Origin of the sequence: Corallococcus sp. AS-1-12 (genome assembly GCF_020036995.1) — a bacterium.
Taxonomy (GTDB): Bacteria; Myxococcota; Myxococcia; order Myxococcales; family Myxococcaceae; genus Corallococcus.
In genome coordinates, this window is record NZ_JAIQDD010000002.1 from 399577 (window position 1) to 513562 (window position 113986).

The 113986-nt window shown below is 70.6% G+C and carries 98 protein-coding genes and 2 tRNA genes (2 of these 100 running past the window's edge); 57 read left to right on the top strand and 43 right to left on the bottom strand.

What is annotated here, in order from left to right:
* The 6 genes from K8556_RS04000 to K8556_RS04025 all read left to right on the top strand — a co-directional run.
* Positions 1-219 carry the end of an aldo/keto reductase gene (locus K8556_RS04000; protein ID WP_223738664.1) on the top strand. Its footprint begins 681 nt before the window's first position, so 219 of the gene's 900 nt are visible here — the last part of the coding sequence; its start codon lies beyond the left edge, outside the window; it ends in the stop codon at positions 217-219.
* 117 nt (positions 220-336) lie between these two features.
* Positions 337-1380, top strand: coding sequence for a uroporphyrinogen decarboxylase (hemE, locus tag K8556_RS04005; RefSeq protein ID WP_223738665.1), 1044 nt, complete (start codon positions 337-339; stop codon positions 1378-1380).
* Between the two features lie 117 nt (positions 1381-1497).
* A complete protein-coding gene (gene fadI, locus K8556_RS04010; protein WP_223738666.1) occupies positions 1498-2799 on the top strand; it encodes an acetyl-CoA C-acyltransferase FadI in 1302 nt (433 codons plus the stop codon).
* Entirely contained in the window at positions 2799-5036 is a 2238-nt protein-coding gene (gene fadJ, locus K8556_RS04015; RefSeq protein WP_223738667.1) for a fatty acid oxidation complex subunit alpha FadJ, read from the top strand. Before fadI ends, fadJ begins: the two co-directional genes overlap by 1 nt.
* Before the next feature lie 106 nt (positions 5037-5142).
* Positions 5143-6273 carry a mannosyltransferase family protein gene (locus tag K8556_RS04020; RefSeq protein WP_223738668.1) on the top strand — a complete coding sequence of 377 codons (1131 nt, stop codon included), beginning with the start codon at positions 5143-5145 and terminating at the stop codon, positions 6271-6273.
* Positions 6270-6929, top strand: coding sequence for a class I SAM-dependent methyltransferase (locus tag K8556_RS04025; RefSeq protein ID WP_223738669.1), 660 nt, complete (start codon positions 6270-6272; stop codon positions 6927-6929). The genes K8556_RS04020 and K8556_RS04025 overlap by 4 nt, the downstream gene beginning before the upstream one ends.
* On the opposite strand, the gene K8556_RS04030 is transcribed toward K8556_RS04025, so the two are convergent.
* Together K8556_RS04030 and K8556_RS04035 are read right to left on the bottom strand one after the other, a co-directional pair.
* Positions 6908-7759 carry a ChbG/HpnK family deacetylase gene (locus K8556_RS04030; protein ID WP_223738670.1) on the bottom strand — a complete coding sequence of 284 codons (852 nt, stop codon included), beginning with the start codon at positions 7757-7759 and terminating at the stop codon, positions 6908-6910. The two genes, K8556_RS04025 and K8556_RS04030, sit on opposite strands and share 22 nt — an antisense overlap.
* 8 nt (positions 7760-7767) lie before the next feature.
* Positions 7768-8556: a glycosyltransferase family 2 protein gene (locus K8556_RS04035; protein ID WP_223738822.1), complete on the bottom strand. Its 789-nt coding sequence runs from the start codon at positions 8554-8556 to the stop codon at positions 7768-7770.
* A 137-nt stretch (positions 8557-8693) separates the two neighbouring features.
* Here K8556_RS04035 and K8556_RS04040 point away from each other — a divergent pair, with 137 nt between their 5' ends.
* The 3 genes from K8556_RS04040 to K8556_RS04050 all read left to right on the top strand — a co-directional run bounded on the left by K8556_RS04040 (position 8694) and on the right by K8556_RS04050 (position 12861).
* On the top strand, positions 8694-9644 hold the full coding sequence (locus K8556_RS04040) for a diguanylate cyclase (protein ID WP_223738671.1): 951 nt from the start codon (positions 8694-8696) through the stop codon (positions 9642-9644).
* 167 nt (positions 9645-9811) lie between these two features.
* Positions 9812-11392: an ATP-binding protein gene (locus K8556_RS04045; protein ID WP_223738672.1), complete on the top strand. Its 1581-nt coding sequence runs from the start codon at positions 9812-9814 to the stop codon at positions 11390-11392.
* Complete coding sequence (locus K8556_RS04050; protein WP_206798313.1) at positions 11389-12861, top strand: sigma-54 dependent transcriptional regulator; 1473 nt, start codon at positions 11389-11391, stop codon at positions 12859-12861. The genes K8556_RS04045 and K8556_RS04050 overlap by 4 nt, the downstream gene beginning before the upstream one ends.
* A gap of 27 nt (positions 12862-12888) precedes the next feature.
* On the opposite strand, the gene K8556_RS04055 is transcribed toward K8556_RS04050, so the two are convergent.
* The gene (locus K8556_RS04055) at positions 12889-14226 is read right to left on the bottom strand and encodes a replication-associated recombination protein A (RefSeq protein ID WP_223738673.1); all 1338 of its coding nucleotides are present in this window, start codon (positions 14224-14226) and stop codon (positions 12889-12891) included.
* Positions 14227-14347: 121 nt separating this feature from the next.
* Between K8556_RS04055 and K8556_RS04060 the strand changes: the two genes are divergently transcribed.
* The 3 genes from K8556_RS04060 (at position 14348) to K8556_RS04070 (ending at position 17895) form a co-directional block, all read left to right on the top strand.
* Positions 14348-15193: an NAD(+)/NADH kinase gene (locus K8556_RS04060; protein ID WP_223738674.1), complete on the top strand. Its 846-nt coding sequence runs from the start codon at positions 14348-14350 to the stop codon at positions 15191-15193.
* A 61-nt stretch (positions 15194-15254) separates the two neighbouring features.
* The gene (locus K8556_RS04065; protein WP_223738675.1) at positions 15255-17099 is read left to right on the top strand and encodes a serine/threonine-protein kinase; all 1845 of its coding nucleotides are present in this window, start codon (positions 15255-15257) and stop codon (positions 17097-17099) included.
* Positions 17100-17115: 16 nt separating this feature from the next.
* Positions 17116-17895 carry a YdcF family protein gene (locus K8556_RS04070; protein WP_223738676.1) on the top strand — a complete coding sequence of 260 codons (780 nt, stop codon included), beginning with the start codon at positions 17116-17118 and terminating at the stop codon, positions 17893-17895.
* An 8-nt stretch (positions 17896-17903) separates the two neighbouring features.
* On the opposite strand, the gene K8556_RS04075 is transcribed toward K8556_RS04070, so the two are convergent.
* From K8556_RS04075 to K8556_RS04095, 5 genes are all read right to left on the bottom strand, one after another.
* The gene (locus K8556_RS04075) at positions 17904-19496 is read right to left on the bottom strand and encodes a bifunctional UDP-sugar hydrolase/5'-nucleotidase (RefSeq protein WP_223738677.1); all 1593 of its coding nucleotides are present in this window, start codon (positions 19494-19496) and stop codon (positions 17904-17906) included.
* 163 nt (positions 19497-19659) lie between these two features.
* Positions 19660-20406 (bottom strand): MBL fold metallo-hydrolase, encoded by a 747-nt coding sequence (locus K8556_RS04080; protein ID WP_223738678.1) that lies wholly within the window; start codon positions 20404-20406, stop codon positions 19660-19662.
* A complete protein-coding gene (gene coaD, locus K8556_RS04085; protein WP_223738679.1) occupies positions 20403-20900 on the bottom strand; it encodes a pantetheine-phosphate adenylyltransferase in 498 nt (165 codons plus the stop codon). The genes K8556_RS04080 and coaD overlap by 4 nt, the downstream gene beginning before the upstream one ends.
* Positions 20900-21520 carry a TetR family transcriptional regulator gene (locus K8556_RS04090; RefSeq protein ID WP_223738680.1) on the bottom strand — a complete coding sequence of 207 codons (621 nt, stop codon included), beginning with the start codon at positions 21518-21520 and terminating at the stop codon, positions 20900-20902. The genes coaD and K8556_RS04090 overlap by 1 nt, the downstream gene beginning before the upstream one ends.
* Before the next feature lie 95 nt (positions 21521-21615).
* A complete protein-coding gene (locus K8556_RS04095) occupies positions 21616-22152 on the bottom strand; it encodes an adenine phosphoribosyltransferase (RefSeq protein WP_223738681.1) in 537 nt (178 codons plus the stop codon).
* Between the two features lie 311 nt (positions 22153-22463).
* On the opposite strand from K8556_RS04095, the gene K8556_RS04100 reads away from it, so the two are divergent.
* From K8556_RS04100 to K8556_RS04115, 4 genes are all read left to right on the top strand, one after another.
* The gene (locus K8556_RS04100; protein ID WP_223738682.1) at positions 22464-25730 is read left to right on the top strand and encodes a DEAD/DEAH box helicase; all 3267 of its coding nucleotides are present in this window, start codon (positions 22464-22466) and stop codon (positions 25728-25730) included.
* A 158-nt stretch (positions 25731-25888) separates the two neighbouring features.
* Positions 25889-27622, top strand: a complete 1734-nt coding sequence (recN, locus tag K8556_RS04105) for a DNA repair protein RecN (RefSeq protein WP_223738683.1) — start codon at positions 25889-25891, stop codon at positions 27620-27622.
* A 107-nt stretch (positions 27623-27729) separates the two neighbouring features.
* Positions 27730-28530 (top strand): Stp1/IreP family PP2C-type Ser/Thr phosphatase, encoded by an 801-nt coding sequence (locus K8556_RS04110; protein ID WP_043322847.1) that lies wholly within the window; start codon positions 27730-27732, stop codon positions 28528-28530.
* Positions 28531-28758: 228 nt separating this feature from the next.
* The gene (locus K8556_RS04115) at positions 28759-29676 is read left to right on the top strand and encodes a M23 family metallopeptidase (RefSeq protein WP_223738684.1); all 918 of its coding nucleotides are present in this window, start codon (positions 28759-28761) and stop codon (positions 29674-29676) included.
* Positions 29677-29685: 9 nt separating this feature from the next.
* Here the strand turns inward: K8556_RS04115 and K8556_RS04120 are convergent, their stop codons facing one another.
* Together K8556_RS04120 and K8556_RS04125 are read right to left on the bottom strand one after the other, a co-directional pair.
* Positions 29686-30390 (bottom strand): diguanylate cyclase domain-containing protein, encoded by a 705-nt coding sequence (locus K8556_RS04120; RefSeq protein ID WP_223738685.1) that lies wholly within the window; start codon positions 30388-30390, stop codon positions 29686-29688.
* A 73-nt stretch (positions 30391-30463) separates the two neighbouring features.
* Positions 30464-31489 carry an SAM-dependent methyltransferase gene (locus K8556_RS04125; protein WP_223738686.1) on the bottom strand — a complete coding sequence of 342 codons (1026 nt, stop codon included), beginning with the start codon at positions 31487-31489 and terminating at the stop codon, positions 30464-30466.
* Positions 31490-31974: 485 nt separating this feature from the next.
* Here K8556_RS04125 and secA point away from each other — a divergent pair, with 485 nt between their 5' ends.
* The 5 genes from secA (at position 31975) to frr (ending at position 38509) form a co-directional block, all read left to right on the top strand.
* Positions 31975-34797 (top strand): preprotein translocase subunit SecA, encoded by a 2823-nt coding sequence (gene secA / locus K8556_RS04130; RefSeq protein WP_223738687.1) that lies wholly within the window; start codon positions 31975-31977, stop codon positions 34795-34797.
* A gap of 347 nt (positions 34798-35144) precedes the next feature.
* Positions 35145-36122, top strand: coding sequence for a 30S ribosomal protein S2 (gene rpsB, locus K8556_RS04135; RefSeq protein ID WP_223738688.1), 978 nt, complete (start codon positions 35145-35147; stop codon positions 36120-36122).
* A gap of 182 nt (positions 36123-36304) precedes the next feature.
* A complete protein-coding gene (tsf, locus tag K8556_RS04140) occupies positions 36305-36958 on the top strand; it encodes a translation elongation factor Ts (RefSeq protein WP_223738689.1) in 654 nt (217 codons plus the stop codon).
* Positions 36959-37158: 200 nt separating this feature from the next.
* Complete coding sequence (pyrH, locus tag K8556_RS04145; protein WP_223738690.1) at positions 37159-37902, top strand: UMP kinase; 744 nt, start codon at positions 37159-37161, stop codon at positions 37900-37902.
* Between the two features lie 52 nt (positions 37903-37954).
* Positions 37955-38509, top strand: a complete 555-nt coding sequence (frr, locus tag K8556_RS04150) for a ribosome recycling factor (protein ID WP_223738691.1) — start codon at positions 37955-37957, stop codon at positions 38507-38509.
* Positions 38510-38569: 60 nt separating this feature from the next.
* Here the strand turns inward: frr and cyaY are convergent, their stop codons facing one another.
* Complete coding sequence (gene cyaY / locus K8556_RS04155) at positions 38570-38902, bottom strand: iron donor protein CyaY (protein WP_223738692.1); 333 nt, start codon at positions 38900-38902, stop codon at positions 38570-38572.
* A 17-nt stretch (positions 38903-38919) separates the two neighbouring features.
* On the bottom strand, positions 38920-39462 hold the full coding sequence (locus K8556_RS04160) for a histidine phosphatase family protein (RefSeq protein WP_014395059.1): 543 nt from the start codon (positions 39460-39462) through the stop codon (positions 38920-38922).
* Between the two features lie 184 nt (positions 39463-39646).
* Between K8556_RS04160 and K8556_RS04165 the strand changes: the two genes are divergently transcribed.
* Positions 39647-40327: a hypothetical protein gene (locus K8556_RS04165; RefSeq protein ID WP_223738693.1), complete on the top strand. Its 681-nt coding sequence runs from the start codon at positions 39647-39649 to the stop codon at positions 40325-40327.
* On the opposite strand, the gene K8556_RS04170 is transcribed toward K8556_RS04165, so the two are convergent.
* A complete protein-coding gene (locus K8556_RS04170) occupies positions 40328-44116 on the bottom strand; it encodes an FAD-dependent oxidoreductase (RefSeq protein ID WP_223738694.1) in 3789 nt (1262 codons plus the stop codon).
* Positions 44117-44253: 137 nt separating this feature from the next.
* Here K8556_RS04170 and K8556_RS04175 point away from each other — a divergent pair, with 137 nt between their 5' ends.
* Together K8556_RS04175 and K8556_RS04180 are read left to right on the top strand one after the other, a co-directional pair.
* The gene (locus K8556_RS04175) at positions 44254-45189 is read left to right on the top strand and encodes a class I SAM-dependent methyltransferase (RefSeq protein ID WP_223738695.1); all 936 of its coding nucleotides are present in this window, start codon (positions 44254-44256) and stop codon (positions 45187-45189) included.
* A gap of 29 nt (positions 45190-45218) precedes the next feature.
* Positions 45219-47099, top strand: a complete 1881-nt coding sequence (locus tag K8556_RS04180; protein WP_223738696.1) for a hypothetical protein — start codon at positions 45219-45221, stop codon at positions 47097-47099.
* 9 nt (positions 47100-47108) lie between these two features.
* Here the strand turns inward: K8556_RS04180 and K8556_RS04185 are convergent, their stop codons facing one another.
* The 3 genes from K8556_RS04185 to K8556_RS04195 are packed head-to-tail and all read right to left on the bottom strand — an operon-like array spanning position 47109 to position 51004.
* Positions 47109-47918: a hypothetical protein gene (locus tag K8556_RS04185; protein WP_223738697.1), complete on the bottom strand. Its 810-nt coding sequence runs from the start codon at positions 47916-47918 to the stop codon at positions 47109-47111.
* A 42-nt stretch (positions 47919-47960) separates the two neighbouring features.
* The gene (locus K8556_RS04190; RefSeq protein ID WP_223738698.1) at positions 47961-48770 is read right to left on the bottom strand and encodes a hypothetical protein; all 810 of its coding nucleotides are present in this window, start codon (positions 48768-48770) and stop codon (positions 47961-47963) included.
* Complete coding sequence (locus tag K8556_RS04195) at positions 48767-51004, bottom strand: glycosyltransferase family 4 protein (protein WP_223738823.1); 2238 nt, start codon at positions 51002-51004, stop codon at positions 48767-48769. Before K8556_RS04195 ends, K8556_RS04190 begins: the two co-directional genes overlap by 4 nt.
* A gap of 43 nt (positions 51005-51047) precedes the next feature.
* On the opposite strand from K8556_RS04195, the gene K8556_RS04200 reads away from it, so the two are divergent.
* Together K8556_RS04200 and K8556_RS04205 are read left to right on the top strand one after the other, a co-directional pair.
* Positions 51048-52145, top strand: a complete 1098-nt coding sequence (locus tag K8556_RS04200; protein ID WP_223738699.1) for a glycosyltransferase family 1 protein — start codon at positions 51048-51050, stop codon at positions 52143-52145.
* Between the two features lie 50 nt (positions 52146-52195).
* Positions 52196-52756 carry a NigD-like C-terminal domain-containing protein gene (locus tag K8556_RS04205; protein WP_223738700.1) on the top strand — a complete coding sequence of 187 codons (561 nt, stop codon included), beginning with the start codon at positions 52196-52198 and terminating at the stop codon, positions 52754-52756.
* Here K8556_RS04205 and K8556_RS04210 read toward each other — a convergent pair.
* Positions 52746-53258, bottom strand: a complete 513-nt coding sequence (locus K8556_RS04210; protein ID WP_223738701.1) for an NADAR family protein — start codon at positions 53256-53258, stop codon at positions 52746-52748. The two genes, K8556_RS04205 and K8556_RS04210, sit on opposite strands and share 11 nt — an antisense overlap.
* Positions 53259-53352: 94 nt before the next feature.
* Between K8556_RS04210 and K8556_RS04215 the strand changes: the two genes are divergently transcribed.
* Complete coding sequence (locus tag K8556_RS04215; protein WP_223738702.1) at positions 53353-54087, top strand: hypothetical protein; 735 nt, start codon at positions 53353-53355, stop codon at positions 54085-54087.
* A 19-nt stretch (positions 54088-54106) separates the two neighbouring features.
* On the opposite strand, the gene K8556_RS04220 is transcribed toward K8556_RS04215, so the two are convergent.
* Both K8556_RS04220 and gmd read right to left on the bottom strand, forming a co-directional pair.
* On the bottom strand, positions 54107-55033 hold the full coding sequence (locus tag K8556_RS04220) for a GDP-mannose 4,6-dehydratase (protein WP_223738703.1): 927 nt from the start codon (positions 55031-55033) through the stop codon (positions 54107-54109).
* Position 55034: 1 nt separating this feature from the next.
* Entirely contained in the window at positions 55035-56006 is a 972-nt protein-coding gene (gene gmd, locus K8556_RS04225) for a GDP-mannose 4,6-dehydratase (protein WP_223738704.1), read from the bottom strand.
* A gap of 139 nt (positions 56007-56145) precedes the next feature.
* Between gmd and K8556_RS04230 the strand changes: the two genes are divergently transcribed.
* The 3 genes from K8556_RS04230 (at position 56146) to K8556_RS04240 (ending at position 59911) form a co-directional block, all read left to right on the top strand.
* Positions 56146-57408, top strand: coding sequence for a myxosortase-dependent phytase-like phosphatase (locus K8556_RS04230; protein ID WP_223738705.1), 1263 nt, complete (start codon positions 56146-56148; stop codon positions 57406-57408).
* 51 nt (positions 57409-57459) lie between these two features.
* Positions 57460-59247 (top strand): bifunctional UDP-sugar hydrolase/5'-nucleotidase, encoded by a 1788-nt coding sequence (locus tag K8556_RS04235; RefSeq protein ID WP_223738706.1) that lies wholly within the window; start codon positions 57460-57462, stop codon positions 59245-59247.
* 232 nt (positions 59248-59479) lie between these two features.
* Complete coding sequence (locus tag K8556_RS04240; RefSeq protein ID WP_223738707.1) at positions 59480-59911, top strand: hypothetical protein; 432 nt, start codon at positions 59480-59482, stop codon at positions 59909-59911.
* A gap of 153 nt (positions 59912-60064) precedes the next feature.
* Here the strand turns inward: K8556_RS04240 and K8556_RS04245 are convergent, their stop codons facing one another.
* The 4 genes from K8556_RS04245 to K8556_RS04260 form a co-directional block, all read right to left on the bottom strand.
* Positions 60065-62845 (bottom strand): Hsp70 family protein, encoded by a 2781-nt coding sequence (locus K8556_RS04245; protein ID WP_223738708.1) that lies wholly within the window; start codon positions 62843-62845, stop codon positions 60065-60067.
* A 25-nt stretch (positions 62846-62870) separates the two neighbouring features.
* Positions 62871-64733, bottom strand: coding sequence for an Hsp70 family protein (locus K8556_RS04250; RefSeq protein ID WP_223738709.1), 1863 nt, complete (start codon positions 64731-64733; stop codon positions 62871-62873).
* Positions 64734-64821: 88 nt separating this feature from the next.
* Complete coding sequence (locus K8556_RS04255; RefSeq protein WP_223738710.1) at positions 64822-65436, bottom strand: DUF2760 domain-containing protein; 615 nt, start codon at positions 65434-65436, stop codon at positions 64822-64824.
* A 95-nt stretch (positions 65437-65531) separates the two neighbouring features.
* Positions 65532-65607 (bottom strand) — tRNA-Ala (locus K8556_RS04260).
* A gap of 202 nt (positions 65608-65809) precedes the next feature.
* Here K8556_RS04260 and K8556_RS04265 point away from each other — a divergent pair.
* From K8556_RS04265 to K8556_RS04285, 5 genes are all read left to right on the top strand, one after another.
* Complete coding sequence (locus K8556_RS04265; RefSeq protein WP_223738711.1) at positions 65810-68161, top strand: tetratricopeptide repeat protein; 2352 nt, start codon at positions 65810-65812, stop codon at positions 68159-68161.
* A 211-nt stretch (positions 68162-68372) separates the two neighbouring features.
* Positions 68373-69257, top strand: a complete 885-nt coding sequence (gene cyoE / locus K8556_RS04270) for a heme o synthase (RefSeq protein WP_223738712.1) — start codon at positions 68373-68375, stop codon at positions 69255-69257.
* Positions 69258-69296: 39 nt separating this feature from the next.
* A complete protein-coding gene (locus K8556_RS04275; protein WP_223738713.1) occupies positions 69297-70286 on the top strand; it encodes an ABC transporter ATP-binding protein in 990 nt (329 codons plus the stop codon).
* On the top strand, positions 70283-71149 hold the full coding sequence (locus K8556_RS04280; protein ID WP_223738714.1) for an ABC transporter permease: 867 nt from the start codon (positions 70283-70285) through the stop codon (positions 71147-71149). The genes K8556_RS04275 and K8556_RS04280 overlap by 4 nt, the downstream gene beginning before the upstream one ends.
* A gap of 92 nt (positions 71150-71241) precedes the next feature.
* A complete protein-coding gene (locus tag K8556_RS04285) occupies positions 71242-72075 on the top strand; it encodes a carboxypeptidase regulatory-like domain-containing protein (RefSeq protein WP_223738715.1) in 834 nt (277 codons plus the stop codon).
* 33 nt (positions 72076-72108) lie between these two features.
* On the opposite strand, the gene K8556_RS04290 is transcribed toward K8556_RS04285, so the two are convergent.
* Genes K8556_RS04290 through K8556_RS04305 form a run of 4 tightly spaced genes read right to left on the bottom strand, consistent with a single transcriptional unit; the run spans position 72109 to position 74993 of the window.
* On the bottom strand, positions 72109-73515 hold the full coding sequence (locus K8556_RS04290) for an ATP-binding protein (protein WP_223738716.1): 1407 nt from the start codon (positions 73513-73515) through the stop codon (positions 72109-72111).
* Complete coding sequence (locus K8556_RS04295) at positions 73515-74195, bottom strand: response regulator transcription factor (protein ID WP_223738717.1); 681 nt, start codon at positions 74193-74195, stop codon at positions 73515-73517. Before K8556_RS04295 ends, K8556_RS04290 begins: the two co-directional genes overlap by 1 nt.
* Before the next feature lie 15 nt (positions 74196-74210).
* Positions 74211-74426 carry a hypothetical protein gene (locus K8556_RS04300; RefSeq protein WP_223738718.1) on the bottom strand — a complete coding sequence of 72 codons (216 nt, stop codon included), beginning with the start codon at positions 74424-74426 and terminating at the stop codon, positions 74211-74213.
* A 30-nt stretch (positions 74427-74456) separates the two neighbouring features.
* The gene (locus K8556_RS04305; RefSeq protein ID WP_223738719.1) at positions 74457-74993 is read right to left on the bottom strand and encodes a periplasmic heavy metal sensor; all 537 of its coding nucleotides are present in this window, start codon (positions 74991-74993) and stop codon (positions 74457-74459) included.
* Between the two features lie 354 nt (positions 74994-75347).
* Between K8556_RS04305 and K8556_RS04310 the strand changes: the two genes are divergently transcribed.
* The 7 genes from K8556_RS04310 (at position 75348) to K8556_RS04335 (ending at position 78758) form a co-directional block, all read left to right on the top strand.
* Entirely contained in the window at positions 75348-75548 is a 201-nt protein-coding gene (locus K8556_RS04310; RefSeq protein ID WP_206884461.1) for a cold-shock protein, read from the top strand.
* Positions 75549-75744: 196 nt separating this feature from the next.
* On the top strand, positions 75745-76110 hold the full coding sequence (locus tag K8556_RS04315) for a cupin domain-containing protein (protein ID WP_223738720.1): 366 nt from the start codon (positions 75745-75747) through the stop codon (positions 76108-76110).
* A 105-nt stretch (positions 76111-76215) separates the two neighbouring features.
* Positions 76216-76347, top strand: a complete 132-nt coding sequence (locus K8556_RS39035) for a hypothetical protein (RefSeq protein WP_255651346.1) — start codon at positions 76216-76218, stop codon at positions 76345-76347.
* 254 nt (positions 76348-76601) lie between these two features.
* Positions 76602-76811: a hypothetical protein gene (locus K8556_RS04320; RefSeq protein ID WP_223738721.1), complete on the top strand. Its 210-nt coding sequence runs from the start codon at positions 76602-76604 to the stop codon at positions 76809-76811.
* Between the two features lie 20 nt (positions 76812-76831).
* Positions 76832-77524 (top strand): hypothetical protein, encoded by a 693-nt coding sequence (locus K8556_RS04325; RefSeq protein ID WP_223738722.1) that lies wholly within the window; start codon positions 76832-76834, stop codon positions 77522-77524.
* A 7-nt stretch (positions 77525-77531) separates the two neighbouring features.
* Positions 77532-78104 carry a tRNA-uridine aminocarboxypropyltransferase gene (locus K8556_RS04330; protein WP_223738723.1) on the top strand — a complete coding sequence of 191 codons (573 nt, stop codon included), beginning with the start codon at positions 77532-77534 and terminating at the stop codon, positions 78102-78104.
* 24 nt (positions 78105-78128) lie between these two features.
* Positions 78129-78758, top strand: a complete 630-nt coding sequence (locus tag K8556_RS04335; RefSeq protein ID WP_223738724.1) for an HAD hydrolase-like protein — start codon at positions 78129-78131, stop codon at positions 78756-78758.
* A gap of 11 nt (positions 78759-78769) precedes the next feature.
* On the opposite strand, the gene K8556_RS04340 is transcribed toward K8556_RS04335, so the two are convergent.
* The gene (locus K8556_RS04340; protein ID WP_223738725.1) at positions 78770-80218 is read right to left on the bottom strand and encodes a M20 family peptidase; all 1449 of its coding nucleotides are present in this window, start codon (positions 80216-80218) and stop codon (positions 78770-78772) included.
* A 244-nt stretch (positions 80219-80462) separates the two neighbouring features.
* Between K8556_RS04340 and K8556_RS04345 the strand changes: the two genes are divergently transcribed.
* From K8556_RS04345 to K8556_RS04355, 3 genes are all read left to right on the top strand, one after another.
* Positions 80463-81413 (top strand): GNAT family N-acetyltransferase, encoded by a 951-nt coding sequence (locus K8556_RS04345; protein ID WP_223738726.1) that lies wholly within the window; start codon positions 80463-80465, stop codon positions 81411-81413.
* A gap of 161 nt (positions 81414-81574) precedes the next feature.
* Complete coding sequence (locus K8556_RS04350) at positions 81575-82621, top strand: acyltransferase (protein ID WP_223738727.1); 1047 nt, start codon at positions 81575-81577, stop codon at positions 82619-82621.
* A gap of 70 nt (positions 82622-82691) precedes the next feature.
* A complete protein-coding gene (locus K8556_RS04355) occupies positions 82692-83678 on the top strand; it encodes a GNAT family N-acetyltransferase (RefSeq protein WP_223738728.1) in 987 nt (328 codons plus the stop codon).
* Between the two features lie 44 nt (positions 83679-83722).
* On the opposite strand, the gene K8556_RS04360 is transcribed toward K8556_RS04355, so the two are convergent.
* Positions 83723-84544: a LytTR family DNA-binding domain-containing protein gene (locus K8556_RS04360; RefSeq protein WP_223738729.1), complete on the bottom strand. Its 822-nt coding sequence runs from the start codon at positions 84542-84544 to the stop codon at positions 83723-83725.
* Positions 84537-85574, bottom strand: a complete 1038-nt coding sequence (locus tag K8556_RS04365; RefSeq protein WP_223738730.1) for a sensor histidine kinase — start codon at positions 85572-85574, stop codon at positions 84537-84539. Before K8556_RS04365 ends, K8556_RS04360 begins: the two co-directional genes overlap by 8 nt.
* A gap of 253 nt (positions 85575-85827) precedes the next feature.
* Here K8556_RS04365 and K8556_RS04370 point away from each other — a divergent pair, with 253 nt between their 5' ends.
* Positions 85828-86781 carry a hypothetical protein gene (locus K8556_RS04370; protein ID WP_223738731.1) on the top strand — a complete coding sequence of 318 codons (954 nt, stop codon included), beginning with the start codon at positions 85828-85830 and terminating at the stop codon, positions 86779-86781.
* Between the two features lie 33 nt (positions 86782-86814).
* On the opposite strand, the gene K8556_RS04375 is transcribed toward K8556_RS04370, so the two are convergent.
* Together K8556_RS04375 and K8556_RS04380 are read right to left on the bottom strand one after the other, a co-directional pair.
* Positions 86815-88689, bottom strand: a complete 1875-nt coding sequence (locus K8556_RS04375) for an SBBP repeat-containing protein (protein ID WP_223738732.1) — start codon at positions 88687-88689, stop codon at positions 86815-86817.
* A gap of 144 nt (positions 88690-88833) precedes the next feature.
* Positions 88834-89424: a biotin transporter BioY gene (locus K8556_RS04380; RefSeq protein WP_223738733.1), complete on the bottom strand. Its 591-nt coding sequence runs from the start codon at positions 89422-89424 to the stop codon at positions 88834-88836.
* 121 nt (positions 89425-89545) lie between these two features.
* Here K8556_RS04380 and K8556_RS04385 point away from each other — a divergent pair, with 121 nt between their 5' ends.
* Positions 89546-89956: an MAPEG family protein gene (locus K8556_RS04385; protein WP_223738734.1), complete on the top strand. Its 411-nt coding sequence runs from the start codon at positions 89546-89548 to the stop codon at positions 89954-89956.
* Positions 89957-89965: 9 nt separating this feature from the next.
* On the opposite strand, the gene K8556_RS04390 is transcribed toward K8556_RS04385, so the two are convergent.
* The gene (locus K8556_RS04390; RefSeq protein ID WP_223738735.1) at positions 89966-90850 is read right to left on the bottom strand and encodes a LysR substrate-binding domain-containing protein; all 885 of its coding nucleotides are present in this window, start codon (positions 90848-90850) and stop codon (positions 89966-89968) included.
* A 102-nt stretch (positions 90851-90952) separates the two neighbouring features.
* On the opposite strand from K8556_RS04390, the gene K8556_RS04395 reads away from it, so the two are divergent.
* Positions 90953-92584 (top strand): acetolactate synthase large subunit, encoded by a 1632-nt coding sequence (locus K8556_RS04395; RefSeq protein ID WP_223738736.1) that lies wholly within the window; start codon positions 90953-90955, stop codon positions 92582-92584.
* Between the two features lie 33 nt (positions 92585-92617).
* Positions 92618-94066, top strand: coding sequence for an aldehyde dehydrogenase family protein (locus K8556_RS04400; protein ID WP_223738737.1), 1449 nt, complete (start codon positions 92618-92620; stop codon positions 94064-94066).
* Positions 94067-94088: 22 nt separating this feature from the next.
* On the opposite strand, the gene K8556_RS04405 is transcribed toward K8556_RS04400, so the two are convergent.
* Entirely contained in the window at positions 94089-95153 is a 1065-nt protein-coding gene (locus K8556_RS04405; protein WP_223738738.1) for a hypothetical protein, read from the bottom strand.
* A 38-nt stretch (positions 95154-95191) separates the two neighbouring features.
* Between K8556_RS04405 and K8556_RS04410 the strand changes: the two genes are divergently transcribed.
* The 6 genes from K8556_RS04410 to K8556_RS04435 all read left to right on the top strand — a co-directional run bounded on the left by K8556_RS04410 (position 95192) and on the right by K8556_RS04435 (position 103704).
* On the top strand, positions 95192-96244 hold the full coding sequence (locus K8556_RS04410) for a sensor histidine kinase (RefSeq protein ID WP_223738739.1): 1053 nt from the start codon (positions 95192-95194) through the stop codon (positions 96242-96244).
* Positions 96241-97026: a LytTR family DNA-binding domain-containing protein gene (locus K8556_RS04415; protein WP_223738740.1), complete on the top strand. Its 786-nt coding sequence runs from the start codon at positions 96241-96243 to the stop codon at positions 97024-97026. Before K8556_RS04410 ends, K8556_RS04415 begins: the two co-directional genes overlap by 4 nt.
* 103 nt (positions 97027-97129) lie before the next feature.
* Positions 97130-98050 (top strand): Xaa-Pro aminopeptidase, encoded by a 921-nt coding sequence (locus tag K8556_RS04420; protein ID WP_223738741.1) that lies wholly within the window; start codon positions 97130-97132, stop codon positions 98048-98050.
* A gap of 241 nt (positions 98051-98291) precedes the next feature.
* Complete coding sequence (locus K8556_RS04425; protein ID WP_223738742.1) at positions 98292-102656, top strand: S8 family serine peptidase; 4365 nt, start codon at positions 98292-98294, stop codon at positions 102654-102656.
* 99 nt (positions 102657-102755) lie between these two features.
* Positions 102756-103301 carry an ester cyclase gene (locus K8556_RS04430; protein ID WP_223738743.1) on the top strand — a complete coding sequence of 182 codons (546 nt, stop codon included), beginning with the start codon at positions 102756-102758 and terminating at the stop codon, positions 103299-103301.
* Positions 103302-103416: 115 nt separating this feature from the next.
* Positions 103417-103704, top strand: coding sequence for a J domain-containing protein (locus K8556_RS04435; protein WP_223738744.1), 288 nt, complete (start codon positions 103417-103419; stop codon positions 103702-103704).
* 12 nt (positions 103705-103716) lie between these two features.
* Here K8556_RS04435 and K8556_RS04440 read toward each other — a convergent pair whose 3' ends face one another.
* The 3 genes from K8556_RS04440 to K8556_RS39395 all read right to left on the bottom strand — a co-directional run bounded on the left by K8556_RS04440 (position 103717) and on the right by K8556_RS39395 (position 107861).
* Positions 103717-105060, bottom strand: coding sequence for a hypothetical protein (locus tag K8556_RS04440; protein ID WP_223738745.1), 1344 nt, complete (start codon positions 105058-105060; stop codon positions 103717-103719).
* Positions 105057-106640 (bottom strand): amidohydrolase family protein, encoded by a 1584-nt coding sequence (locus K8556_RS04445; RefSeq protein WP_223738746.1) that lies wholly within the window; start codon positions 106638-106640, stop codon positions 105057-105059. Before K8556_RS04445 ends, K8556_RS04440 begins: the two co-directional genes overlap by 4 nt.
* 192 nt (positions 106641-106832) lie before the next feature.
* A complete protein-coding gene (locus K8556_RS39395; protein WP_304503930.1) occupies positions 106833-107861 on the bottom strand; it encodes a hypothetical protein in 1029 nt (342 codons plus the stop codon).
* A 237-nt stretch (positions 107862-108098) separates the two neighbouring features.
* On the opposite strand from K8556_RS39395, the gene K8556_RS04455 reads away from it, so the two are divergent.
* Complete coding sequence (locus K8556_RS04455; RefSeq protein WP_223738747.1) at positions 108099-108527, top strand: tellurite resistance TerB family protein; 429 nt, start codon at positions 108099-108101, stop codon at positions 108525-108527.
* Positions 108528-108542: 15 nt separating this feature from the next.
* Here the strand turns inward: K8556_RS04455 and K8556_RS04460 are convergent, their stop codons facing one another.
* Positions 108543-108920: a cytochrome c oxidase assembly factor Coa1 family protein gene (locus K8556_RS04460; RefSeq protein WP_223738748.1), complete on the bottom strand. Its 378-nt coding sequence runs from the start codon at positions 108918-108920 to the stop codon at positions 108543-108545.
* 124 nt (positions 108921-109044) lie between these two features.
* Between K8556_RS04460 and K8556_RS04465 the strand changes: the two genes are divergently transcribed.
* Complete coding sequence (locus K8556_RS04465; protein ID WP_223738749.1) at positions 109045-109437, top strand: RidA family protein; 393 nt, start codon at positions 109045-109047, stop codon at positions 109435-109437.
* 42 nt (positions 109438-109479) lie between these two features.
* Here the strand turns inward: K8556_RS04465 and K8556_RS04470 are convergent, their stop codons facing one another.
* The 5 genes from K8556_RS04470 to rpoD form a co-directional block, all read right to left on the bottom strand.
* On the bottom strand, positions 109480-110694 hold the full coding sequence (locus K8556_RS04470) for a methyltransferase (RefSeq protein WP_223738750.1): 1215 nt from the start codon (positions 110692-110694) through the stop codon (positions 109480-109482).
* A gap of 89 nt (positions 110695-110783) precedes the next feature.
* Complete coding sequence (locus K8556_RS04475) at positions 110784-112895, bottom strand: hypothetical protein (protein ID WP_223738751.1); 2112 nt, start codon at positions 112893-112895, stop codon at positions 110784-110786.
* Positions 112896-113006: 111 nt separating this feature from the next.
* Positions 113007-113079: transfer RNA gene (locus tag K8556_RS04480), tRNA-Ile, on the bottom strand.
* 9 nt (positions 113080-113088) lie between these two features.
* Positions 113089-113412 carry an MGMT family protein gene (locus K8556_RS04485; protein ID WP_206798222.1) on the bottom strand — a complete coding sequence of 108 codons (324 nt, stop codon included), beginning with the start codon at positions 113410-113412 and terminating at the stop codon, positions 113089-113091.
* Between the two features lie 92 nt (positions 113413-113504).
* On the bottom strand, positions 113505-113986 hold the final stretch of the coding sequence (gene rpoD, locus K8556_RS04490; RefSeq protein WP_223738752.1) for an RNA polymerase sigma factor RpoD. Its footprint extends 1639 nt past the window's final position; 482 of the gene's 2121 nt are visible here — the last part of the coding sequence; the start codon falls outside the window, past its right edge — the gene reads right to left on this strand; its stop codon occupies positions 113505-113507.

Consider the following 113986-nt stretch of genomic DNA (forward strand, 5'->3'; position numbering starts at 1 on the left):
CTTCCGGGGCTGAGGGAGCTGGCGGGTGCGCGGGGCGTCTCCGTCCACCGCTTCGCGCTGGCCTGGGTGCGCACCGTCTCGCCGTGCGTGGTGCCCATCCCGGGCGTCAGCCGGCTTTCCACGCTGGAGGACGCGCTGGGCGCCGCGACGCTGGACCTCACCCCCGAGGAGCTCCGGCGCATGGAGTCCCTGCTGCCGCACCGTCGCCGGGTGCTCTGAATCCGGCTGGCCCGGAGGGGAGCGTCCAGAGGAGGGAAACGTTCTGGGCCCATTCGCCCGCGTTTCCCGTAAATAGGCAGGGTCTCCCGACCTCCTCCCTGCCCCGAAGGTGACGACGTGAACGACCGACTCCTGCGCACGGCGCGCCGCCAGCCCACCGACACCACCCCCGTGTGGCTGATGCGTCAGGCGGGCCGCTACCTGCCCGAGTACCGCGCCATCCGCGGCAACATCGCGTTCCTGGACCTCTGCAAGGACCCGGACCTGGCCGCCGAAGTCACCGTCCAGCCCATCACCCGCCTGGGCGTGGACGCGGCCATCATCTTCTCCGACATCCTCATCCCCGTGGAGGCCATGGGCATCCACCTGGAGCTGGGCGACAAGGGCCCCCACTTCCCCAACCCCCTGCGCACGCCCGCGGACATCGACAAGCTCGGCGTCCCCGACCCCGTCGAAGGCACCGGCTTCGTCGCGGAGGCCATCCGCCGCACGCGCAAGGCCCTCAACGACTCCGTGCCCGTCATCGGCTTCGCGGGCGCGCCCTTCACCCTGGCCGCGTACATGGTCGAGGGCGGCGGCTCCAAGAGCTACATCCAGATCAAGCGCCTCCTCTTCGAGCAGCCGGAGGTCGCCCACCGCCTCTTCCAGAAGCTCACCGACACCCTCATCCCGTACCTCAAGATGCAGGTGGAGGCCGGCGCCAAGATCGTCCAGATCTTCGACTCCTGGGGCGGCGAGCTGTCCCCCTGGGACTTCGAGCGCTTCAGCCTCCCGTACCTCACCCGCATGGTCACGGAGCTCAAGGCCACCGGCGTCCCCGTCATCCTCTTCGGCGTGAACATGACCCCGCACCTGCCGCTCCTGAAGCGCACCGGCGCGGACGTCATCGGCCTGGACTGGCGCTGCCCCGTGGACGAGGGCCGCCGCATCCTCGGGCCGGACGTGGCCACCCAGGGCAACCTGGATCCGCTCCACCTCTTCCTCCCCCGCGAGGAGCTGGACGGCCGCGTGAAGGACATCCTCCGCCGCGCCGGCCCCACCGGGCACATCTTCAACCTGGGCCACGGCATCCTCCCGCCCACCGACCCGGACGCCGCGAAGTTCCTCGTGGACGCCGTCCACAAGCACGGCGCCGCCCTCCGCCAGGGCACGCTCGACTGAACAAGTCCCTGCCCGGCCATCTGGCGAGCAGTTGACTCAAGAATCAATCCAGCGTTGACGCGGTGCATTGCCCGCCGTTAGAAGCGCCTCACTCGGTTCACAGAGGGTGAGGCACACATGGCAAGCGAGAAGCGCAACGGCCACCGGCGGGTGGCCATCGTCCGGGGGCTGCGGACGCCGTTCGCGAAGGCGGGCACCGTCTTCGCGAACCTGACGGCGCTGGACCTGGGCCGCATGGTGGTCCAGGAGCTGGTGCAGCGCAGCGACCTGGACCCCAACGAAATCAACCAGGTCGTCTTCGGACAGGTCATCCCCACGCTGACCGCGCCCTCCATCGCGCGTGAAGTGGTGCTGGCGGCGGGCCTGCCCAAGCGCATTGACGCCTTCACGGTGGCGCGCGCCTGCGCCACGTCCATCCAGTCCATGGTGGCGGGCGCCAACGCCATCGCGCTGGGCGACGCGGACGTCGTCATCGCCGGTGGCACGGAGTCCCTGTCGGACGCGCCCATCTTCACCAGCCGCCCGCTGGCGCACGCGCTCGCCGCGTCGTCCAAGGGCAAGAGCCTGCCGGACAAGCTCAAGCCCTTCCAGAAGCTCAAGGCCAAGGACCTCATCCCCGTGCCCCCCGCCATCGCCGAGTACTCCACCGGCGAGACGATGGGCGAGAGCGCGGAGAAGATGGCCAAGGAGAACGGCATCACCCGCGAGGAGCAGGACCTCATCGCGTTCAACTCGCACCAGAACGCGGCCCGCGCCTGGAAGGAGGGCCTGTTCGACGGCGAGGTGATGCACGTCACCGTGCCGCCGAAGTACGAGCAGACCGCCACGAAGGACAACATCGTGCGCGAGGACACCAGCCTGGAGGCGCTGTCCAAGCTCAAGCCGGTGTTCGACCGCCGCTATGGCAGCGTCACCGCCGGCAACGCGTCCCCGCTGACGGACGGCGCCGCGGCGCTCCTGCTCATGAGCGAGGAGAAGGCGAAGGCGCTGGGCTACGAGCCGCTGGGCTTCCTGCGCTCGCACGCCTTCGCGGCCACGGACCCGGGCGACCAGTTGCTCCAGGGCCCGGCGTACGCGGCGCCCGTGGCGCTCAAGCGCGCGGGGATGAAGCTTTCGGACATCGACCTGGTGGAGATGCACGAGGCCTTCGCCGCGCAGGTGGCGAGCAACCTCCAGGCGCTGGCGTCCAAGGAGTTCGCGAAGAAGGCGGGCTTCAACGCGCCGGTCGGCGAGGTGGACCGCTCGCGGCTGAACGTGACGGGCGGCTCCATCTCCATCGGGCACCCCTTCGGTGCCACGGGCGCGCGCATCATCACGCAGGCCCTGAATGAGCTGAAGCGTCGGAACAAGAACACGGTGTTGTGCACCGTCTGCGCCGCGGGTGGCCTGGGCGCCGCGGTCATCCTGGAGCGTGCGTGATGGCGACCAAGCAAGAGGCAGTCGAAGCGAAGCAGGGCTTGAGCTACGACGTCACGAGCGGCGTCGCGGTCATCACCGTGGACCAGCCGGGCGCGCCGGTGAACACGCTGTCCCCGGACGTGGGCACCGCGTTCTCCGACCTGCTCCTCCAGGCGGAGCGGGACCCGGAGGTGAAGGCCGTCGTCTTCATCTCCGGCAAGAAGGACAACTTCGTCGCCGGCGCGAACATCGACTTCCTCCAGACCCTGAAGACGCCCGCGGACGTGGAGGCCATCAGCCGCGGCGCGCACGAGCAGTTCGACCGGCTGGAGGCCTTCTCCAAGCCGGTGGTCGCGGCCATCCACGGCGCGTGCCTGGGCGGCGGCCTGGAGTGGGTGCTCGCGTGCCACTACCGCATCGTCACGGACAGCCCCAAGTCGGTGGTGGGCCTGCCGGAGACGCAGTTGGGCCTCATCCCCGGCGCCGGCGGCACGCAGCGGCTGCCCGCGCTGATTGGCGCGGAGGCCGCGCTGGACCTCATCCTCACCGGCAAGAACGTCAAGCCGTCCAAGGCGAAGAAGCTGGGCATCGTGGATGAGGTCGTCCCCGTGCCCATGCTCAAGGACCTCGCGCTCAAGCGCGCGGCGGAGCTGGCGGCGGGCACGCTCAAGGTGGAGCGCTCGCACCAGGGCTTCAAGGCCGTGGCCCAGAGCGGCAAGAAGAAGGGCATCGCCGGCATCTTCCAGGGGCTCATCAACAAGGACCTCTGGAAGGAGGCGGCGCTGGAGGACAACCCGCTCGGCCGCAAGGTGATGTTCGACCAGGCCAGGAAGCAGCTCCTGAAGAAGACGCGCGGCAAGTACCCCGCGCAGGAGAAGGCGCTGCAGGTCATCCGCGTGGGCCTGGAGTCCGGCCGCAAGGCGGGCCTGGAGGCCGAAGCGAAGGCCTTCGGCGAGCTGGTGTTCACGGACGTGTCGCGGCGCCTGGTCGAAATCTTCTTCGCCACCACGGCGCTGAAGAAGGAGAACGGCACCGCCAACCCCAACCTCAAGCCGCGCGAGGTGAAGAAGGTGGGCGTGCTGGGCGGCGGCCTCATGGGCGGCGGCATCGCCTACGTGGCCGGCGTGCTCCAGGGCGTGCCGGTGCGCGTGAAGGACCGGGACGACGCGGGCGCGGGCCGCGCGCTCAAGCAGGTGCAGACCGTGCTGGACGAGCGCGTGAAGCGCCGCTCGCTCACGCGGCTGGAGTCCAACGCGAAGCTGTCCAACATCACCGCGCGCACGGACTACAGCGGCTTCAAGTCGGTGGACCTGGTCATCGAGGCCGTGTTCGAGGACCTGAAGCTCAAGCACCAGGTCATCGCGGAGGTGGAGGCCGTCACCGGCGAGAACACCATCTTCGCGTCCAACACCTCCAGCCTGCCCATTGGCGAGCTGGCGAAGGGCAGCAAGCGCCCCTCGCAGGTGATTGGCATGCATTACTTCAGCCCGGTCCACAAGATGCCGCTGCTGGAGATCATCACGCACCCGGGCACGGCGGAGTGGGTGACGGCCACCTGCGTGGACGTGGGCAAGAAGCAGGGCAAGACGGTCATCGTCGTCAACGACGGGCCGGGCTTCTACACGTCGCGCATCCTCGCGCCGTACATGAACGAGGCCGCGTACCTGCTGGCGGAGGGCGCGGACATCGTCCAGTTGGACAAGGCGCTGGTGGACTTCGGCTTCCCGGTGGGGCCCATCACGCTGCTGGACGAGGTGGGCATCGACGTGGCCCAGAAGGTGGGGCCCATCATGGAGGCCGCGTTCGGCAAGCGCATGGCGGCGCCCAAGGCGCTGGAGGGCGTGGTGTCCGACGGCCGCCTGGGCCGCAAGACGAACAAGGGCTTCTACCTGTACGAGAACGGGAAGAAGAAGGAGGTGGACTCGCAGGTCTACCTGCTCCTGCCGCACGGCAAGGACCGCAAGTCCCTGGACGCCGCGGAGATGGCCGAGCGCGTCGCGCTGCAGATGGTGAACGAGGCCATCCGCTGCCTGGGTGAAGGCATCCTGCGCAGCGCGCGCGACGGCGACGTGGGCGCCATCTTCGGCCTGGGCTTCCCGCCGTTCCTGGGCGGCCCGTTCCGGTACGCGGACGCCCTGGGCCCGGCCCACCTGCTGCGCAAGCTGGAGCACTACCAGGACAAGTACGGCGAGCGCTTCACGCCCGCGCCGCTGCTGGTGGAGAAGGTGCGCGCCGGCAAGGGCTTCTACGAGTCCTGAGCGCATGACGCACCGGGGCAGGGGAGATGCCGCTTCACGGTGCTCTCCCTGTTTCCGGGCCTGACTTGACGCGAGGGGCGGTTCTGGACCAAGGGGCATGGCCCACATGGTCCGTTCCGCTCCTCGTGTTGTCCTGACCGCCGGGCTCGCCGCCCTGGCGCTGTGCACCGCGCTGGTGACGCTGTCCGCGGTGGCGTTCCCGCAGGGCTACAGCCCCGCGCGGTTGACGTGGCCGGGCGCTCCCATCCTGCTGGGCTGGACGCACTTCGACGCCGGCTGGTACGCGCACATCGCGAAGGTGGGCTACAGCTACACGCCCGGCCAGCAGAGCCCGGTGGCGTTCTTCCCGCTGTACCCCCTGGTGCTGCGAGGCCTGGGCCTCCTGCACCTGGACACGTTCCTCGCGGGCGTGCTCGTCACCATGCTGTGCGGCCTGGGCGCGCTGTACGTCTTCACGCTGTGGGCGCGCACGCGGGCGGATGAGGAGGCGGCGAGGAACGCGGGGCTCTTGCTGGCGTTCTATCCGTTCGCGTTCTTCCTCTATGGGGCGATGTATTCGGACGCGCTGTTCCTCTTGCTCATCATCGGCGCGTTCCTGCTGATGGAGCGGGGGAGGCTGGGGTGGGCGGTGCTGCTCGCGGCGGTGGCCACGGCGGCGCGGCCGGTGGCGCCCGCGCTGGTGGTGGGCCTGCTGGCGCGGCGGCTGGAGTGGAAGCACGAGCGCGGCCTGAAGTGGAGCCTGGTGGACCTGCTGCCGGTGTTCGCGGCGGCGGGCTTCGTGCTGTACGTGCTCTATCAGTGGAAGGCGTTTGGCGAACCGTTCGCGTTCGTGAAGGTGCAGTCCGCGCCGGGGTGGGACCAGAAGCCGGGCTGGCGCACATGGGCGAAGCTGCGCTGGTTCCAGGGCTTCAGCCGGGACATGTCGCTGTCGGACGGCCTGAGGCTGGTGGGACACGCGGCCGTCACGCTGGGGGCGCTCGCGCTGGTGTGGCCCACGGCGAAACGGCTGGGGTGGGGCTATGGCGTGTACACGCTGGCCATCGTGGGATTGCCCGCCCTGTCCAGCAAGGACTTCATGGGCATGGGGCGCTACCTGCTGGCCGCCTTCCCGCTGTTCCTCACGCTGGCGCTGCTGCTGCGCGAACGTCCCCGCCTGAGGTGGGGCGTGCTCGCGACCAGCGCCTGCGTGATGCTGGCGCTGGCGGCGGCCTACGGAGCCGCGGAGTACGTGTCATGAGCGGGCTCATGTCCCAGGCGCTGGAGCTGTACGCGCACCTGCCCGCGAGCGAGCGCTTCCACGTGCACGCGCGGGCCTCCTCGGCCCCGCTGCTCGCGGTGGCGTCGCGCGTGCCCTCCGGGACGGTGGCGGACATCGGCTGCGGGCACGGCCTCCTGTCCGCGGTGATGGCGCTCGCGGCGCCGGAGCGACGGGTGCTCGGAGTGGACCTGGACGAGCGCAAGGTGCGCTGGGCGAAGCAGGCCCTGTCCGGGCTGCCCAACGTGACGCTGGACGTGGGCTCCGTGGAGGAGCTCGCGAGGGCGCAGCCGCACGCCCTGGACGCGGTGGTGGTCTGCGACGTGCTGTACCTGCTGCCCGAGGAGAAGTGGCCCGGCTTCCTCCAGTCCGTGCGCGGCCTGCTCAAGCCCGGAGGCCGCTTCCTCCTGAAGGAAGTGGAGGGCGACCGCTCCTGGAAGCACGCCAAGGCGCTCGCGCAGGAGTGGGTGATGGTGTCGCTGCTGGGGCGCACCAAGGCCAGCGGCGGCATGGTGCTCAAGCCGCGAGTCGACGGCGTGCGGCTCCTGCGCGACGCGGGCTTCGAGGTGCGCGAAGTGGTGGGCCTGGGGCAGGGCTACACCACGCCGCACCTGCTCTACGACGCCGAGGCCCGCTGAAGCTCGCCGTAGTTCGCGAGCGCGATGCCCCGCTCCACGAGCTTCGCCTTCACGCGGGGACTGGTGAGCGCGGCCAGCTCCGCCTCCCAGCCATAGGTCCACGCCGGATCCTCCGGCACCCGCGGAGCCCCCTCACCCGGGTGGCACCCCAGCTCGAAGTCCCCCTCCGGCAGCGAGTCCAGCAGCGCGAGCAGCGCCGGCTCATCCAGCCGGCCCGCCTCGAACACCCCGCCCGCGCTCACCCGCCGCACGCCCGGCCGGGCCCGGGGCGCCGTGCGCGCGAGCACCGCCAGCACCGTCGTCTTCAACGCCGGCCCGGGAGCCCGCAGCCACGACGCGCGCGGCAGCGCATCCGGCCACCGCAGGGGCAGGCCCTCGCGCGCTGCGAGCCCCTCCACCACCGGCCGCACCCCCGGCAACAGGTGCAGGTGCTGGTGCCCGTCCAGGTGGTCCACCCGCGCGCCCAGCTCCCGCGCGCGGGCGAGCTGCGCGGACAGCTCCCGCTCCAGCTCCTCACTCCGCACCCGCCCCGTCACCCACGCCTTCGCGAACTCCGCCCAGTTGCCCCGGAGCCTTCCACCCGGCGCCACCGTCCGCACGGACTCCGCGGGGGCCGCGCAGGGCAGCCGCGTGGACAACGCCAGGTGCACGCCCACCGCCAGCCCCTGCGCCTTCGCCAGGCCCACGGCCTCCGCCGCGCAAGGGCCCATGGCCAGCAGCGTCGCGCTGGTCACGATGCCCTCGCGGTGCGCCTTGAGGATGCCCGCGTCCAGCGACGGATGCAGGCCCAGGTCGTCCGCGTTGACGATGAGGCGGGTGCGAAACGCCATGCCCGTTCCTACCCGCGCCCCGCGTGGCCCGGCACCGGGCGCAACTGCTGCACCGACGGCGGCAGGCGCACCGGCTTGCCCGGCGGCGGCGGCGAGCGCGTCTCCGGGTACAGCGCCACCAGCTCCTTCACCATCTTCATGATGACGGACGGAGAGGCCAGCGTGGAGACGCCGCGCGTGCGCGGGAAGTAGTCCACGCCCATCTGGAACACGCGGAAGCCCTTGCGGATGGCCTTCACCACCAGCTCCGCGTCGATGAACGAGCCCTGGCTCTTGAGCTCCATGGACTCCAGCACCTGCCGGCGCATCAGCTTGAAGCTGAAGTTCACGTCCTTGATCTGGATGTCGAACAGCGCCCGGATGAGCACGTTGTAGACGAACGAGTACACGATGCGCTTGGCGCCCTCGCTCGTGCGGTCGAACCGGAAGGCGCAGATCATGTCCGCCTCCAGGTAGTCCATCAGGTGCAGCGCCCGCTCCAGCTCGCGCATGTCCCACGGCAGGTCGATGTCCGAGTACAGCACCAGGTCCTTCGAGCTCGCCGCCAGCCCCGTGCGCATCGCCCCGCCCAGCTTCAGGTTCACCGGGTGGGTGATGACCCGTAGCTGCGGCACCTTCGCCGCCAGTGCGTCGCAGACCTCCTGGGTCCGGTCCGTGGAGGCGTCATTGACGACGATGATCTCGAAGTCGTCCGTGAGCTTCGGCAGCACCTCCAGTGCGCGGCTCACCGCGCGCTCCACGTAGTCCTCTTCGTTCCAGGCGGGGAAGAAGAGGCTGATGCTCGGGTACTTGGCCACGGTCGTCATGTCGCGCGCGTTCCGTCAGGAAGGAAACGCGCGCTCGCTAGCAGAGGGCCCCCTCGCTGGCAAACCTCTTGGCCCTTCTGGTGGGAAACCCTTATAGTACCGCGTAGTCATTATTTTACGGGGACACGGTGAAAACCCAGCCCTACACGCTTCTGGTCGTGGATGATTCGCAGGCACTGCTCCCCAAGCTGGTGCGCACGCTCGGCCCGGAGGACTTCGCGCTGCGTGTGGCCCGGTCCGGGCCGGAGGCGCTGGGGCTGACCCAGGAGGTAGACGGCGTCCTGCTCTGCTCCGGCGGCCCAGGCGAGGCGCAGGCCCAGGAGCTCCTGGAGGCCCTCACCCCACCGCCCCCAGCCCCCCGACCCGCCATGGTGGTCCTGGCACCTCCGGAGGACCGGGCCCTGCGCCTGGCCGCGCTGCGCAGGGGGGCTGAGGTGATTTTGACCCCATGGGACGACGAAGAGCTGCGTTTGAGGCTCTACCGGAGCCTGGAAACGCACTCGCGGTTGAAGTCGCTTCACTCCCAGGTGGAGGAGCTGCGGCGCCTGGCGGTGACGGACGGCCTGACCCAGGTGCACAACCACCGCTACTTCCAGGAGCGCCTGCGCGAGGAGTTCCGCCGCTCGCAGCGCTACGACGAGAGCCTGTCGCTCATCCTCATGGACCTGGACCACTTCAAGAACATCAACGACGCCCACGGCCACGGCGCCGGGGACCGCGTCCTGCGGGAGGTGGCCGCCTCCCTCCAGCACAGCGTGCGCGAGACGGACCTGGTGGCCCGCTACGGCGGTGAGGAGTTCGCCATCCTCCTGCCCTGCACCCACCTGCCCGGCGCCCTCACCGTGGCGGAGCGAATCCGCAAGGGAATCAACGAGTTGCACGCGGGCCCGGAGGGCGCCCTGCGCGTCACCGCCTCCCTGGGCGTCTCCAGCTTCCCCCACCGCGCCATCCTCACCCCGGAGCAGTTGCTGCTCACCGCCGACGAGGCCCTCTACCGCGCCAAGCGCGAGGGCCGCGACCGCATCTGCCTCCACCCTCCCGCCCCCCTGTTCTCCGCGCCGCCCTCCCGGGCTGGGTGACCCAGAGGGTCAAACACCCTGAGTCGTGTTTGACCCCATTGGTCCCCATGGGTCTATGATGACCTTGCCCCTTTTTGTCATGTCGCTGAAAAATGACGTGATTGCCGGGGTTTATCCAAATCTCCGGTTTGGCAAGGCCATTGCAAATGTCGGACTCCGGAAAGTCCATGGGAACCCTGGGAGCTCAAGCGCAGGCGCAGGACCCGGTCACCCGCGGCCGGCTGCTGCTCGTGGACGACGAGGAGAACATCCTCAAGTCCATCCGGCGGGTGCTGCGCCGGGGTGAGTGGGAGATTGAGACCGCGACGGACGCGGAGGCCGGCCTGCGCACGCTGGAGCGCTTCCAGCCGGAGGTCGTCATCTCCGACTTCCGCATGCCGGGGATGAACGGGGTGGAGTTCCTCACCCAGGTGAAGCTCCAGGCGCCGCGCGCCCAGCGCATCATGCTGACGGGGCAGGCGGATCAGCAGGCCATCGAAGAGGCCATCAACCGCTCCGAAATCTTCCGCTTCATCTCCAAGCCCTGGAACGACAGCCACCTGGTCCTCACGGTGAAGAGCGCCTTCGAGCAGTACGCGCTCCACGCGGAGAACGACCGGCTCTACCGCGTCACCCAGGAGCAGAACGCGGAGCTCAAGCACCTCAACGCGGACCTGGAGGAGCGCGTCGCGCTGCGCACGCGCCTGCTCTCCACGGCCAAGCGCGAGTGGGAGCTGTCCTTCGACTGCATGGAGACGCCGCTCGCGGTGGTGCGCGCGCGGGACTTCGCGGTGCGCCGGGCCAACGTGGCCTACGCGCAGGTGGCCCGCCGCTCCATCGAGGAGGTCCCTTCGGACGTCCCCTGCCACCAGTACCTCTTCGGCCGGGACACGCCGTGCCAGGGCTGCCCGCTGCCCTCCGCCATGGAGACGGGCAAGGGCGCGCGCGGAGAGGTGCAGCAGGGCGGGCGCAGCTACGTGGTGGCCGCGTACCCGTTCGCGGGGGATGACCGCGCGGTGTGCACCTACCGCGACGTCACGGAGGAGCAGGCGATGACGCGCCGGCTCATCGAGACGGAGAAGATGGCCGCGGTGGGCCAGCTCGCGGGCGGCGTGGCGCACGAAATCAACAACCCGCTGGGCGGCATCCTCGCCTTCGCGCAGTTGATGTCCCGCGACGCGGGCCGCAGCGAGAGCGACCTGGAGTCGCTGAAGCTGATTGAAGAGAGCGCGCTGCGCTGCAAGCGCATCGTGGAGAGCCTGCTGAAGTTCAGCCGGCACAGCCGCGTGGAGGACCGCCGCCTCTTTGATTTGTCCAAGTGCGTGGAGGACGCCGCGGTGCTCTTCCGCGCGCAGCTCAAGTCCATGCCCAAGGTGGAGCTGACGCTGGGCCTCAAGGACGGGCTGCCCAAGGTGTACGGCGACCCCGGCACGCTCGCGCAGGTGGTGCTCAACCTGCTTCAGAACGGCCTCCAGGCCCTCCCCAACGCGGACGGGCGCCTGTCCCTGGAGACGGGGCGCGAGGGCGACCGGACCTTCTTCGCGGTGACGGACACCGGCTCGGGCATCGAAGAGCGTCACCTGCCGCGCATCTTCGAGCCGTCCTTCACCACCAAGCCGCCCGGCGAGGGCACCGGCCTGGGGCTGTCCATCGCCTATCGCATCGTCCAGGACCACGGGGGCACCTTCCAGGTGGATACCCACGTGGGTCAGGGCTCCCGCTTCACCGTCTACCTGCCTATTCCCCTGCAGCTCGAGAGGTTGCCGTGAACCAAGTCAAGCGCGCCAAGGTCCTCGTTGTGGATGACGACTCCGTCGTCCTCAAGGCCGTCACCCAGATCCTCCAGCGGGAAGGCCACCCGGTCGTCGCCATCGATGACGCGGTGGAGGGGCTCGCGGCGGCGAAGGACCCGTCCATCGACGTGGTCGTGCTCGACATCAAGATGCCGCACCTGTCCGGCATGGACCTCTTGCGCGCCATCAAGGCGGACCGCCCGGACGTGGAGGTCATCATGATGACGGCCTTCGCCACCGTGGAGACGGCGGTGGAGGCGGTGAAGGCGGGCGCGTACGACTACCTCACCAAGCCCTTCGAGAACATCGACGAGGTCAGCCTCACGGTGGCCAAGGCCGCCGAGCGCAAGGCGCTGAAGGACCGCACCCGCGCGCTGGAGGAGGCGCTCACCGCGCGCAGCCAGTTCGAGGACCTCATCGGTCAGTCCTCGCAGATGCGCGCCGTGTTCAAGCTGGTGGAGACCGTCAGCCACTCCACCGCCACGGTCCTCATCCAGGGTGAGAGCGGCACGGGCAAGGAGCTGGTCGCCCGCGCCATCCACTACCGCAGCGCGCGCCGCGACAAGCCCTTCGTCGCCGTCAACTGCTCGGCCCTGACGGAGACGCTGCTGGAGAGCGAGCTCTTCGGCCACGTGAAGGGCAGCTTCACCGGCGCCACCGGCAACAAGAAGGGCCTCTTCGAGGCGGCCGACGGCGGCACCATCTTCCTGGACGAGATTGGCGACGTGCCCCCGGCCACCCAGGTCCGCCTGCTGCGCGTCCTGCAGGAGGGGGAAGTGAAGCGCGTGGGCGCCAACGAGCCCGTGAAGGTGGACGTGCGCGTCATCGCCGCCACGCACGTGGACCTGTCCCGCGCGAAGGAGCAGGGCAAGTTCCGCGAGGACCTCTTCTATCGCCTCAACGTCATCACCATCGACCTGCCGCCCCTGCGCGACCGCCCGGAGGACGTGCCGCTGCTCGCGCACCACTTCCTCAAGGTCTACGCCGCCAAGGCGGACAAGAAGGTCACCGGCATCAGCCCGCGCGCCATGGAGGCGCTCACCTGCAACCGGTGGACGGGCAACGTGCGCGAGCTGGAGAACGTCATCGAGCGCGCGGTGGTGCTGACGGCCAACGACGCCATCGACGTGGAGGACCTGCCGCCCGGCTTCCAGGCTGCGCCCCAGGCCGACTCGGCGGTGGAGGTGTTCAGCCTGGCGCACCTGCCGTACGCCCAGGCCAAGCGCCTGGCCATGCGCGCCTTCGAGCGCCGCTACCTGTCCGCGCTCCTGGAGAAGAACAACCACAACGTGTCCAGCGCGGCGCGCGCGGCCGGCGTGGACCGCTCCAACTTCCGCCGCCTGCTCAAGCAGTACGAGGTCGCCGGCCGCAGCATGAAGCCGCGCTCGCCCAAGGGCCCGGACTCGGACAGCGGCCCGGGCCCCGTCCTGGAAGCGGTGTCCTGACGGGGCCCCTCGGGGAGTGACGGCGCTTCAGCCGTCCTCCCCGGGCTCGCGCTCGCTCCTGCGCGCGGCGAGCTGCTGCTGGATGGCCTCGTAGCGCTCGGACAGCTCCGCCTCGAAGCCGTTGCGCGTCGGGGTGTAGAAGCAGCGGGAGCGCAGCGCCTCGGGCAGGTAGTCCTCCGGGACGTAGTTGCCCTCGAAGTTGTGCGGGTACTTGTACCCGCCGCCGTACCCCAGCGACTTCATCAGCTTCGTGGGCGCGTTGCGCAGGTGCATGGGCACCGGCAGCGCGCCCTCCTTCGTCACGGCCTCGCGCACGGCGGCGTACGCGGCGATGACCGCGTTCGACTTGGGCGCGAGCGCCAGGTACGTCACGGCCTGGGTGAGGGGCAGGGTGCCCTCCGGCAGGCCCATGAGCTGGAAGGCCCTCAGCGCGTCCACCGCCACGCCCAGCGCCCGCGGGTCCGCGTTGCCCACGTCCTCCGACGCGAAGATGACCATGCGGCGGAAGATGAAGACGGGGTCCTCGCCCGCCTCCAGCATGCGCGTCATCCAGTACAGCGCGGCGTCCACGTCGCTGCCGCGCATGGATTTGATGAACGCGCTGACGACGTTGTAGTGCTCCTCGCCGCCCTTGTCGTAGAGCAGCATCTTCTGCTGGAGCGCCTCCTCCGCCACCTTGCGGTCCACCGCCTTGCCGCCGTACGCCGCCGCGGCCTCCAGCGCGGTGAGGGCCTTGCGCGCGTCTCCGCCCGCCGCGTCCGCGATGAACTCCAGCGCCGCGTCGTCCACGGCCACCTTGCCGCCCAGGCCCCGCGGGTCCGCGACGGCGTGGCGCATGACGGCGATGAGCTCCTCCTGCTCCAGCCCGCGCAGGGTGATGACGCGGCAGCGAGACAGGAGCGCGGCGTTCACCTCAAAGGACGGGTTCTCCGTGGTGGCGCCAATCAGCGTGACGGTGCCCTTCTCCACGTGCGGCAGGAGCGCGTCCTGCTGCGACTTGTTGAAGCGGTGGATTTCATCGATGAAGAGCAGCGTGCGCTGGCGGTTCAGCTTCCAGCGGTCCTGCGCGCGGGCCACCGTCTCGCGGATGTCCTTCACGCCCGCGAGCACGGCGGACATCGTTTCAAAGGCGGCCCCGGTGGAGCGCGCGATGAGCTGGGCCAGCGTCGTCTTGCCGGTGCCCGGCGGGCCCCAGAGGATGAGGCTGGGCACCTGGTCGCTCTCCAGCGCGCGGCGCAGGAAGCGGCCCTCGCCGGTGAGGTGCTCCTGTCCCAGGTACTCGCTGAGCGAGGTGGGGCGCATGCGCTCGGCGAGCGGCGCCAGGACGGCCTGTTCCTTCTGGCTGGCGTGGTCGAAGAGGTCCATGGGGCCTCCAAACCTAGCGCCCTGTCCGCCCCGTCGCGCACCCTTGTGATGTCCGGGGCCGAGCAGGTGCGTCATTTTCCTGGGGAGGACGGTTGGCCGGCTGGACTAGAACCCGGGGGGCGTGCAGACCCTCGTCATCGTCGCGAAGCGAGACACCCCGCAGGCCGTCGCCCTGGCGGCGGAGATCCACCAGCGCCACCCGAACCTGACGGTGCTGGCGGACCGCGCCCTGGCGCATGCGCTGAACTGGCCGCGCATCGAGGACCGCGAGCTGGCGGCCCGCGCGGACCTGGTGGTGGTGCTGGGCGGTGACGGCACGCTCATCTACGCGGCGCGCCTGTTGGGCGGACGCAACGTGCCCATCATCGGCGTGAACCTGGGCAGCCTGGGCTTCATGACGGAGGTGCCCGTGGAGGAGCTCTTCAGCCGGCTGGATGACGTGCTGGCGGGGAACTTCCACGTGGACTCGCGCATGAAGCTCTCCTGCCGGCTCCTGAGGGGCGGCAAGGTCCTCATCGAGGACGAAATCCTCAACGACGTGGTCATCAACAAGGGCGCGCTCGCGCGCATCGCGGACCACGAGACGTCCATCGAGGGGGTGCCCATCACGACGTACAAGTCGGACGGCGTCATCCTGGCCACGCCCACCGGCTCCACGGCGTACTCGCTGTCCGCGGGCGGCCCCATCGTGCACCCGTCGGTGGACTGCACCATCCTGTCGCCCATCTGCTCGCACGCGCTGACCCAGCGGGCCATCGTGGTGCCCGCGGACCGCACCATCCGCGTCACGCTGAAGAGCGAGACCGCGGACACGTACCTCACGCTGGACGGACAGACGGGCCACTCGCTCCAGGGCGGGGACTGCATCGAGGTGGTGCGCTCGCCCAACCGCGTGGGCCTGGTGCGAAACCCGCGCGTGGCCTTCTTCACCATCCTCCGCCAGAAGCTCCACTGGGGTGAGCGCTGAGCCTCCGGGCCCCTGGGGTGGGGCTCCCCTCGGAGGTGAGCGGTGGGGTAGCGTCCGGCCCGTGACGACGGGTGCGCACACGACGCGTTTCGGCAAGTACGAGCTGCAGGAGCGCCTGGGCGCGGGCGGCATGGCCGTGGTGCACCGCGCGCGCTACACCGTGGCGGAGGGCGTGTCCCGGTCCGTGGTGATCAAGCGCGTGAGGGACCCGTACGCGCAGGACCCCGCCTTCGTGCAGATGTTCCTCAACGAAGCGCGCATCTCCATGGGGCTGTCGCACGGCAACATCGTCCAGGTCTTCGACTTCGGGCAGGAGGCGGGGGAGTACTTCCTCGCCATGGAGTGGGTGGACGGGCAGCCCCTGTCCAAGGTGCTCAAGCGCCTGAAGCTGAAGGGCATGGCGCACCTGCCGGCGCCGCTGGCCGTGCAGTTGATGGCGGACGTCTGCAAGGGCCTGCACCACGCGCACACTCGCCGCGACGAGCAGGGCCGCCCGCTGGGGCTGGTGCACCGCGACGTGTCTCCGGACAACGTCCTGGTGAGCTACGAGGGCGAGGTGAAGCTCACCGACTTCGGCATCGCGAAGGCGCAGTGGGCCGGGCGGCAGGAGACGGACGCGGGCGTGGTGCGCGGCAAGTTCCTCTACCTGTCCCCGGAGCAGACGCGGGCGGAGGCGCTGGACGCGCGCTCGGACGTGTACACGGCCGGCGTGGTGCTCTTCGAACTGCTCACCGGGCGCAGGCCCGTGGAGGGAGACCAGGGCTCGGTGATGGAGCGCATCGCCAGGGGGGACGTGACGCCTCCGCAGGCGTACGTCCCGGACCTGGATCCGTCGCTGGGGGCGCTGGTGTCGCGGGCGCTGGCGCTGAGGCGGGAGGACCGCTTCACGAGCGCGGAGGACTTCCAGCGCGCGCTGGCGGAGTGGCTGGCGTACCGGGCGCCGCTGTTCCCCGCGTCCACGCTGCGCCACCTGATGGGCTGGCTCTTCGAGGAGGAGCTGAAGCTCGCGGGCCAGCCGCCGCGGATCCCGGAGTCCTTCCTGCGCCAGGTGGCGGTGTGGACGGGGGAGGGCGGCGCGGCGGAGACGGACGAGCCGGAGCGGGCCTCCGCGGTGCACCGCGCGCACGCCCGGGCGTTCCCGGAGGAGCACGTGCCCGGGGCGCTGGTGGGCGGCGGCCCCGCGGCGGACATGGGCGCGGGCGTGCCCGGCTGGGTCTGGGCGGCCGTCATCGCCGCGGCGGTGGTGTTCTTCGTGGGGCGGGCGGTGATGCCCGACCTGTCGGAGCCCGGCTCGCGCAAGCTCCAGGTGGTCTCCGTGCCCCCGGGCGCGGAGGTGCGCTGGGACGGCAAGCAGGTCGGGATGACGCCGACGGTGCTGAACGTCGCCACGGGCGAGGACTCGCACCAACTGGAGCTCCGGTTCGTGGGCTACCAGGCGTGGGCGACCACCGTGTCGCAGGCCGCCGTGCCGGAGCGCGTGCAGGTGACGCTGGAGCGGCTGCCTCCCCCACCGCCTCCGCCAGAGCCGGTGGTGGACGCGCGGGTGAAGGACAAGGAGTCGCCGCCGGAGGGGGCGCCCCGCAGGCGGAGCATGGCGATCGCCCGGGGTGAATCGCGCGAGGCCTCGGATTGGATGGCGGGTGCTCCGGACGCGGGCGCCGCGTACACGCTGGGGCAGGAGCTGCTGGCGTCGGGCAGCGCGCTGCAGGCGGGGGAGAAGTTCTGGAAGTGCCTGGAGCTGAAGGAGACGGCCGCGGAGTGCCACCTGGGCCTGGGCCGGGTGGGCGTGCTGACGGACCGGGACTCGATGGCCCGCGAGGGATACCAGCGCTACCTGGAGCTGCGGCCCAGGGGCGTCGCGGCCACCGAGGCGCGCAAGTACCTCCACGCGAAGACGGCGCGGTAGTCGAAGCGAACGGACGATGTTCCTCATCCTCTCGAAGGTGTTGGACCTGCTGCTGTCCCCGCTCACCTGGGCGCTCATCCTGGGCGTGGGGGGCGTGGTGCTGCGCCGGTGGAGGCGCCTGTCGCTGGCGTCCCAGCTCCTGGCCCTGGTCGTGCTGTACGTGTTCTCCATCGAGCCGACGGTGGCGCTGCTGACGCGCGCGACGGAGGCGGACGCGGTGAGCACGTACCGGCCGGAGGTCGTCTACGACGCGGTCATCCTGCTGGGCGGAGGGCTGGACGCGGCGGCCACGGAGCGCTCGGGGCAGCCGGAGTACAACGCCGCGCCGGAGCGGATGATGCGCACCTTCGAGCTGCTGCACGACGGCCGGGCGCGGCAGGTGCTCATCACCGCCGGCAACCTGGACGCGAGGCCGGAGGCGGTGGTGGAGGCGGACGTGCTGGCCGCGCAGTTGGAGCACTGGGGCATCGCGCCCGAGCGCATCGTGAAGGAGGGGCGCAGCCGCAACACCCGCGAGAACGCGCTGGAGTCGGAGCCGCTGGTGCGCGCGCACGGCTGGAAGTCCCTGCTCCTGGTGACCAGCGCCGCGCACCTGCCCCGCGCGGCGGGCTGCTTCGCGGCGGTGGGGCTGAAGGCGGACACGCTCGCGGTGGACCTGCGCTCCTCGACGATTCCCCCCTCGAAGCTGAGCTGGCTGCCGCGCTCGGGGGCGCTCAATCAGAGCACGGACATGCTGCGCGAGCTGGCGGGGCGGGTCGTCTACCGGGCGCGAGGCTGGACCGCGCCCTGGCGGTAGGCCTTCCGCTACTTCATGGACTGGGGCGCGCGCAGGCCGCCCTGGGGCGCGCCGATGACCGTGATGCGGCCCTGGGGCTTCGCGCGGGGCGCGGGCCTGCCGGTGCTGAAGGCCTTGCTGAGCGCGTCCCACGGCGACGGGAGCTCCTGGCTCGCGGGCAGCACGGGCACGTCCTTGAGCATCGCGTAGCCGTCGTTGCCCTGCGCCACGAAGCTCAGCGTGGCCAGCCGGTACTTCGCCGCGTCGTCCATCGGCTTGCCCTTCACGTCCACCTTCGTCACCCGTGAGCCCGGCGCCTTGCTCAGGTCGTAGGTGAAGCGCAGGCCGGACACCTGCGGGAAGCGGCCGGGCGGCTTGCCGTCCACGCTGCTCAGGCTGACGCCGTTCTCCAGCGCCGCGCGCAGCGTCGCCCCCGTCACCTCCAGCACCACCAGCTCGTTGCGGTAGGGCATGAGCGAGTACAGCTCGCGCCGGGTCATCGTCCCCGCGGGCAGCACCCGGTCCGCGCGGATGGCGCCCCCGTTCACGAGCGCCACGTCCGCGCCCGTCGCCTCGCGGAACGCGTCCGCCAGGAACGAGCCCAGGTTCGTCTCCCCCAGCCGGCTCTGCGCGCTGCGCGCATCCAGCGCCACCGGCGAGCGGCCCACGCGCTCCGCCAGCGTGGCCAGCAGCGGCGCGTAGGGCTTCATCTGTCCGTCGAACGCCGCGTCGTCCGGCGTCTTCGCGGTGATGGGGATGACCTTCCACGCGAGCTTCTTCACCGCGCCCGTCTTCGCGTCCAGGTCCAGCGTGACGCGGCCCAGGTCGATGGCGTCCTCGTCCAGCTTGAGGATGGGCGTGCCCGCGACGGTCTCCTCCACGCGGTCGTGGTCATGCCCGCCGATGATGAGGTCCACGCGCACGCACCTCGCGAGCTCCCGGTCCTGGGCCACCGCCAGGTGCGTGAGCCCCAGCACGACCTGCGCGCCCGCGGCCCGCAGCTCGTCCACGGCGCGCTTCGCCGCCTCGCAGAACGGCGTGATGCGCGTGTCCTTGCCCGGCTTGGAGGACGTCTGCGTCTCCGGCAGCACCACGCCGAAGATGCCCACCTTCACGCCGCCCACGTCGCGCAGGTCCCACGCCTTGAGCCCGTCGAACACCTGCCCCGACTTCACGCTCATCACGTTGGCGCCCAGCCACGGGAAGCGCGACTGCTGGAGGCGCGCGCGCAGCACGTCGTCCCCGAAGTCGAACTCGTGGTTGCCCACCGTGGCGTAGTCCAGGCCGAGCGCGTTCCACGCGTCGATCATCTGCTTGCCCTTGAGCGCCTCGCCCGCCACCTCCGCGGACGACTCCACGGAGGGAGAGAGCGTGTCGCCCGCCAGCAGCGTGAGGACGTGCGGCGACTCCTTCAGCGCCTGCTGCTTGAGCGTGGCCACGCGCGACAGGCCGCCCCGGTTCCGGGCGGTGGGCTGGAACTGGTAGACGTCGTTGAGGTGGAGGACCGTGAGGCGGACGGTGTCGGCGGGAGGCGTCGGCCCGGCGGCCCCGGCGGAACGGGTGGCCAGCACCATCGCGAGCGGCAGCAGCACCGCCCAGGTGCTCACGGTCTTCTTCATCATCGGGAAGTCGTTCTCTTGCGGGGGCACGGGGGGAGCGCCAACCCGTCTCGGCCTAGCGCACTCGGCGCGTGAAGGCGAGCGGGCCGGACATGGCGCAACGCGCAAGCCCCAAACCCTTCTTCCCGGAGGATGAAGGGCATCCGGCCCGCCGTGCGCTCCCACCTCAGACGGTGTAGCGCCGCCCCTGCGCCAGCGGCTCGATGACGCTGCCGCTCGCGTCGAACAGGTCCGGGTAGTGGATGAGGCGCATCTTCGCGCGAGTCGCCTCCGGCAGCTCCGCCAGCTTCTCGTAGGGCGTGTGCACGCCGTAGTTCGTCTCGTGGATGACCAGGTCCGCCTCGGACAGCCAGGAGATGAGCCCCTCGTCGAAGGCGGTGTCCGCGCTGTAGCCCAGGCACCGGCCCCCGGCGCGGATGCGGAACGCGGTGGTGGGCACGTGGTGGTAGGTGAAGCGGCACTCGATTTCGAACGGGCCGTGCTTCACCGCGCGCTCCAGGTGCAGCGGCGTGTGCGTGAAGTAGTCCTCGAAGTGCTTGTGGCTGGGGCCCGCGCCCTGCTGCTCGATGAGGCACTCCATGCCCGCGGCCAGGTGGCCCTCCCAGAGGCGGCGCGTGACGCTCGGGTGCGCGAGCAGCTCCATCTTCCGCTGGAGCACGAAGAAGGAGAAGTACGCCAGGCTCTCCAGCCCGGAGGCGTGGTCCGCGTGCAGGTGCGTGAGGGCCACGGCGCTGACGCGCTCCACGTCCAGGTGCACGCCGGAGGACTCGGACGCCTCGCGCATCATCTTGCGGATGGGGTGCGGACAGTCGATGAGCAGCACCTGGCCTTCCGCCTCCAGCGCCAGGCACGACGAGTAGTAGAGCGCGGAGAAGGCGTCACCGACGCCCAGGGGGATGAAGGACAGGCTCATGGGTGGCTCCGGAGGGAAGGGGACAGCCGCTCGCGCAGCTTCGCGGCGACGGCGGGAGGGCAGTAGGCGGACACGTCCTCGCCGCGCGTGAGGCGCTCCTTCAGGGCGCTGCTGGACACCTCCGCCAGGTGCGCCTCCGCGGGCAGGAACAGGGTGGACAGCTCCGGCGCGAGCGCGCGGTTCATCTGCGCCAGCTCCGTCTCGAACTGCGCATCGGTGGCGCCGCGCACGCCGCGCAACAGGACGCTCGCGCCAATCTCCCGCGCCAGCTCCACGATGAGCCCCTCGGTGGAGGTGACGGAGACGTTGGGGTGCTTCGCCACGGCCTCGCGGATGAGGGCCATGCGCTCCTCCGCGGTGAGCAGCGTGCGCTTGTTCGGGTTGACCGCGACCACCACCACGACGTGGCTGAAGAGGCGCGCCGCCTGCCGCACCACCGACAGGTGTCCCGCCGTCACGGGGTCGAAGCTGCCTGCGTAGAGGGCGATGCTCATCACGACACCTCACGGTCCGACGAGGAAGAAGCCGCCGCGTCCAGCAGGCCCGCCGCCATGCGCTTCACGGTGCCCGCCGCCGAGCCCGCGGGCACGAGCCCGGGCGCGCCCGCGGACAGCACGAAGTACCCCTGGATGGAGGCGAACAGGCCCGCGGCCAGCGGACGCGCGCGGCGCTTGCCCACCACCGCCGCGACCAGCGCCTCCAACTGCTCCAGGTCCGCGCGCACCACCTCTTCGTAGGCGGCGCGCACCTCCGGCTGCCGGATGGCCTCCGCGCTGATGGTGACCCAGCCCGCCACCGCCGCCACGTCCGCGTCCGGCCCGGTGGCGAGGAACGCGTCCACGAACGCCTCCACCCGCCCGCGCGCGTCGTCCGCCGCGAGCTTCGCCGCGCGGGTGGCGAAGCGCTGCCGGGCACGCGCCGCCAGCGAGCGCACCAGGGTCAGGAGGATCTCCTGCTTGTCCTTGAAGTGGTAGTGGACCAGCCCCGCGCTCAGGCCCGCCGCCCGGGCGATCTCCGCCACGGACGCGCCCTCGTAGCCGCGCTCGGCCATGGCCTTGAGCAGCCCGGCGACAATCTGTTCCCGGCGCGCTTCGGTGTTGGAGGGACGGGGCATGGCGCGGTCTTGTTTCTAGGTTGTGTGACCAACTTATAAACAGGGCCGGCGCGGGCGTCAACCGGACGTGGGGGCCGGTGACGCCGTGCGGGGCGCTAGAAGCGGAGGAGGGACGTCACCTTGTCCGGCCCCAGCCGCTTCGCGCCCTCCAGGAAGTCGAGCGTGATGAGGAAGCTGTAGCCGACAATCTGGCCGCCCAGCCGGCTGACGAGGCGGCCCGTGGCGTCGGCGGTGCCGCCGGTGGCGAGCACGTCATCCACCACGAGGACCCGCTCGTCCTTGAGGATGGCGTCCTCGTGCATCTCCACGCCGTCCGCCCCGTACTCCAGCGAGTAGCGCTCCACGATGCGCTTGTGGGGGAGCTTGCCGGGCTTGCGCGCGGGCACGAAGCCCGCCTCCAGGGCCAGCGCCAGGGGGGCACCCAGCAGGAAGCCGCGCGACTCCACGCCCACCACCTTGGTGATGTGCTGGCCCCGGAAGGGGGCGGCCATGGCGTTGACCACCCGGCCGAAGAGGCGCGGGTCCGCCAGCATGGGGGTGATGTCCTTGAAGACGATGCCGGGCTTGGGGAAGTCCGGCACGTCCCGCAGGACGGCCTGGAGGTCGGAGACGAGCGTGGGGTCGAGGGACATGGGGGTTGGAGCTCCGAGAGAGGACGGCGGCGTTCAGCCCGGGGGATGACACCCGGGGTGGAACCGGAACCCAGGGTACCCGGCCCCGGTGACAGCCGGCCTGGCGGGCCCCCGGACGCGGGGTCCCAGGGCCAACGGCCGGAGGATGGGCGGACTGGGACGGGACCGGGGCATGGCGGACGTTGATGATCTCACAGCTTCGCGCCGCTTGAGCCGCATCGGCTGGCGGACGCCGTATTTTTTCCCACGCGCGGGGATCCCCTCACTGTGTTAAGCGAGGCGGTTCCCCCCGACCAAGGAGTCTGGGGCCCTTGCAAGCCGTGCAAACCACCGCTGACACCCGAGACCCTCTCTCCCCCCAGGACGGACTCTGGCTCCGCGCCCTCAAGGCCGAGGTCGAGCCCGCCACGTTCAAGAAAGGCCGCGAGGTGGCCGAAGGCCGCCGCGTCTTTGGCCTCACGCGTGAACCCGAACGCATCCGCGCGCAGGTCGCGGCTCCGTCCGGTGAGCGCTACGAAGTGGCCCTGGTCCCAGGAGAGGGAAAAGTCGTTTCCTCCTGCACCTGCCCGGTGTGGAACACCACGGGCCCGCATTGCGAGCACGTGGTCGCCGTGGCACTCATCTACGCGGCCCGCTTCCGGCCGCCGCCCCCGCCGCAGAAAGCCGCGGCGCCGCCGCCTCCGCCGCCCGAACCCGAGGACCTGGGACCGGACGACGAGGTGGAGGTTCCCGGAGGCGGAGCGCCGGGGATGGAAGGCGTCAGCCTGCCCGCGCTCGCCAAGGTGGAGAGCTGGCTGGGCCTGTCCTCACTGCCCGACTACGAGTTCCTCTACCGGCTCACCCCCGCGAGCTCGGGGCCGGGCGGCACCAACAACCGCCACTGGGTCGTGGACGTGCGCCGCCAGGACGCGCAGACCAAGGGCCCCGTGCACGTCAAGCGCCTGCTCCAGGCGGGCAGCCGCATCGCGCCCGCGGACGAGCGCATCTTCATGGTGCTGTCGCGCCACGAGCACCGCTACGACTCGCGCATCGTCCTCTCCGACGAGGACCTGTGCGAGGTGCTGGAGCTGTTGCGCCAGCGCCGGGTCATCTACCGGGGCACGCCGCTCGTCTACATGGACCAGCCCGTGCGGCCGCAGATCCACCTGGAGTCGCGTCCGGACGGCGCCACCGCGCAGATTGAACTGCTGTTCCCGGACGGCGTGGGCTACCCGCTCAAGGACGTCATCGTGCTCGCGGGCCGGCGCACGTACGTCATCCAGGCGCAGAACCTCCACGCCGTGGAGCCGGACTTCCCGCCGCGCTTGCTGCGCAAGTGGCTGCTGGAGCCGTCCATGGCCTTCCCGTCCGGGCAACTGGACCGGGTGCTGACGTTCTTCGCCGCGCACCTGCCGCGCTTCCGCATGTCGTTGAAGGCGGACGACATCGAAGTGGACGAGACGGTCGAGCCGCGCTTCGTCCTCACCCTGGAGGGCGCCGCCGAGCGCGTGAAGGTGCAACTCGCCGCGAGGTACGGCCAGACGACGGTGGCGGTGTCCCCCACGGCCACGCACCTGGGCTACGCCAGCGGCGTGGGCGAGGACGCGCGCAAGCTCTACCGCCGCCGGGACGAGGTGGAGCGCGCCGCGGGCAAGCTGCTGCTCGACCTGGGGCTGCGCTTCGATCAGGCCGCGCAGGCGTTCGACGCGACGGGCGACGTGGCCCTGGAGTTCTGGGCGCGGGGCCTGGCGAGCCTGCCCGAGGAGTGGGAGCGCTACGGCGTGCAGGCGCCCAAGGTGCGGCTGCGCCCGAAGCTCAAGCCGCGCATCCGCGTGGGCATGAGCGGCGTGCAGTGGTTCGACCTGGACGCGGAGTTCGTCACCGACGATCAAGCCGTGGACCTGGGCGCCGTGCGCATGTGGCTGGACTCCGGCCGCAAGTTCGTGCCGCTGAAGGACGGCTCCTTCGCGGAGGCGGACGTCGCGGAGATCAAGCGCGTGGCGGACCTCCTGGAGGAGGCCGGCGCCATGCCGGGCCGCACGCGCACGCGGTTGCCGCTGCACCAGGCCGTCGCCCTGGACCTGCTCGCGGACCTGGGCGAGTTCACCGAGGTGGAGGCCAAGGCCCGTCAGGCCATGCTCGCGCTGCGCGAGTCCGCGGGCGTGCCGAAGGTGGCCGTGCCGGAAGGACTCCAGGCCACGCTGCGCCACTACCAGGAGGCGGGCCTGTCCTGGCTCTGGTTCCTCCGGCGCCACGGGCTGTCCGGCATCCTCGCGGACGACATGGGCTTGGGAAAGACCATCCAGTCCCTGAGCCTGATGCAGAAGGTGGCCAACGACGAGGGCCGCAAGCCGTCCCTGGTGGTCGCGCCCACGAGCGTGCTCGCCAACTGGGAGCGCGAGGCGGAGCGCTTCACGCCGGGCCTCAAGGCCATGGTGTGGCACGGGCAGGACCGCCGCGAGCGCGCGGAGGACCTGAAGGACATGGACCTGGTGCTCACGTCGTACGCGCTGGTGCGCCGCGACCTGGAGCAACTGTCCCAGGTGGGCTTCCGCTACGTCATCCTGGACGAGGCGCAGAACATCAAGAACGCGGACAGCGCCACCGCGCAGGCGTGCAAGTCGCTGCCCAGCGAGACGCGCCTGGCGCTCACCGGTACGCCGCTGGAGAACCGCCTGTCGGAGCTCTGGAGCATCTTCGACTTCCTGATGCCCGGCTTCCTGGGCAGCGCGGAGGGCTTCAGCGACCGCTACGAGCAGCCCATCCAGGTGGCCAACGACGCCACCGCGAAGGACCGGCTGCGCCGCCGCATCCAGCCCTTCATCATGCGCCGCCTCAAGACGGAGGTGGCCAAGGACCTGCCGCCGAAGACGGAGAGCGTCGCGTGGTGCGAGATGGAGCCCGGCCAGGCCGCGCTCTACCGCGAGGTGCTGGAGGAGAGCCGCCGCAAGGTGAACGAGTCCATCGAGAAGGTGGGCTTCAAGCGCAGCCGCGTCTCCATCCTCGCCGCGCTGATGCGCCTGCGTCAGGTGTGCTGCGACCCGCGCCTGCTCAAGATGCCGCCCGGCACGCTGCTGCCGTCCAGCGCGAAGCTCGAGCGCTTCATGCAACTGGTGGATGACCTGGTGTCCGAGGGCCACCGCGCCCTCGTCTTCAGCCAGTTCACGGAGATGCTGGAGCTGCTCAAGCAGGAGGCCGACAAACGCGGCCTGCGCTACCTCTACCTGGACGGCCGCACCAAGGACCGCATGGGCAAGGTGGACGAGTACAACCGCCCTGACGGCCCGCCGCTCTTCTTCATCAGCCTCAAGGCGGGCGGCACCGGCTTGAACCTCACCGCCGCGGACTACGTCATCCACTTCGACCCGTGGTGGAACCCCGCCGTGGAGGACCAGGCCACGGACCGTACGCACCGCATCGGCCAGACGCGCGCGGTCATCAGCTACAAGCTGATCACCCGCGGCACGGTGGAGGAGAAGATCCTCAGCCTCCAGCGCCGCAAGCGCGACCTCGCCGCCGGCGTGCTGGGCACGGACGGGGACGACATGGGCCGCACCCTCACGGAACAGGACATCCAGGAGCTGTTCACCGAAATCTGAAGCCAGCGGGAAGGGTGGGAGATGGTTGTGGCGCCAACAGGCCACGCCCTCCCACTCGCCCTCCCACCGTCCGCCCGACCCGAACACCTGTGCAGTGTCATCAAGACCTGCTAGGGTGTTCAGGTGTTGGGGCGTCGTACGGACCGCGGAGGGCGCGCGTGCTGCTGGGTCTTCGGATTTCGAACGTAGCGGTGATTGAGGAGGTGGAGGTCGCGTTCGGCGCGGGCCTCACCGTCCTCACGGGTGAGACGGGGGCCGGCAAGTCCATTCTGGTGGACGCGCTGGGCCTGCTGCTCGGGGGCAGGGCGGATGCGGACGTCATCCGTGCGGGCTGCGAGGACGCGGCGGTGGAGGGCGTGTTCGCCCGGACACCGGTGCTGGCCGCGCGCCTGGAGGAACTGGGCCTCCCGGACCTGGGAGAGGAGGTGCTCGTGCGCCGCGTGCTCGGGCGCACCGGGCGCGGCAAGGTCTACGTCAACGGCGCGCTGGTGACGCTGGGCGTGCTGGGGAAGCTCACCCGGGGCGCGGTGGACATCGCCGGCCAGCATGAGCACGTGAGCCTCTTCGACTCCGGCCTGCACCGGGTGCTCCTGGACAAGTACGGCGGCCTGGAGGAGACGCTGGCCGCGTACGGCCGCGAGTGGGCGAACCTGCGCGAGGTGGACTCGCGCATGGACGCGCTGGGCGGGGACGACGCCAAGGTGCGCGAGCGCGCGGAGTTCCTGCGCTTCCAACTGGACGAAATCACGCGCCTGGACCCGGAGCCCGGCGAGGACGTGAAGCTGGACGCGGAGCGCCGGCGGCTGGGCAGCGCGCAGAAGCTCAAGCGCCAGGGCGCGGAGGCCGAGCTGCTGGTGGCGGGCGAGGCCCCGTCCGCGGTCGAAATCGTGGGGCGCGCGCTGGGGCTCGTGCACGAGGGCGTCAAGTGCGACGCGACGCTCGCGCCGGTGGCGCAGTCGCTCTCCACGGCGCTGTCGGAGCTGGAGGAGGCCGCGCGCCGGCTCAACCGCTACGTGGAGGGGCTGGAGTCCGACCCCGGGCGGCTGGGCGAGGTGGAGGAGCGGCTGGACGCGCTCAAGCGGCTGTGCCGCAAGCACGGCACGACGCTGGACGGCGTCCTCAAGAAGCGCGGCGAGCTGGAGACGGAGCTGGGCACGCTGGAGAACCGGCGCGAAATCCTGGAGGAGCTCAACCAGGAGCGCAAACGCGTGGAGGAGCGGGCGCGCAAGGCGGCGCTGGCGCTGTCCCGCGCCCGGAAGGCCTCCGCGGGGGCCTTCTCCCAGCAGGTGCGTGACGGCCTGGGCGGGCTGGCCATGGGCAAGGCCGCCTTCGAGGTGCGCGTCACCGCCGGAGAGGCGCTGCGCCCGGACGGCCTGGATGAAGTGGAGTTCTTCTTCAGCGCCAACCCGGGTGAACCGGCGCGGCCCCTGGCCAAGGTGGCCTCGGGCGGTGAGGCCAGCCGGCTCCTGCTCGCGCTCAAACGTGCACTGGCGGACAGTGACGCGTGCGGGTGCTACATCCTGGACGAGGCCGACGCGGGCGTCAGCGGCGCCATCGCGGACGTGGTGGGCCGGATGATTCGGGAGGTCAGCACCCACCGCCAGGTGCTGTGCATCACGCACCTGCCCCAGGTGGCCGCCTACGCGGACGCGCACCTGCTCATCAGGAAGAGCGTGAAGGGCGAGCGCACCGTGTCCCAGGTGCTGCCGCTCTCGGCGGGCGCCGAGCGCACCCAGGAGCTGGCGCGCATGATGTCCGGCGTGGAGGTCACCCGGGAGGCGCTGGGCGCGGCGGAGGCGCTGGTGCGCTCGGCCCACCGGGCCACGCCCCGGGCGCGCCGGGAGTCCGGTCCGGAGGGCAGCCCCCGGGGCCGGCTGCGCCGGACGGCCTGAAATGGGGGCCTACAAGGTAGGGGTGACCCAGGGGGAGGGGCATGACGCACCGCGAGTTTTCGTGCGCGTCCTTGCCCCGACTTATGGGCTCACATAGCATCCGGCGCGTGTCCAGCACCGCAGGGCAGACCGCGGCCCCCCGCCATAAAGTCATCTCCGCTGGCCTGACGGACGTCGGGCGCAAGCGCAATCACAACGAGGACAGCTTCCTCATTGACGATGAGCTCCAGCTCTACGTCGTGGCGGACGGCATGGGTGGGCACGCGGGTGGCGGTACCGCGTCGCGCATCGCCGTCGAGACCATCGACAAGGAGCTGCGGCGCGCGCGTGAAGGGCGGGACAACCCCTTCGTCAGCGTTCCCAACCTCCAGGATTCGCCCATTCCGGAAGCGCTCCGGGGCGCGGTGGAGAAGGCCTGTCAGGCCATCTACCTCACCGCCCAGGATGACGCGCGCCTGTCCGGCATGGGCACGACGGTCATCTCCCTGGTGGTCCGCGACGAGCACGCCTTCTTCGCCCACGTGGGCGACAGTCGCGCGTACCTCATCCGCGGGGACCTCATCCAGCAGATCTCCGAGGACCACTCGCTGGTCAACGAGCAGATCAAAGCGGGGATGATCACACCGGAGGAGGCCAAGCACTCCCGGTACAAGAACATCATCACCCGCTCCGTCGGCTTCGAGGAGGAGGTCCAGGTGGATGTCATGGGGCTCGTGTCCGAGCCCGGTGACGTGTTCCTGCTCTGCTCGGACGGCCTCGCCAACATGCTCGAGGACCGGGAGATCCACGACACCGTCGCGCGCCATGCGAGCCTGGAGGAGGTGCCCAAGCACCTCATCGACCTGGCCAATGAGCGCGGCGGCGACGACAACATCAGCGTCATCGTCGTGCGCATGCAGGGCGGGTGAAGAAGGCCCGGACTCGGGGCGCGATGGGGCGTGCCCCGGGGTCTGTTGACCTTGACACTCTTCAAATGCGGATGATAGCTGCCCCAACCTTTCCATCCACTGAGAATCGCCAGTGGGTGACGGTGCGGGAGGGGCGGCGGGTGGGGGAGGTGTTGCGAGCGCGGGGAGCGACTTAGCTTCTGGCGCCGGAAGTCCCACGTTGCGAAAGAGTTTCCCCAGGAGTGGTCCGTGGCCAAAAAGTCCTTCACGCTGATGGTCATCCCGGACCACGACGCTCCGGTGAAGCGCTACACCATCCAGCGCTCCTGGCTCGTTCAGGTGGGCATGGGCCTGATGCTGGTGGCGGGCCTGGGCGCCGGTGCGAGCATCCACTACCTCCAGGTGGCGGCGGACGCGTCGGAGAACCGCATCCTGCGTGAGGAGAACCTCACGCTGCGCTCGCAGCTCAAGTCGGTGCGTGAGCGCATCGAGCACATCGGTTCGACGCTGGACCGCGTGGAGCGTTTCGACCAGAAGCTGCGCGCGGTGACGTTGCTGTCGGACCCGCAGCGCAACCTGGCCATGGGCCCCACGGAGCCGGAGGCCGGCACCACGGCGCCCGCGACGGACACGCAGTTCACCCAGCTCACCACCACGGACACGCCCAAGATGATGCTGGGCCGCCTGGACCGGCTCTCCGCGGAGGCGACCCGCCAGGAGCTGAGCCTCCAGGACCTGCAGGCCTACTTCCAGGACCAGAAGTCGCTCCTGGCCTCCACGCCGTCGGTGTGGCCGGCGCGCGGCTGGGTGACCAGCGACTTCGGTCAGCGCCTGGACCCGTACACGGCGGACCGCGTGACGCACGCGGGCCTGGACATCGCGGCGCCGCACGGCAAGGAGGTCACCGCGCCGTCCGACGGCACGGTGGTGTTCGCGGGCCTGGAGGGCGGGTACGGCAACGTGCTCGTCATCGACCACGGCTACGGCATCAAGACGCGCTACGGCCACCTGTCCAAGATCCTCGTGAAGGCCGGGGACCGGGTGAAGCGCGGTGCGACCATCGCGGCGGTGGGCAACACCGGCCGCTCCACCGGCCCGCACCTGCACTACGAGGTGCGCGTGAACGGCGTGCCGCAGAACCCGCGCAAGTTCATCCTCGAGGAGTAGGGGACGCGCTCAGGTTCCTTCCGGCTCCGGGAGGAACGCGTCCAGGCGCAGGCGCCGCCGCTGCAGGCCGTGCGTCCGCCCGGTGCGCTCCATGATGTAGGCCCGCTCCACCTCCGCCCACAGGAGCGGCCCCAGCACCTGCCAGTGTGACGGCTGGTGCACCGTCAGCTCCAGCAGCGCCACGGTGAAGCCCGGCACGTCGGTGTCGGAGGCGCCCGGAGGCAGCGCGGGGCGCAGGTCCTCCGCCAGCCTGGCGCGCGTCGCCTCCGCGCTGTCCTCGCGCACGGTGAGCTGGGACGTGGGCAGCAGCAGCACCGCGAAGCCGTCCGGCTGGAAGCGCACGATGCGCGCGCCCGGGTACTGCGCGCCGAGCGACGCCACGACGCCCTGGAGCAGCGCGTCCCCGGCGGGGAAGCCGAAGCGCGCGTTGAAGTGGATCATCTCCTTCACGTCCACCATCAGCGCCCCCACGCGCCAGCCGTCGTGGTGCGCGTGCGTGGACAGGTCGAACTCCTCCTTGAGGAGCGTGCCCTGGGTGAGCGCCAGCACGTGCAGGGCCCCGGTGGCGTCCGGCTGGCCGCGCCGGCGCTGCTCGGCGGCGATGAGCTCCCGGGCGGCGGCCTGGGGCGCCTCCTGCGCGTGCCCCGGGCGCGCGGCCCGGGGGTGGAGGGCGACGAGGGCGGTGGCGGTGGCGTCGTCGAGTGTGTAGGGCATCGTGTCCGCGTGTGTAGCGCGGACCGGCCCCGGGCGCAGGAAAGCTTCCTCCCCGCGCCCGCTCCGTCGCCCGCTAGCGCATCCGGTGGGCCGTCACGGTGACCTCGTCCCGGTCATGGTAGAGCTGGCGGACGGTGAGGCCCTCCCAGCCCCCGTCGTCCACGAGTATCTGGCGCACCCGCAGCAGCAGCGGGTTCTTGTCCTTCATGGGCAGCTTGATGTTGGCCACCAGGTTGCGCGCCCAGCGGCGCCGGCCCCACTTGGCCAGCAACTGCGCCACCTCCAGGGGGCGCCACGCCATGTCGCAGAAGAGCCAGTCCGCGGGCTCCTCGGGGGCGTAGGCGAAGGCGCTCTCCTGCACGTGCTGGACGCGCGGGTTCCTCGCCAGCTCCGGCATCAGCTTCGCGGGGTCCACCGCCACCACCCGCGCCCCACGCGCCACCAGCCGCTGCGTCCAGCCGCCCGGCGCCGCGCCCAGGTCCACGCAGACGTCGCCGCGCCCGGGCTCATGCGCCAGCCCGTCCAGCGCCTCCTCCAGCTTCATGGCCGCGCGGGAGGGGGACTCGCCCGCGCGCTTCATCCGCCGCCGCCCGCCCGGGGCCAGGGACAGGGCCTCACGGGCGCTCACCGCGCCCAGGCTCAGCACCCCGTCCGGCGTGACGCACAGGCCCACCAGCAGGGCCCCCGCCTCGCGCGCCCGGCCGTCGTCCTCCAGCACGCGTCCCGCGGGGAGCGCGGCGCGCACCGCCGCCTCCAGGGCCTCCGCGCGGCCCGCCTGCGTGTTGCCCTTCGCGCTGTCCGGCGTGTAGGCCCTGAGGAGCCAGGGCACGCGAGAGGGCAGCCCGGACATCGCCGCCACGATGTCCTCCACCGGCACCTGCGCCCCACCCGGGGGCGCCCAGGTGGAGACGACCTTCTCCACCGCCCGGCCAAAGGCAGGGGGGACCTCCGGCCGCTGCTCGGACTCCACCAGGGCGGGGCCCAGGAGGCGGGGACCCGCTCCCGCCCAGGTCAGCTCCTCGAACAGGTGCGACTCGAAGCCCTCCCGGCACGTCCACAGCCACCGGCCCGGTTGGGCCGCCAGCGTCTGTGCGGGCATGGACGGCACCCGCGCCCGAGGTGGGATGCGCGGCGCGGGAGAGGCGATGGGTGCTGGGGCGGAGCGTCCGGGGCCACCGGCACGGGGTGTGGGGGCGGGCTTCGCGCCTGGCTTGGAGCCGGGCTTGCCTCCTGCACGGGGGCCGGGCTTGCCGCCCGCGCGGGGGCCGGGCTTGGGGCCCCCCTTGCCACCAGAGGGAGAACCGGCATGGCCGGGCTTGCCGGGACGGGAGGGGGCGCCTGGCCGGCGGGGGCCCGGGGAGGAGCGGCCGGAAGAAGTCTTCGCGGCGCGGGGACGGTGATTCTGCTTAGGGGACATTGCGTGGACTCGGTTCCGCTTTACTCTGGGCCACCGCGCGCCGGGCGGCCAGCCGAGAGGAAGTTTCGGGGGGCGCGCGTGGTTTTGGTCTGGTTCTCCCTTACATCTCCTGGGAATTCCCTTCACTCGCCGCGCTCCTTCGAGGATCCTCCGGCGAGAGAGCCAACATGATTGAATGGACGCTAAAGAAGCTCATCGGGACCAAGAATGAGCGCGAGCTCAAGAAAGCCCGCCTGAAGGTCGCCCGCATCAACGAACTGGAGGGCCGCATGAAGGCCCTCAAGGACGAGGACTTCGCGCGCGAAACCGCCCGGATGAAGCAGGAGATCGCGAACGGCAAGCCGCTCGACGACCTGTTGTTCGAGGCCTTCGCCCTCACCCGTGAAGCGGCGAGCCGGGTCATCGGCCAGCGCCACTACGACGTGCAGCTCATCGGCGGCATGTTCCTGCACGAGGGCTGCATCGCGGAGATGCGCACCGGTGAAGGCAAGACGCTCACCGCGACGCTGCCCTCCTACCTCAACGCCCTGTCCGGTCGCGGCGTGCACGTCGTCACCGTGAACGACTACCTCGCCCGCCGCGACGCGGAGTGGATGGGCCGGGTCTACAAGTTCCTGGGCATGACGACGGGCTGCGTGCTCCACGAGCTGTCCGACAAGCAGCGCCAGGAGGCGTACCGCTCGGACATCACGTACGGCCAGAACAACGAGTTCGGCTTCGACTACCTGCGCGACAACATGAAGTTCCGTCTGCAGGACTACGTCCAGCGCGAGCTCAACTACGCCATCGTCGACGAGGTGGACTCCATCCTCATCGACGAGGCCCGCACGCCGCTCATCATCTCCGGCCCCACCGAGGACAGCACCGACAAGTACTACCGGGTGGATCAGGTCATCCCGGGCCTCGTGCCGGACCAGGACTACACCCTGGACGAGAAGCACCGCTCGGTCGCCCTCACCGACGACGGCATCGACAAGCTCCAGAAGCGCCTCAACGTCGGCAACCTCTACGACCCGGGCGAGATCGAGACCCTCCACCACGTCGAGCAGGCCCTGCGCGCGCACACGCTCTACAAGCGCGACAAGGACTACGTGGTGAAGGACGGCGAGGTGCAGATCGTCGACGAGTTCACCGGCCGCCTCATGCCGGGCCGCCGCTGGTCCGACGGCCTCCACCAGGCCATCGAGGCCAAGGAGGGCGTGAAGATTGAAAACGAGAACCAGACGCTCGCCACGGTCTCGTTCCAGAACTACTTCCGCATGTACTCCAAGCTGTCCGGCATGACGGGCACCGCGGACACGGAGGCCGAGGAGTTCGCGAAGATCTACAACCTGGACGTGCGCGTCATCCCGACCAACCGTCAGGCGCAGCGCCGCGACGAGCAGGACGTGGTCTACAAGACGGAGCGCGAGAAGTTCGAGGCCGTCGCCGCCCAGATTGAAGAGCTGCACAAGGCCGGTCAGCCGGTGCTCGTGGGCACGGTGTCCATCGCCAAGAGCGAGGTGGTGTCCAACTTCCTCAAGAAGCGCGGCGTGGCCCACAGCGTCCTCAACGCCAAGGCGCACCAGCGCGAGGCGGACATCGTCGCGCAGGCGGGCCGCAAGGGCGCGGTCACCATCTCCACCAACATGGCCGGCCGCGGCACGGACATCCTCCTGGGCGGCAACGCGGAGGTCATGACCAAGGGCGAGATGGGCCCGCCGCCGGAGCCGCCCGAGGCGGTGGACGGCCAGCCCCTGGATCTCACCGGCTACCAGGCGGCGCTGGCGGACTACGAGAAGCGCTTCGCGGAGACGAAGGCGAACAACGAGGCGCTCACCAAGCGCGAGCGTGAAGAGGTCATGGCCGCCGGCGGCCTCTTCATCATCGGCACGGAGCGCCACGAGTCCCGCCGCGTGGACAACCAGTTGCGTGGCCGCGCCGGCCGCCAGGGTGACCCGGGCGCCAGCCGCTTCTTCCTGTCCCTGGAAGACGACCTGATGCGCATCTTCGGGTCGGAGCGCATCCAGATGCTGATGGAGCGCCTCGGCATGGAGGAGGGCGAGGTCATCGAGCACATCTGGCTCTCGCGCGCCATCGAGAGCGCGCAGAAGCGGGTCGAAGGCCACAACTTCGACATCCGCAAGAACCTGCTCGAGTACGACGACGTGATGAACCAGCAGCGGCGCACCATCTACAAGCTGCGCCGCCAGGTGCTCGCGTCGGGCGCGGGCATCCCGCTCGTGGAGTACGAGGAGGACCTGAAGACCCGCGTGAAGACGCGCTCCGAGCGCGTCATCTCCTGGGCGGACTTCCGGGAGATGGTGCTGGACGCCGTGGAGGACGTCGTCGTGTCCCTGACGGACACCTACGCCCCCACGCGCAGCTCGGACACGTGGGACATCGCCTCGCTGTCCAACTCCGTGAAGGAGTCGCTCAACCTGGAGATGTCCTTCGAGGGCGTCGGCAACCGGGACGAGCTCCAGGAGCAGATCTACGCGGCGGCGGAGAAGGTCTTCACCGCCCGCGAGCAGGAGTTCGGCGAAGACTTCATGCGCTTCCTGCAGTACCGGTACCTGGCCACCATCGACCAGTTGTGGAAGGACCACCTGCTGGCCATGGACCACCTGCGCCAGGGCATCGGCCTGCGCGGCTACGGCCAGAAGGACCCGAAGCAGGAGTACAAGAAGGAAGGCTACACGGGCTTCATGCAGATGCTGGACGCCATCAAGACGCAGTTCGTCAGCCAGATGATGCGCGTCCAGGCCCGCTCCGCCTCCAACGCGGCGGAGGAGACCGCCCGCATCCAGCGCCAGCTCGCCCAGCAGCAGAAGAAGGCCGTGGAGGGCCGCGCGGACGCGGAGGGGAAGCTCGAGGAGGCCACCGCCACCCCGGTCGCCCAGCGCGAGGCCGCGGCCGGCCCCAAGCCCGTGGGCCGCAACGAGCCCTGCCCCTGCGGCAGCGGCCGCAAGTACAAGAAGTGCCACGGCGCCAACGAAGCCAACCCGTAGGCGGCTGAACACCTGATGGAAGCGCCCTCCGGCGCGGTCGCCCTCCCTGGAAAGGGGAGCGGGGGCCGCGCCGGTCGTCTTCCTGGCCGGCTGGAGGGGAGGGGAGCGGCCCCGGGACGGTGGGAGCCGGACGGAGGGTGTGCCGAAGCTTGCGCCCCTCTCAAGCGTTCTGCTAAGGACGCCGCGCCCCGTTATGTAGAGGGGCCGGGCTTCACCGCCCGAGGCAGTCCGCGACACCCACTACTCACACGCGTGTCACCGGTCCCCGGTGCCCCTCCACGGTGGAAGGGCCAGGACTGGCAGCTTTCTCAACGCGCGTGGCGGAACAACCGGAAGGTACACGCACCATGGACACCCAGCAGGATACGCAGACCCAGGCCCAGGCGATGGCCGCCGCGAGCGGCATCACGATGCGCCAGCTCCTCGAGGCCGGCGTTCACTTCGGCCACCAGACCAAGCGCTGGAACCCGAAGATGAAGCCCTACATCTTCGGCGCCCGCAACGGCATCTACATCATCGACCTGCAGAAGACCGTGACCATGGCCCGCGCGGCCTTCCGCTTCGTGGCGGACATCACGGCGCGCGGCGGGTCCGTGCTCTTCGTGGGCACCAAGAAGCAGGCCCAGGACGTCATCCACGAGGAGGCCGGCCGCGCCGGTCAGTTCTTCGTGACCAGCCGCTGGCTGGGCGGCACGCTGACGAACTTCAAGACCATCAAGCAGGGCATCGACCGCCTGAAGACCCTGGAGAAGATGGCCGAGGACGGCACCTTCGAGGTGCTGCCCAAGAAGGAAGTCGCCCAGCTCGAGCGCGAGCGCGAGAAGCTGGAGAAGAACCTGGGCGGCGTGAAGAACATGGCGAAGCTGCCCCGCTGCGTGTTCGTCATCGACCCGAAGAAGGAGCACATCGCCATCCACGAGGCCACCCGCCTGGGCATCCCGGTGATTGGCCTGGTGGACACCAACTGCGATCCGGACGGCATCGACTTCGTCATCCCGGGCAACGACGACGCCATCCGCTCCATCAAGCTCTTCACGTCCAAGATCGCGGACGCGTGCCTCGAGGGTGCGGCGCGCTACCGTGCGTCCGGCGCCGCCGAGCGCGACGAGCAGGAGGAGCGCGAGGGCCGTGACGACCGCGGCGACCGCCGTGACGACCGCCGGGGTCCGCGCCGGGGTGACCGCGGCGACCGCCGTGACGACCGCCGGGGCGGCGGTGACCGTGGCGGTGACCGCCGCGGCCCTGTCGTGGAGATGAAGGGCGGCGCGGCCTCCTCCACCGAGCAGGCGCCCGAGGGTGGCGGCGAGGCCACGCCGGCGGAGTAACCGCCCGCGCCTCTTCGCTTCCCCATCGCGGTATCCGGAGTTCGGCCGGGCGGCACCTCTCAAGGCCCGCTGTCCGGCCGTCTCCGTTTTCTACGTTCCAGGCATCAGTACCCAGAGAACCCCAGTCCTCCGCCCCCGGCGCACGCCGCCAGGCTCGGAGCCGATGAAGAAAGAGATACGACATGGCTGAGATCACCGCCCAGATGGTGAAGGACCTCCGCGAGCGCACCAACGCGGGCATGATGGACTGCAAGAAGGCGCTGGCCGAGTCCGGTGGCGACTTCGAGAAGGCCGCGGAGTGGCTGCGCAAGAAGGGCATCTCCAAGGCCGAGGGCAAGGCCGGCCGCGTCGCGGCCGAAGGCATCGTGACCTCCTACATCCACGGTGGCCGCATCGGCGTCATCGTGGAGGTCAACTGCGAGACGGACTTCGTCGCGCGCAACCCGGACTTCCAGGACCTGGCGAAGGAAGTGGCGATGCAGATCGCCGCGGCCAACCCCAAGTACGTCCGCCGCGAGGAAGTCCCCTCCGACGCGATGGACAAGGAGAAGGAGATCCAGCGCGAGCTGCTCAAGCAGCAGGGCAAGCCCGAGGCGATGCTGGAGAAGATCCTCGTGGGCAAGATGGAGAAGTACTACGAGGGCGTCTGCCTGGTGGACCAGCTCTGGGTGAAGGACGACAAGAAGAAGGTCGGCGAGATGATCAACGAGCGCGCCGCCAAGATTGGCGAGAAGGTCTCCGTGCGCCGCTTCGTCCGCTACGAGGTGGGTGAGGGCATCGAGAAGAAGAAGGACGACCTGGCCGCCGAGGTCGCCAAGACGCTGGGCCAGGCCTAAAGCGCCTTCCCGCCGCGCCGCAGTGCCCTCAGGGCCGCGTGCCTGGGGCTCTTCCTCACACGGAAGGGCGCCGGGAACGCGGCCCTCGGTATTCCAGGCCCGTTCGACTCGCGTCCGTCCGCCCGGCATCGGACGGTGCGGTGCGCGTCACGACTTCCGTCGTTGCTTGGGCGCGGGGCGGGGGATAGAAGCGGACGCGTATGTCCGAATCCACCTCTCCCTACAAGCGCATCCTCCTCAAACTGTCGGGCGAAGCCCTGATGGGCGAGGGGAAGTACGGCATCCACCCGCCCACCCTCACGCGCATCGCGGAGGAAGTGGCCGAGCTGTCGCGGACGGGCCTGGAGATCGCCCTCGTGATTGGCGGCGGCAACATCTTCCGCGGCGTCGCGGGCGCCACGGAGGGCATGGACCGCGCGAGCGCGGACTACATGGGCATGCTCGCCACCTGCATCAACTCCATGGCGCTGCAGGACGCGCTGGAGAAGCAGGGGCTGAAGACGCGCGTGCAGTCCGCCATCAAGATGGAGCAGATCGCCGAGCCCTACATCCGCCGGCGCGCCGTGCGGCACCTGGAGAAGGGCCGCGTCGTCATCTTCGCCGCGGGCACGGGCAACCCCTACTTCACCACCGACACGGCCGCGTCGCTGCGCGCGATGGAAATCAACGCGCAGGTCATCCTCAAGGCCACCAAGGTGGACGGCGTCTACAACGCGGACCCGAAGAAGGACCCGACCGCGAAGCGCTACCGGACGCTCACGTACATGGACGTCCTCAAGCAGAACCTCAACGTGATGGACTCCACGGCCATCTCGCTGTGCATGGACAACAAGCTGCCCATCATCGTGTTCGACCTGGGCACGCGCGGGAACATCCAGCGCGCCGTCACGGGCCACGGTGAGTTCGGCACCGTCGTTGGCGCGGCCGAGACGGCCTGGGCCTGAAACCCCGAGCAGGACAGCGACTCACCCCCACCACTTCTGAAGGAGACTCACAATGGCTGACGCCGCCGCGGAACTGAAGACCCGTATCGACAAGGCACTGGACTCCCTCAAGCAGGACCTGTCCAAGGTGCGCACCGGCCGTGCCTCCACCGCCATCCTGGATGGCATCAAGGTGGACCAGTACGGCAGCCCCACGCCGCTGGCCGGCGTGGCCAGCATCAACGCGCCGGAGCCCCGCCTCATCACCATCAAGCCCTGGGACAAGAGCGTCCTGAAGGACATCGAGAAGGCCCTGCGTGAGGCCAACCTGGGCATCAACCCGATGAACGACGGCGAGATGATCCGCCTGCCGTTCCCGCCGCTCACCGAGGAGCGCCGCAAGGACATCGTGAAGCAGGTGAAGGCGCGGGGCGAGGAGTCCAAGGTCGCCATCCGCAACATCCGCCGCGACGCGAACGAGGCCCTCAAGACTCAGCAGAAGGACAAGAAGATCACCGAGGACGACCTCAAGCGCCGCACGGAGGAGGTCCAGAAGGCGACCGACGCCGGCATCAAGAAGGTGGACGAGATGCTCGCGGCGAAGGAGCAGGAAGTGATGAAGGTCTGAGGCACCCGCCTCCACGCGAGGAGGCTCGTGACGGACGTCACGGGCCTCCCGCGGCCTGCTTCAGCCCGGATAGACGAGCGCTTCGCCGGTGAGGTGCTTCACCACGCCGGAGACGAAGGCGAACAGCTCCAGCCCCTTGCCCTTGTCGTCCTTCCAGGCGCGGGTGGCGTCGTCGTGGCTGAAGTGGATGCCCTGGCCCTGGCCGGCCACCCAGATCTGCCAGACGGCGCGCTGGGTGTTGATGATGCACTTCTCGCCGGACGCGGCCGTGAGCGTCACCTTGTCGCCGGTGGCTTCGGCTTCCAGCACGTCCGGGTCGAAGGTGTCCGCGGCCGCCAGGATGCGCTTGAACGCGGCGGCCACGAGGGAGTTGTAGCGGGCTTCGTCCATCATGGCCGCGCTCCCGGACGTCACTGGATGACGTCGAGGACCTGCTGGCCGGGGGCGGCGTAGAACAGGAACTTCAGGTGCTGCGCCGGGGGGTTCTCCCCCTTCTCGCCGGGCACCTGGTCCTCCGTGCTGGTGGGCGTGTCCGGCCACTCCATGGCGATGACGGTGCCCGGGTTCACCGGCTTGGGGAAGGACTGCATCCCCAGCAGGTGCGCCGCGAGCGCGCCCATGGAGGGCTGGTGGCCCACCAGGACGAGGTTCTCGTCGGAGTACTCCTTGAGCACGGGCTCCACCGCGCCCACCGGCATGTCCGGCAGCAGGCAGCGGTGCACGCGCAGGAGGCCTTCATGCTTCACGGAGTTGGAGAGGATCTGCGCCGTCTGCACCGTGCGCACCAGCGGGCTGGTGAGGATGAGGCTGATGGGCCCCATGCGCTCCGACAGCGACGCGAAATGCGCGGCGACATTCGTACGGGCCTTCGCGGTCAGCGCGCGCGCCTCGTCGCCGAGACCCTCGGGGATCTCCGCGTCCGCATCGCCGTGCCTTACCAGGAAAATCCTCAAAGTCCCTCCACCGGTCGCGACAAGACCGCGGTTCGTACATGACCGTGGCCCGGTTGGTCAAAGGTAATGAGTCGAATGTTCAGTGCCCGGAACAGCCTGCCCAGGGCGGGCGTTCGGGAACCGCCGTTCGCGGGGGCCAGCCGGAGCATACACTGGCCACCCACTGGTGTTCACGGGAGGTGGCATGCGCAAGTTGTTGGGGTGTCTGGCCGTCGTCCTGGCCCTGTCCGCCTGTCGCAGGGACGCGGCGGAAGGGGGCCCGGAGGGGGCGGGTGACGCCAGGGGGACGGCCGCCCGCCTGGAGGGTGGGGAGGCCGGAGACGACGCGGCGTCCGGCCCCTACACCGTGACGAAGGAGAAGCTCGACGCGTACGTCGGCTACCAGCGCAAGATGCTGGAGGTGTACGGGTCGCTGATGCGCGGCCTGCAGGACATGGGGCCGCTGTTGGACGCGGGCACGCCCCAGGCGATGGAGAAGGCCCGGAGCGGCCTGAAGCTCATCGAGCGCAAGGCGCAGGCGGAGGCCGACGCGCGCCAGGCGGCGGGGCTGTCCACGGACGAGGTCAACCGCATCGCGGAGGTCGTCACCGCCGTCATCAGCCAGCGGCAGATGGGGCGCACGCTCCAGTACGAGGAGGAGCTCAAGAAGCTGGAGGCGCTCCAGGCCCGCATGCCGGAGGAGCAGCAGAAGGAGCTGGCGCCGCAGGTGGAGTCCATGCGGCTGCAGGTGGAGACCTTCCAGAAGCTCCCGGAGGCGCGCCGGGAGTTCGGCGACGCCAACGTGGACGTGGTGCTGACCCGCGAGGCCGACCTGACGAAGAACTACCAGGACATGCTCAAGGCCTTCGCGGGCGTGCGGCGGTAGCTACACCCGCTTGAGCCCGGGCGCCTTCTTCAACAACTGCGCGAGGAAGGCGTCGCCCTGCTTCTCCAGCACCGTGTTGCCACGCAGGCGCTGGTTGAGGTTGACGAAGTCCACGTGGTCCAACCGCTGGTCCTGGTTGTAGCAGGAGAAGACCCACGTCTCCTTGCCGGTGGCGGGGTCCACGTGCCGCTGGAGGCACTGGGCGCAGATCTCCTTCATCATGCACTGCATGGGGGAGTTGATGGACCCGATGGCCTCGTGCCCCGGCTTGAGGAACGGCTGGAGCACGCCGTGCCGCGCCTCCGCCACCGCGCGCATCATCCGGTCCGAGCCGATGGCGATGATGCGGTCCACCTCGCTCAGGGAGATGACGGGCGTCACGCCCAGCTTGCCTTCCGCGTAGGCCACCATGGCCTGCACCACGTTGCCCCGGAAGGCCGCGTCCTGGGGCCGGCGCACGTCCAGCAGGTCGCCGGAGTCCACGGACCAGATGACCTGGTCGGTGCCGGCCTCAATCTCGTCCTGCTTGAACGAGTCCGACTTCAGCCGGTAGCCCGCGAAGTACACCACGCGGCAGCCCGCCGCCTTGAGTGAGCGCGCGATGGAGAAGAGCACCGCGTTGCCCAGGCCGCCGCCCACCAGCACCACCGTCTCGTTCTGGCCAATCTCCGTGGGCGCGCCCGTGGGGCCCATCAGCACCACGGGCTCGCCGGGCTTGAGCGCCGCGCACAGGCGGGACGAGGAGCCCATCTCCAGCACGATGGTGCCCATCAGCCCCTTCTCCTTGTCCACCCACGCGCCCGTGAGGGCCAGGCCCTCCATGGTGAGGCGCACGCCGTCCACGAGCGGCGCGTTCCGCTCGTAGTTCTGGAGCCGGTAGAACTGGCCGGGGGCGAAGTGGCTGGCGGCGAAGGGCGCCTTCACCACCACCTCCACGATGGTCGGCGTGAGCCGGTTCACCCCGACGACGGTGGCCAGGAAGGCCTCGTCCAGCGTCGCGAAGTGGGCGGCGCGCTTCGACTCGCGCGCCTCCTGCGCGGCCGTGTCGTGGAAGTCCAGGCCCTCGACCTCCTTCGCGAACAGGCGCGCCACCTGCGGGTGGCCGTCCTTCGCGCTGGCCATGGCCTTCACCACGTTGCCCGCGTAGGTCGGGTGGTTGTCGCCGTAGAAGGACACGAAGCGGCCATCGCGCTGGTAGGACGTGAAGAAGCCCACCTTCGCCTCGGGGTCCTCCCGGGCCTCCACCGGCTGGAGCGTGAAGCCGGCTTCCGGGCCCGGGTCCTCCACCAGCTCGTGGCCCTGGAAGTACTCCCGCGCCTCGTCGAGCTGGAAGGTGCCCGGGTACTCCTTCTCGTAGGTGACGTTGGGGGACGTGCCCGCGGCCACGCAGACCGTCTTCGCGGGCAGCTCGAAGAACTGGCCGCTTCCCTTGAGCTTGCCGTCCACCGTCACCATGCGCTCGAAGCGGATGGCGCGCACCGCGCCCGAGTCGTCCGGCAGCGCCTCCGTGGGGCTCATCCGTTCGATGAAGCGGATGCCCTCCTCCAGCGCCTTGGACACCTCTTCGTGGTTGAGGCGGTAGGCGGGGGACTCCGTGAGGCCCCGGCGGTACACCAGGCTCACGCCGCCCCACGCACGCACCAGGTGGATGAAGTCCGGCGCGCGGCCCTCCGCGCGGGCCCTCTGGCGCTCCGCGCGGACGGCGCGGCCGTGCTCCAGGAAGGTCTGGTAGGTGGCGCGCTCCTCGGCGTCCAGGCGCGCGAGGACGGAGTCCTCACCCAGGTCCGCCACCAGCTTCTCGTGGCGCTCCAGCGTCTTCTCCACCTGCACCGGGTAGTACGCCATCAGCTCCGTGGCGGTGTCGATGCCGGTGAGCCCGCCGCCGATGACGATGGCGGGCAACTGCACCTGGAGGTTCGCCAGCGCGTCGCGCTTGAATGCGCCGGTGAGCTGCAGCGCCATCAGGAAGTCGGACGCCTTGCGGATGCCCCGGATGAGGTTGTTCTTCATCCCGATGATGGTGGGGCGGCCCGCGCCCGCGGCGATGGCCACGTGGTCGAAGCCCAGGGCCCACGCGTCCTCCACCGTCAGCGTGCCGCCGAAGCGGATGCCGCCGTAGATGCGCATGCCCTCGCGGCGCGCGAGCGTCAGGTGGATGAGCGTGAGGAAGTTCTTGTCCCAGCGCACGGTGATTCCGTACTCGGACACGCCGCCGAAGCCCTCCAGCACGCGCTCGTCCAGCTCGCGCGTCAGCTCGCGCCAGTCGCGGATGGGCTGGAGCGCGTGGCCGTTGCGGCCCACCAGCTCATCCGGGAACGGCTCAATCTTGAGGCCGTCCACGCCGGTGACGGCGAACCCTTCATTGAGCAGGTAGTGGGACAGCGTGTAGCCGGCGGGGCCCAGGCCCACCACCAGCACGTTGCGGCCCACGTAGGGCAGGGCGTACGGGCGGCGGATGTTGAGCGGGTTCCAGCGCGTGAGCAGGCCGTGGATTTCGAAGCCCCACGGCAGGTCCAGCACGTCCGTGAGCGTGGCCGTCTCCGCCAGCGGGATGTTCACCGGCTCCTGCTTCTGGAAGATGCAGGCCTTCATGCAGTCGTTGCAGATGCGGTGGCCGGTGCCCGCGCACATGGGGTTGTCCAGCGTCACCATGGCCAGCGCGGCCACGGCGTCACCCTCGCGCTTGAGCGCGTGCGCCTCGGAGATGCGCTCGTCCAGCGGACAGCCGGTGAGCGGGATGCCCAGCGGGTTCTTCTTGAACGAGTGCCCCTCCGCCACCGGGTCCTTCGCGGGGAAGCCCTTGCTGCACGAGTCCTTCTGGCGCTCGTGGCAGATGACGCAGTAGTCCACCTCGTTCATCACGTCGCGCGGGGTGCCCCGGCGGTCGGTGAGCTTGAAGCCGTCGCGGTGGCGCAGGTGGTGCTCCAGCCCCTCCGTCTTCTCCTCCATCCGGGCGTCCGGGCGCTGCAACTGCACCAGTTGGTCGAACACCAGCGGCCTGGGCAGCCGCAGCGTGGCCCAGGTGTGGAAGAGGGCCTTGGTCTCCGGGTGCAGCGCGCGGGCGTACGTCCACCGGTCCGCCAGCGACAGCAGCGCGCGCACGGCCTGGAGCTCCGCCGCGTCGTCGCCCTTCGTCACCAGGCTGGAGCCGAACGCGTCCAGGCCCTCGGGGGTGGCGGTGAGCGCGGCGCGCAGGGCGGCCCAGCGCTCGCGCAGGGCGGGGGCGCGCTCCTGGTGCGCGGGGGGCAGGTTGCCGGCGTGGAGCCGCTCCAGGTCGAGCAGCGTGAGGATGGACTCCGCCAGGCCGCGCTCCAGGTCGCCGTGCGCGAGCGCGTCCGGGAAGCCCAGCCGCATGAGCAGGCGCATGCGCTCGTCCAGCGACGGGAACTCCGCGAGCGTCGGGCGGTCCTGCGCGCCCTTCTTGAAGACGCGGCGGGTGATGAACTCGCGCTTGAAGTCGAAGAGGGGCAGCTCGCCGCGCAGGTGGCGCGCCAGCCGCTCGGACTCCGGGGTGATGCCGAAGAGCGTGGCGACGAAGCGCGAGACGTGGCGGGCCACCTGGATGAGCAGCTCGGACTCCGCCGGACCGGAGAGGCTGGTGCCACCGGACCCGCGGTAGGCGTCGAACGCCTGGAACAGGTCGGGCGCGTCGTCCTGGAGTCGCGCGTCGAAGCGCTCCGCCAGCCGGCGCAGGCCGCTGGGCCGGTAGAGGTCTTCGAAGCAGAAGCCCGGGAGGCCCAGTTGGAGCGCCGGGGCAGGGGCGGAGGCGGGGTCGTTCAAGGCGCGCATGTCATGGGACTTCGGGGGAGGCTGGGAGGCAGGCAGCTTAGGGCCTGGAGGCTGGCGGGGGCGATGGACGTCATGGGCCGGACTTGCCCCGCCCGACGTGTTGAGGCGGTGGGCCCCAGCGGCTACGGTGCGCCGCCATGATGGACAACGCCGCCCGTCGCACCTCCGAACCGCACCTGGCCCCCGTGCCGGATGCCTGTTACCTGTGCAAGGGAGGGCGCCTGCGGCTGCGTCACCGGGCGCGCGGCGGCGCCCAGGCCCAGGGGGCGGCGGCCTACAACTGCACGTCCTTCGGCCACCGGAGCCACCCGCCCATCTGGGGCTGCGAGGACTGCGGGATGCTGTTCCAGTGGCCCCTCCAGTCCCCGGACACGCTGCTGCAGGCGTACCAGGACGTGGAGGATCCGCTCTACGTCGCGGAGAAGGACAACCGCTACCACACCTTCCGCCGCGTGCTGCGCGAGCTGGGCCCGGCCCGGGACCGCACGCTGCTGGATGTGGGGGCCTACTGCGGCTACTTCCTGGACGTGTCGCGCGAGGCGGGCTTCCGCCCGGAGGGGCTGGAGCTGTCGCGCTGGGCGGCCGGCAACGCGCGCAGCCTGGGCTTCACGGTGCACGGCGTCCCCTTGCGGGAGCTGGCGGCGAAGGGGCTGCAGTACGACGTGGTGACGCTGTGGGACGTGGTGGAGCACTTCGCGGATCCGCGCGAGGAGCTGAAGGCGGCGCTCAAGCTGGTGCGCCCCGGCGGCCGCATCTACCTGTCCACCATCGACGCGGGCAGCCTGCTGGCGCGCCTCATGGGCGGGCAGTGGCCGTGGCTGATGGACATGCACCTCTTCTATTTCGGCCGCCGCACCCTGGCGATGCTGCTGGAGGAGGTGGGCTTCCGCGTCACGGACGTCCGGACGTACACGCACATCATCTCCGCGGACTACCTGCTGCGGAAGGTGGGGGCGAGCTTCACGCCCGCGGCGCCGGTGCTGGAGCTGATGCGGCGGGGCGTGCCGTCGAGCTGGTCCATCCCGTTCAACCTGGGCGACAACATGCTGATGGCCGCCGAGCGGCCCCTCTAAGGCCGTCCCTCCCGACTATGTCTCCCTTGATGCGGCGGGTGCTGCACCCGCTGGTGCTGCTCGTGTTCTTCGCGCTGTCGGCTTTCCACACCTGGCCGCTCGTGTCCCAGATGAAGGGGTACGTGATGGGCGGGCGCGAAGACGTCTACATGAACATGTGGCACCTGTGGTGGATGCGGCAGGCCCTCTGGGTGCAGCCGCAGAACCCCTTCTTCGCGCCCCTCCTGCACTGGCCCCTGGGCGCCGAGCTGTACTGGCACACGCTGGCGCCCGCGAAGACGCTGTGGGGCGTGGCGCTGTTGCCGTTCATGTCCGTGGAGACGGCGTACAACGTGGTGCTGTTCGGCTCGTTCGTGCTGACGGGCTACACGTCGTGGTTGCTGTTCCGCTACCTGCTGGAGCGCGCGGGCCATGGGCCCTGGCTCGCGGCGGCGGCGGCGCTGGCGGGCGCGTGCGTGTTCAACTTCTCGCGCTACCACCTCACCCACGGGACGGCGCACCTGAACCTCACCGCGCTGGAGGGGCTGCCGCTCTACCTGCTCTGCTTCTTCCGCTGGCTGGACGAGGGCAAGCGCAAGTGGCTGGTGGGGCTGGCGCTGTGCGCGTTGTACGTGTTGCTGTGTGACTACTACTACCTCGTCTACATCGCGCTCTTCTCGCTGTTGTGGGTGGTGGCGGAGCGGTGGAAGCGGGGGCCGCTCTTGTCCCCGGACACGTGGAGGGATCCGCTCGTGCGCCGGGCGGCGGTGGCGGGCGTGGCCGCGGGGCTCGCGTGCGTGCCGCCCATGGTGCCGCTGATGCTGCATGCGTTCCCGGCGCCGCTGCAGATCCACCACGGCGACTCCGACTACTTCACGGACCTGTACGCGTTCTTCATCCCGGACACGCGCTCGGCGTGGATGACGGCGCTGCCCGAGCAGGCGCGTGAGTTCTCCCTGAACCTCCTGCGCATGAAGATGTCGGGCAACGTGGAGGAGACCGGCACGTTCCTGGGCTGGGTGACGCCGCTGCTGGCCGCCTTCGCGCTGTGGCGGGGCGTGCCGGAGGGGCGCCGGTGGCTGGGGCTGGGGCTGGGCTTCGCGGTGCTGTCCATGGGCACGGTGCTCAACATCGGCCTGGAGGACCGGGTGTCGCCGGTGGTGCTGCTCATCGTCACGGTGCTCGCGGTGGCGCTGGTGCCCGCGTGGCGGGAGCGGGTGTGGCGGCGGGACGTGCTGCTGCTGCTGGGGCTGGCCGTCTACCTGTCGCTGTCGGAGCCGCTGACGGCGTTCAACGTGCCGCTCAAGGTCCAGCTTCCGATGCCGTACGTGGTGTTCAAGCACGTGGTGCCGCTGTTCTCACGCGGGGGCATGCCGGTGCGCTTCATCCTGCTCACGCTCCTGTCGCTGTCGGTGCTGGTGGCGTTCGCGGCGGCGCACGCGGGCGCGTGGGCCTCACGGCGCGACGCGCGGCTGGGCGTGGCGGTGGCGCTCGCGGTGGCGCTGGTGCCGAACGTGGAGTACCGGGGCCTCCAGATGCAGATGCCCCCCATTCCCCGGTTGCCGCCGGTGTTCAACGAGATCCGCGACACCCCCATGCCCGCGGCGGTGCTGACGGACAACGTGCAGGGGCAGTGGGAGCAGATGTTCCACGGCAAGCCGGTGTCCTACGCCCGGCTGTCCCGGCTGCCGGTGCGGGAGGCGGCGATGGTGGACTCGCGGCTCATCCGCGCGGCGGAAGGGATGCGCAGCGCGTTCGGCACCGTCACGCCGGAGGAGCGCGAGGAGATGCGGCGCTACCTGAAGGAGCACCACTTCAAGTGGTACGTGACGCACTTCTTCCACCCCATCCGCCACCAGTTCATCACGGACGAGCTGGGCGGCCAGATGGTGCACCAGGACGGCTACGTCACCGTGTACCGCTTCCCCTGAGGGCGGCGCTCACCCGCATTCGGCGTACTGGACGTCCGTGCGCTCCACGGGGCTCGCGGACACGGCGCTGTCGCTCACGGTGACGGTGACGCTCTCGTCGGCGGACAGCATGGCGCCGCACTCGGCGGAGGCGTTGGCGGCGCAGTGGCGGGTGAGGACCACCTTGCCGTCGTCCGGCTCCATTTCGAGGCTCGCGCCCGTGCAGCGATAGGAGATGGGGCCCGCGCCCGGGTTGTTTCCGCTGACGTCCAGGTCGCCCTCGGCGTCCTCCGTGGCGAGGACCTCGCCGCCCTTGCCGAAGAGGACGAAGTGGAAGCGGGTCCGGGAGATGGATTCTCCGCGTCCCTCTTCGTCGGGGGACTCGGTCTCCTCCTGGGTGAACACGCGCAGGGTCTCACCCGAGGCGAGCTTGAGGACCTCGTCCCGGGCCCGCGGCGGGGTGGCTGACGGCTTGGGACAGGCGAGCTTCTTCGCGGCGAGCTTCACGGGCCGGGAGTAGGTGCCCGGGGCGAGCAGCTTGAGGTGTTCGAGGACAGGGGACGCGTCGTCGGACGGGCACGTGCCCAGGAGCCAGACCCAGAAGCCGGGCTTGAGGCCCGGGACGGTCTTGCTCTCGACGAGCTTGGGATGGCCCTCCGCGAGGGAGAGGCCCGTCTTCTCGAGCAGCCCGGCGAGGCCGTCCCAGTTGTCCCCCTGGGCTTCGGCCTCGGCCTTGTCCTTGGAGCCCTTCCAGATGAGCGCGACGGGCTTGCCCGCGGCTTCGGCTTGGAATGCTCCGGTGAAGGCCAGCAGGCCCAGGACGAGAATGCACGAACGCATGGCGGTTCCCCCTCGCGGTGCGTGACCGCACCGCCCGCGATGCTAGCGCTTCTTCGGTCCTCCGCGCTTCGCGCGCGCGGCAGGGGAGGCAGGGGGAGTCGTGCCTTCCGGGCGGGGCGTCTGCTCGCGCGGGGCCTTCGCGGTCCGCGCCTTCTTGGGCCGGGAGGGCTTCGGCGGGCGGGCGTGCTCCTCGTGCGCGGGCTTTGGCGGACGGGCCTGCCCGGCATGCGTCGGCTTCGGCGGGCGGGCGTGCTCCTCGTGCGCGGGCTTCGGCGGATGGGCCTGCCCGGCATGCGGCGGCTTCGGCGGGCGGCCGTACTCGATGGCGGGCAGGGGCCGCTCCCTGGGCGCGGGGCCTTCCGCCTCCTTCGCGGGAGGCGGCCGGGGCGCGGGCCGGCCTTGGCTGATGGCCGGGGGCGGCGGCTTCGGCGGTCTGGGGGCCTCCGGCGGCTGGGCCTTCGCGGCCTGGGCCCTCAGCGTGTCCACCTCCTTGCGCAGCCGGAGGACCTCCGCGGAGAGCTGGGCGTAGGAGTCCCGCACCAGCCCGTTGAACACGCGCTGCCGGCCCAGGGTCTCGTTGATCAACACCTGGCACGTCTTGCGGAAGGCCCACTTGGCCAGCAGCACCGCCTGCCCCATGCCGGCGCGGTGCGTGTGCAGCGGCAGGGCCCGCGTCGTGTCCGCGTTCTCCTCCAGCGCGTGCATGTTGAACGTCAGCGGATCCACGCGCGGCTCCACGCCGTCCTCCGGCACCTCCGCCGGCTCCGACGTGGGCAGCCCGCGCACGCGCAGCCGCTCTTCAATGCGGGCCACCAGGGCCCCCGTGGGAATGTCCCGTCCGAGCAGCTTCATCGGTGTGTCTCCTCCACGATGCGCGCCATCTCTTCCCGGTACGCCGCGACCACCTGGGGCCACGTGTGCCGTTGCGCGTAGATGCGGGCCCGCTGGCCCATCGCGTCCCGGGCCTCGCCCACCTCGCGCAGCCCTTCGACGAACGACGCCAGCCCCCGGTACACCCGGCCCGCGCCGCTGCGCTCCACCTGTCCCACCAGGACCTCCGAGTGCCCGTTCACCAGCACCGGCGTGCCCTGCGCGAACGCCTCCAGCGTCAGCAGCGACAGGCTCTCGAACTTCGACGGCACCACCACCGCCAGCGCTCCCGCCAGCGCGTCGTGCTTGTCCTGCTCGGAGATGCGCCCCACGTGCCGCACGCCCTCGCCGCTCACGTCCATGTGCGCCTCGCCCGCGAGCACCAGCTCCGGCGCGTCCTGGTAGCTCGCCCGAAGCTGGCGGTGGAACTTCAGCAGGTCCGGCACGCCCTTGCCCGGCTCCAGCCGGCCCACGTAGAGCAGGTAGCGGCCGTGCACGCCGTACTTCGCCCGGAAGCGGTCGGGCACCGCCGGCAGCGCGTCCACGCCCACGCCCACCACGCGCGCCCGCGCATGGTTCGGGTGGAAGCGCCCGAGCATCGCGACCTCCTCCGGCGTGTTGCACATCAGCACCCGGGGGCGGTTGAACACGTCCGCGTAGACGCCGAAGCGGATGGGCGGCTCGTCGTGCGCGGTGGGCACCAGCATCGCGCGGTCCGCCACCAGCGGCAGCCCCCACGCCGTGGGCGCGTAGAGGTACGTGAAGAACAGGTAGCCGTCGTACGCGTCCTGCGTGGTGCCCAGGTGCTCCATCAGCCCGGGGCTCAGCGGGCCCTGCTCGGCCACCCACTGCTCTTCCCGCAGCCGCTCGTTGCCGTGCCCGAACACGTGGCGCGACAGGTCGTTGAACGCGTGGATGTTGCGCGTGCGCGTCACCGGGAAGCGCAGCACCTTCGTGCGGCCCACGCGGTCCTCGCCGGGCGGGAAGGTGTTCTCCCACGTCAGGTGGTTCTTCGCGCAGGTCGTCACCACCGTGATGTCCCAGTGCGGCGCCAGGTGCTCCGCCACCTGCGCGGCGTGCGCCTCCGCGCCGCCCGTCACCTCGCCATAGCGCTGCACCACCAGCGCCACGCGCGGACGCTTCGCCGGGGCCTTGCGCGGACGGGGCGGCGGCGCCACCACGCCCTCCAGCGCGCGCGTCAGCGACACCTGCGCGGCGGTGGGGGAGAAGTGCTGGAGCCGGCGCGCCTGACCGTCGAGCACCGCCTTGCGCAAGGCCTTGTCCTCGCTCAGGTCCACCGCCAGCTCCGCGAGGAACGCGTAGCGCTTCTGGTCGAACGCGATGCCCGCGCCGCCCAGCGTCTCCGGCACCGCCGCCGCCGCGTACGCGAGCACCGGCACCTCGGAGGCCATGGCTTCGATGATGGGCACGCTGAAGCCCTCGTGCTCGCTCATGGAGACGAACACGGACGCGGAGCGGTACACGGCCACCAGCTCCGGATGCGACAGGCGCCCCAGGAAGTGCACCCCGCTCAGGTCCTTCAGCTCGCGCTGGAGCATCTTGAAGTAGCGGCTGCCCGGCTCGTAGCCGCCGACCATCAGCAGGCGCGCCTGGGGACGGATGCGCAGGAGCTCCCGGTGCAGCGCGAGCAGGTCCTCGAAGCGCTTGTGCGGCATCACCCGGCTCACCGACACCAGGGTGGGGCCGGGCCCGGAGAGCTCCGCGAGCTTCGCCGCGTCCGCCACGGACGCCGCGAAGCGCTCCTTCTCGATGAAGAGCTGCACGGTGTGCACGTTGCGGTGGCCCGCGACGCGCAGCTCCGCGCTGTTGTAGTCCGAGTCCCCGATGGACACGTCCAGGAAGGGCGCCATCGCGGCCACCTGCGCGCGGCCGGCCACCAGCGCGTGCTCCAGCGGGGTGTCCCGGTAGAAGCGCGCGGGGCTGATGTTGTGGAACACCACGCCGCGCTTGCAGTCCATGTGCATCAGCCGCCCGCTCAGCGGGGACGCGATGCCGTGGTGGTACAGCACCAGGTCGTCCGGCTTCGGCTTCAGCGTGAAGACGTGGCGGGCCAGGCCCTGCAGCCCTCCGGCGACCTCTTCCGCGTAGATGTCCCCCACGTGCCCCATGCGGCGCAGCAGGAGTTGCAGATGGAGCGCGGCCTGACCGGAGGCGTCGCCGGGGCCGAAGCTTGGGATCAACTGATGGACCGCCATGGAGGGCCGTGTGTAGCACACGGGCATGGTATGAGGCGGCCCCGTGTCGACCCCTGGACCCATCGCCTTCGACGCCACCCTGTGGGACGAGCCCACCACCGGCATCGGCCTGTACACCCGCTGCCTCGCGGAGGCGCTCCAGGCCCAGGGCGTCCGCCTGGACCGCATGGGGGCGCGCAAGTCCGGTGAGCACCCGCGCGGCGTCCAGAAGCGAACGCCGTGGACGCTGGCCACGCTGCCCCGGCTGCTCAAGGCCTCATCGCCGCCCGTCTACCACGCGCTCAGCAACTTCAACCTGCCGCTGAGGCGCACGCCGGGCACCGCGTACGTGCTCACCGTGCACGACCTGGTGCCGCTGGACCTGCCGCACACCGTCTCCGCGCCGTACCGCTGGCAGTTCCGGCTGTGGCTCGCGCGCAGCCTGATGCTCGCGGACCGGCTGGTGTGCATCAGCGAGTGCACGCGCCAGGACCTGGTGCGCCGCTTCCCCCAGGTGGAGCCGCGCACCGTGGTGGTGCCCAACGGCGTGGACCACGTGAACGCGGCCCCGCTGAGTGCCGCGGACGAGGAGTTCCTCCACGCGCTCAACCTGCCGAGGGACTACGTGCTGTACGCGGGCTCGCTCGACGTGCGCAAGAACGTGGAGCTGGTGCTGGACGCGCAGGAGCGGCTCAGGGCGCGCGGCCGGCCCTTCACGCTCGTGCTCGCGGGGCAGGCCTGGTACGGCTCCGGCACGGTGGAGACGCGCATCGCGCGGCTGCGCTCGGAGGGCCTGGACGTGCGGCCCCTGGGCTACCAGATGCCGGCCATCTTCTACGCGCTGATGCGCCGCGCGGCGCTGTTCGTCTTCCCCTCGCGCTACGAGGGCTTCGGCCTTCCGCCGCTGGAGGCCATGCGCCTGGGCACGCCCACGGTGGTGTCCACGGCGGGCTCGCTGCCGGAGGTGTGCGGCGGTGCCGCGCCCGCGGTGGACCCGGACGACGCGGAGGGCCTGGCCGCGGTCATCGACCGGCTGCTGCGTTCACCGGAGGAGCGCCGCGCGCTGTCGGAGGCGGGCCAGCGCCAGGCCGCGAAGTTCACCTGGGCCCGCACCGCGGAGGGGACGCGGGCCGCCTACGATGCGGCGCTGCGCCACCGGTAGGCGAACGGCGCCAGAGGTCAACCGGCCCGGCAAGGGCCCCCTGGAGGAACATGCGACTGCTCGTGTGGAGTGGAATCGTCTGCGGAATGCTGCTCGGGTGCGCGGGGTCGAACGCGGCGCGCAAGGACGAGGCCCGGGAGCCGGCCCCCACCGCCGAGCAGGAGGAGGCGCCGTCCACCCCCGTGACGCCCCCGGAGAAGAAGGCCGGGTCGCCCGCGGCGGAGGCGGAGAACCCGGAGGCGGCCATCGTCATGCCCCTGGAGATCACCGAGACGCCCGCGCCCCGCGACCCGATTGGCATCGAGTCGCAGAGCGTGAAGGGCGACGTGCTCACGCTCCATGTCCGCCACGGCGGCGGCTGCAAGGAGCACCGCTACGGCCTCGCGTGGGACGGGCGCTTCACGCAGACGGCGGAGGGGGAGCCTCGCGCGGAGCTCACCCTGATGCATGACTCGAACAACGACCGGTGCAAGGCGATGGTCTACAAGGAGCTGGCGTTCGACCTGTCCACGCTGAAGCAGGAGTGGAGCGAGAAGGGCCACGGCGACCACGCCACGCTCCACCTGGACTTCAACGGCGTGCCGGACCAGTCCGCCCGCTTCAAGTTCTGACCGGTGCGTGCCCCTGCGCGAGCAGGTCCTCGCGCAGGCGCGTCAACACCTGGCCCAGCAGGTTCAGCCCCCGCCACGTGGACGGGTCCTGGATGCGCGGGTCCTCCACGGAGAGCCCCACGCCCCAGATGCGGTCCAGGGGGCTGGCCTCCACCAGCTCCGTGCCCGCCGTGGCGAGCAGCGCCTCCAACAGGTGCCGGTGCTGGGTGAACTTCGCGTGGTTGCCCTCGTAGACGATGCGCTCGCGCTCGCGCTCCCAGAGGGCCGCGTCGAACGGGCTCACCTTGCGGCCCAGCGCCTTGTGCTGCTTGGGCGTGGCGGCGCGCAGCACCTGCTCCATCACGCGCGTGTCGCCGAACAGGCGCGCCTTGCCCGCCATCATGTACTGCTCCGCGCAGGTGTAGCGCACGCCGTCCACCGTGAAGACGGACGGGTGCCACTGCGAGAAGAAGGAGTCCTCCCTCCAGAAGAACGTGAACCGCGCCGCCATCGTCGTGCCCATCCCAGGCCTCCCGGAAATCTTCGTGTAATAATGACACGAACGTGCGGCGATGGAGGAACCTGACGCGGGGCCCTACAATGCCCGCCCGCTCCCCATGCGACTTCAAGAAGCCCAGAAGCTGTTGGACCGCTGTTTCACCGGCACGCGGGAGGGCGCGCCGCGCCTCCATGAGCCCTCGGACCCGCGCTTCGCGGAGCGGGGCGGGGCGGTGTGGCTGGAGTACCGCTGGTACGTGCGCGAGCGCGGCATGGCGGAGGTGTTCCTCAAGTGGGACCGGGTGGCGCCCGGCGACGAGAAGACGGTGGAGGCCACGGTGCTGCGCACGCACCTGCTGGGCCAGTCCCCCATGCTGTCCCAGCGCGCGCTGCGCACGGTGGAGGGCGGCACGCCCGCGCCGGAGCGGGTGCTGGACATGCTCAAGACGGACGGCATCCGCCGCGAGTGCGTGGCCCGGGGGCGCACCACCGTGACGGTGGAGCACTGGGAGAGCCGGCGTCCCGCGGCGCTCTTGGACGAGGCGCGCTTCGCGGAGCTGGCGGCGCCGCTGGAGTCGGAGGACTCCACGCCGGACGCCCGTCACGAGGCCGTGCAGCGGCTGGCGGACGCGGAGCGGAGCCCGCGCGTGCAGGACGTGCTCCTGCGGCTCGTGGCGCGCAAGCCGTCGCTGATGGCCCTGCGCATCCTGTCGGAGTGGGGCGAGGTGAAGGCCCGCGAGTACTGCCAGCGGGACCTGGCCGCCGTGAAGCCGGGCAACGCGGCGGACCTGTGGGCCCTCACCGCGTTGGACCGGCGCCTGGAGGCGTGGCAGTCGCTGGCGCGCCCCGCGTGAGGCGCGCGCCAGCGGTGCGTCAGTGCTGCGAGCCCACCCGGGGACCCAGCACGTCGCGCAGCGCGTCCGCGACGGTGAGCCGGGGGGCCCAGCCCAGCGCGCGCAGCTTGCCGGGGTCCGCCACGAGGCTGGGGATGTCCGAGGGGCGCAGCCGCGCGGGGTCCAGCTCGATGCGCGCCTGCACGCCGGACAGTTGGAGCATCTCCTCCAGCAGGCTGCGGATGGTGCGGCCCTCGCCGCTGCCCACGTTGTAGGCCTGGCCCGCCTCGCCCTGGAGCAGCAGCAGCCGGTACGCGTCCACCACGTCCTTCACGTGGGAGAAGTCCCGGATGGCGTCCAGGTTGCCCGTGCGCAGGACGGGGTCCACCGTGCCCAGCGCGATGGCGCGGATCTGCGCCGCGAACGATGGCACCACGAAGGTGGGGTCCTGCCCCGCGCCCAGGTGGTTGAAGGGCCGGGCGAGGATGACCTCCATGCCGTAGCTGCGGAAGAACTGCTCGCCCGCCAGCTCCCCCGCGGACTTCGACGCCGCGTAGGGGCTGAGCGGCACGTGCCGGTGGGACTCCTCGGCGCGCGTGCCCTCCGCGACGGGGCCGTAGACCTCACCGGAGCCCACCAGCAGCACGCGCGCCTTGGGGGCGCTCTCCCGCAGGGCGGTGAGCAGGTGCACCACGCCCATGGTGTTCACGGCGAAGACGCGCGCGGGGTTCTGGTGGCTCTTGGCCACCGAGCTGAAGCCGGCCAGGTGCAGCACCGCGTCCGGCTTCACCTCGGAGACCGCCGCCTTGACCTTCGCCTCGTCGGCGATGTCGAAGTGCAACGCGGTGCTGCTGATGCCCTCGCCGCGGGGCCCGTGCACCTCCACCACCTCGTCGCCGGCCGCGCGAAGCGCGGCGCACGCGTGCCGGCCGACGAATCCATCCGCTCCCGTGACGAGGACGCGCATCTTACCGCTGTCCTGCCTTCACGCGCTCCAGGTCCGCGTCGACCATCATCTCCACGAGCTGCTTGAAGCGCACCGTGGGCTCCCAGCCGAGCTTCTCCTTCGCCTTGTCGTACTTGCCGATGAGCAGGTCGACCTCCGCCGGGCGCACGAACGCGGGGTCGATGACCACGTGCTTCTGCCAGTCCAGGCCCACGCGCGCGAAGGCGATCTCCACCAGCTCCCGCACGGTGTGCGTCTCGTTGGTGGCGACGACGAAGTCCTCCGGCGTCTCCTGCTGGAGCATGCGCCACATGGCGTCCACGTAGTCGCCCGCGAAGCCCCAGTCGCGCTTGGCGTCCAGGTTGCCCATGGGCAGCTTCTCCTGGAGGCCCATCTTGATGCGCGCCACGTTGTACGTGACCTTGCGCGTGACGAACTCCAGGCCGCGGCGGGGCGACTCGTGGTTGAAGAGGATGCCGCTCACCGCGAAGAGCTTGAAGGACTCGCGGTAGTTCACGGTGATGTGGTGGCCGTACGCCTTCGCCACGCCGTACGGGCTGCGCGGGTAGAAGGGCGTGTCCTCCGACTGGGGCACCTCCAGCACCTTGCCGAACATCTCGCTGGAGGACGCCTGGTAGAAGCGCACCTGCGGGCGGGTGTGGCGGATGGCCTCCAGCATCTTCGTCACGCCCAGCGCGGTGAACTCACCGGTGAGCACCGGCTGGTTCCAACTGGTGGGCACGAAGGACTGCGCCGCCAGATTGTAGACCTCGTCCGGCTGGGTGAGGTTCAACAGCGCCGCCAGCGAGAACTGATCCAGCAGGTCGCCCTGGTGCAGCGTCACCTTGCCCTGCAGGTGCGCGATGCGCTCGAACTTCTCCTCGGAAGAGCGGCGCACCATGCCGTGCACCTCGTAGCCCTTCTTGAGGAGCAGCTCCGCGAGATAGCTGCCGTCCTGCCCCGTGATGCCCGTAATGAGTGCGCGCTTGGCCATGGCCCTTGTCTGTTCGCTGGAAGACGCTGTTCGTTGTACCCGAGGCTTTCGCCTCCTGCCAACCGTTCCAGGGTTTCAGGGAACTTGAAGAGGACGCCGTCCGTGCCTAGGTAGGGAGCGACCTGCCCAGGAGCCGCCCATGCGCAACCTCTCCCTCCCAGCGTTGACGGCCGTGCTCGTGAGCGCGGCGGCGGGGGCCCAGACGGCTCCCGTGGCGGTTCCCTACACCGTGCAGACCCAGCCCGGGGCGCGCTCCGGGGGCGGCACCGTGAACGACGTGGCGCTGTGGGTGAACCCGGCCGACCCGGCCGCGAGCCGGCTCATCACGGCGGACCAGAACAACGGCCTGTTCACCTATGCCCTGGACGGCGGGGAGCTGCAGGCCGTCACCGAGGGCACCTCCGCGAGCGTGGACGTGCTGGGCGGCTTCCCGCTGGCGGGGGGGACGTCCGCGGCGCTGGTGCTCAGCGCCAACCCCACGCTGTCGGGGCTGGTGCCCTACGTGATGGATGCCACGGCGGATGGCGGCGGGCTCACCCGCCTGTCGCCCACGGCGGCCCCGCTGGATGTGGGCGTCACCTACGGGACGGTGCGGCTGGCCCGCGGGGCGGATGGGACCATCCAGGCCTTCGGGGGCCTGGCGTCGGGCGGCCTGCGGCAGTTCCTGCTGACGCCCACCGACGGCGGCGTCACGGCGACCCCGCAGCGGGACATCCCGGCCGGCGCGGTGCTGGGGCTGGTGGTGGACCCGGCGTACCGCGCGCTCTACGTGGCGCAGCAGGGGCAGGGGCTCTACCGCTACGGCGCGGACGCGGACGCCGGCACCCAGGGTGCGCTGGTGGTGGGCCTGGGGGACGGCGGCCTGACGTCCGTGGGGCGGCTCGCGCTGTACGAGGCGTCCGGGGTGGACGGCTACCTGGTGGCGTCGGACCCGAGCGCGAACACCTTCGTCGTCTTCGACCGCCGCACGCTGGGCCGGGTGGGCGCGTTCCAACTGGGGCAGGACGGCGGCACGGACCCGGTGGAGCAGTCGCGCGGGCTGGTGGCGTACTCGGGCGCGCTGGGCACGGCCTTCCCGGAGGGCCTCTTCGTCGCGCATGACGGCGTCAGCAGCAGCACGTTGAGTGACAACCTGAAGCTCACCTCGTGGGGCAACGTGGCGCGGGCGTTCTCCCCGCCGCTCATCATCGCGCAGCAGCCGGCGGACGGCGGCGTGGACGGCGGCACCGGCAAGGACGGCGGTGGCGGCGTCGTCGTCAATCCGGGCAACGGCAACCCGAGCGGCGAAGGCGGCGGGACCGACGACGACAGCGGCTGCGGGTGCACCAGCACGTCGGTGCCGGCCATCGCGACGCTGGGGCTGCTGGCCCTGTCGCTGTTGGGCCGCAGGCGCCGGAGCTGACACTCGAAGCGTGTTGAAAGCGGCAGGGGGGCGGGATGAAGTGCGCGCCCCATGCGCACCTTTCGTTCCACCGTCCTGGCGCTCGCGGTGCTCGCCTCCGCCTGCAAGGGCGGCCCGACGCCCGCCCCCACCGCCCCGCCTCCGGCCCCGGCCGCGCCCGTGCGGCTCACGCTGGTGGGCACCAACGACTTCCACGGCTGGGTGATGCCCCACCGCGCCACGCTGCCGGACGGGCAGAAGGTGGAGCAGGGGGGCGCGGCCCTCTTCGCGTCCTACGTGGCGCGGCTGCGCGAGGACAACCCGGGCGGCGTGCTGCTGGTGGACGGCGGTGACCTGTTCCAGGGGACGCTGGCGTCCAACCTGGGCGAGGGCGCCATCGTCGTCGACGTGTACAACCTGCTCGGCTACACGGCGGTCGCCATCGGCAACCACGAGTTCGACTACGGGCCGGTGGGCCCGGGGCCCGTGGCCACGCGTCCGGACGAGGATCCGCTGGGCGCGCTCAAGGCCCGCGTGGCGCAGGCGAAGTTCCCCTTCCTGTCCGCCAACGTGCGGGAGAAGGACGGACAGCCCCCGGCGTGGCTGGGCAATGACGGCACCACCGTCGTCACCGTGAAGGGCGTGAAGGTGGGCCTGCTGGGCCTGTCCACCCTGTCGACGCCGCAGACGACCAACCCCGCGAACGTCGCGAGCCTGAGGTTCGAGTCCCTGGCCGACGCCGCGAAGCAGGCCGCGAAGTCGCTGCGCGAGCAGGGCGCGGAGGTGGTGGTCGCCATCGCGCACGCGGGCGGCAAGTGCACGGACCTGGCGAACCCGCGCGACACGTCCGGGTGCGAGCGCGACGACGGCGAAATCTACGCGGTGCTGGAGGCGCTGCCCGGGGGCGCGGTGGACGCGGTGGTGGCGGGCCACACGCACCAGGTCATGGGGCACTTCTTCGGGGACGTGCCGGTCATCGAGACGACGGGGCTGGCGCGCTCGTTCGGCGTGGTGGAACTCTTCGTGGATGCCGCGACCCACCGCGTGCTGCCCGAGCGCACGCGCATCCAGGCCGCCATCCCGGTGTGCGGGGCCGTGGACGCCACGCTGAAGTCGTGTGATCCGCTGAAGCTCAAGGACGCGAAGGACGTGCGGCTGGTGCCGGCCACGTTCCTGGGCCAGCCGGTGACGCCGGACGCCCGCGTGGAGGCGCTGGTGGCCCCCGCGGAGGCGCGCGTGGAGGAGGAGCAGCGCCGCCCGGTGGGCGTGGAGGCCCAGGCCCGCATGCCCCAGGTCTACGAGGGCGAGAGCGCGCTGGGCAACCTCATCGCGGACGCGATGCGGGAGGCGGCCCGCTCCGACGCGGCGGTGATGAACGCGGGCGGCATCCGGGCGGACCTGCCGCAGGGGCCGCTCACCTTCGGGAAGCTCTACGAGATCCTCCCCTTCGACAACACGCTCGCGGTGCTGGAGCTGAGCGCGGACGAGCTGCGCCGATTCCTGTCGCTGGCCTATGGCGGCCGCAAGGGCGTCTTCGCGGTGTCCGGGCTGGAGGTGACGCTGGGCGCGTGCCCGGGGCCGGAGCGCTTCCAGGGCGTGACGCTGCCGGGAGGCAAGCCGCTGAAGGCGAAGGGGACCTACCGGGTCGCGGTGCCGGACTTCCTCCTGCGCGGCGGTGACGGGGTGGGGCCGCTGACCTCCACGCTGCCACGGGAGCGTATCAGCCTGTTGCAGGCGCAGGACCTGCGCGAGGTGCTCACCGCGTACGGCCACGCCCACGGCAACGCGTTGAAGCCCCCGGCGCTCGGCCGCGTGCACCGGGTCAAGGCGGCGGAGCCCTGCGCGGACGCGAAGCCCTGAAAAAAGTGCGCCCGCCGTTGGAAATTTTCCCTCCGCGCTGATCCGCTGGGGCTGGATCGCGGCGCAACCCAGCGGAAGATCAGCGAAAGGCGCCCAGGGCCGAATTTTCGGCCTGGGATCAGTTTCCAACGGAGGGAAACCTCCCTACTCTAGGGCACGCGAGATCCCCTTGCGGCGCGGCCGAAGGCCAGCGCGAGCAAGTGGGAGCCCGTGCGTGGGAGGGACAGAAGAGATGCTCTACAAAGTGACCCCGATGATGGTCCCCGCGGCGCCCGAGAAGAAAGAGGCGCGCGAGCCGGGCCAGCCGCGCAAGCGGCGCAAGTCCTCCGTCTACGACGCCGACGGCCACGAGGTGTTGATCTCGCTGATGTGTCTGAAGTGCAAGACGCTCAAGCCGCTGGCGCAGTTCGGGCTGCGCAAGATGGCGGACGGCGCCATCCGCAACCAGCCGTGGTGCCGGGGCTGCCGCTCGGGCGCGGGCACGAAGAAGCCGAAGAAGGACGAGTCCCAGGCCGCCACCGTCGAGGTGCCCGCCGTCGCCGCCGCGGAGCCCGTGCTCCAGGTCGTCGCCGCCGTGCCGCTCGACGCCGCGCCCGTGGCTCCGACGCTCGTCGACGCCCCGGCGGCGCTCGCGGGCGACGCGACGGCCCCCGCCCTGGTCTGACGCACCGCCCGGGATGATCCGCCCTGCTGGGGCGCGCACCGTTCGCGCCCCGCATGTGACGGATCCGCCCGGAGCTCCCGCTCGAAGCGCCCAGGCAGGTGTCTCTCCGCGGGCGGATGATCCGCCCTGGCGGGGCGGTCCGCCTCCTTCTTCTCAGGACAGCCGCAGGCCCGCCGGCAGCGTGTCGCCGAGCGCCCGGGCTTCGTCCGCCGCCTCCAGGGCGACGACCTCTCGCACCATCCGCACCCAGGTGTCCGCGGCCTTCGCGGCCACCAGCGCCTGGGCCGTGCGCTCGCGCAGCGCCGGGTCCAGGTCGCGCGTGCGGTCGCCGGTGAGGCGCGCCAACTGGGCGGCGGCGAAGGGCGCGCCGTCCACCTTGCGCAGGTCCAGGGACAGGAGCAGCTCCAGCCACGCCTCCGCCGTCTCCACGTCCACGACCTTGTGGCTGCTGCCGTACAGCGGCACGCGCGCGCCCAGCCGCCCCAGGGCCCACGCCCACGGGCCGCCGGAGCGGGACTCGGCCTTCAGGCGCGCGGCGATCCACCGGCCCACCTCCGCCTTGTCGCCCGGCGCCAGGTGCTCCAGCGAGGCGGCGGTGCGGATCATCTCGTCCAACCCCTCCGGTTGGATGCCCTTCAACTTGCCGCCCTGCGTGGGCGCGTCCGGCGGCACGCGCCGGGCCAGGTGCGGCTGGAGGTAGCCGTACAGCTTCTGCTGCTGCGCTTCGGTGAGGCCGCCGGCGATGCGGCGCCACATCACCCAGAACTCCGTCCACACGGCCTTGTCCGTGTGGTGCTGCACCAGCGCGTCGAAGAGGCTGAAGGTCTGCTCCGCGCGCCAGCCGTCCAGGGGGTAGCCGAAGCCGGGGCGCAGGCAGAAGCCGGTGAGGCTGTAGAAGACGCGCTCGTGGTCATCCGAGCGGCGGCGCTTGCTCGCGCCCGCGTAGAGCGTGCTCCACAGCTCGCGCAGCACGGGCACGCGCCACGTCTCGCGCGGGCCCAGCACCTTCTCCAGCGTGCGCGACAACTGCTTCACGTCCTTGGGGCCCAGGGGCAGCGGCTTGTTGCCGTAGACGCGCTCCACGTTGTCCTTCGCCTCGGCGAAGCGCGCGGGCATGGACTCGGTGACCGTCAGCTCGTGCGAGCCGCCGGTGCCGCGCAGCTCGAACTCCAGGCGCCAGCGCTCGTCCGCGACGTCCGACACGCAGAACAGCTCCAGCGTGCCAATCTCCGTGAGCGCGGCCTGCAGGTGCACCGGCACCTCGCTGACCTTGCCGGACGCGCCCTTGAGCAGGGTGTGGATGGGCGGCAGCGGCTTCAGGTCCTCCGCCAGCGGCACCAGGTCCCCCGGCTTGTCGATGCGGTCGCTCGTCGTGGAGTAGAGCGCGAACTGCACCGGCCGGCCCAGGGTGAGCGTGAAGGGGCGCTCGCCCAGGTCCACCTTCTGGCCCTCCTCGAAGCCGCGGGGAATCAGGCACAGCGTGGGCTGCTCCGCGCTGTCCGGGCCGCGCTGCAGTCCCACGTAGTACGCGCGCGCCGCGCCACCGCCGATGCGCAGGCCGTGCCCGCGCCGCACCAGCCCGTAGTACGCGGCTCCACGCGCCACCGCGAGCTCCAGCGACTCGTGCTTGAGCAGCGGGATGCGCGGCGCCTGCGGCCACCACGCGGACAGCGCGTCAATGAGCCGCGCCGAAATCTGCGGCGAGTTGAAGACGCCGCCGTTGAGCAGGATGGCGTCCGGGCGGGGCAGGGCGCCTTCGTGCGACGGCGCCTCGCCCAGCGCCGCGAAGCCCGCCGCCGCGTGCTGCGCGAGGAAGGCCGCCAGGTGCCGCGTGACGGCCGGGTCCTGCACGTACGGCAGGCCCAGCTCCTGGAGCGCCATGCGCGCGGCCCTCCGGGGCCGGTCCCCGGGCGAGGACATGGGGAAGAAGCCGTCCAGCACCAGCGCGTGCGCCTCGTCGCGGCCCAGCTCCGTGGACAGCGTACCGCCCAACAGCCGGCTGCCCTCGCCGATGAGCGACACGCCGTACTTCTCCGGCGGCGCGCGCCCCAGGAGCTCCTCCTTCGCGGCGCGCGCGGCCTGGATGGCCTGCGTCCACTGCGTCGCGGACAGGCGCCGGCCGTTCTGGGTGAGCTTCTCCTCCATGCGCCGGGCGAGCGCCGCGTCCATGTTGTCGCCGCCCAGCATCAGGTGGTCGCCCACCGCCAGCCGCCGCAGCATGGGCCCTTCCGGCGACACGCCCGCGTGCACCAGCGTGAAGTCCGTGGTGCCGCCGCCCACGTCCACCACCAGCACCAGCCGCACCTGGGACAGCGTCTGCTCCAGGTCCGAACGGTGCCGCGCGGTGTAGTCGTAGAAGGCCGCCTGCGGCTCCTCCAGCAGCGTGAACTTCTCCAGCCCCGCCTTGCGCGCCGCGCTCACCGTGAGGGCGCGCGCCGCCTCGTCGAACGAGGCGGGGACGGTGATGACCACCTCCTGCTTGGAGAGCGGCTCGTCCGGGTGCGCGAAGTCCCACGCCCGCGCCATGTGCGTGAGCAGCAGGGCGGACGCGTCCACCGGGGACAGCTTCCGCACGTCCGCGGGCGCGCCCCACGGGAGGATGGGCGCGGAGCGGTCCACGCCCGGGTGGCACAGCCAGCTCTTGGCGGAGGCCACCAGCCGGCCCGGCACGCGCGCCCCCTGCCAGCGGGCCAGCTCGCCGACGACATACGGCCCGCCGTCATCACCCCAGGGCAGGCGCAGCACCTCCGGGGCCAGCTCGTGGCCGGCGGGGACGTAGACGGTGGACGGCAGCAGGGCGCGGGGGGCCACCTCGCCCTGGCGGACGAGCTGGGGCAGGGGGAAGTCCTCGACGGGTGCCCCCGAGCCCTTGCCTGGATCCACGGATGCCACCGCGCAATGGGTGGTGCCCAGGTCGATGCCGACGATTCGCATACGCCTCCGGTGTGCGGGGCCCCTTCTACTCCTTCATGCGCACGTTGAGCTCCAGCTTCCAGCGCCCGGAGCCGTTCTTCTCCAGGCACCGCAGCTCCAGCGTGCCCACCTCCGTCACCGCCGCCTGGAGGTTCACCGGCGTCAGGTCGCCAAAGGGCGTGGGCTGCCCGGGCAGCGTCGTCTCGATGGGCGCCACCTCCTCCAGCCCCCCGGACGCCAGCTCCGACTCCACGTCCTCCACCATCTCGCCCACGCGGTCGTCGCGCCGCACGGACGACGCGAAGAAGCGGAAGCTGGTGGGCTCGCCGGTGACGAGCCCGAACTCCTGGGGAGGCACGTCCGCCTGTGTCCCCTCCTCCATGCCGAAGGGCGCCACGCACAGCGCCTTCACCGGCGGCTCCATGCCCGGCACCGCCGGCATCGCCGTCTCCACGCCCACGTAGTAGGCGCGCGCCGTGCCGCCGCGGATCCGCAGGCCGTGCCCCTGACGCACCCAGCCGTAGTACGCCGCGCCGCGGGCCACCGCGAGGTCCAGGTCCGCGCCCTCCAGCTCCTTCGCCGGGGGCGCCCCTTCCGCCGCGAGCCACTGGTTGAGGACCTCCATCACGCGGCCCTTCAGCGGCCCGGCCTTGAAGACGCCGCCGTTGAAGAGCACCGCGGTGGGGTGCAGGAAGCCCTTGCCCTCCACGTCCACCGGCGAGTCCGCGCTGGCCGCCAGCGCCTGCGCCTGCCGGGTGAGGAAGGCCGCCAGGTGCTTCGTGACGGCCGGGTCCTGCGCGTAGGGCAGCGCCATCTGCGCCAGGCCCGTGCGCCGGGCGGTGCGCGGCAGGTCCGCCACCTGCGTCACCGGGAAGAAGCCATCCGTGAGGACGCGGTCCAGCTCCTCCCGCGTCAGCTCCGTGCGCAGCGTGCCGCCGATGAGCGACGAGCCCCGGCCCGGAATCGCGATGGGCACCCGGTCCACGGAGGGGTCCGCGTACAGCGTCTCCTTCGCCTGCCGGCACCCATAGGTGAGGCCGTTGAACTGCCACGCGTCCAGCTTGCGCCCGTCCGCGGCCATCCGCTGGTTGAGCGTGTGCGCCAGGGCGAGGTCCATGTTGTCGCCGCCCAGGAGGATGTGGTCGCCCACCGCCACGCGCAAAAGCTCCAGGTCGCCCTCGCGGTCCTTCACCGTGATGACGGAGAAGTCGGACGTGCCGCCGCCCACGTCCACCACGAGGATCACTTCCCCGGGCCGCACCTGCTTGCGGAAGTTCTCCCCCATCGCCTCCAGCCACGCGTACAGCGCGGCCTGCGGCTCCTCCAGCAGGGTGATGTGCTCGATGCCCGCCGCCTTCGCGGCCTCCAGCGTCAGGTCGCGCGCCGCCGCGTCGAAGGACGCCGGGACGGTGACGATGACCTCCTGCTTCGACAGCGCGTTGCCGGACTCCTCCTGCGCGCGGGCGAAGGTGTGGTCCCACGCCTCCTTCAGGTGGCGCAGGTAGCGCGCGGACGCGTCCAGCGGCGACACGCGCTGCACCTCCGGCGGCGCCTGCCAGGGGAGCAGCGCCGATCTCCGGTCCACGCCCGGGTGTGACAGCCAGCTCTTCGCGGACGACACCAGCCGCGTGGGCACCTTCGCCCCGTGCGAGCGGGCGAAGTCACCCACGATGACGCCCGGCTCCGGGCTCCACGGCAGCCCGAGGCTGCCCTCCGGGAACTCCTGCGCGCTGGGCAGGTAGAGGAAGGAGGGCAACAGCGGCCGCGCTTCCACGGTGCCGGGCGCCGTCACCTGCGGCACGGGCAGCATGGACTGCGAGGGGCCGCGCGGCTTGCCGTCCTCGAGGTTGAAGTAGGACACCGCGGAGTGCGTGGTGCCCAGGTCGATGCCGATTGCGTATCGGGCCATATCGGTCGGAAACCCCCGGAGGGGGCCTTGTGGTTCCTCGAAGGGAAGGGGACTTCGGAGGATGCGCCGCCTGCTGCTCAGGCGGGCATCAGGCGAGCTCGACTTCCGCCGGGGCCAGCACGCGCGGCTCCATGGCGGGGCTGACGGTCGGGAACTTCACCTCCGTGGTCACCCAGCCGTGGTGCCGGAGCGTGCCGCCATAAGGAGGCTCCCCGGCGACGTTGCCGGTGAGCCGGATGCGCTGCGCGTCGAAGCCCGGCGGCACCGTCACCTTGTCGCCCTCGCCCTGCGGCAGCACCGGCTGGAGCGTCAGGTACTGGTGCACCACCTTGCGGCAGCCCTCGTGGACGATGCGGGCCGCCGCGCCCACGTCCGCGTCCGGGAAGGCCGCGACGTTCTCCTGCACGAAGTCCAGGAAGCGGCCCTCGCGCTGGAGCATGGCCAGAAGCGACAGGGCGCTGGCGTGCTCGCGCTCGGGGGGAAGGGGGGCGGGCGCGACGGGCGCCGGGACGGCGGGCGCCTTCACTGGCGGTGGGGCCTGCGTGCCCCCGGAAGGGAGCTCCTTGAGCTGGCCGGCGTCATAGGCGCGGCTGGTCGGCAGCACGGCCTGCGCGAATTCGCGGGACACGAGGCAGCGCCAGAAGCACAGCCAGGCGAGCCAGAAGCGGGCGAAGAACGACAGGGAGGCGGACGGGTCGGTCATCGGCCCCGGATAACAAAGCCGGAAGCCTTTGCAATTCGCCAATGGCCTGAAATGCAAAGGGCCTCACGGTTTCCCGTGAGGCCCTTCGTGCTTCATGGTGGAGGTGGACGGGATCGAACCGACGACCTTCGCATTGCGAACGCGACGCTCTCCCAACTGAGCTACACCCCCATATGGGGACTGCTGGCTGCCTGCTGCGCCTCGCGGGCGTTGGGTCCCGCGAAGTGAGTGGGCTAGTACCGGAGCCTCACCCTGCTGTCAAGCAGCTCGTTTCCGGCAGCAACCCTGCGATTGACGTGCCGCACTGTGGATGCCATAAAAACCGCCTTCCGGTAGCGCATCCTTCCCGGCCCATCCGGACACCTTCTGGTTCATGTCCACCTCCCCATCGAAGACGTTGAGCCCCACCGAGCTCGCGAAGCTTGAGCATTCGTTCGCTTCCGATCCCTCGTCGGATGCGTACAAGCCCCTGGCGGAGGCGTACCTGGACCTGGGTCGCTTCATGGAGGCGATGGTCGTCTGCAAGAAGGGCGTCAAGGCGCACCCGACCGCGGCCGACCCCCGCCTGCTGCTGGCGCGCGTCTACGCGGCGCAGAACAAGGACAAGAAGGCGCTCGAAGAGGTGATGGGCGCCCTCCAGGTGCAGCCAGAGGACAAGGCCGCCCTGCGCATGGCGGGCGTGCTGCAGATCAAGGGCGGAGAGACGGACACCGGCCGCGGCAACCTGCTCAAGGCCTACCAGGCGGACCCCGGCGATCCGGAGACCGTCACGCTCCTCCAGCAGTACAAGGTGGAGATCCCCCGCCCCGTGGCGCCCACCCCGGTGCTCGCCCCCGTGGCCGCGCCGCCCCCGGCCGCCGCGGAGGCGCCCGCCGCGGCGACCGTCCCCGTGACCGCCCCGCCCGCCGCCGCTGAAGCGCCCGCCGCCACGGCCGTGGGCCGTATCAGCGCCCCGTCCCAGCAGGCGGCCCGCACGGCGCGCCCCGCGGATTCCGCCTCGCGCCCCGCCCAGCGCCGCCCGCAGGTGGTGGTGGAGGAGGTCGAGGACGACGACGACGAGCCGGCGTCGCGCCGCAAGAGCGCGCCCAAGAGCAACGGCAGCAAGATGCTGTCGCTGGTCCTGCTCATCCTCATCCCGCTGTTCGCGGGGGGCTACGGCTGGTACTCGGCGCAGGCCAAGAAGCGCGGCCGCGAGCTCAAGAAGAACCTGGACGCCGCCACCGAGCAGCTCAAGCACGACTCGTTCGACAGCTACAAGAAGGCGTGCGCGGCGGCGGACCTGGCGCTGGAGGTGGACCCGGACTCCACCGCGGCCCACGGCTACCTCGCGTACGCGTACGCCATCCGCTGGGGTGAGCACGGCGGCGGCGACGACGCGCGCCGGCAGGCCGAGGAGCACCTGGCGGCGGCCCAGAAGGGCAAGGAGCTGTCCAGCCACCTCATCGCCGCGCAGGCGTTGATCAAGACGTACAGCGGCGACGGCAAGGGCGCGCTGGGCTCGCTGGAGACGCAGGTCAAGGAGCTCAACGACCAGAACAAGGCGTCCTCGCTCCTGTACCTCACGCTGGGCCTCATCCAGATGAACGCGGGCGACCTGGAGCGCGCGCGCGACAGCCTGGAGCGCGCGCAGGCGCTGGCGCCGGACGACCCGCGCGTCTACGCGGGCCTGGGCGCGGTGTACCGCCGGCTGGGCCAGGACAACACCGCCTGGAAGAACTACGACTTCGCCCTGCGCTACGAGAAGGACCACCCGGAGTCGCTGCTGGGCCGCTCGCTCCTGATGCTGGAGCAGGACGAGCCGAACTACGCGGTGGCCAGCCGGGACATCAAGAAGCTGCTGGAGGCGGAGCCCCCGCCGAGCCCCCGTCAGCTCGCCACCGCGCAGCTCGCGCGCTCGCTGCTCATCGCCCGCGTGGCGCTGGCCATGCCCTCGCTCAAGCCGGACATGCAGCAGAAGATGACGGAAGCCACGGGCGTGCCCGCGGACCCGGCCAAGGCGAAGCAGGAGGTCACCAAGGCGGAGGAGACCGGCTTCGCGCTCGACAAGCAGAACCCGGAGCTGAACCTCATCAAGGGCCGCCGCCTGCTGGCGGAGGGCAACTTCGACGCGGCCGCGGAGGAGATCCGCAAGGCCATCCGCGCGGACGGCAGCCGCGCGCAGTTCCACGTCGAGCTGGCCAAGGCCCTCATGGGCAAGCCGGGCGGTGAGAAGGAGGCCTCCGAGGCGCTCGTCACCGCGCTCAAGACGATGGGCGACAGCCCCAAGCTGGTGGTGATGCTGGGCAACGCCTACCGCCGCCAGAACAAGCTGGAGGACGCGCTCGCGCAGTACCAGCGCGCGGTGAAGGACCCCAAGGCGAAGAACCCGGAGGCCCGGCTCGCCATGGGCGCCATCTACCGGGAGCGCTCGGAGTGGGACAAGGCGAAGGAGCAACTGGAGAAGGCCAGCCAGGAGTTCTTCGGCCAGCCGGACCGCGTCGCCACGGCGCTCACGGAGCTGGGCCGCGTCTACCAGGGCAAGGGCGACACGGCGAAGGCGGACGAGACCTACCAGCGCGCGCTGCAGGCCGACGAGAACTACTCGCCGGTGTACTACTTCTACGCGTCGCTGCTCTCCAAGGACGCCAAGCAGTCGGGCAAGGTCAAGACGCTGGCGGCCGAGTACGTGCGGCGCGAGCCCAAGGGCGAGTACCTCGCCGACGCGCAGCGGCTCGCGGGGAACTGAACCCCGCTCCCGCGCCGCCCCCCCCACGCGCCGCGAGGCCCCCTTCCAGGGCTTCGCGGCGTTTCGTTTTTGACGGGGGGCGACAAGGCAGGCTGATGTGGCGGGGAGCCCCAGCCTTGCCACCCCTGCCGGGTGACGGTATGGGAGGGTCCACCCCACACCCCCTTGACCGGATTCGACAGCGGTCCAGGGGCCACCTGCTGGAGTCCGCTTGAGCGCGCGTGCCCTGTCCCAGTCGTCCACCGCGTCCGACCTGATCTCCCTCACGAAGCCGAGGCTGTCGTCGCTGGTGCTCATCACCGCGGCGGGCGGCATGTTCCTGGCCCCGGGGCACTTCACGCCGGTGCGGGCGCTGGTGACGCTCCTGGCGACGGCGGGGACGGTGGGCGCGGCGAACGCGTTCAACTGCTATTGGGAGCGCCACAGCGACCAGTTCATGGCGCGCACGCGCAACCGGCCGCTGCCCGCCGGGCGCATGGACCCCAGCACGGCGCTGTGGTTCGGCCTGTCCCTGGCGGCGGTGTCGCTGCCCGCGCTGGTGATGGGCGCCAACCTGCTCACCGGCGTGCTGGGGCTCATCGCGCTGCTCAGCTACGTGCTGGCCTACACGCCGCTCAAGGCCCGCACGTCCGCGGCGATGCTGGTGGGCGCCATCCCCGGCGCGCTGCCGCCGCTCATGGGCTGGACGGCGGTGACGGGCCAGATGGACGCGGGCGGCTTCGCGCTGTTCGCCATCATGTTCCTCTGGCAGATGCCGCACTTCATCGCCATCGCGCTGTTCCGCAAGGACGAGTACGCCGCCGCGGGCCTCAAATCCATTCCGCTGGAGCGCGGGGACGAGTCCGGCCGCGCGCAGGTGGTGCTCTACCTGGTGGCGCTGGTGCCCATGACGCTCCTGCCCTTCCAGCTCCACATCGCCGGCACGTGGTACCTGGCCGCGGCGGTGGTGCTGGGTCTGGGCTTCCTGGGCATGGGGGCGTGGGGCTTCTTCAAGCACCTGGGAAAGGCCTGGGCGCGCCAGACGTTCCTGTATTCGCTCGTGTATCTCACCGGCCTGTTCGCCGTGATGGCGCTGGACCGCATCCCCCGCGGCTAGCGCCCCCTCGCGGCGTCCGGGTGCGAGACCGCCCTTCGCATGCCTGACACCTCCGTTCCGACTCCGCCCCCGCCGCTCCTGCGCATCGAGGGGCTCACGCGCCGCTTCGGCGGGCGCACCGCCGTGGACGGGCTGTCGCTGTCCGTGCAGCCGGGCGAGATCCTGGGCCTCCTGGGGCCCAACGGCGCCGGCAAGTCCACCACCTTCCAACTGCTCGCGGGGCTGCTCGCGCCGGACGCGGGGCAGGTGCACTTCGCCGGCAGGGTGCTGTCCCTGAGCGACCCGGCGCTGCGGCGCCAGATGGGCATCATCTTCCAGCGCAGCAGCCTGGATGACCTGCTCACCGCCCGGGAGAACCTGCTCCTGGGCGCGCGGCTGTACGGCCTCACGGGCGCGGACGCGAAGGCGCGCGCGGAGACGATGCTGTCGCTCATCGGCCTGCAGGACCGGGGCGAGGAGAAGGTGGGCACCTGGTCGGGCGGCATGCGCCGGCGGCTGGAGCTGGCGCGGGCGCTGGTGCACCAGCCGCGCGTGGTGCTGATGGATGAGCCCACGCAGGGGCTGGACGAGGCGGCCTTCCGCACCTTCTGGACGCACCTCAAGCGGCTGCGCGACGCGCAGGGCGTCACCGTGCTGCTCACCACGCACCGCGCGGACGAGGCGGAGGGGTGCGACCGGCTGGCGGTGCTGGACGCCGGGAGGCTGGTGGCGTGCGACACGCCCCGGGCGCTCGCCGCGCGCATGGGCGGCGACATCCTCACGCTGGAGGGCCCGGAGCCGGAGGCGCTGGCCGCGCAGGTGACGGAGCGGCTGGGGCTGGGGGCGACGGTGGTGGAGGGGCGGGTGCAGGTGGAGGCTTCGCAGGGACACGCGCTGGTGCCGCGGCTGGTGGAGGCCTTCCCTCCGGGGCGGTTCGCCTCCGTGTCGCTGCGCCGGCCCACGCTGGCGGACGTGTTCCTCCAGCTCACCGGGAAGGCCCTGGGGGCGGATGCGCCCTCGCCCACGCCCGCGCCGAGGAAACGCCGATGAGCGCCGACATCCCCGTGCCTGTTCCGTCTCCCATGGAGGCCCCCGCCGCCCCGGCCCACCGCCGGGAGCCGGGGCCGCTGGCGTTGCAGTGGGCCACCGTGTGGGTGCTGCTCTCGCGCGACGTGGTGCGCTTCTTCCGTCAGCCCAGCCGGGTGGTGGGCGCGCTGGCGCAGCCCATCCTGTTCTGGTTCGTCATCGGCTCCGGCTTCGCGGGGTCCTTCCGCGTGGAGGGCGCGCAGGGGCTGGGCTACCAGCAGTTCTTCTTCCCGGGCGTCGTCACCATGGTGGTGCTCTTCAGCGCCATCTTCGCCACCATCACCGTCATCGAGGACCGCAAGGAGGGCTTCCTCCAGGCGGTGCTGGCGGGGCCGGGCTCGCGGCTGGCGGTGGTGCTGGGCAAGGCGCTGGGGTCGTCCAGCATCGCGCTGATGCAGGCGTCGCTGTTCCTGCTCTTCGCGCCGCTGGCGGGCGTGGACGTGAAGGCGGTGGACTATCCGCTGCTCGCGGCGGTGATGGTGCTGTCCGCGCTGGCGCTCACCGGCATGGGCATGGCGCTCGCCTGGTGGGTGAAGTCGAGCGCGGGCTACCACGCGGTGATGAGCCTGGTGATGCTGCCCATGTGGGTGCTCTCCGGGGCCATGTTCCCGGTGAAGGGCGCGGGGCCGGTGCTGTCGTGGGTGATGACGCTCAACCCGATGCGCTTCTCCGTGGAGGGCGTGCGCCGCGCGCTGTACGGGGCGCAGGCGTCGCTGGCGGTGGGCTCGCAAGGTGGGGCGACGGTGGGGTGGGAGGTCCCCGCGCTGCTGGCGTTCGCGGCGGTGTTCGTGGGGCTGGCCGCGTTCAGCGTGAGCCGCCGCGAGTAGCCTGCTCGCCGTGTGTCGGTGGACTTGCCCGGTGCCTTCCACTACGACGGCGGGCACCGCATCACGAAGAATCCTCCAGAGGAGACCGCCTCATGAAGCTGCGTCTGTTTGGCTTGTCGATGGTCGGTGTCGCGGGGCTCCTGGCCCTGCCCGCGTGCAAGAAGGAGGAGGCGCCCGCGCCCCCCGCCGCCGCTCCGGCGGCCCCCACGCGGCAGGCCGTGCCTCCGGCTCCCACGGCGGGAGCGGGGACGGGCGAGGCGGCGGCCCCGGCGGCGCCCGCGGGCAACGGCGTGGTGAAGGGCGCGGTGTCGTTCACCGGCACGCCGCCGGTGATGGCGGACCTGGCGCCCAGCGCCGACCCGGCGTGTGACGGGCGGCCGGAGAAGGAGGAGTCCGTGCTGGTGAAGGACGGCAAGCTCCAGAACGTGCTGGTGCGCGTGAAGGGGCCGGTCGCGGGTGCGCCCGCGGCGCCGTCCTCGCCGGTGGTGGTGGACCAGTCCAAGTGCTCCTACGTGCCGCGCGTGCAGGGCGCGGTGGCGGGCCAGCAGGTGGTGTTCAAGAACAGCGACGGCACGCTGCACAACGTGCGCGGCGTGGTGGGCACGAAGCCCCTGTTCAACGTGGCGCAGCCGCCCATGGGGGCGCCGGTGCAGAAGCCGATGCCCGCGGACGCGGAGGTGCTGCGCCTCAAGTGCGACGTGCACCCGTGGATGGCGGCCTACGTGGTGAGCAACCCCAACCCGTACTTCGCCACGACCGGCGCGGACGGCACCTTCACGCTGACGGGCCTGCCCGCGGGCACGTACACGCTGGAGGCGTGGCACGAGACGCTGGGCACGAAGACGGCCGAAGTCACCGTGAAGGACGGCACGCCCGCGGAGGCGACGTTCTCCTTCGCCGCGACGGACGCGCAGGCGAAGCAGTAGCCCCCGGGGGGAGGGGCTGCTCGCGCGGCCCCTTCACCCGTGCGCGTTCGAGACCGGCCCTGGCGGCCCGGCCTTGCGCACCGTGAAGCCCACACGCGCGCCGCCGGCGGGCCGGTTCTCCGCGAAGGTGTCGCCGCCGTGGGCCCTGGCGATGCGCTGCACCAGCGCGAGCCCCAGCCCCAGCGAGCCGGCCTCGCGCGCCTCGCCGCCCCGGTCCTTGCGGTAGAACGGCTGGAAGATGCGCTGCTCCTCGCCGGGCAGGAGGCCCGGGCCCCGGTCCTCCACGCTGAAGGCCAGGTGCTCCTTCCCGTGCTCCTGGATGCGCAGCGCCTCCACGCCCACGCCGTGCTTGCGCGCGTTGTCCAGCAGGTTCACCAGCGCGCGCCCCAGCAGCGTCGCGTCCGCCATCAGCGCCACGTCGTCCGTCTCCGGCTGGAGCAGCGTCGCGGACAGCCCCACGCGCTCCAGCGCCTGCGCCGCGAGCACCCCCGCCTCCAGCGCCTTGGGCGTGAGCTGCCCGAAGTCCAGGCGGGAGCTGGCCAGCAGCTCGCCCACCAGCGCGTCCAGCTCCACCACCTCGCGGTCCACCTGGTCCAACGTGCGCGGGTTGCCCCCGCCGTCGCGCAGGAGCTCCGTCAGCACCCGCAGCCGCGCCAGCGGCGTGCGCAGCTCGTGCGACACCGCCGCCAGCAGCTCGCGCTGGTCCGCCAACTGCTTCTCGATGCGCGCCGCCATGTCGTTGAAGGACTCGGCGAGCACCGCGAACTCCCCGGTGAGGTGGCGGTCCAGGCTCGCCCGCGTGCCCAAGTGGCCCTCGCCCAGCGCCTGGGTGGCCTTCACCAGCGTGTCCACCGGCCGCGCCAGCCGGAAGGAGATGCCGCCCGCCGCCGTCCACAGCACCAGCACCGCGATGCCCAGCGGCAGCACGGCGCGCCAGGGGCCCCGCGAGCGGGTCTGCAGGTAGCAGGCCTGCAACGACCCCAACTGCGTGTCCTCCCGCATCACCGGGAGGGTTGCGTCCGGCTTCGAGCACGGCGCGCCGCCCCGGGCCACCACCGCGCCGGACAGGTCCGTCAGCACCACGTCCACGTCCAGGTCTTCGGAGATGCTCCGCATCAGGGCGTCGCGCTCGGCGGGCGCGTCCCACACCTCCGCGAAGCGGTGCCCCACGAACGTGCGGATGCGCTCCGTCTCCTGCTTCCAACTGTTGCCGCCCGTCAGGTTCATCACCCACGACACCACCAGCACCGTCACCAGGATGGTGAGCCCGAACATGACGAACAGCCGCCGCCGCAGCCGCGCCTGCACGTAGGAGCCCAGCCGGCCCAGGTGGAACCTGCGCCGGTGGTGGTGGGCATGGGCCTGGGCGTGGCGGCCGAAGCGCCGGTGCAGCTCGGGCCCGCAGCGGTCATCGTGGGGATGCCAGTGGCCCCAGCCCATCAGGCGCCCTCCTTGGCGAAGACGTAGCCCACGCCGCGCACCGTCTTGATGAGGCGCGTGCCCACGTCCCCCAGCTTCTGGCGCAGGTGAGAGATGTGCACGTCCACCGTGCGCTCGCTCACCACCGTGTCGTTGCGGCCCGCCTCGCCCAGCAGCGCGTCGCGGGGAATCACCCGGCCCGCGCGCCGCACCAGCGCGAGCAGCAGGTCGAACTCCAGGCCCGTCAGCTCCACCTGCCGCCCCTCCACCTTCACCTCGCGCCCGGACACGTCGATGGAGACCCCGCTCGACTCGATCCGGTCCGCCACCGCCGCCGGCTGCGCCCGCCGCAGCACCGCGCGCAGGCGGGCGAGCAGCTCGCGCGGGCCGAAGGGCTTGGGCAGGTAGTCGTCCGCGCCCAGCTCCAGGCCCACCACGCGGTCCGTCTCGTCGCCCTTGGCGGTGAGCATCAGCACCGGGATGCGGCTCTTGGCCCGAATGCGCTTGCACACCTCCAGGCCGTCCATGCCCGGCATCATCACGTCCAGGAGCACGGCGTCGTAGGCGTTCGCCTCCAGCGCCGCCAGCCCCCGGCCCCCGTCGGGCGCGTGGCTGACGGTGATGCCGTTCTGCCCGAGGTACTCCGCGAGCAACTCGAACATCCGGGTGTCGTCATCGATGAGCAGGACGCGGGTGGGCATGGGCGGGGGCGAATCCTAACGCGCTCCCGGCGCGTCGGCGGGGCCGGCGGTGTCCTGGGGCCTGGGCGCGTGCCAGTCCCAGTACGGCGGCGTCCCGTTGCGGTAGGCGGGGCCACCCCAGTCTCCCCGGTGGCAGTGGGAGCGGTGGTGGCGGGAGAGGCTCGCGAAGCCGGAGGCATAGCCTCCGATGGCACCCGCGGCGAGGAGGACGACGAGCAGACGGTGGCGCATGGGCAATCTCCAGGAAGAGGGGCGGGGGACTCAGACGAAGGACGCGGGGCCGTCATCGTTGTGGGGGCGGCCACCCCAGCGGCCGTACCCGCCGCAGCGCCGGCCGTGCCAGCCGCGGCCCTCGCCGCGCCAGCCGTAGCCCCAGCCGTGCTCGATGATGTCCGCGAGCTCGCGGCGCTGGTTGGGCTCCAGCGCCTCGTGCACCTGGGACAGGGCGTCCTGCACGGCGTTGCGCAGCGTCTCCAGCGCCACGTCGTGGCGGCTGAACAGCTCGCGCAGCATGGCGCCGTCGAAGTGCTCCCCGCGCAGCGAGCCCGCGAGCGACGTGCGGCTGGGGCCCCACTGGTCCTTCACCTTGGCGAAGGCCTCGCGCACGCTCTCCACGGCCTTCACGATGACCTTCTCCTGGCCGGGGGACGTCTCCAGCCGCTCGAAGAGCCAGCGCAGCCGGGGGCGCATGCCAAAGCGGCCTCCGCGGCCGTGGTGGCCGTGGTAGCCGTGGCGCCCCCGGCGCAGGGTGGCGAAGAGACCGGCGAGGCAGGCGGTACCGAAGAGGAATCCGAACATGGTCTTGGCTCCAGGAAGCAGGCGCCCGCCGAACCGGCGGGCCCGTGTCGTTGCTGACGGAGCTCAAGGTAGAAAACGGGTGTGAAGCCCACGCCCGGCGCGGGTGAAGAAATGTGAAGGCCGGGGAGGGCGTCCGGAATGCCCCGCGGGGCATGGGATGTTCTTCCGCCAGGCCCGTCCCGAGTCCGCTGTGTCGGATGAAGGACGACTGCCAGCGGGATTCGACCCACGGGAGTGGAGTTCCCGCTGGAAGTGGGTAGAGTGGCCGGCGTGCCGGGGCGGTGTTCGTTCCGGCACCGGTGGAAGGCGCGAGCCTCTCACCTGTACAGAGCAGAGAAAGAGAAGAGACTCACAATGGCATCTGGTACCGTGAAGTGGTTCAACGACGCGAAGGGCTTCGGTTTCATCGCGCAGGACAATGGCGAGGACGTCTTCTGCCATCACACTGCGATCAACATGGATGGCTTCCGCACCCTGGCCGAGGGCCAGAAGGTGGAGTTCGAAGTCACCAAGGGCCCCAAGGGCCTGCAGGCGCAGAACGTTCGCGCCGCCTGAACGAGCTGAACCTTCGATTCACCCTCTGAGGTGAGTCCTCGAAGCCCAGTCTCCCCAAGGAGGCTGGGCTTTCGTCTTTCCGGACGCAGGGCAGGCGGGCGGCCATCGTGGCGCGGTCCGCCCCGGTCCGGGGTCTTCCCTACCTTCTCCCAGGAGGAGCGCGGCGCCGGACGCCGCCCCCCAAGGAGAGGCGAACATGGGCGACACCAGCGTGAAGAAGGTCGAAAGCCGCCATTCCCCCAAGGGGGAGATGGGCCAGAAGTACCTCGCATCCGGCGTCCGGGTGGCCATGCGGCTGTGGGAGGACGAGCCGCCCGCCGAGGCCAAGCCCGTCAGCACGCGCGACTACGAGACCGTGGGCTTCGTGCTCAAGGGCCGCGCGGAGCTGCACCTGGAGGGGCAGACCATCCTGCTGAACCCCGGCGACTCCTGGCTCGTGCCGCGCGGGGCCAGCCACACGTACAAGATCCTGGAGACCTTCTCCGCCGTGGAGGCGACCAGCCCCGTCTCCTCCGCGCACGGCCGCGACGAGCACGAGGCCCCGAAGGGCGCCAAGGCCTGACGCGAGGTGATGCGAAGGCGCGGGGCTTTCCGGACAGGGAGGCCCCGTTCCTGTCCGCGGAGTGTCTGGGCGCCTTCGCCAGGTTCTCAGGCGCGCCGGGGCTGGATGGGCGCGCGCGTCCGGCGCCCCCAGAAGACGAACAGCGACAGCGCGAGCAGGAAGAAGTTGAAGGGCGTGTTCGCCGCCTCGCCGCGAGAGAAGTGGAAGACGATGGCGCTGACCTGGAGCAGCGCGTGAGCGCACGCTGCTCGAACCGGTGCCCGCGAGGCCTTCGCACGCGCCTCCAGGGCAAAGTGACTGAAAGCCCGTGGAAATGTTAGACGTCTGGAATGGACGCAGCACCCGCCGCTCTCTGTCCCAGACATCCTGAAACACTCGCGGAAGGTACCTGTGCCCGGTGCGGGACCTTCATGTGTGCCCGGTGCCGCAAGCGCGGGCTGTGTCCTTCCTGCCAGGAATTGAGCAGGCGTGAGAAGCCCTCCGGGCGCGCGGTGCTGGCATTGGTGTTCGCCACCGTGGGCTTCTGCGGCTTCGCCCCTGGCATCGTCGGGCTGGTGCTGGGGCAGAAGGAGCTCAACGCCATTGAAGCTGGCCAGGCCCCCGTGTCGGGACACGAGCCGGCGGTCATCGCACGCAACGTGGGGTGGTTCCACGTGGTGATGCTCTTTCTTCTCCTCCTGGGTCTTTACAACCACCTCTGAGCCGGGGCGGGAGTTCCTCGATGGGCGTGTTGAAGCTGGCATTGGAAGAGGGCGGGCCCCGGAACCTGGAGTTGTTCTGGGGGGCTGGCTGGCGGGACCTGCGGATCGAGCTGGATGATCAGCCAGTGGGCTCGGTGGAGGACCCGCTCCAACTGGAGCAGGGGGTGGAGTTCACGCTCCCGGACGGGAGCGTGCTGCATGTCCAGCTCGTCCATGTCGTCGCGACGGAGCTGAGGGTGAAGCGCGACGGCGTGCCGCTGCCTGACAGCGCGTCGGACCCCGGCTCGCTGGTCCGCTCCGCGACATACATGCTCTACGGGATGGCGGCCTTCACCACGGCGGCCGTGATGGTCTTGTTCGTCGTGACGGACGAAGTGGAGAAGACGCTCCCTGGCCTCCTGCTCAACCTCATCTACGGAGGCGTCGTTGCCGTCCTGGGCTTCTTCATGTTCAAGCGCTCAAGGGTGGCGCCGCTGGTGGCCATCCTCATCCTCTCCGCGGACACCCTCTACACGGCCTTCATGAAGCTGACGTCCCCGAAGGGGGTGGGGCTGTCCACCATGACGTGGCTCGTGATCCGCGTCTTCATCTTCTCGGTGCTCGTGAAGGGCTTCCTGGGCGCCATGGAGCTGGCGCGGCGCGAGAAGCAGGGCCCGGCGGCCGCCGGCCCGGCAACGAGTCCTTCTCTTCACGCGGAGACCGGCACAGGATGACGGGAGGATGCCTCCCCGCGCTGCCCGTCCACCCCGTTGTTCGCGTTGCAACCTGGCGAAACACCTGTGCCTGTGCGCGGAGGTTCCCCGGGTGGAGACCCGGACCCGCTTCGTCTTCCTCCAGCACGTGATGGAGGTGTCGAAGCGGAGCAACACCGGAGGCGTGGCCGCGCTCGCCCTCGCGAACGCGAAGCTGCTCATCCACGGCTCCATGGCGGAGACCTTCGACCTGGAGATCCTCCACGAGCCGGGGACCTGGTTGCTCTTCCCGGACGGCCCCACCGCGCCGCCGGACGCGCCTCCTCCCAGGCAGGTGGTGGTGCTGGACGCGAACTGGTCGCAGGCGCGGCGGATGACCCAGCGGCTCCCCGAGCTGCGGGCGCTGCCCCGGCTGGTGCTGCCTCCGCCGGAGCCCGGCCTGCTGAGGCTTCGCGAGCCCTCGCACCCCGCCGGAATGTCCACCCTGGACGCCGTGGCCCGCGCCGTGGCCTTGTTGGAAGGCCCGGAGGTGGCGGCGCCGCTGGCGAGGCTGGCCGCGCTCCGGGTCCAGCGCATCGCGGACTGCGGGACGCTGAACTGAGGCCTGGGAAGAGAGCGCGCCCCCATGGGATACCGGCTGATCATCTTCGACTTCGACGGGACGCTCGCGGACAGCGCGGACTGGTTTCGCGGCATCTTCAACGACGTGGCACGGCGCTACGGCTTTCGCAGCGTCAGCGCGGAGGAGCTGGAGGCGCTGCGCGGGCAGGACAGCCGGGCCATCATCGCGCGGCTCGGCGTGCCCATGTGGAAGCTGCCCTTCATCGCCGCCCACATGCGCAAGCTCGTCGCGCGTGACGCGCACCGCATCCCGACCTTCCCGGGCGTGGAGGCGATGCTGGAGCAACTGGAGTCGCGGGGCCTCACCCTGGCCGTGGTGAGCTCCAACGCGGAGCAGAACGTGCGGCGCGTGCTGGGGCCGGTGGCGTCCGCGCGCATCCGCCACTACGCCTGCGGCGCGGGCATCTTCGGCAAGCGGGCGAAGTTCCGGCAGGTGCTGAAGGCCGCGGGCGTGCGGCCCGGCGAGGCCCTCTCCGTGGGCGACGAGGCGCGCGACATCGAGGCCGCGGCGGCCGAGGGCATCGCCACCGCCGCGGTGACGTGGGGCTACGCGACGGAGGCGCTCCTGCGCTCACGCGCGCCCACGGTCGTCCTCACCCGCCTGGACGAGCTGCTGCAAGTCGTCACTGCGTAGGGCGCGCCCGCTCAGCGCGTGGTGTTGCGCAGGTACTGCGCATAGAAGCGGATGGCGGCGGCGTGCTCCTCCACGGAGAGCCGCTCGTCGCGGCCGTGCATCCGCGTGAGGTCCTCTCGCGTCATCCGCACCGGCACGAAGCGGTAGACGCTGTCGCTCAGGGGATGGAAGTAGCGCGCGTCGGTGGCCGCCACGGTGAGGAAGGGCGCCACCAGCACGTCCGGGAACACCTGCCGGATGCTGCGCTGCAACTGCCTCCAGCCCTCCGTGTCCAGGCTCGACACCGGCGAGGCCTCGTAGCCCTCGGCGGTCAGCTCCACGCGCGCGTCATCCACCACGTCGCGCACGTGGGCTCGCACGTCCTCCAGGCTGTCGCCCGGCAGCAGGCGGACGTTGAGCACCGCGCGCGCCTGCGAGGGCATCACGTTGGGCTTGGGGCTGCCCTCCAGCATGGTGGCCGCGAAGGTGGTGCGGATGCTGGCGTTCGTGGAGGGCGCCGCCGCCATCTGCCGCTCGATGAGGGGCGCGAAGAGCCAGGTGTTGGCGAAGAGCAGGCGCATGCCGAAGCCCATCTCCGGCCCCACGTACTCGAAGAGCGACCGCGTCCCGCCGCGCAGCTCGGACTTGAACGGGTTCTCCTCCAGCCGCACGAGCGCCCGGGCCAGGGTGTTCGCGGCGGTCTGCGGGGGCGGCATGGACGCGTGTCCGCCCGCGCTGCGCACCACCAGCTCCACGCGCGCCGAGCCCTTCTCCGCCACGCCCACCAGCGCCACCGGCGCGGCCACGCCCGGCACGAGCCCCACGCCGATGGGGCCTCCCTCGTCCAGCACCGACTCCAGGCCCACGCCCCGCTCACGCAGCAGCGCGGCCACGCGCTCGGCCCCGTCGTGACCGCCCACCTCCTCGTCCGCGCCGAACGCGAGCATCACCGTGCGGCGGGGGCGGTAGCCCTCGGCGAGCAGGCCCTCCACGGCCTCGAGGATGGCGAGCACGCTGCCCTTGTCGTCCAGCGTCCCGCGCCCGTACACGTAGCCCTCCGCCACGACGCCCGCGAAGGGCGGGTGGCTCCAGGTGGCCTCCGCCTCCGCGGGCACCACGTCCAGGTGGCCCATCAGCAACACCGGGCGAAGGCCGGGCTCCGAACCCTTCCACGTATAGAGATGGGCATGCGCGCCCACGGCCTCGTGCGCGAGCTCCGCGTGCACGCGGGGATACCGGGCGACGAGCCCGGCGTGCAGCGCCTGGAAGGCGGCGTCCTCCGCGCCCGTGCCGTCGGAGGCGGCGATGGTGCGGTGACGCAGCGCCTCCGCGAGGCGGTCCGCGGCTCCGGCGGCATCCACCGTGAAGGGCTCGGCGGGCTCGGCGGCCACCTGCCGTGAACCGAAGCGCAGCGTGCGCACGACGAGGACGCCCCCGAGCAGCAGGACGACGATGGGCAGGGCGAGGAGGACGCGCTTCATCAATTGACGGTTCCCGGAGAGGTCGCCGCCGAGCGTAGCAGCAGGTGGGGCATGGCACGCCCGCCGGTAGAACCTGACACCACGACGGCAGGGCGAGGCCCCGGCGCATCACAGCCTGAATCCCAACATCCGGGATGCCCCCGTGGGCGGCTCCAGCGCAGGGGCGGGAACGCTACTCTGCAACGCGAAAGCCCGTAACAAAACGAAATACATTCGTGATGCCACAGGCGGAGGGGGCACAGCCATGCGGATGCCGCGAACGAGGGCCGTGCTCGTCCCTGACCAGGGGGCGTTGGCGTTGTCCGAGGACTACTTCCGCTCCGCGCACCACCTGCGAGCCGAACAGGTGACGCATACGCTGGTCATCGAGGACGGCGAGGCGCGCGCGCTGCGGGTGCCGCTCATCGTGCGGCCCATCGAGGGCACGCCCTACCGCGACGCCATCTCCCCGTATGGCTTTCCCGGCGGCGCGCTCGACGGGTTGAGCGACGTCTCGAAGGACGCCGTGGATTGGACGGGAACGGAGCTGGTCAGCATCTTCGTGCGCGACCGCGTCTCCGGGCCCCGCTGCTTCGCGGGCGGGACGGAGCGCAACGAGGTGTTCTTCATCGACCCGCGCCTGCCGGTGGCGTTCCGGGAGATGCACTACCGGCACATCCGGCGCAACACGCGGCTGGGCTTCGTGAGCACCGCGTCCCAGGCGCGAAGCGCGCCGCGCGAGGAGCGGGAGGGATTCCAGGCGGCCTACCGGCAGACCATGCTCCGTGAGAAGGCAAGCCCCCGCTACTTCTTCTCCGACGCCTACTTCGACGAGCTGTTCCTGTCGCCGTGCGCCTGGCTGGTGACGGCGCACGCGCCGCAAGGGGGCGTGGCCTCCTCCGCGCTGTGTGTCCACAGCGACGGCATGCTGCACTACTACCTGGGCGGAACGGTGGATGCGCACCTGGCGCGCTCTCCGGCGAAGAATGTCTTTGGAATGCTGGCGGAGCTCTGCTCGCGGCTCGGCGTCCCGCTCCACCTGGGCGGAGGCATCCGGCCGGGTGACAGCCTCGAGCAGTTCAAACGGAGTCTGTCCAACGCGAGTTCCCGCCTCCTCACCCATGAGCTGATCTGCGAGCCGTCGGTGTATGCCCGCCTGTCGGAAGGTCACACCGGCAGCGACTTCTTTCCCTCCTACCGCGCGCCCCGGGGCTGATGGGCATGTCGCATTGCCACCCTCGGCCAGCAGGGCCGGCACCTGCGCAAGACGTGACACATGGCATTGACCCCAAGGCGCATGGTGGGAAAGCCGTGAGACATCTACCGTTCGACTCGCTCCGAACGCTGACCGGAGAGGTCCAGGAAGGGTGCCCCCAGATGACTCACATCTCTGCCGCCCCAGAGGCGAATCCGCCGCGGCTGGTGGAGCTGGACGCACTCCGGGGCTTCGCGGCGCTGGCGGTCGCGATGTATCACTTCACCGCGGAATACAGCGACCTCTACGGGCACACCGTTCCCCTCTGGGAGATGCGCTTCGGGAAGTATGGGGTCCAGCTCTTCTTCGCCATCAGCGGCTTCGTCATCCTGATGTCGTTGGAGCGCGTCGAGCGGGTCCGGGACTTCGTGTGGAGCCGCGCGGCCCGGCTCTACCCGTCCTATTGGACGGCCGTCGCGCTCACCTTCACGGTGGTGACCCTGTTCGGGCTGCCGGAGCGTGAGTTCAGCCTCCAGACGGCCCTGGTCAACCTGACCATGTTTCACGAGCTCCTCCGCGTCCCGCACGTGGACACCGTGTACTGGACGCTGACCATCGAGCTGTCGTTCTACCTGTTGATGTTCGTGCTCGCGTACACGCGGACGCTGCCCAGGATCATCCCCATCTTCATCGTGCTCGTCGTGATGCAGACCCTGGCGGAGCTGGCCGCCCAGGCCCTGGGCATGACCTTCCTGGCGCGGCTCGCGAGCCGGCCGCACCTGCAGTACTTCGCGCTGGGCGTGCTGGCCTTCAAGCTGGGCCGCGGCGAGGTCTCCCCGCCGTCCGCGCTGGTGCTCGTGGCCGTCAGCTTCGCTCACGAGGTGCTCGTGGGGAGCGAGGCGCCCGCCGCCGTGTTCCCGGTGGTGCTGGGCCTGTCCTACGCGTTGTCCCGCGGCTGGCTGCGCTGGCTCACCTGGCGCCCGCTGCTCTTCATGGGGTTCATCTCCTATCCGTTCTACCTGGTCCACCAGAACATCGGGTACGTCATCATCCGGCGGCTCGAGGCCGCGGCCTGGCGCCCCGAGGCCGCCATCGCGGTCGCGATGGGGGTCGGGCTCCTGCTGGCCATCGTCATCACCTACCGGGTCGAGCAGCCCGCGTTGCGTGCCTTCCGTCAGTGGCGGCGGAAGGCAGGCGCCCGTGCGGCGATCCCGTCACACCCCACCTGAGGGCCTCCGCGCCCCGTGCAGGTGCCGGGAGCCGCGTGCCCTGCCTCGCTCATGGAAAGGATGCGCTCGAATGACCCCACCCGAAGCCTTGAGACCGAGGTCTCCGAGCCGGAAGCCCTGCCGTGCCGTCCTGGTGCCTGACGCGGGGAGGTCCGCCCTGTCGGAGGACTACTTCCGTTCCGCCCACCACCTGCGGGCCGAACGGGTGACGCACACGCTGGTCATCGAGGATGGCGAGGGGCGCGCGCTGCGGGTGCCGCTCGTCGTGCGGCCCATCGAGGGAACGCCCTACCGCGACGCCATCTCCCCGTATGGCTTCCCCGGGGGGCGGCTGGACGGCTTGAGCGACGTCTCGAAGGACGCCGTGGACTGGACGGGGACGGAGCTCGTGAGCCTCTTCGTGCGCGACCGCGTCTCCGGGCCCCGCTGCTTCGCGGGCGGGACGGAGCGCAACGAGGTGTTCTTCATCGACTCCCAGCGCCCCATCGAGTTCCAGGCGGAGGCCCGCCGGCAGATGCGGCGCAACACGCGGCTGGGCTACGTGAGCACCTGCGCTCCGGCGCGCGAGGCCTCGCACGAGGAGCGCGAGGGCTTCAAGGACGTCTACCGGCAGACCATGGTCCGCGACGAGGCGCAGGCGCGGTACTTCTTCTCCGACGCGTACTTCGAGGACATGTTCGCCTCCGCCGTGGCCTGGCTGGTGACGACGCGGGCGCCGGACGGCGGCATCGCCTCCTCGGGGGTGGCGGTCGCCAGTGACAGCGTGCTGCACTACTACCTGGGCGGGACGGCGAACGCGCACTTGTCGCGCTCTCCGGCCAAGAACACGGTCTTCGGAGCCATGGTGGAGCTCAGCCTCCAACTGGGGCTCCCGCTGCACCTGGGCGGCGGCGTGCGGCCGGGTGACGGCCTGGAGCAGTTCAAGCGGAGCTTCGCGAACTCGAGCTCCCGCCTCCACACCCACGAGGTCATCTGCGAACCCTCGGCGTATGCGCGCCTCTCGGCGGGCCGAGCCGACACGGGCTTCTTCCCGGCGTATCGCGCGCCTCGGGGCTGACCGCGGGAGACGCAGGGTGGGTCCGGGCCGGGTTGGACACCGGGTCAGAACGACTGACGCAGCAGAGCCTCCACCGCGGCCTTGCGCTGGGGGCTCAGCCTCAGGCGGGTGCCGTCGCGCAGCACCACGACCCAGCCCTTGTCCACGTCGGGCTCCAGTTCGCGGATGCGGTCCACGTTGACCAGCAGCGAGCGATGGATGCGCACGAAGCGGCGCGGATGCAGCCACTGCTCCACCTGGTTCAATGTCTCGCGGAGCATGGGCGAACGGGTGCCCGCGTGGAGCACGACGTAGTTTCCCTCCGCCTCGCACCAGTCCAGCTCGTCGACGGGGATCAGCATCACCTTGCCGCCCGTCTTCACCGCGATGCGCTCCACCGGCTCGTTCCCGGTGACGCGCGCCGGTTCGGGAAGCGCGGGTGGAGCGTGGTGCTGTTCGAGCAGCGCGGACAGGTGCCGCAGCAGCTCCCGGTCCTTCCCCTGGGCACGCTGGCGCCGCGCCCGGTCCAGCGCGTCCTTGAAGCGCGCGTCGCTGAAGGGCTTGAGGAGGTAGTCCAGCGCGTGGGTTTCAAAGGCACGCACCGCGTACCGGTCGAAGGCGGTCACGAAGATGACGGGCGGCATCCGCTCCGCGCCCACCTCGCGCAGCACGTCGAAGCCGTCACACCCCGGCATCTGCACGTCCAGGAAGACGAGGTCCGGCCGCTCGCGCAGGATGGCCGCGATGGCGTCCTTGCCTCCCTCGCACTCCTGCACGGCCGTGACGTCGGGCGCCTGGGCCAGCAGGTGCGTCACGTTGCCCCGGGCCAGCGGCTCGTCGTCCACCACCAGGATGCGCCACGGTCCACCCCGCCCGGGCTCACCCATGGCGCGACTCCTCGAAAGGCAGCTCCACCCTCGCGACCACGCCACCCTCCGGCAGGTCCTCCAAAACCAGGCCATACGGCTCGCCGTAGAGCTGCTGGATGCGGGCCCGGGTGTTGTTCACGCCAATGCCCATGCCCCGGACTCCTCCCGAGCGCAGCCCTGGCCCGTCATTCATCACCTCGAGCAACAGCCGGTCCCCCCGGCGCTCGGAGCGCACGTGGACCTGGCCCCGGGCCGCGCGACGGGCGATGCCGTGCTTGATGGCGTTCTCCACCAGGGGCTGGAGGATGAGCGCGGGGACCCGGGCCTTCAGCGTTTCCGGCGCCGGTGAGAACTGGATGGAGAGGTGCCCGCCGAACCGGAGCTGCTCGATGCCCAGGAAGCGGCGCACCAGCTCCAGCTCGTCCTCCAGCCGCACCTGGTGGTCGCCCTGGCCCTCCAGGCTCGCGCGCAGCAGGTGCCCCAGCTCCGCGAGCGCCTCCACCGCCTCCGGGTTGCGCTGCTGGCGGACCAGCCCCGCCACCGCGTCCAGCGTGTTGAAGAGGAAGTGCGGGTCGAGCTGCGAGCGCAGCGCCTGCAAGCGGGACTCCGCGAGCTGGAGCGCGAGGCGCGAGCGCGCCAGCTCCCGGTCGCGCAGCCGCCGCGTGGTCCGCAGCGCTGTCCAGGCCGCGAGGAAGAGCAGGTACTCGAAGTAGCCCACCGCGCCGCGCTCGAGCAGCAGGCCCCACAGGCCTTGGGGAAAGGAAGTGCCGCGCGCGTCCCATTCCTGGAGCGCCGCCAGGACCGGCGAGAGCAGCAGCAGGTGAAGCTGGACGAAGCCCACGCCGGCCAGCAGCAGCACTCCCAGCCGGCGCGCCCCGTGTGGACTTTCGAGCGGCACGCGCTGGAAGACCATCAGCACCAACGGCCCGAGCAGCGCCCACGCGCTGTAGGGCACCAGCTCCAGGGCGAACTTGAGGAGCAGGTCGCGAGGCTCCACGGCATAGGCGCGCAGCGCGTGGGGGAGAGCGCCGAGGACTCCAGCGGCCATGCCCAGCGCCCAGACCCTCGCGGTCGAACGCAGACGGAGGGCAAGCTCCTTGCTCCCGTTGGACTCCCGCGAACCTTGATTCCTCTCGTCCAAGGCTCGCAGCGTAGCGGAGGAAGCCGCCCGTGAGCGGGTTCCGTTATGCTTTCCCCGAACCGTGACGCAACGCCTTCCAGACCGAGACCCCGGGGACACCCCGCCCGAACTCCGCGGCGGCACGTTGCATGTCCAAGGCGCGGAGGATGCCGAGCCGGTCGTGGACCGCGACCGCCGGGGCACCGGAGGGCGCCGCGCGTCCACGGCGCTGACCGCCCTGTTGGTGGCCGCCGGCCTCGCGCTGCCTGGCGTGGCGGTCTTCCTCCGTGGCACCACGAAGCCTCCCGCTGCCTCCGCCACCCCAGTCACGTCGCCGCCGGCGGCGGAGCCGGCCCTCCCGGAGCGCCAGCCCCTGCCCCTGCCCATCCTTCCGGAGCAGGTGGCGCGAACGCGAGCCCTCATCGAGGACGAGGCCCTTCCGCCGCTGGAGCGCTCGGAGGCGGCCCTGCGCCTGCTGGATGCCCACTGGGGCCGGGAGCGCTGGCGCTCGCTGGCCCGCGACGCGGAGCGCATCGCCCGGCTGGACCTGCCGCGCTTCGAGGACCGCCTCCCCGCCGAGCACGCCCGCTGGACGCGCATCATGGCCCTTTGGAACCTGAGGGAGTGGGACCCGATGACACAGGAAGGGGAGGTCTTCCTGCGGATGTATCCGGGCAGCCTCATGGCCAGCTCGGTCCAACTCCAGATGCGCAACGTCGCCCACACCCGTGAGTACGAAGCGCGGTGCCGCAAGGACAACGCGGAGACCCTCCACAAGGCGGAGCAGCAAGCGGCGCGGGACATCGCGGAGCGCGAGAAGCGCGGTGAGCCCACCGGCCCCGTCCACCGCAAGCTGGCCCTCCTGCGCTGCACCGTCCCCGTGGGGATGTTCCACGAGGAGGCGCTCACGGCCTGCCGGGCGTTCCAGAAGGACTTCGGAGTCGGGTCCACGCCGGGAGAGCTGGATGACTACCGGGACGCGCGAGGCCTGGAGATCCGGGCGCTCGTCGGCCTGCGCCGCTACTCCGAGGCCCGGAAGCTGCTCGCGGAGTTCCAGGCGTCCGACCCGGACGGCGACCAGCGGGTCAGCGCCGGGGCCGTCGTCAGGGGGCTTCCCGCCGACGCGGAGGAGTGACGGCACGACCGTCGCGCCGCCACCCCCCAGGGACTACTGCGCCGGGAGCTTCGACACGAACGTGCCCGGGTCACCGGCCGACGCGTTGCCGTCGAGGACGCCGGTGAAGTAGCCGCCCAGGTAGAGGTTCCCGTCTCCGTCCAGGTTCAGCCCGTTGCTGTAGGCGGGCGACGCGGCCCCCGCGTTCGTCGCCGCGTTCTGCTGCACCAGCCACAACCGGTTGCCCGCCGTGTCGAACTTCGCGACGAAGCCGTGCGCCACGCTGGACAGGGTGTTGGTGGGATTGCCCACGTCCCCCTGTCCATGGCCGGTCAGGTACACCCCCGTGTCGTCGATGAAGATCCGGGTGCCCCAGACCCAGCTATTGGAGCCGATCTCCCGGGTCCACAGCAGCGTGCCCGCGCTGTCGTACTTGGCCAGGTAGGCATCCAGGCCGGGCGTGCCGTTCGGGTTCCCACCCAGCCCGCCGCCGCTGTAGCCCGCCAGATAGACATTGCCCGCGGCATCGGTCGCGGAGCCATACAGCCAGACCGTGTTCCCCGGGGAGCCGAGCTGCCGGGTCCACTGCTTCACGCCCGTGGCGTCGAACTTGGTGACGAAGGCGTCCTGGTCGCCCGTGAGGGTGTTTCCATCCAGTCCTGCATTGGTCCACCCGGAGACGTAGACGTTGCCCGAGGCATCGGCCGCGGCCCTGCGCCCGTTCGTGCTCCCGCCCGCCTTGCCCAACTGGCGGGTCCACTGCTTGACGCCCGTGGCGTCGAACTTGGTGACGAAGGCGTCCAAGGTTCCGATGCGCGTGTTCCCATCCACGCCGCCATTGGCGGTGCCGGCCAGGAAGGAGTTGCCGGCCCCATCCACCGCGGTGCCGTAGCCCTCCGTGAGGACGCCCGGAGCGCCGACCTGCCGGGTCCACTGACGGACGCCGGTGTAGCGGTACTTCGTCAGGAAGGCATCCCGCTCGCCCACGAGCGGCGCGCCATCCAGCGACCCGCTCGTGAAGCCCGCCACGAACATCTCCTCCCAGGTGCTGTTGCGCGCGATGTCGTAACCCAGGGTGACACCCCCCGGGACGCCGATCTGCTTCGACCACAGGACGTTGCCGTTCCAGTCACGCGCGTGGAGGAAGGCGTCCATCAGGCCCACCATCGGGTTGCCCAGCAGTCCGCCCGCCGTGATGCCCGCGGCGTAGGAGCGTCCGGCCGGGTCTCCGGCCATTCCCTGCACCTGGGCCCAGGTCCCCGCGGCGCCCGCGCTCCGCGTCCAGAGCGCGGTGACGGGGGTGTAGGGGACGGTGTTCTCGCAGTGGATCAGCTCCAACTGGCGGATGGAGACGACCTCGATGCCCGTGCGAGCGTCGTTGTCGTCCGTCACGTTCAGCCGGAAGTAGAGGTTCGTCGCGGGGGCGGCGAGCGTGAACTCACGCCGCTCGTAGCCGGCCCAGTTCGTCTGGTTGGTGCGGGTATCGATGGCCTCCCAGGTCAAGCCGTTCCAGGCCTGCAGCGTCCAGTTCTTCGGGGCGCGCGAGGTGAGGGTCGAGCCGTTGTTGAAGACGATGGCATAGCGATGGATGGTCACGGGGTTCGTGGGCATCTCGTAGCCGATCCACGCGGGCGTGTTGCCCCGCGCGGAGATCCACATCGACGTGGAGGAGGCGGCGTCGAAGGCCTTCCAGGCCTCGTACTCCGCGCTGTACGCGCTGGAGCGCGTGACGACGCCGGCGGGGGTCGTCGAGCCGGTCATGACGGGCATCGCGTTGACGCAGGTGAGCCCCTGCTCGACGGTGCCCGTGTCGGTCTCGGACACGATGGGCACGGTGTCGGGCGGCGCTTCCCCCTGACAGCCCGGAGTGGACGCCAGGACCAGCGCGCCCGTGAGAAGGGTGCTTCGAAGGGTGTTGAGGATGTTCACGGTGTCTCCTTGGGACCCGTGCGGACCGCCGCACGGCGCAAGGGGAGATACCGGCGTGCGCTGGGACGCCCGGGCGTTATGTGACGAGACCGCCGGAGCGCGGGACGAAACCGCCCGGAGCCGGGACGAAGCCCTCGGGCTTCGTCAGGCCCCGCGAGGCCGCGTGGGCTTCCAGGCGAGGGGCATGAGCAGCCCCGCGACGACAGCCTTGAGCAGACCTCCCGGGATGAACGGGAGGAAGCCCTTCTGGAAGGCCGTGGCGAAGTCGAGCCCGGCCTTCACCTGGAGCCAGCACACGCCCAGGGTCAGGACCAGGAGCTGGCCCGCGAGGAAGAGCGGCGCCGCCGTCCACCACCGCCGGTCGTATCCGTGGCGCGCGGCGAGGCCCACGAGGAACGCGGCGGGGAGGAAGCCCACCAGGAAGCCACCGGTAGGCCCGGTGAGCGCGCCCCAGCCGCTGGCGCCCTTCGCGAAGAAGGGCAGCCCCACCGCGCCCAGCAGGAGATAGGCGGCCTGCGCGGCCACGCCCCGCCCGGGTCCGAGCGCCGCCGCCGTGAGGACGACCGCGAGCGTCTGTCCCGTGACCGGCACCGGTGAGCCCGGCACGGAGAGGGCGACCTGGGCCAGCAGCGCGGTGACGAGCGCCGCGCCCAGGACGAGCGCGCCCTCCTGGACGCGCGTGCGCGCGAAGCGGTCGGCCAGGACACTGGCGGACGAAGAGGGCAGGGGGGACACGGGGCGCGATGCTCGGTGAGGACGCACCGGGGTGCAAGGCTTCCCGCGCGGTGCATGGGACGCGCGCGGGCGTCATGAACCGGCTACCGTCCCGGCCTTCTCGTGGTCGGAGGCCTTCGCTTTGACGAATCCCCTGCTCGGCACGCTCTCCCTGGTCCCGGTGACTTCGCTCTACGCCGCGCTCAACGCCTTCCTCACGCTGGCGCTCTCCGCCAACGTCAGCCGGGTCCGCACCCAGCACAAGGTGTTCCGGGGCGACGGCGGACATGCCGGCCTGAGCGCCGCCATCCGCGCGCATGGCAACAACATCGAGCAGGTCCCCCTGGCGCTCATCCTGCTGCTGCTGGCGGAGCTGAGCGGCGGGAACTCGACGGCGCTCCATGTCTTCGGCGGCGCGCTGCTCGTGGCACGCCTGGCGCACGCCATCGGAATGCTCCGCGCGAGCCCCATCCAGGCGGTCGGCGCCGTGCTGACCCTCGTCGTGCAACTGGGGCTGGCGGGGTGGGTGCTCTGGCTGCGGCCCTGGGGCTGAAGCCTTCGTCTAACCCGCGTCTTCCTTCGCCCGCGCCCGGACCTCCGCCGCGAACAGCTCCGCCGCGGGCGTGCGCGGGGCGCCCTTGCGCCAGAGGAGCGCCGCCAGCTCCGAGCGGGGCGCCGGAGACAGCCGCTTCACCACCAGCCGCTCCGCGTCCGCGAGCCTCGGCTCCGGAAGCACCGTGACGGCGAGGCCCGCGCGGACGATGGCCAGCACGGTGGCCACCGCGTTCGACTCGAGCGCGATGCGAGGCGCGAACCGCATCGCCGCGAAGTGCGCGTCCACGCGGGCGCGCACCCGCAGGCCGCGTGACAGGAGCGCGAACGGCTCCTCCGCGAGCAGCTTCACCCCCACGGACTCCGCGCCCGCCAGCGCATGGCCTCGTCCGACGACGAGCGCGAGCCGGCTGTCGAAGACGGGCTCCGCGTCCAGGTCCGCCAGCCGCGCGGGCGCATAGCCCAGTCCCACGTCCAGCTTGCCGTCCGCGAGCTGCCGCTCCAGCTTCCGGACCACGGCCTCCTGCGCGCTCAGCGCCAGCCCCGGATGTCTGCGGAGCACCGCCGCCAGCGCCGGCACCACCAGGCCGCGCATGCTCGGGGGATAGCCCACGCGCAGCGCCCCCGTGGCGAGTCCGCGCAGCGCGCCCACCGCGGACAGGCCCGCGTTCACGTCCTCCAGCGCGCGGGAGGCATAGGTGCGGAACAGCTCCCCGGCCTGCGTGAGGCGCACCCCGGTGCGAGCCCTCTCGAAGAGCGGGGTGCCGACCTCCTCCTCCAGTTGGTGGATCTGATGCGACAGCGTGGGCTGGGAGACGTGCAACCGCCGCGCGGCGCGCCCGAAGTGCAGCGCGTCCGCGACGGCGGAGAAGTAGCGCAGGTGTCGAAGCTCCATGGAGCCATCATAGACGGCATCTATCGGCTCGATGAAAACAGACGAATGTACGAATCGAGCCCCCTGGGTACATCTTCCGCGTCACCGAAGGAGGGGCACCCCATGAAGGCATCGGATCTGTTCGTGAAGGCGCTCGAAGCGGAGGGCGTGCGCTGTGTCTACGGACTCCCCGGCGAGGAGAACCTGGACCTGCTGGAGTCCATGCGCACCGCCGGCATGCGGCTGGTCGTCACGCGGCACGAGCAGGCGGCCGGGTTCATGGCCGCCACGCAGGGACGGCTCACCGGGCGCGCGGGCGTGTGTCTGGCGACGCTGGGGCCTGGGGCCACCAACCTCGTCACCGCGGCCGCGTACGCGCAGCTTGGCGCCATGCCCATGGTGATGCTCACCGGCCAGAAGCCCATCAAGGTGAGCAAGCAGGGGCACTTCCAGATCGTCGACGTCGTCGGGATGATGCGGCCGCTCACCAAGTCGACCCGCACGCTCGTCTCCGCGGAGCACGTGCCCTCGGCGGTGCGTGAGGCCTTCCGCCGCGCGGAGGAGGAGCGCCCCGGCGCCACCCACCTGGAGCTGCCCGAGGACGTGGCGCGCGAGTCCTCCGAGGCCCTGCCCCTGTCGCCGGGCGTCGCGCGCAGGCCGGTGGCGGACGAGGCGTCCATCGCCCAGGCGGTGGAGGCGCTCGCGTCGGCCCGCCGTCCGCTGTTGATGATTGGCGCGGGGGCCAACCGCAAGCTGACGTCGGAGATGCTCCGCGCCTTCGTGGACCGCGTGGGCCTGCCCTTCTTCAGCACGCAGATGGGCAAGGGCGTGGTGGATGAAACCCATCCGCTGTGGATGGGCACCGCCGCGCTGTCGGACGGCGACTTCGTCCACCGCGCCATCGAGGCCTCGGACTGCATCCTCAACGTGGGCCATGACGTCATCGAGAAGCCGCCGTTCGTCATGCGCGACGGCCGCCGCACGGTCATCCACCTGAACTTCTCCTCGGCGGAGGTCGACCCCGTGTACTTCCCGCAGGTGCAGGTGACGGGAGACCTGGCGAACGCCGTGTGGCGCATCGCGGAGGGCGTGGGCCCGCGCTCGCATTGGGACTTCACGCCCTTCGAGAAGTCGCGCGCGGGGCTCGACGCGCAGTTCGTCAGCGGCGCCGCGGACGACCGCTTCCCCATCTACCCCGCGCGGCTGGTCGCGGAGGTGCGCCGGGCCATGCCGGAGGACGGCGTCGTGTGCCTGGACAACGGCATGTACAAGCTGTGGTTCGCCCGCTACTACCGCTGCCGCCGGCCCAACACGCTCTTGCTCGACAACGCGCTCGCGACGATGGGCGCGGGCCTGCCGTCCGCCATCGCCGCGAAGCTGGTGCACCCGCGTCGCAAGGTGGTGGCCGTCTGCGGTGACGGCGGGTTCATGATGAACTCGCAGGAGCTGGAGACGGCGGTGCGCCTGAAGCTGGACCTGACGGTGATTGTCGTGCGCGACGACGGTTACGGGATGATCCGCTGGAAGCAGGAGGAGATGGGCCTGCCGGACTTCGGGATGACGTTGGGCAACCCGGACTTCGTCCGCTACGCGGAGGCCTACGGCGCACGAGGCCACCGTCCGGCGAGCGCCACCGAGTTCGGCGCCACGCTCACGCGCTGCCTGGAGTCGGGCGGCGTGCACGTCATTGACCTGCCCATTGACTACACGGACACCGCGCGGGCGCTCGGTGCCGGTCCCCTGGTGGAGTCGTGAGCCATGGGCACACACGTGAAAGAGAGGAACGCCATGCTGGCTGAGCGCTACCCGTACTACCTGGCCAACCGGCCCCAGCAGCCCAACGCGGAGCTGCCCGTCACCGACAAGTACACAGGGGAGGTCGTCACGCGAGTGGCCGTCGCGGACGCGGCCGCCGTGGAGGAGGCCATCGCCGCGGCGGTGCGCGCGACGGGGCCCATGCGCAAGCTGGCGCCGTATGCCCGGCAGCAGGTGCTGGAGCACTGCGTGCGCCGCTTCCAGGAGCGGGCAGAGGAGTTCGCGCTCGCCCTCTGCATCGAGGCAGGCAAGCCGCTGCGTGACGCGCGGGCGGAGGTCACCCGGCTCATCGAGACCTTCAAGGCGGCGGCGGAGGAGGCGGTGCGCGGCGGCGGCGAGGTCCTCAACCTGGAGGTGTCAGCGCGTACGGCGGGCTACCGGGGCTTCACCCAGCGCGTGCCGGTGGGGCCGTGCTCGTTCATCACGCCGTTCAACTTCCCGCTCAACCTGGTGGCGCACAAGGTGGCGCCCGCCATCGCCGCGGGCTGCCCCTTCGTCCTCAAGCCGTCGGACCGCACGCCGGTGAGCGCGCTGCTCATGGCGGAGGTGCTCGCGGAGACGGCGCTGCCCGAAGGCGCCTTCTCCGTGCTGCCCACGCGGCTGGAGGACGTGGGGCCGTTCATCGAGGACGACCGGCTGAAGCTGCTGTCGTTCACCGGCTCGGAGAAGGTGGGTTGGGAGTTGAAGGCCCGCGCCGGGCGCAAGAAGGTGGTGCTGGAGCTGGGGGGCAACGCGGCCTGCGTGGTGGACGCGGACCAGGCCGGGCGCCTGGACTTCGTCGCGGACCGCATCACCCAGGGAGCCTTCTTCCAGGCGGGGCAGAGCTGCATCTCGGTGCAGCGCGTACTCGCGCACGAGTCGGTTTACGACGCGCTGAAGGAGCGGCTCGTCACGAGGGCGAAGGCCCTGCGCGCGGGCAATCCCCGGGATGAAGCCACCACGCTGGGGCCGCTGATTGACGAGCCCGCGGCGCGGCGGCTGGAGGGCTGGATTCAACAGGCCGTGGAGCGGGGGGCCCGGGTGTTGACGGGAGGAGGGCGGCGCGGCGCGCTGCTCGAAGCCACCGTGCTGGAGGGCGTGCCGGAGGACGCGGCGCTGTGCGCGGAGGAGGCCTTCGGCCCGGTGGTGCTGCTCCATCCGTTCCGCGACTTCGACGAGGCATTGCACCGGGTGAATGACAGCCGTTACGGATTGCAGGCAGGCCTCTTCACCCAGGACCTGTCCCAGGCGATGCGGGCCTGGGATGAACTGGAGGTGGGCGGGGTCGTCGTTGGAGACGTGCCCAGCTTCCGGGTGGACACCATGCCCTACGGCGGCGTGAAGGGCTCCGGGCTGGGCCGCGAGGGCGTGAAGTACGCCATCGAGGACATGACGGAGGAGCGGCTGCTGGTGCTGCGTCAGCACAGTCCCACCGGCTTTTGAAGGCTGTCGTCCTGCTATGAACTCAGTTCTCCAGCTTCTGGCATTGGGTCCCTCCATTGGCGTTCTTCACGTAATACATCAGGCCGACGTTCGGATCCTTGAGGACCGACCCGAAGGCAGACGCGAACGCATTGAAGTCCGTGAAGAAGACGTGACTGCTGAAGTTGGGATCGCGGTAGTAGATGCAGTCCTTCTTGACGCTGACGCCGCACAGGGCGATGGCGTGCGTGGCCGCACCCGTCGTCGAGACCAACGGGCACTTGTAGGCGGCGAACCCGACCGAGCCCGTGTAGTTGTGTACCGTGGTGCTGTCGATCGCTCCCATGCTGAGCGGAGAGCCACACCAGAGCGGGCCGTGCTCTTTCATGAAGACGTCGAGTTTGCTGGTGCTGCCCAGAATCGACATCGTCGTCAGCTTGTCCAGACCCTTGAAGCCCAGCATCGTCAGCAGATAGCCGCGGGCGAAACCCTGCTTCTTCCATTCCATGAATTGTTGCAGTGACGCCTCGACTTCCTGGGTGCTGTGCTTCTTGGTCGCGACGAAGCTGCTTTCAATCTGGCTGCGGTAGAAGCGGATGTCCTTTTCGTCATGCTGCCCGGTCAGGACCTGGAGGACTTCGTCCAGTCCGTCGAACTGCCTGCCTTCAAGCTGGCTGAGGGAGCCCTTGATGCCGGAGGGCAAGGGCAGGTCCTGCTGCCGGATGAAGCTGGGTGTTGGCACCAGCTTCGCATTCGTGGGGTTGAACAGGGAGTCCGGCAGGAGATCCCACTTGTAGGTGGGCTCCAGCGCCTTGAACCCCGTCTGGCTCAGCGCAGGGTTGACCTGCACCTTGTCCTTGTTCATCGACGAGCCCATGAAGTTCTTGTGCGCGAGCAACAGATCCTGATCGCCCAGGTTGTTCAGGTTCTGGTTGTTGGCGGCGATGAAGGTGCTGATCTTCCGGATGAGGGAGATCCACTTCTGGCCGGGGGGAGGCCATGGCTCATGGCAGCGGGCCACCATCTTGGCCGCGTAGTACCAGCACGTCGGGCCCTTCTGGGCGTTGGTCGAGTTGCCGATGGGAGGCACCGCGTAGAGGATCGACATGGCGCTCCGACCATAATCCAGGCGTAGAGTGCGACGTCATGGCACGTCGCGGAACCTGGCAGGGATGGGCCGTCGCATCCGCCTACTGGACGCTGGCCGGCTTGGCGGCCGCGAGCGAATCCCACTCCGTGGGTGGGATGGAATGGGGACATGCGCTGCTCACGTCGATGGTGGCGCACCTCCTCTGGGTGCCCCTCACCATCGCCATCCTCCAGTTCGCGCTGCGCTTCCCGCTGGAGCGGCGGCGGGTGACGTCGCGGGTCGCGCTCCACGTGGCCGGAGCGCTCGCCGTCTCGTTCATCCGCGCGGCGTTGATCTTCTCCCTGGACCCCTGGGTGGGCTGGTACGCGCAGCGTCCTCCCTTCCTGGACGTGCTCCAGCACGCGCTGCTCTCCAACCCGTTCGTCTATCTGACCGTGCTCGGCGTGGCGCACGCCGTCCACTACGCGGACCTGCTCCACCTGCGGGACACCCAGTTGGCCCGAGCGCAGTTGCACGCGCTCAAGGCGCAGCTCCACCCCCACTTCCTCTTCAACACGCTGAACTCCATCTCCGCGCTCGTGCACCGCGACCCGCACGGGAGCGAGCGGATGATCGCGCGGCTGAGCGACCTGCTCCGCGGCACGCTCGACGCCGCGGGCACGGAGGAGGTGTCGCTCCAGGAGGAGCTGCGAGCGCTACAGCCCTACCTGGACATCCAGGGGGTGCGCTTCGCGGACCGGCTCACGGTGAAGCACGACATCGCGCGGGACGCGCTCGGGGCCCACGTCCCGCATCTGGTGCTCCAGCCGCTCGTGGAGAACGCCATCCAGCATGGAATCGCTCCGGGGTCGGAGCCAGGGACGGTGACGCTGGTCGCCCGGCGTCAGGGGCCCGAGCTCCACCTGGAGGTCCGCGACGACGGCGTCGGCCTCAAGGAGCGCCCGGCGGACATCTCCCAGGGCGTGCGCGGCGGACGGGGGCTGCGCATCACCCGCGAGCGACTGGTGCAGTTGTATGGCGGCGCCCACCGGCTGGAGCTCCGGGACGCGGTGGGCGGCGGCACCACGGTGGCGCTCGCCATTCCCTTCCGCACGGAGCCCTCCCCATGAGCGCCGCCATGCGCGTGCTCATCGTCGACGACGAGCCGCTCGCCCGTCAGCGCCTGAAGGACCTGCTGGCGGAGGCCCCGGACATGCACCTGGTGGGGGAGTGCCGCAATGGCCATGAAGCCATCGCGGCCATCGGGGCCGAGCGTCCGGACCTCGTGCTGCTGGACGTGGAGATGCCCGGCCCGGACGGCTTCGGCGTCCTCCGGGCGCTGGCCCCCGGCCCCGCGCCCGCGGTCATCTTCGTGACGGCCCACCGGGACTTCGCGGTGCAGGCGTTCGACGCCAACGCGCTCGACTACCTGCTCAAGCCCTTCGACCGCGAGCGCTTCCGCGCGAGCCTGGAGCGCGCGCGCGACCGGCGGCGGACCGGGCCGTCCTCCCTGGACGCGGCGCTGCTCGAACGGCTCGAGTCGCTCGCCGCCCGTCCCTCGGCCGCGCCCGCGCGCTACGTGACGCGGCTCGTGGCCCGGGTGGGGTGGCGCATGCGCTTCCTCCCGGTGGAGGACATCGACTACCTGACGGCGGAGGGGAACTACGTCGCCGTGCACGTGGGAAAGCAGTCGCACCTCACGCGCGAGACGATGGCGGCGCTGGAGGAGAAGCTCGACCCCGGGCAGTTCCTGCGCGCGCACCGCTCGTTCATCGTGCGGTTGGACCGCATCGAGGAGGTGGAGCCGCTTCCCCCTGGTGAGTACGTGTTCGTCCTGCGGGATGGCACGCGGCTGACGTCGGGCCGCAGCTACCGCGCGCAGGTGCAACGCGCGCTGGAGCTGTCGACGTGAGGCCGCCTTCCACCGTTCGTCCCTGACCCTCCACGGTTCGTCACATCTCCTTGGACCCCTTCGCCGCCGCCGGGCGACGGTGGCTTCAACAAAGGAGATGCACATGCGTCGTTTCGCCAGGCAGTGGTCGATGAACGTCCTCCTCGCCGTCTCCGCGGTGTCGGGTTCCGCGAGTGCCCAGGAGCCGGAGCTCGCGTTCGGGTCGCAGCCCCGGTGCGAGCCGGGGGGCAGCCTCTTCGCGCCGGGGGAGATTTCGCTGGAGGAGCGCTCGGAGTACCGGCTCGCGCTCTCCCCGGATGGGAAGACGGCGTACTACCACGTCGACTCGGACACGCCGCCGTACCAGGCCATCCACGTGACGCGCCTGAAGAACGGCCACTGGGGGCCCGGGGAGGTGGTGTCGTTCTCGGGCACGTACCGGGACTCGGATCCGTTCCTCTCTCCGGATGGGCAGTCCCTCTTCTTCTCCTCCACCCGCCCCGTGAGCGGAGGCGCCGAGCGCCCGGACACCGACCTCTGGGTCGTGCACCGCGTCCGCGACGGCTGGGGAACGCCCGAGCACCTGGGTCCGCTCGTGAACTCACCGAGGGAGGAGCTGTACCCCAGCGTGACGCGCGACGGGACGGTCTACTTCGCGAGCGGCACGTTCGACACGGACTTCGAGCTGTATCGCGTCCGGCGCCAGGGCGCTCACTACACCGCGCCGGAGAACCTGGGCCCCGCGGTGAACACCGCTGACACGTGGGAATACAACCCCTGGGTGTCCCCGGACGGACGGGTGCTCGTCTTCGCCTCGCTCAACCGCCCCGGGGGCTACGGGCTGGGGGACCTGTACGTGAGCTTCAACGTCGCGGGCACGTGGACGCCCGCCGCCAACCTGGGGCCTGGCGTGAACACGGAGAAGGACGAGTTCCACCCCACGCTGAGCCGCGACCTGAGCCAGCTCTACTTCGTGCGGCAGACGTGGGACCCGTTCGTGCCCTCGGACTTCTACCACCTGGACACGCGCTGCCTCTGGCGCTGACGGCCCGCTGGACCGGGAGCCCGCCACCGTCGGACTTCGAGAATGGATTGTCGCGGGCAATGAGAAAAAGCGCGCTCCATTGCCCCGGCAATCCCATAGGGCGTGCAGGATTGTTCGCCAGACTGCCCCGCCGCCCGGCCAATGCTCGATGTCGAGCGGCGTTTGTCCATGCGAATCACGGCGTCGTCAATCCAGACGCTCCGGATCGCCCTGCCTGTGGGGCTCCGACGGAGGAGTTCGCATGAATGCCTTCATTCGACACCCCAAGGGCTGGGGTGCGCTCGCGCTTGCCCTGGCCGTGCTCGCCTCGGTGCCGCTGCTCGCCGCGGGCCCTTCATCCACCACACCGCCAGCCGTGGCGTCCGCCCATGAGCCTCCCGCGGGCCAACGCAGCGCGGTCTGGCTGGTGCTCCGGAGCAAGGCGGACCTGAGCGCGGCCCACGGCATCAAGGACTGGGCCGCCCGGGGCCGCTTCGTCACCCAGCAATTGCAGACAGTGGCCCAGAACAGCCAGACGAACCTGCGCAACGAGCTGACCCGCCGCGGACTGAAGTACCAGTCCGCCTGGATCATCAACGCCATCCGGGTGGACGCGGACGCCACCACCACCAAGGAGCTGGCCCGGCACCCCGACGTCGAGCGGGTGATGCGGGACGTGCGGTTCCAGATTCCCAAACCCATCACCGGCCCCACGGTCCACCCCAGCGCGATCGAGTGGAACATCGCCAGGGTCCGGGCCCCGGAGGTCTGGGCGTCCCTGGGGACCCGCGGCGAGGGCATCACCGTGGGCAGCATCGACACCGGCGCCCAGTTCGACCACCCCGCGCTGGCCCGCCAGTACCGGGGACTTCAGCCGGACGGCACCGTGGACCACAACTACAACTGGTTCGATCCATCCCAGGTGTGCGGCAGCCCGTCGCTGGTGCCTTGTGACAACGTGGGGCACGGCACGCACACGATGGGCACCATGGTGGGTGACGACGGCAACCCAGGGCAAAACCAGATTGGCGTGGCGCCGGGCGTCCGGTGGATGACCGCGAAGGGGTGTGAGGATCTGGGCTGCTCGACGTCGGCGTTGCTGGCCGCCGGGCAGTGGATGCTGGCGCCCACGGACCTGGCCGGCAACAACCCGCGCCCGGAACTGCGGCCCCAGGTCATCAACAACTCCTGGGGAGACGGTCCCACGGATCCCGTCTTCCAGCCCATCGTGCAGGCCTGGATCGCCGCCGGCATCTTTCCCGTCTTCTCCAATGGCAATGATGGCGAGTCGGGCTGCGGCACCTCGGAGATCCCCGGCGCCTATCCGGAGTCCTACAGCGTGGGCGCGTTCGACATCAATGACGTCATCGCGACGTTCTCCAGCCGTGGGCCCTCCTCGTTCGGCGGCACCAAGCCGGACGTCGCGGCGCCGGGCGTGAGCGTGCGCAGCAGCGTGCCAGGGGGCGGGTATGAGTCCTGGAGCGGCACCTCCATGGCCGCGCCCCACGTCGCCGCGACGGTCGCCCTGATGTGGTCGGCGGCCCCCTCGCTGATGGGAGACGTGGCCGCCACCCGCTCGCTGCTCGACGCGTCCGCGGTGGACCGGGAAGACCTCAGTTGCGGCGGGACGCCCGGCGACAACAACGTCTGGGGCGAAGGAACCCTGGATGCCTTCCGCGCCGTCGAGCTCTCTCCGCGTGGACCGACGGGGCTGCTCACGGGCGTCGTCACCGCCCCGGAGACGGGCGCCGCGCTCCCAGGGGTCCGCATCGACGTGACGGGGACGAGCGAGAGGACGACGATCACGGATGAGGTGGGGCGCTACTCCCTGGTGCTCCCCGTGGGGACCTACACGGTGTCCGCCGCGCTGTTCGGCCGTGCGACGGTCACCGTGGCAGGGGTCGTGGTCACGGAGGGCGGCACCGTCACCCAGGACTTCTCCCTGGCGCAGGTGCCCTCGCACGCCGTCGCGGGCCGCGTCACGGACCCGGCGGGGACCCCGGTGGTCGGCGCCACGGTCACCGTGCTGGAGACGCCGCTGCCGCCCGCCATCACCGGCGCGGATGGCCGCTACCGGTTCGAGCAGGTGCCGGAGGGCACGTATGACATCCGCGTGGAGGCGGGCGGGTGCTTCGAGCCGCTGACGCGCACGGTGACCGTGGACGGCGACGAGACGGTGGACTTCGCGCTGAGCGGCCGGACGGACGCGTTCGGCTACTTCTGCCGTCTCCAGGGCCCCAGCTATGTCGACGCCACCACGGTCATCCCGCTGTCGGGGGACGACGCCTCCCTGGAACTGCCGCTTCCCTTCCCGTTCACCTTCTATGGAGAGACATACGAGCGCGTCTTCGTCTCGACCAACGGCGTGCTGAACTTCCTCGAGCACAACGCGTACTACAGCAACACCCCGCTGCCGGACGTCGCGCCTCCCAACGCGGCCATCTATCCGTTCTGGGATGACCTCTACGTGGACTCGGAGGCCAGCGTCCGGACCCTCACGCGGGGCGTGGCGCCCAACCGGCAGTTCGTCATCGAGTGGCGCAACGTCGCCTTCCTCCAGGACCAGACCTCGCGCGTGAGCTTCGAGGTCGTGCTCTCCGAGACCGGGGAGGTGCTCCTGCAGTACCGGGACATCGGCGACAGCTCGCTGGAGCGGGGGGATTCCGCGACGGTGGGCATCGAGAACGCGTCCGGCACCGTCGCGCTCATGACGTCGTTCAACACGCCCGCCGTGAGCGCGGAGCGCGCCATCCTCTTCGACCTGCCGCCCAGCGGCATCGTCCAGGGCGTGGTGACGAACGCGAATGACGGGCTGCCTGTCGCCGACGCCACCGTGCGCGCCCTGGTGGGGGGCAGCGTCTTCCGGAGCACCACGACGAACGCGCAGGGCCGCTACCACATGCAGTTGCCGCTCGGGACGTATGGGCTGGTGGTGTCCGCGGTCAATTATGAGACGAAGTCGGGAGGCGTCAGGCTGTCGGTGGATGACGAGGTCGTGACCCGCGACTGGACGTTGCGCACCGCCCGCGCCGTGGTCTCGCCCTCGGTGCTGGAGTTCATCGTCCCGCAGGGGCAGCGGCGGGTCCGCACGTTGACGTTGAGCAACACCGGCTCGGTGCCGCTGCGGTGGGAGCTGGCCGAGGCGGGTGGCGAGCAGATGCGGCCCACGCCGCTGCACGCGAGGGCCCGCGACGCGAAGGCCGAACCGAACGGCCGCACCGCGCGGCGGATGATGGGCCTCTCCGCCACGCCTGGCTGGGCCGCGAGCCTGGCCGGGGACGTGCTGAGGAGCTGGCCCGCCACGGGGCTCGACGTGCCCTGGGGCGTGGGCTACACGCAGAACGTCTGGGTTTCGGATGGGAGCCGACGCTTCAACCATGAGTTCACCGTGGCGGGCGCGGCCACGGGGCGGACCTGGGCGGCGCCCTGGTCGGGCGAGTGGCCCGCGGACATGGCCTACGACGCCGCCCGGGGGCTGATGTGCCAGTTGGCCGTGGGCGGGGACAATGGCATCCATTGCTGGAACCCACTCACGGGTGAGGAGGTGGACTCCATCACGGGCCCGTTCGCGTGGACGGGCATCTCCCAGCGGGGGTTGGCCTACCGCCCGGATGACGACACCTTCTACGTGGGCGGCTGGACCGAGGGCATCATCTACCACGTCCAGGGCCTCTCCCACCCGGACCGGGGCGCGGTGATCGGGCAGTGCCGGCCTCCTGACGGCGCCATCTCCGGTCTGGCCTGGAACGGCTCGTTCGGCGTGCTCTGGGCGGCGACCAACAGCCCCACGGACACGCTCTACGAGCTCAACCCCGCCACCTGCACCGTGCTGAACACGCTGGCGCACCCGAGCCCGGGCTACAACGGCGGCGGCCTGGAGCTGGACGAGGACGGCAACCTGTGGATGGTGGCCCAGAGCACCCGGCAGGTGTACCTGATGGAGAGCGGCGTGCCGGAGTTCACGGACGTGCCCTGGCTTTCGGAGCGGCCGCGGCGGGGCACCCTGGCCCCCGGGCAGCGCCAGGAGGTCACGGTCACGGTCGACACGACCGGGCTGGCGCCGGGCGTCTACCAGGCCACGGTGTTCATCCGGAGCAACAGCGGGCGGCAGCCGCTGCTGCAGACCCGTGTCAGCCTCATCGTCCCGGCCTACCAGCAGGCGGTGAACTCGGGCGGCGCCAGGTATGTCGACCGCATCGGGGACACGTGGGCCGCGGACCAGCGCTACAGCCAGGGCGGCTGGGGGTACCTGGAGCCTTCGGAGCGGGTCGCGACGAACCGGCCCATCGCCGGAACGGTGGAGGATCCGCTCTACCAGCGGGGGCGGCGGGGCTTCGTCGAGTACCGCTTCGACAACCTCCCCGAGGGCGTCTACCAGTTGGAGCTGCGCTTCGCGGAGATCCAGGACCAGCCGCGCCTGAAGCGGGTCTACGACGTGGTGGCGGAGACCCAGTTGGTGCTGCCGGCGCATGACATCGCCAACGAGGTGGGGCAACTGACGGCGGATGATCACAGCTTCTTCCTCACCGTCACCGACGGCCAGCTCAACCTCCGGCTGATCCCGCGTGAGGGCTACGGGGTGCCGCTCATCAATGCCATCCGGGTGACGCAGCGCCCGGATCGCTAGGCACCCGGCTTCGTGACTTCCCGTGCCGTGGCACGGCAGGCATTCTCCCGACCGGCCGGACCCGGGTGACCGGGTCCGGCCCCAACGAAAGAGACATGCATGCTCACGGAGCAGGTCCGCAAGGCACGACAGAAGCTGGTGCTGGCCCATTTCCACGACGAGGTGAAGCAGGACTGGGACGCGGTCCTGTCGACCTTCCCGCATCCGCACTACGAGCTCATCCCCACCCTGACGGTGCATGCCGGCAGCAGCGCGGTGCGCGACTACTACCGCGACACCCGCGTGGCGTTTCCGGATCAGCACCACGAGATCATCTCGCTGCGGCACAGCGATGACGCCGTCATCGTGGAGTTCTGGCTCATGGGCACCCACCGGGGGCCGCTGGGGCGGGTTCCCGCCACGGGCAACACGTTCCGGGTGCGCATGTCGGCGTACTTCATCTTCGACGCGACGGAGACGCTGGTGTGCGAGCGCGTCTACTTCGACACGCTCAGCATCCTCAAACAGCTCGTCGGCGGGCTCGACATGAAGAACCCGAGGAACTGGCTGCTCGCCGCGCGGTGCCTCAAGGGCCTGCTGGCGATGTCTGGCGACAAGCCCGTGCCCATCCTCACCCAGACGACCCCGCCCGTCTTCACCGACTGACGCAGGCCGTCGCCAGCCGCTTCGTGGGGGTCGCCCTCGTGGTGTCATCAGCGGACGGACGCTTGCGCCTCCCGGCCCATTTGCCCGAGCGCGCGCCGTTTCCAGGTTCCGGTGCATGGCGGACCTGTACGCGGTGCTTGGCGTGGCGATGACAGCGGACGCACACGACATCCGGCGCGCCTACCCGCGGCAGGTGCGGCGCTACCACCCGGACAGCGACCCGCGGCCGGAGTCCACGGAACACTTCCTCCGGATCCAGGCCGCCTACGACGAGCTGGGCGACGCGGCGAGGCGCCAGCGCTACGACGCCAGGAAGCGCGCGGAGGCCTCTCCGGCCCCGGCGCCCAGGTGCGAGCTGAACATCCCCCGGGGCCGCATGAGCGTGAAGGTGCGAATGCACTGATTGCCCTTGGGACTACAGCCCCGTGCTCTTGAGCAGCACGGACGCGTTCTCGCTGGGGAAGTACCCGGGCGAGAAGACGTTCGCGTCCGTGACGAAGGCCCGGTCGCCCAGGATGGCCAGCTTCGGCCCGGTGGTGGAGCGGATGAACAGCGGCACCGCCAGTTGCGTCTCCGGCCAGCGCACCATGCCGTCCGTTCCGAAGGACGTGTCCAGGTCCCCGTTGGCCAGCAGCCGGAAGAGCACGGGCTTCGCGTACACGTCCGCGAAGACGAGGATCTTCCCATCCGCCTGGATGCGAAGCCCGCTGACGTCCACCACGTCGAGCACGCCCGCGGGCGCGGTGAGCTCCCGCACGCCCGCGGGGCCGAAGGTGACGTCCGGCTTGCCATCCGCCGTGTACGCCACGAGCTTGAGCACGCCGTGCGCTTCACCGCCAACCTTCACGTCCTGCCGTTCACCCGCGAGCAGCAGGCCCCCGTTGGGGCGCGCCACCAGGGCGTGGGCCTGGCCGCCCTCGCTCTTCGCGATGCCGGACGTCCCGAAGCTCAGGTCCTGGCTGCCGCTGGAGGTGATGCGCACGGCCGCGAAGTGGTCGCCCCCGGCCAGGACGACGTTGGAGCCCTGGAGCACCATGCCCTGCACGGCTTCGGCATCCGTGTACGCGCCGCCAATCCAGCTACCGGACGGGCTGCCCGCGGACTTGAACGTCGTGTCGAGCGAGCCGTCCGCGTTGTAGCGGATCAACGCGAAGTCTTCGTCCAGCCCGTCGGACTTGGTCAGGAAGCCGCCGACGTAGAAGCGGCCGTCCGGCAGGGGCAGGATGCCGCGGACGGTGCCCACGAAGTTGACCGAGCCCTCCTCGCCGAAGTGCAGCCGGGACTTGCCCGTCTTGTTGAAGCCGGTGTCCAACTGGCCGTTGGGCTGGAGCTTCACCACCGCGAAGTCGCGCGAGTCCGTCTTGCTGCCGCCCCGGGCGAAGCCCGCGACCAGGATGCTGCCGTCCGCGAGCACCGCCACCGTGTCCGCGCGGTCGTCCTGCTCCCGCTGCCCGGAGATGGGGCCCTTGGCCGGGCCTTCGAAGTCGAGCACCACGGAGCCCTGCGTTCCGAACGACGTGTCCACCTCGCCCGACGCGGTGTAGCGCCGCACGAGCAGGTCCACGCCCGTGGTGGCCAGGTTCGCCTCGGTGGAGCCCACCACGATGAGTCCGCCATTGGACACCGCCAGCGCCCGGCCCTCCTCCGCGGGCAGCTTCGTGCCGGCATCGGGGGGCATCCCCGCGTCCGGCTGCGTCCCTCCGTCCGGGGACGGGGTGTCGTCGTCACCTCCGCAGGCCCCGCCCCGGACCTGCTTCACGCGTAGTCCGACCTCAGTTGTTGTTTCAGCGTGTCATCCAGATTGGGCTGCGCCGACACGAGCTCCCAGTAGTCCGGCCCGCCCACGGTGGGCGCGTCGAGCACGATCCGTCCGGCCAACCGGTCCAGGTCGGAGACGAACGCGGAGGCTTCGGGGCCGGCGGCGAAGACGTCCTGCGGCTCATTGTCGAGCACGAGCTCGAAGGGCCTGGGGGCGCCGGGGCGCAGTTGCTGGCGCTCCTCACGCTCCATCCGCCGCCGGAAGTCAGGCAGGTCCGCCATGGCCTCTTCCAGGAGGTCGCGCGCCGCTTCGAAGCCCAGGTCGTTGAGGGGGGAGTCGCCCGTCCACAGGGAGAAGGCCTTCTCGACGCCGTCGAGGGTCCAGGGCTCGGCGGGATGGCCCGGGTCGAAGGCGAGCGGCTCCATCAGCGCGCGGTCTCCGAAGCGGGCAACGCCATCCACGATGACGAGGCGCACCGCCTTCTCCGTGGCGGAGATCAACGCGTCATAGGGGTCGCCGCCGGTGCCCGCGATGACCAGCAGGTCCGCGAGGGCGTTGGCCTGGAGCGTGCCCAACTGGGTCTGCCAGCCGGTGACGCGGGCGGCGTCCGCCGTCACCGAGCGCACCAGGGCCTTGGAGGACAGGGACACGCCCTGTCGCGCCGCTTCGTGGCGGGCGACCTTCAGCTCCTGGAGGAGGTTCTTGCTGCCGGTGGGGGACCAATCACAGCCCAGGGAGAACGTCACGCCCGCGCCGAGCAGGTCCGCGACGTTCAATGTCTGTCCATACAGCAGCAGGTTGCTGAAGGGAGACCACACGACCTTGGCGCCCATGGCGGCCATCCGGTCCAGGTCCGGGCGCTGCAAACCCAGACTGTGGATGCCAATCAGTGAAGGCTGGACGAGGTCGTGAACGGCGAGTTCGACGTAGCAGCGGTGGGCGTAGTCATCCACGCCTTCGCCCAGGTGGTAGAAGTACGCGGCGCGGGACCTCAGGGCGTCGCGGAAGGATTCGATGTCCTCGGCGTTGTCGTGCAGGTCCATCACGCGGGTGCTGCCCGCGGGCAGTTGGGCGTCGCGAGGCTCCTCCACGTTGCGCATGGCGCCCCGGAAGAGGGCTTCTCCGCCGGACACGCGGGTCCGGATGCCCTGGCCGGTGGTCGTGCCCGCCAGCAGCGCCTTGGCTTCGATGTAGCGGACGACGGCGCGCGCCGAAGGGGCGTGGCCCGCGAGCGTGCGGATCGGCAGGGAGATGCGCGTGGCGTAGTCCGCGTGGCGCGGCCACTGGGTGCGATTGAGGTAGCGTTTCGGCACCTGCCACAGCGTCAGCACGTCGTAGACGAAGTGGTTGTGCAGGTCGATGAGCCCCGGATACAGCGTCCCACCGGTGTCGATTCTGGGGGCGTTCCGGAAGGCCTCGGGGAGCGGGCCGCCCGAAGGCTCGACCGCGACGATGTGGTTGCCTTGGACGAGGACGCGCCCCCGTTCCAGCACCTCGTCCCGGGAGTCGAGCGTCACCACCCGGCCTTCCAGCACGTAGCGGGGGATGGCCTCGGTGGGCTCGGATGCTCCTGTGTTCATGGCTCGCCTCCCGTGGCGAAAGAACCTCAGGATTTGAAGTTAGGGATGGGCGGGGCCGGGTGGGGGAGGGAGGCGCCAAGGGCGTCGCCCCGCGCCCGCTTTGGCGATCTCCGGTGTGGCTTGTCGTCCGCGAAGGTCCAGCCCCGGCCTTCCCAAATTGGAGGGCCGGGGGAATGTGTGGCGGGACCGCGCTCAGTTCTCCTGGAAGGTATTCATCGAGGGGCAGTAGGTCGCGTATCCATGGCCGGAGACGGTGCCATTGTTCTCGTAGGTGATGTTCACGTCGAAGGCCAAGAAGTGCTTCGCGGGAGGTGTTCCGGCCTTGACGCAACTGGGGCAGAGCGAGGCCGCCACGGGCGTGAAGGTGAGATTCGTGCTGCTGACGATCCAGAAATAGTCATCCGGAATCAGCGTGCCACCGAAGTCGAACAGCACCGAGGTCGGCCCACCCGCCGTGGAGCCCGTCTCCGGAGTTGTGTCCACCGGGACCTTCACCGATTCGAAAGTGACGATCTGCGGCGGGGTGGGTGCGCTCTCAGTCGGGCATTCATCGGTCGTGCCGTTGCTGAGCTCGATCCACAGCGCCCACGGGTCTCCGGCGTTCTCCGGCTCCGCGTAGCCGAAGTAGGCGTGGTTCAGGACCACCTGGTTCCCGTACATCTGGGCCGTGGCGGCGGTGATTTGGCACGTACCCTCGCAGGTGGTGAAGGAATCAGTGCCTGCATCAGGCTCGGTGCCCGCATCGGGAGTGGTGCCCGCGTCCGGCTCGGTGCCTGCATCAGGCTCGGTGCCCGCATCGGGAGTGGTGCCCGCGTCCGGCTCGGTGCCCGCATCGGAGGTGGTGCCTGCGTCCACTTCGGTGCCAGCGTCCACTTCGGTGCCAGCGTCCACTTCGGTGCCAGCGTCGGACTCAGTGCCCGCATCGGAGGTGGTGCCCGCGTCCACGTCGGTGCCAGCGTCGGACTCAGTGCCCGCGTCCACGTCGGTGCCAGCGTCGGACTCCGTGCCCGCGTCCACTTCGGTGCCCGCATCGGACTCGGTGCCCGCGTCCACTTCGGTTCCGGCGTCGAACTCGGTACCTGAGTCGGGCGGGAGACCTGCGTCGGGCCGGGTGCCCGCATCCGGCGGGGTATCGCCGTCATCGGAGCCACAAGCGGAGAGGGTGGGGACGACCGCGAGGGAGAAAATCAACAAGGAGAGAATCGAGCGTCGCAGGGTCATGCCGCGGATTGTCACGGGTTCCCTGTCGAGAAGCGAGGGGGCTTGTCCCTCTGCGTCATCACATCCTGGCGACAAGCCCGAATCGTCCCCCACCCGTGCTCCTCATTCGGGGGCGCGTCCGGCTGAAACCGTTTTCGCTCCCCATGTGCGCCCACTATCCTGTGTGGCCGAGAAGCCCGGCGTCGTGGCTGACCGTGAGCCCCCCGCCGGCCGCATGCTGCCTACCCAGGAGATGACATGTCGCGCGAGTACCCCCAGGAGCAGTTGCTGGCGTTCGTCCAGGCCATGGCCAACGTGGCGGCGAGCGACGGCCGTGTCACCGAGGAGGAGCGCCAGCAGCTCGACGAGGTGGTGCTGAACATCGGCCTGTCGCCCCGCGACCCGCAGGTCGCCGCGCTCATCGAGGCGGAGTTCCAGAAGCCCGGCCGGCTCTCCGACATCATCGGCAAGATTGAAATCCGAGAGCTGCGCGCCTCCCTGCTGCGCATGCTCGTCGAAGTGGCTTGCGCAGACGGAGAGCTCGCGGCCGCGGAGCGCGCGTCGGTGAAGGAGGCCGCCACCACCTTCGGTTACGCCGCCGCGGTCGCCGACGAGCTCATCGACTGGACGCTCGATTCCATCAAGCTCGATCAGCGCGAGCGCGACATCATGGCGAAGCTGCTCTGAGAGCGGCACCGGGCTTCAGTGACGGCTGTATCTACCGACGTCCACTGTCTCACCGTTGTCCGCCACCACGCGCAGCCGGCTGAAGCCCCAGACGTCGTCGGTACGGACGGCCTTCACCTCCAGCCGGCCGTCCTGTCTGCTGCCGGAGAGGTTGATGGTCAGGTTCGCCTGGCCATCCTTGTTCATCAGGTTGAACGAGCCGCTGAAGAAGCTGCTCGCGCTGATGGGCGCCCCCAGAAGCCTGACCACCCCGGGATGGTTCTCCACCCGGGAGATGGCCTCGGAGTAGGGGAGCTCGGACCGGATGCCCAGGCACATCAGGCCTCCGCTTCCGCAACACAGCAGCGGCAGGCCCAGCAGTCCCCCCAGCACCCACTTCGTGGTGGACGACATTCCCTGTTCCTGGCGGCGCCGGGGCATGCGGTCTGTCCTTTCCGATGTGCGATGTTCGTGGGACGCCTCCTAAGCCTTTCACAGACACGCCGAAAGCCGTGCAAGCCCATTCAAGGAGAAGCCCATGTCGTCAACCCAGCATCAGCCCATCGCCGCGCCGGGTCTGCCCAAGCCCGCGGGCCCGTACTCTCCCGGCATGCGGTTGGACCGGCTGCTCTTCATCTCCGGACAGGCGGCCAGGGACCCCGCGACCGGCGTACAGGCCGAGGGAATCGAAGCGCAGACAGAGCAGGTGCTGCGCAACCTGGAGCGCATCCTGGTGGCCGGTGGCTCCAGCCTCCAGCACGTCCTGCGCTGCGGCGTCTTCCTGGTGGACATGCAGGAGTTCGCGCGGATGAACGCCGTCTACGAGCGCGTCTTCGCCGGGCACCGGCCCGCGCGGACCACCGTGCAGGTGTCCGCGCTTCCAGACGCCGGCCTGCGCGTGGAGATTGATTGCATCGCCTACGTGCCTTGATTTGTCAGACACAGACGTTCGAGCGCTCGGCCCGGCATGTGCTCAATCGCCCCGCGACGCGATGAGCGCGAGGTTGCGCGGCGACAGGCGCGGATCGAAGAGCTGGAGGAGTTCGACCTGGAAGCCCAGCTCCTCCAGGAGGATCGCGCGATCGAGCAGGAGCACGACCTCCAGCGCCCGCGCGAAGCGGTCCCTCAGCAGGTGGCAGAGCAGCAGGTCTCGCGTCTCGGCGCGAACGGACACCTCGAAGGCATCCAGCGCGGCGTCCGTCATGTTCGCATCGAGCCCCAGGCGCTCCAGGCGGTCGCGCGCGTAGCCGGCGAAGGAGCCGTCGTAGAGCGTCCGGGGCGCGTCTCCTGCCCGCACGAAGCCGCGCTCGGGAAAGCGTTGCCTCGACAGGAGATCGAACGCGAAGCGCCACGCATACACCCGCTTCATCCGCGCGAACTCCTCCTCGCTCTTGTGATGCCGTCCCCGCGTCGTCAGCGCCAGGGCATGCGGGGTGAAGGGCAGCGGATGCGCGCCGCCGAAGCGGGAGACGGGGAAGTCTCGCGGGGCCTCCAGCTTGTCGTAGCAGCAGCCGATGTTCAGGACGAAGCCCGCCCCCTGGCTCTTGCGGAGCTGCGTGAGGGCGAGCGGCCCGCAGGTGTGCAGCCCGATGGAGGCCCGGTCCCGTCCGGAGAAGAGCGGATCGATTCGGGGTTGGAGCCCGTCCTCGACGGAGGCCTGGATGAAGTGCAGGGTGTCCCCACCCTGGGGGCGCGTCTTCGCCAGCCACCGCCGGCCCTTGTCCTGCAACGCGGCGTCCCTGTCGATGCTGTGGAAGGTCCACCCGAACGTCCGCGCGCAGAGGCGGGCGAGATGTCCCATGCCGCCGCCGATATCGACCGCCTGGTGGATGAAGCGCGTCCTGGGCGCGAGCAGGGCGAGCACCCGCTCGAGCTCATGGGTCTTCTTGGCGCTGAGTCCCTGCGTCTCCGTGACCGTCAGCGGGTGAAGGCCCTCATGCCAGGGCAGCGCCGTCAGCTCCTGGAGCGTGCCCAGGAGCGCGGACAGGGACGGAGGCGGGGCGCCCACGAGCTCCCCCTGGTCCAGCCGCCGCTCGCCCGCTTCATCGAGCGACCGGGCATGGGCCAGCCAGTCCCCGGGATACGCGGCGCCGGATTCAGGCCAGCCCTGGAGGATGGAGCGGGACCAGAGCGGGGCCCAGGGCCGCAGTTCGTGCGTGAGCGCCGCGAGCCGCGCCTGGAAGTCCATGGCCGCGCATCCTATGCGAGGACGGGGCAGGTCTGCCCCAATCCCAGACACTGGTGACGCGCCCTCGTCCTTGCGTGCCCGGCGCGCCTTCACCGCAGGAACTTCGTCACCTCTCCGAACCCCGCGTACGGGTACAGGGGGCGGTCCAGCGCCACGACCTCACGGTCCGCCAGACCCAGCATGTAATACATCGACCGCAGGCGGCCGATCTTCGTCATGACCGAGGGCGCATAGGCAGGCGTCTCCAGGTCGCTGTTCTTGACCAGGCCCGGCCCGGTCCCCGCGAGCGTGTTGCGCGTCGCGTGCATGATGGGGTTGTCATCGTCGAAGGCGTCGAAGCCCTGGTTCACGGGCAGGGCCTTCTGGGGCTCGTCCTGGAGAGGGGAGGTCAACTGCGTCAGCCAGTTGCCCGTGCTGACGCTCTGGTTCACCTGGTTCTTGTTCTCGCTGAGGCTCCGGAAGCCGAGCTCCACGGCGGCGCACCAGGGGCACGTCTCCTTCGGACGGTTCCGTCCCGGACCCGTGTCGTTGAACCCCTCGTAGGGGAAGCAGATGATCACGTCGCAGCCTTCCGCGAAGTACGACGACGCGGTCATGAGCGCCGCGGGTTCGGCGCAGTTCAGGGAGTGCCATCCGCTGAGCCACAGGTCTACGCCCAGCCCGGGGTCCGACGCGACGTTGAGCTGGATGTTCTTGCTCACCTTGTCCTTGCGGAAGGAGACGTAGCTGAACAACGCCTGCCGCGCGGGCGTGCGCAATCGCATCCGCGTTCGAGCGCGATAGCCGAAGGCCGCGAGGCTGGTCCGCTCGAGCATCGTCTCGTAATTGACCGTCAGCTCCCGCTGGATTTCATTCTGGATCTTGCCCTCCTGGTAGGCCTTGCGCTCCTTCTCATCGCGCTTCTTCGTCTTGGCCTGGAGTTCCCGGTAGGCCGCCAGCGCCTTGCCATCCTCGGATTCAGGGTCGAGGTCCTTCTTCGTCAGCAAGTCCTTGACCTGCGTGTATGTCATTCCGGATTGCTTCTGGAGCCCCTTGAGCTTTTCACTGGACTGGAAGGGCTGGTCGGGCGCCGGGGGGATGGGGGTGTCCGGCTGCCAGTTCGGCAGGGCCAGGTGTCTGCAAAAGAGCTGGAGGTAGGCGGCACCGGGCTCCTCCCGGACAACCCCGGAGAGCCCGAGGATGGGCACGTGCACGGTCTCTCCGTTCACCTGGTGCCGGGTCCAGGAGACGCAAAGACAACCCACCGCCCCCGCGAACAAGCTCTTCAGGTCCTGGAACGCGCTCTTCCTGGGCAGCAGCAGCCGGGTCAGGGAGGTCTCGTCGTCGCCCACCAGGTGATAGCGGCTCACGAGCTCATCCGTGTAGGCCTTCACCTTCTGGTTGAACATCACCTCCGGGACCTTCCTGCGCCAGTCCTTGGGCGGGAACACGGCGCCCAGCGCGGTGCCCGGGGGCGACACGACGAAGCCCAGGCTCATCAGCCGGTTGCGGACGGGCTCGTAGTAGGCGTACTTCACCCGGTCCTTCTCCGCCGGGGGGACGTACGGGTCGGGCATCGGCGGCGGGACATAGGCCTCGGCGTCCTTGTCCTGGGTGCCCTTGGGCTTCTTCTTCTTGGCCTCCTTGGTGTCGTCCTGGATCTTCTTCCGGGCCTCCCGAACCTGTTCGACCTTCTCGTTGTGGAGCCGGGTCTCCTCGGAGAAGGCCGCGAGGATTCCGCTGATGTCTCCGTCGGAGAGAAGGCCTTTGTCCACGCGCCCCTCGAGGTGCCAGTTCCACTGCTCCTCCAGGGACCTCCAGCACTCCCGGATGTAGGCCCGCTCCTCGGCCAGCAGGTCCTCGATCGCGGTCCGTCCCGCGCCCAGCAGCTCCGGGGTGGTCTTCCCGCCCTTCTTGACCCCGAGCACCTCGAGCACCAGCGAGTCCGTCACGCTCAGACGCCTGACATGCTGCGCGTAGCCCTCCAGGTTCTTCCGGGCCATCCGGAGGCTCTTGCGCGCCTGGTAGAACCCGTCGATGTCGGACAGGAACCACTGCTGCTGCATGAAGCCGTAGGTCTTGTCGCGGGTGTCCAGGAAGAGGTCGAGACAGTTGTCGTCGATGTAGTCGGGAACCGCGTAGCCGCCGCCGCGCAGCCACTTGCGCGCCGTTTCGGTGGAGAGCGCGCTCGTGCCCGCCAGGTTCTTGAGCTGGATCGTCATGGAACGAGGAGAACTCGCGCGTTCCAGCAGCGTCAATGCCCGGAACCGGTTCCGCCAGGACGCCTTCCTGGCGGAGGGCTTCCGGCGACGGGAGGCGGAAGGTGAGGGGAGTGGGCCCTCCTGGATTCGAACCAGGGACCAATCGGTTATGAGCCGACAGCTCTAACCGCTGAGCTAAGGGCCCTCGCGCTGACTATAAGGCCTTGCCGTCCTTCTTCACCACCACGCGGAACACCTGACCGCGTTCATCCACGGTGACGCCCTCCGCGCGCAGGCGCTTCGCCTGCTCGTGGGCCACCGGGGGCGCCAGCGTCCCGTCCGAGCGGATGACCCGCCACCAGGGCACCTGCGTGGCCTGCCCCGGCAGGTGCTTCAGCTCCCGCCCCACGCCCCGCGCCGCGCCCGGCCTGCCCGCGTAGATGGCCACCTGCGCGTAGGAGCGCACCTCCCCCCGGGGAATGGAGCGCACCTGCTTCATCACGCTGTCGGAGAAGGGCAGGGGCTTCTTCGCGGCCATGGCGCACCTCACACCGGGACGAAAAACGACGAAGGCCCTCGTCCACTCAGGGAACGGAGGCCTTCGAATCCCATCAGCTCAACGGCCTGGCGTCAGCTCTCCACGAAGGAGCGCAGGCGCTTGGAGCGGCTGGGGTGGCGCAGCTTGCGCAGCGCCTTGGCTTCAATCTGGCGGATGCGCTCGCGCGTCACCTCGAAGTCCTGGCCCACCTCTTCCAGCGTGTGGTCGCTCTTCTCGCCGATGCCGAAGCGCATGCGCAGGACCTTCTCCTCGCGCGGCGTGAGCGTGGCCAGCACCTTCCGCGTCTGCTCGGCCAGGTTCATGTTGATGACCGCGTCCGCGGGCGACACCAGGCTCTTGTCCTCGATGAAGTCGCCCAGGTGGCTGTCCTCCTCCTCGCCGATGGGCGTCTCCAGGGAGATGGGCTCCTTGGCGATCTTCAGGACCTTGCGCACCTTGTCGAGCGGCAGCTCCATCTTCTCCGCGATCTCTTCCGGCGTCGGCTCGCGGCCAATCTCCTGCACGAGGTAGCGGCTCGTGCGGATGAGCTTGTTGATGGTCTCGATCATGTGCA

Excerpts from the sequence above, each read along its gene's own strand:
- fadI (WP_223738666.1), top strand. The coding sequence starts at position 1,498 with ATGGCAAGCGAGAAGCGCAACGGCCACCGGCGGGTGGCCATCGTCCGG.
- fadJ (WP_223738667.1), top strand. The coding sequence starts at position 2,799 with ATGGCGACCAAGCAAGAGGCAGTCGAAGCGAAGCAGGGCTTGAGCTAC.
- K8556_RS04020 (WP_223738668.1), top strand. The coding sequence starts at position 5,143 with ATGGTCCGTTCCGCTCCTCGTGTTGTCCTGACCGCCGGGCTCGCCGCC.
- K8556_RS04025 (WP_223738669.1), top strand. The coding sequence starts at position 6,270 with ATGAGCGGGCTCATGTCCCAGGCGCTGGAGCTGTACGCGCACCTGCCC.
- K8556_RS04030 (WP_223738670.1), bottom strand. The coding sequence starts at position 7,759 with ATGGCGTTTCGCACCCGCCTCATCGTCAACGCGGACGACCTGGGCCTG.
- K8556_RS04045 (WP_223738672.1), top strand. The coding sequence starts at position 9,812 with ATGGGAACCCTGGGAGCTCAAGCGCAGGCGCAGGACCCGGTCACCCGC.
- K8556_RS04055 (WP_223738673.1), bottom strand. The coding sequence starts at position 14,226 with ATGGACCTCTTCGACCACGCCAGCCAGAAGGAACAGGCCGTCCTGGCG.
- K8556_RS04070 (WP_223738676.1), top strand. The coding sequence starts at position 17,116 with ATGTTCCTCATCCTCTCGAAGGTGTTGGACCTGCTGCTGTCCCCGCTC.
- K8556_RS04075 (WP_223738677.1), bottom strand. The coding sequence starts at position 19,496 with ATGATGAAGAAGACCGTGAGCACCTGGGCGGTGCTGCTGCCGCTCGCG.
- K8556_RS04080 (WP_223738678.1), bottom strand. The coding sequence starts at position 20,406 with ATGAGCCTGTCCTTCATCCCCCTGGGCGTCGGTGACGCCTTCTCCGCG.
- coaD (WP_223738679.1), bottom strand. The coding sequence starts at position 20,900 with ATGAGCATCGCCCTCTACGCAGGCAGCTTCGACCCCGTGACGGCGGGA.
- K8556_RS04090 (WP_223738680.1), bottom strand. The coding sequence starts at position 21,520 with ATGCCCCGTCCCTCCAACACCGAAGCGCGCCGGGAACAGATTGTCGCC.
- K8556_RS04095 (WP_223738681.1), bottom strand. The coding sequence starts at position 22,152 with ATGTCCCTCGACCCCACGCTCGTCTCCGACCTCCAGGCCGTCCTGCGG.
- K8556_RS04120 (WP_223738685.1), bottom strand. The coding sequence starts at position 30,390 with ATGCCCTACACACTCGACGACGCCACCGCCACCGCCCTCGTCGCCCTC.
- K8556_RS04125 (WP_223738686.1), bottom strand. The coding sequence starts at position 31,489 with ATGCCCGCACAGACGCTGGCGGCCCAACCGGGCCGGTGGCTGTGGACG.
- secA (WP_223738687.1), top strand. The coding sequence starts at position 31,975 with ATGATTGAATGGACGCTAAAGAAGCTCATCGGGACCAAGAATGAGCGC.
- rpsB (WP_223738688.1), top strand. The coding sequence starts at position 35,145 with ATGGACACCCAGCAGGATACGCAGACCCAGGCCCAGGCGATGGCCGCC.
- tsf (WP_223738689.1), top strand. The coding sequence starts at position 36,305 with ATGGCTGAGATCACCGCCCAGATGGTGAAGGACCTCCGCGAGCGCACC.
- pyrH (WP_223738690.1), top strand. The coding sequence starts at position 37,159 with ATGTCCGAATCCACCTCTCCCTACAAGCGCATCCTCCTCAAACTGTCG.
- frr (WP_223738691.1), top strand. The coding sequence starts at position 37,955 with ATGGCTGACGCCGCCGCGGAACTGAAGACCCGTATCGACAAGGCACTG.
- cyaY (WP_223738692.1), bottom strand. The coding sequence starts at position 38,902 with ATGATGGACGAAGCCCGCTACAACTCCCTCGTGGCCGCCGCGTTCAAG.
- K8556_RS04165 (WP_223738693.1), top strand. The coding sequence starts at position 39,647 with ATGCGCAAGTTGTTGGGGTGTCTGGCCGTCGTCCTGGCCCTGTCCGCC.
- K8556_RS04170 (WP_223738694.1), bottom strand. The coding sequence starts at position 44,116 with ATGCGCGCCTTGAACGACCCCGCCTCCGCCCCTGCCCCGGCGCTCCAA.
- K8556_RS04175 (WP_223738695.1), top strand. The coding sequence starts at position 44,254 with ATGATGGACAACGCCGCCCGTCGCACCTCCGAACCGCACCTGGCCCCC.
- K8556_RS04180 (WP_223738696.1), top strand. The coding sequence starts at position 45,219 with ATGCGGCGGGTGCTGCACCCGCTGGTGCTGCTCGTGTTCTTCGCGCTG.
- K8556_RS04185 (WP_223738697.1), bottom strand. The coding sequence starts at position 47,918 with ATGCGTTCGTGCATTCTCGTCCTGGGCCTGCTGGCCTTCACCGGAGCA.
- K8556_RS04190 (WP_223738698.1), bottom strand. The coding sequence starts at position 48,770 with ATGAAGCTGCTCGGACGGGACATTCCCACGGGGGCCCTGGTGGCCCGC.
- K8556_RS04195 (WP_223738823.1), bottom strand. The coding sequence starts at position 51,004 with ATGGCGGTCCATCAGTTGATCCCAAGCTTCGGCCCCGGCGACGCCTCC.
- K8556_RS04205 (WP_223738700.1), top strand. The coding sequence starts at position 52,196 with ATGCGACTGCTCGTGTGGAGTGGAATCGTCTGCGGAATGCTGCTCGGG.
- K8556_RS04210 (WP_223738701.1), bottom strand. The coding sequence starts at position 53,258 with ATGGGCACGACGATGGCGGCGCGGTTCACGTTCTTCTGGAGGGAGGAC.
- K8556_RS04215 (WP_223738702.1), top strand. The coding sequence starts at position 53,353 with ATGCGACTTCAAGAAGCCCAGAAGCTGTTGGACCGCTGTTTCACCGGC.
- K8556_RS04220 (WP_223738703.1), bottom strand. The coding sequence starts at position 55,033 with ATGCGCGTCCTCGTCACGGGAGCGGATGGATTCGTCGGCCGGCACGCG.
- gmd (WP_223738704.1), bottom strand. The coding sequence starts at position 56,006 with ATGGCCAAGCGCGCACTCATTACGGGCATCACGGGGCAGGACGGCAGC.
- K8556_RS04230 (WP_223738705.1), top strand. The coding sequence starts at position 56,146 with ATGCGCAACCTCTCCCTCCCAGCGTTGACGGCCGTGCTCGTGAGCGCG.
- K8556_RS04235 (WP_223738706.1), top strand. The coding sequence starts at position 57,460 with ATGCGCACCTTTCGTTCCACCGTCCTGGCGCTCGCGGTGCTCGCCTCC.
- K8556_RS04240 (WP_223738707.1), top strand. The coding sequence starts at position 59,480 with ATGCTCTACAAAGTGACCCCGATGATGGTCCCCGCGGCGCCCGAGAAG.
- K8556_RS04245 (WP_223738708.1), bottom strand. The coding sequence starts at position 62,845 with ATGCGAATCGTCGGCATCGACCTGGGCACCACCCATTGCGCGGTGGCA.
- K8556_RS04250 (WP_223738709.1), bottom strand. The coding sequence starts at position 64,733 with ATGGCCCGATACGCAATCGGCATCGACCTGGGCACCACGCACTCCGCG.
- K8556_RS04255 (WP_223738710.1), bottom strand. The coding sequence starts at position 65,436 with ATGACCGACCCGTCCGCCTCCCTGTCGTTCTTCGCCCGCTTCTGGCTC.
- K8556_RS04265 (WP_223738711.1), top strand. The coding sequence starts at position 65,810 with ATGTCCACCTCCCCATCGAAGACGTTGAGCCCCACCGAGCTCGCGAAG.
- K8556_RS04275 (WP_223738713.1), top strand. The coding sequence starts at position 69,297 with ATGCCTGACACCTCCGTTCCGACTCCGCCCCCGCCGCTCCTGCGCATC.
- K8556_RS04280 (WP_223738714.1), top strand. The coding sequence starts at position 70,283 with ATGAGCGCCGACATCCCCGTGCCTGTTCCGTCTCCCATGGAGGCCCCC.
- K8556_RS04285 (WP_223738715.1), top strand. The coding sequence starts at position 71,242 with ATGAAGCTGCGTCTGTTTGGCTTGTCGATGGTCGGTGTCGCGGGGCTC.
- K8556_RS04290 (WP_223738716.1), bottom strand. The coding sequence starts at position 73,515 with ATGGGCTGGGGCCACTGGCATCCCCACGATGACCGCTGCGGGCCCGAG.
- K8556_RS04295 (WP_223738717.1), bottom strand. The coding sequence starts at position 74,195 with ATGCCCACCCGCGTCCTGCTCATCGATGACGACACCCGGATGTTCGAG.
- K8556_RS04300 (WP_223738718.1), bottom strand. The coding sequence starts at position 74,426 with ATGCGCCACCGTCTGCTCGTCGTCCTCCTCGCCGCGGGTGCCATCGGA.
- K8556_RS04305 (WP_223738719.1), bottom strand. The coding sequence starts at position 74,993 with ATGTTCGGATTCCTCTTCGGTACCGCCTGCCTCGCCGGTCTCTTCGCC.
- K8556_RS04310 (WP_206884461.1), top strand. The coding sequence starts at position 75,348 with ATGGCATCTGGTACCGTGAAGTGGTTCAACGACGCGAAGGGCTTCGGT.
- K8556_RS04315 (WP_223738720.1), top strand. The coding sequence starts at position 75,745 with ATGGGCGACACCAGCGTGAAGAAGGTCGAAAGCCGCCATTCCCCCAAG.
- K8556_RS39035 (WP_255651346.1), top strand. The coding sequence starts at position 76,216 with ATGGGCGCGCGCGTCCGGCGCCCCCAGAAGACGAACAGCGACAGCGCG.
- K8556_RS04325 (WP_223738722.1), top strand. The coding sequence starts at position 76,832 with ATGGGCGTGTTGAAGCTGGCATTGGAAGAGGGCGGGCCCCGGAACCTG.
- K8556_RS04330 (WP_223738723.1), top strand. The coding sequence starts at position 77,532 with ATGCCTCCCCGCGCTGCCCGTCCACCCCGTTGTTCGCGTTGCAACCTG.
- K8556_RS04335 (WP_223738724.1), top strand. The coding sequence starts at position 78,129 with ATGGGATACCGGCTGATCATCTTCGACTTCGACGGGACGCTCGCGGAC.
- K8556_RS04340 (WP_223738725.1), bottom strand. The coding sequence starts at position 80,218 with ATGAAGCGCGTCCTCCTCGCCCTGCCCATCGTCGTCCTGCTGCTCGGG.
- K8556_RS04345 (WP_223738726.1), top strand. The coding sequence starts at position 80,463 with ATGCGGATGCCGCGAACGAGGGCCGTGCTCGTCCCTGACCAGGGGGCG.
- K8556_RS04350 (WP_223738727.1), top strand. The coding sequence starts at position 81,575 with ATGACTCACATCTCTGCCGCCCCAGAGGCGAATCCGCCGCGGCTGGTG.
- K8556_RS04355 (WP_223738728.1), top strand. The coding sequence starts at position 82,692 with ATGACCCCACCCGAAGCCTTGAGACCGAGGTCTCCGAGCCGGAAGCCC.
- K8556_RS04360 (WP_223738729.1), bottom strand. The coding sequence starts at position 84,544 with ATGGGTGAGCCCGGGCGGGGTGGACCGTGGCGCATCCTGGTGGTGGAC.
- K8556_RS04365 (WP_223738730.1), bottom strand. The coding sequence starts at position 85,574 with ATGGCCGCTGGAGTCCTCGGCGCTCTCCCCCACGCGCTGCGCGCCTAT.
- K8556_RS04390 (WP_223738735.1), bottom strand. The coding sequence starts at position 90,850 with ATGGAGCTTCGACACCTGCGCTACTTCTCCGCCGTCGCGGACGCGCTG.
- K8556_RS04395 (WP_223738736.1), top strand. The coding sequence starts at position 90,953 with ATGAAGGCATCGGATCTGTTCGTGAAGGCGCTCGAAGCGGAGGGCGTG.
- K8556_RS04400 (WP_223738737.1), top strand. The coding sequence starts at position 92,618 with ATGCTGGCTGAGCGCTACCCGTACTACCTGGCCAACCGGCCCCAGCAG.
- K8556_RS04405 (WP_223738738.1), bottom strand. The coding sequence starts at position 95,153 with ATGTCGATCCTCTACGCGGTGCCTCCCATCGGCAACTCGACCAACGCC.
- K8556_RS04410 (WP_223738739.1), top strand. The coding sequence starts at position 95,192 with ATGGCACGTCGCGGAACCTGGCAGGGATGGGCCGTCGCATCCGCCTAC.
- K8556_RS04415 (WP_223738740.1), top strand. The coding sequence starts at position 96,241 with ATGAGCGCCGCCATGCGCGTGCTCATCGTCGACGACGAGCCGCTCGCC.
- K8556_RS04420 (WP_223738741.1), top strand. The coding sequence starts at position 97,130 with ATGCGTCGTTTCGCCAGGCAGTGGTCGATGAACGTCCTCCTCGCCGTC.
- K8556_RS04425 (WP_223738742.1), top strand. The coding sequence starts at position 98,292 with ATGAATGCCTTCATTCGACACCCCAAGGGCTGGGGTGCGCTCGCGCTT.
- K8556_RS04430 (WP_223738743.1), top strand. The coding sequence starts at position 102,756 with ATGCTCACGGAGCAGGTCCGCAAGGCACGACAGAAGCTGGTGCTGGCC.
- K8556_RS04435 (WP_223738744.1), top strand. The coding sequence starts at position 103,417 with ATGGCGGACCTGTACGCGGTGCTTGGCGTGGCGATGACAGCGGACGCA.
- K8556_RS04445 (WP_223738746.1), bottom strand. The coding sequence starts at position 106,640 with ATGAACACAGGAGCATCCGAGCCCACCGAGGCCATCCCCCGCTACGTG.
- K8556_RS39395 (WP_304503930.1), bottom strand. The coding sequence starts at position 107,861 with ATGACCCTGCGACGCTCGATTCTCTCCTTGTTGATTTTCTCCCTCGCG.
- K8556_RS04455 (WP_223738747.1), top strand. The coding sequence starts at position 108,099 with ATGTCGCGCGAGTACCCCCAGGAGCAGTTGCTGGCGTTCGTCCAGGCC.
- K8556_RS04460 (WP_223738748.1), bottom strand. The coding sequence starts at position 108,920 with ATGTCGTCCACCACGAAGTGGGTGCTGGGGGGACTGCTGGGCCTGCCG.
- K8556_RS04465 (WP_223738749.1), top strand. The coding sequence starts at position 109,045 with ATGTCGTCAACCCAGCATCAGCCCATCGCCGCGCCGGGTCTGCCCAAG.
- K8556_RS04470 (WP_223738750.1), bottom strand. The coding sequence starts at position 110,694 with ATGGACTTCCAGGCGCGGCTCGCGGCGCTCACGCACGAACTGCGGCCC.
- K8556_RS04475 (WP_223738751.1), bottom strand. The coding sequence starts at position 112,895 with ATGACGATCCAGCTCAAGAACCTGGCGGGCACGAGCGCGCTCTCCACC.
- K8556_RS04485 (WP_206798222.1), bottom strand. The coding sequence starts at position 113,412 with ATGGCCGCGAAGAAGCCCCTGCCCTTCTCCGACAGCGTGATGAAGCAG.